The following is a 98,231-nucleotide window of genomic DNA, read 5'->3' as shown; positions in this document are numbered from 1 at the left end:
GGGGATAAGGCTCCTCCTCTCCCCAACGGGGAGAGGGTGGCCGGAGCGAAGCGGAGGTCGGGTGAGGGGGCGGCGCCGACGGATCCGACCAAGAGAAATGTCGGGGCAACCGAGCGCGCCCGAAAGCTGCGGGCGGACGAGACCGAAGCTGAGTACCGACTTTGGGGGGAACTAAGAGGACGTCATCTCAACGGCTATAAATTTGTACGGCAAGTGCCGCTCGGTCCTTTCATCGCCGATTTCGTTTGCCGCGAGCAGGGGCTGATTGTCGAACTCGATGGCAGCCAACACGCGGATTCGCTGACAGATCCCGCCAGGACAGCCTGGCTGAACGGCCAAGGTTATTCGGTTCTGCGCTTCTGGAACCACGAGGTTCCGGCAGAGCGCCGAGCCGTTCTTGATACGATCTTGGCTTGCCTTGACGGAAAGATTTCTACCCCCTCACCCGGCCTCCGCTTCGCTCCGGCCACCCTCTCCCCGTTGGGGAGAGGAGGGCGCCACGCTGGCGAGGCTCGCTAGATGGACACCTTCCGCGACAAGCTCATCCCCGTAACCTCGATCCTCCTGGGTGTGGTCGTCCTCTGGTACATCTTCGCCGTCGTCCTCAACGCGCCGTTCCAGCGCGACCTCGACCGGCGTGCCAACGAAACCTCCGGCACCGTCGAATTCATCGGCAAGACGCTGTCGCAGCCCAAGCCGACGCTACCGGCGCCGCATCAGGTGGCGGTGAATTTCTTCGAGAACACGTTTTTGCGGCCCATCACCTCGACCCGCAGCCTCGTCTACAACGCCTGGGTGACGCTGTCGTCGACGCTTCTCGGCTTTGCCTTCGGCACGGCGCTCGGCATCATCATTGCGGTCGGCATTGTCCACGTGGCGACGCTCGACCGCAGCCTGATGCCGTGGATCATTGCCTCGCAGACGATTCCGATCCTGGCGGTGGCGCCGATGATCATCGTCGTTCTGGCGGCGATTGGCGTCACCGGTCTCATCCCGAAGGCAATGATTTCGACCTATCTGTCGTTCTTCCCGGTGACGGTGGGCATGGTGAAGGGGCTGCGTTCGCCCGAGCTCATGCATCTTGACCTGATGCACACCTACAATGCCAGCGCCTCGCAAACCTTCTGGAAGCTGCGCGTGCCGGCCTCGGTACCGTTCCTGTTCACCTCGATGAAGGTGGCGGTGGCGGCAAGCCTGGTCGGCGCGATCGTCGGCGAACTGCCGACCGGTGCGGTTGCCGGTATCGGCGCGAAACTGCTCGCCGGTGCTTATTACAGCCAGTCGATCGACATCTGGTCAGCGCTGGTCGCAGGCTCGGTGGTGGCGGCACTTCTGGTCATGGTGGTCGGCATAGCCGGGCGCCTCGTCGACCGCGCCATGGGTGGGAGGCCGGCATGAACTGGCTGAAGCCATCCTGGCAAGCGGTGCTGGCCATTCTCCTGTGCCTTGTCGCTCTGGCGCTCGGCGCGATGTCTAAGCCGGAAGCGGCTGCACTCGCGGACCCGGCTGCCAGCTTCGACTACCCCTATTTCGGACTAAAGACCCCGATGATCGGCTTGGCCGTGCTGGCGGGGCTGATCTCAATGCTCAGGATTTCGTCTCTGGCTGAGGCTGTGGTGCTATTCATCGGCGCCCACCTCGTCGCCTGGATGCTGATCTCGGGCATAACAGGTTTCGAAGGCACGGCATTGGCGCCGTATTTCCTGTTGCTTGCCGCTGCCTGGCTGCTGGCCTGGCGCTGCGTCGCGGTGCTGTCAGGGCTTCGACCGACGGCAAAAGGAGAGCGGATGGCGTTGCGCCTGATCATCCCGGCGATCTTCGGTGCCTGGATTCTGATCATCTGGGAAGCGGTGACGCGCGGCGCCGGCATCCCCTTCATTCTGCTACCGCCGCCGAGCGCCATCGGCGCGCGCATCGCGAGTTCCCTGCCGGTGCTTGGCGCCGACGTGCGGCAGACCATCTTCAAGGCGGTGATCTTCGGTTATGTGGTCGGCAGCAGCGCCGGCTTCCTGGTGGCCATCGCGGCCGACCGCGTGCCGTTCCTGCGCCGTGGGCTCTTGCCGATCGGCAATATGGTCTCGGCGCTGCCGATCATCGGCGTAGCACCGATCATGGTCATGTGGTTCGGCTTCGACTGGCCGTCCAAGGCAGCTGTCGTCATCATCATGACCTTCTTCCCGATGCTGGTGAACACGGTCGCCGGGCTTGCCGCCTCCGGCCATATGGAGCGCGACCTGATGCGCACCTATGCCTCGGGCTACTGGCCGACGCTGCTGAAACTCCGATTGCCGGCCGCGGCGCCCTTCATTTTCAACGCGCTGAAGATCAACTCGACGCTGGCGCTGATCGGCGCCATCGTCGCCGAGTTCTTCGGCACGCCGGTCGTCGGCATGGGCTTCCGCATCTCGACCGAGGTCGGGCGGATGAACATCGACATGGTCTGGGCCGAAATCGCAGTTGCAGCCCTTGCGGGTTCGGTCTTTTATGGCGTGGTCGCTCTTATCGAGAGAGCCGTCACGTTTTGGCATCCCTCTGTCCGTGGTGGATAGGGCGGTGGGTTTTGGGTGTTAACTTCAGAGGGTAAAAACATGAAAAGACTGATCATTCCGTTGCTGGCCGGCGCGATGTCGCTGGCCGCGTTCCAGGCCATGGCCGCCGACAAGGTGACCTTGCAGCTGAAATGGGTCACGCAGGCCCAGTTCGCCGGCTATTATGTCGCCAAGGCCAAGGGTTTCTATGAGGCCGAAGGTCTCGACGTCGACATCAAGCCGGGCGGTCCCGATATCGCGCCCGAGCAGGTGATCGCCGGCGGCGGCGCCGACGTCATCGTCGACTGGATGGGTGGTGCATTGGCCGCGCGCGAAAAGGGCGTGCCGCTGGTCAACATCGCCCAGCCGTTCAAGAAGGCCGGCATGGAACTGGTCTGCCCGAAGGACGGCCCGATCAAGACCGAAGCCGATTTCAAGGGCCACACGCTGGGCGTCTGGTTCTTCGGCAACGAGTATCCGTTCTACGCCTGGATGAACAAGCTCGGCCTCAAGACTGAAGGCGGCCCGGACGGTGTCACCGTTCTCAAGCAGAGTTTTGACGTGCAGCCGCTGATCCAGAAGCAGGCGGATTGCATCTCGGTCATGACCTATAACGAGTACTGGCAGCTGATCGATGCCGGCTACAAGCCGGAACAGCTGACCGTGTTCAACTACTCGGCGATGGGCAACGACCTGCTCGAAGACGGCCTCTATGCCTCGGAAGACAAGCTCAAGGATCCGGCCTTCGAGGACAAGATGGTACGTTTCGTGCGCGCTTCGATGAAGGGCTGGAAATACGCTGTCGACAACAATGACGAAGCCGCAGGCATCGTCATGGACAATGGCGGCCAGGACGAGAACCACCAGAAGCGGATGATGAGCGAAATCGCCAAGCTGATCGACAATGCCGACGGCAAGCTCGATCCGGCGACCTACGAGCGCACCGCCAAGGCGCTGCTCGACCAGAAGATCATCACCAAGGCGCCGACCGGCGCTTACACCACGGCGATCACCGACAAGGCGATCAAATAAGCCTGGTTAGGTCGTTTCGATCTTGAGAGCGGCGAAGAGCGGTTCGAAAGAACCGCTCTTTTTCTTTGTTTGATGCATGTTGTTGGCTCAAAACCGCTGCACACTTTTGGGCGACATGCATTGTCAAAGGCGCCGTTCCTTTATGGTGTTCATGACGAAGCTGGTCTCGATCGAGGCGACGCATTTCAGCCGCGCGATCTTTTCCTTGATGAAGCGCTCGTATTGGTCGAGGCTGCCGGTCACCACCTTCAGCACATAGTCGCGCGAACCGGTGACGAGGTGGCATTCCAGCACCTCTTCCCAGCCCCGGATCGCCTCCTCGAACATGACAATCTCGTCCTCGTTCTGGCGGCTGAGCCTGACGGTGGCGATGGCGACCATGCTCCAGCCGAAGGCGGCGGGATCGACCAGCGTGGTATAGCCCCGGATGATGCCGGCTTCCTCCAGCCGCCGCACGCGCCGCAGGCAAGGCGATGGCGACAGGCCTATGCGTTCGGCCAGCTCATTGTTGGTGATGCGCGCGTCGGCCTGTAATTCGCGCAGGATTTTAAGGTCGAAATCGTCGGCTATCTTCTGCTGCAATTTTGCTTGCTCCTGGCAGTTTGTTGCGGGGATGCAGCCATGCGAGGCCGAAAATAGCAAGGACTGGTGGATCGGGATCGCATAAATTGCTGCGCGAGACTCCTCCAAATCCAGGAAAAGCCATGACCGCGCCACGCCCGTCGAAAACCCATATCGGCAACCACAAGCTCCACCCCGAGACGCTGATGCTGAGCTATGGCTTCGATCCGCAGCTGTCGGAGGGCGCCGTCAAGCCGCCGGTGTTTTTGACCTCGACCTTCGTGTTCAAATCGGCGGAAGAGGGGCGCGACTTCTTCGACTACACCTCCGGTCGCAAGGAACCGCCGAGCGGCACGGCGTCGGGCCTGGTTTATTCGCGCTTCAACCATCCCAACTCAGAGATCGTCGAGGACCGGCTGGCGGTCTATGAGGGAACGGATGCCTGCATCCTGTTTTCATCAGGCATGTCGGCGATCGCGACGACGCTGCTTGCCTATGCCCGTCCGGGCGATGTCATCCTGCACTCGCAGCCGCTTTACGGCGGCACCGAGACGCTGCTGACGCGCACGCTGTCCGGCTTCGGCATCGGCGCTGTCGGTTTCGCCGATGGCGTCGACGAGACGGCGGTGCGCACTGCCGCCGATGCTGCCGTGGCCAAGGGCCGCGTCTCCGTCATCCTGATCGAAACGCCGTCGAACCCGACCAACAGCCTGGTCGATATCGCGCTGATCCGGAAGATCGCCGACGAGATCGGTGGCAAGCAAGGGTCGACGCCGATCATCGTCTGCGACAACACGCTGCTCGGTCCGGTGTTCCAGCGGCCGATCGAACACGGCGCCGATGTGTCCGTCTATTCGCTGACCAAATATGTCGGCGGCCATTCCGACCTGATCGCGGGTGCGGCTATGGGCAGTAAAGCCGTGACCAAGCCGATCAAGGCGCTGCGCGGCGCCATCGGCACGCAGCTCGACCCGCATTCCTGCTGGATGCTCGGCCGCTCGCTGGAGACGCTATCGATCCGCATGGAGCGGGCCAACGACAATGCGCGCCTGGTGGCTGAATTCCTGCGCGACCATGCCAAGGTCGAGAAGGTGCATTATCTGCCGTTCCTCGACGAGGATACGGCCGCGGGCCGCGCCTACAAGGCGCAGTGCAGCGGCGCCGGCTCGACCTTCTCGTTCGATATCAAAGGCGGAGAGAAGGCGGCCTTCGCCTTTCTCAACCGGCTGCAGATATTCAAGCTGGCGGTGAGCCTCGGTGGCACGGAATCGCTGGCCAGCCACCCGGCGGCGATGACCCATTCCGGCATTCCCTTCGACGTGCGCCAGCGCATTGGCGTGCTGGAGACCACGGTGAGGCTGTCGATCGGCGTCGAACACCCGGACGATTTGATCGCCGACCTGACGCAGGCGCTGGCCGGCGTCTGAGTGTTGGCATGACGGAAATCCGGACAAGCGGCAAATGACCGCCCCTTTGTTCATACCGCCGGTAACATCTGCGTGTGCCGGGATACATCGCGTCGTTCATCCGTTGGGGTGATGCATCCGCGCGCGGGGGAGCCGCAAGGGATGCTGCAATCAACGGAGGTCTTCATGCGTATCCAATCCTTGCCGGTGCTTTCGGCGCTCGCTGTTTCGACAGCCCTGCTGTTCGCATCTCCGGCCATGGCCGAAATCGTAAAGTACAAGGCGACGCTCGATGGCGCTCAGCAGAGCCCGCCCGTCACTACCAAGGGCAAGGGAACCGCCACTCTCACATTCGACACCACCAAGAAGAAGCTCAGCTGGAACGTCAAATATTCCGGCCTCAGCGGCCCGGCGACGGCGGCGCACATTCATGGTCCGGCGGCGATGGGTGCGAACGCAGCTCCAGTGATCCCGTTCAAAGGCAAGCTCAAGAGCCCGATCAAGGGTTCGGCGGAACTGACCGATGCGCAGGCCGCCGACCTGGCAGCCGGCAACTATTACGTTAACGTCCACACTGCCGCCAACAAGGATGGCGAGATCCGCGGGCAGATCGAGGCCGTGAAATAACCCAATCAAACCGACAAAAAGGGGGGCGGCCGACCGCCCCTTTTTCGTCAGGCCTTGTCGCGGATCTGCGTCATCGTCCGGGTCGGCGTGATCGCCTCGGGATCAAGCCTGATCTCGACGATAGCCGGTTTGCCGCTGGCGCGCGCGCGTTCGAATGCGGGCGCGAAATCGGCCGTCTTCTCGACCGTCTCGCCATGGCCGCCATAGGCGCGGGCAAGGGCGGCAAAGTCCGGGTTCTTCAGGTCGGTGGCGACGACGCGGCCTGGATAGTCACGTTCCTGATGCATGCGGATTGTGCCGTAGATGCCGTTGTTGACGACGATGACGATGATCGGCAGGTCATACTGGACGGCGGTGGCGAATTCCTGCCCGTTCATCAGGAAGCAGCCGTCGCCGGCAAAGGCGATCACGGTGCGGTCCGGATGAAGTGCCTTGGCGGCGACCGCGGCGGGGGTGCCGTAGCCCATCGAGCCGGAGGTGGGCGCGCCTTGCGTGGCAAAGCGGCGGAAGCGGTGGAAGCGATGCACCCAGGTGGCGTAATTGCCGGCGCCGTTGGTCAGAATGGCGTCGTCGGGCAGCACCTTTTCCAGGTAGTTCATGATCGGCCCCATCTGGACGGCGCCGGGCCCGGTCTCAGGCGGCGTCGACCAGTCGAGATAGGCGGCATGTGCTTTCGCTGTCTCATCCGCCCAGGACGGCGTGCCAGCCGGCTTGCGCTTGGCAAAAGCTTCGACGAAAGCCAAGGGCGAAGCGTTGATCGCCAGCGTCGGCCGGTAGACGCGGCCGAGCTCGCCGGCATCGGCGTGGACATGGACCAGCGTCTGGTCGGGGTAGGGGCTCTTCAGCAGCGTATAGTCCGAGGACGGCATCTCGCCCATGCGGCCGCCGATCAGCAGCACCAGATCGGCCTGCTTGATCGCCGTTGCCAGCTTCGGATTGATGCCAATGCCGACATCGCCGGCATAGTTCGGGTGGAGATGATCGAACAGCATCTGGCGGCGGAAGGAACAACCGACCGGCAGCGACCAGGCCTCGGCAATGGTGCGCATGCGTGCCACCGCTTCCTCGTCCCAGCGGGTGCCGCCAAGGATGACGAAGGGACGTTTGGCTTTGCCAACCAGGTTCTCCAGCGCCTCGAGCTCGGCTTCGCCCGGCCGGGTTTCGACAGGCGTGTGCGGCAAGGCGACAGGCGCCTCGACCAGGCTGGTCAGCATGTCCTCGGGCAGCGAGATCACGACAGGACCGGGGCGGCCTGAGGTTGCCACCGCGAAGGCGCGGGTGACGAATTCCGGGATGCGCGCGGCATCGTCGATCTCGACCACCCATTTGGCGATGTCGCCGAAGAACCTCTTGTAGTCGACTTCCTGGAAAGCCTCGCGCTCCTTGGCGTGGCTGGCGACCTGGCCGATGAACAGGATCACGGGGATCGAATCCTGCATGGCAATGTGAACGCCGGCCGAGGCGTTGGTGGCGCCGGGGCCGCGGGTGACGAAGCAGATGCCGGGCTTGCCGGTCAGCCGCCCCTGGCAGTCGGCCATCATGGCAGCGCCGCCTTCCTGGCGGCAGACAATGGTGCGGATCGGTGAGTCATGCAACGCGTCGAGCACCGCGAGATAGGATTCGCCCGGCACGCAAAAGATGCGATCGGTACCGTTGGCCTCGAGTGCGTCGACAATCAATTGTCCGCCGGTCTTCATCGTCCAGACTTCTCCAGTTCGGCAAGGATTTCGTCAGTGTGTTCGCCAAGGCGCGGCGAAGGGCGCTCATAGACCAGCGGCGTGCCGGACATCACCATCGGCGCGCGCACCGAGGGCAGACGGTTGCCATGGCCGTCGTCGAGGTCGAGGCGCATGCCGCGCGCAATGGTCTGCGGATCGGCGAACATCTGGCCGATATTGTTGATCGGGCTCGCCGGCACGCTTGCCACCTCGAGCTTCGCCAGCAGCGGGTCTCGATCCCAGTTCTTCAGGGTTTCGATCATGTGCTCGCGCAATTTCACCCGGTTGGCGACCCGGGCCGGGTTGGTGGCGAAATCGGGATTGGTCGCCAGGTGGTCGAGCCCGACAGCGGCGCAGAATCTGCCGAACTGGCCGTCATTGCCGACCGCGAGGATGATGTGGCCGTCCCTGACCGGTACAACCTCATAGGGTGCGATGTTCATATGCGCATTGCCCATCTGCACCGGCGATTTGCCGGAGACGAGGTAGTTGAGGTTCTGGTTGCCGAGCGCCGAGATCTGGGTGTCGAACAGCGCCATGTCGATGTGCTGGCCCTCGCCGGTCTTTTCGGCATGGCGAAGCGCTGCCTGGATGGCGATCACCGAATAGAGGCCAGTGAAGATATCGGAAATGGCGACGCCGGCCTTTTGCGGCTCGCGCCCGGCCTCGCCGGTGATCGACATCATGCCGGCCATGGCCTGGATGATGAAATCGTAGCCCGCGCGGGGTGCGTAAGGCCCATCCTGGCCGAAGCCGGTGATCGAGCAATAGACGAGGCGGGGATTGATTGCCTTCAGGCTCTCGTAATCAAGGCCATACTTCTTCAGGCCGCCGAGCTTGAAGTTCTCGATCAGCACATCCGAGGTAGAGACCAGCCGGCGTATCGTTTCAGCACCCTCAGGCGTCGAGAAGTCGATGGCGATGGAGCGCTTGCCGCGATTGCAGGAATGGTAATAGGCGGCCGACAGGTTCTCGCCGTCATGGCTCATGACGAAGGGCGGACCCCATTTGCGGGTGTCGTCGCCGCCATCGGGGCTTTCGACCTTGATGACATCGGCGCCGAGATCGGCCAGCAACTGCCCGGCCCATGGCCCGGCCAGGATGCGGGCCAGTTCGACGACGCGGACGCCTTTCAGTGGAGGTTCAGCCATAAATCACCAGAGCGGGTCGGAACCGCAGCCTCTATCAATCCGGGATGCCGCTGTCACGGGCCTTGCGCTGGGCCAGCGATGTCAGCGTTTCAACACACCATCGGCCCAGGCGGCAAAATCGTCCATGACGATGTCGCGGTTCACTTCGTTCAGGCTTTCGTGACGGGTGTCGGCGTAAACCTTTGAAAGCAGATTCGAAAAGCCCATCGCGCGCATGCGTTTGGCGAGATGATTGATGCCCTTGCCATAGTCGGAAGCCGGATCTTTTTCGCCGCCGACGATGCTGACCGGGAGGTCGCGCCTTATGCCGGCGAACCCTGCGTCCTTGCCGCCATTCTGCGCCATCTGGACGACATCGCGCCACATCGAGATCGAGGCATCCCAGCCGCAGAGCGGGTCGGCGATGTATTTGGCCACTTCCGCCTCGTCGCGCGACAGCCAGTCGAACAGCGTCTTGTGGTTGGGCACCGCCTTGCCCCAGGCCTGGAAGGTCAATCGGGGCAAGATACGCGAGGGGACATCGGAGCCGAGCCTGAAGCGCTCATAAGCCAGGATGGCGAGCGCAAGCTGACCGAGCAGGCCTTGCGAGAAATTACCGTTCCAGATCGCGGCGGCGTGAACGCGCGGCGAGTGCGCCAACAGGTAGTTCAATGCCACCGACGCGCCCATCGAGTGGCCGAACAGGATGACCGGCACGCCGGGCTGCTCCTTTGCGATCAGATCGTGGACCGCGTCGACATCGGCGATCACCTTGGCCGGGCCGTCTGTGCCGGCAAACCTGCCGAGCGGCGCATCGGGCGCCTTGGTCGCGCCGTGACCGCGGTGGTCGTGGACGTAGACATGAAAGCCGCGCGGCGCGAGGTAGTCGGCAAAGCGGGCATAGCGCGCGGCGTGCTCCGCCAGGCCATGATTGATCTGGACGACGGCGCGTGGAGTGCCGCTGGCGTGCTTCACATAAAGGTTGAGCGTGGCCCCGGTCGGTGAGGCCAGCGTCGTCTGCCTGTCAAATGCCATGTCTCGCTCCCTCAGCGACTGTTGGGCGACGGCGCGACCGACGTCAAGGGGAGGTCGGGAAGCGTCAGCCGAACCTTATGGAGATTGTTTTTTGCGGCGGACGAAAGAAATCGTAATTCTGACATGTCGTACGTTTCTAGCTTGCGGCATGAAACGCTAGGAGTTCTGGAATGCGGATATCGGCGATATGGGCTGCGGTGTTGGTGGCGCTGGCCAGCGCAGGCATGGCGCGAGCCGACGTCAAGATGAGCGGCTCTTTCGTCGCAGACGCTGCCTGTCCGGCAACGCAGGCGATCAAGAGCGGCAAGAACCCGGGCAATGTCTCGACGACTGCCGGGCAAAGCTACGATCTCCTGGCCGGCAACAAGGATGCGCCGACCCATTATCTCATCCGTGTGCCGGGTGCCGATCCGGAACGCCGCTGGGTCAAGATCAGCTGTGGCCATGTTTCCGGCGGTAGTGCGTCTACCCAGCCGGCCGTGCCCGCCGATCAGGGCAAGCCTGCGGCTTCGGGAAAGCCCGAATATGTCTTTGCGCTGAGCTGGCAACCGGCCTTCTGCGAAACCAAGTCGAGCAAGCCCGAATGCCAGGCGCAGACGGCAGGCGGTTTCGACGCGTCGCATTTCACGCTGCACGGGCTGTGGCCGCAGCCAAATGGCAACTTCTATTGCCAGGTGCCGGCGAGCGACAAGGCCAACGACAACCCCGCCCACTGGGCCGACCTGCCGCCGGTCAACCTCGATGCCAACACGCGCGCCGAGCTCGACCAGGTGATGCCGGGCACCGCCTCCAAGCTCGAGCGGCACGAGTGGATCAAGCACGGCACCTGCTACGGCAAGAGCCAGCAGGAGTATTTTGCCGAGGCGCTGAACCTGATGCGGGCGGTGAATGCCTCGCCGGTGCGCGATCTTTTCACCAAGAATGTCGGCAAGCAGCTCACCTCGGACCAGATCCGCAGCGCCTTCGATAGCGCCTTCGGCAATGGGGCCGGCGCGCGGGTGCGTGTCTCCTGTCTGGTCGATCCGTCGAGCGGCAGGCGGCTGATCGGCGAGCTGACGCTCGGCCTGACCGGCCCGATCGGCCCGGACAGTTCGCTGGGCAGTCTGATGCTCGCCTCCGCACCGACGACCAAGGCCGGCTGCCCGAAGGGTTCGGTCGATGCGGCCGGGTTCCAGTAGGATATCCGCCTGTCGCTTGGCAGTGACGCGGTGATATGGTCTGACGCATTTCATGCGACGGGGGTTGCGATGAGTGGCATGACTTCAAGCGCGCTGGCGCGGCTGGCTTTCTGGGCCAAGGGAATGATCGCAATCCAGGACGCTCGCATGGAATGGCCGGGCTTTTCCTATACGGATGCGGAATGGGCGCGCATGCGCGTGCTTGCCGCACCGATCGGGGCCGGCCGCTACCAGCGGTTCACGATGGTCAATGCGGTGATCTTCATCGCCATCGCCGCGCTCGGTGTCGTCTGTGTCTTCCTGCCGCTGGCAACCCTCTTGTTTCCGGTGCCGGCCGAGACGAGTGCGCTCAAATTCTCGGCTTTGCTGGCTGCGTGCGCTTTCCTGATCATTGGGCTCGGCCTGCCGATCTCCATGCGGCTGTCGAGCATACTCCTGGCCTCCAGGGAGATGCGCGCCGGCCTTGTCACCGAGGCCGGCGACGAGGCGCTGGCGGCAAAAGTATCCTGGCAGATTAACCGCATCACGCTCATCATGTGCGGCCTGCTCGTGCCGGGCATTCTGCTTTTCATCGCCTATGACATCGATGCCGGTCCGATCATCACCACGCTGAAATGGCTGGCGGTCGTGCTGATGGCCGTCTCAGTTGCGGTCGGCGCGTTGCAGCAGCGCAAGCGGAGCCAATAGGCGTCAGTGCTTCACGCGCTTGTGCCGGGTGTCCACGTGCCGAAAATCTTCGGCATCGTCCCGCGCCTCGCCGACGACGCGGTCGCGGCCGGTGGACTTCGCCCTGTAGAGGCGTTCATCGGCAAGGGCGAAGAGATCGGCAAGCGAGCCGACCGTCTCGTTGACAGTGGCGATGCCGGCGCTGACGCTGATGTCGAAGCGGTTTGCGCACCCCTTGACCGCATGGCGGATGTTTTCGCCAAGTAATCTGGCGACCGGATGCGGTTGCGAGCAGAGGATGGCGAACTCCTCGCCGCCGATCCTGAAAACCTGGTCCTGCGCGCCGGCCGCCTGGGTCAGCACCTGGGCGATCGATCTCAGCACCCTGTCGCCCTCGGCATGGCCGAAGCGATCGTTGATCGACTTGAAATGGTCGACATCGACGATCAGCAGGCTGAGCGGCTGGGCCGTGCGCAGGCTGACGGCGACCGAATTTTCGCCATCGCTGTCAAAACGTCCCCTGTGCAAAAGGCCGGTGAGGCCGTCACGGCCGACATATTCGACCAGGGCTTCGTAGCGCTCGCGGTAGGTCAAGGTATCGAAGACGTCGGACAGTCCACGCGGCGTTACAACGTGCCGCGTCTCGAACCATCTGAGATAGGCGACCAGCATGGCGCTATAGGTAAAGGCCGCGCCCATTTTGGCGAACCAGCCGCCGAAAAAGACTGCGATCGGCGCGCCGGCGACAAAATGCAGGGCGGTGAAAAATCCGGCCTGGTCGAAGGTCAGCACGCAGGCGACGCAAATCAGGATGCGGGTGAACGGCGCCTTGCGCAAATAACGCCCGAGCTTTTCGTAAAGCAGGATGATCAGGATGGCGTCGATGAAAAGCAGCGTCGTGCCCCACACCATCAGCCAGCCCATCTGGTCGATGAAACCGATATCGGGAAGCTTGCCGCCGGAAAGCGCCGAAATGTCATGCAGGCGCAGGATCAGGACTAGCCCGATCATCAGCGCATTGCCGAGCAGCAGGCCGTAGATGGGCTGCCGCACCGTGGCTGCGTCTTCCTTCATGTAGAGCAGAAGCAGCATCACCAGCTTGCCGGAAAACAGCACCGCCGAACCCGGCGAGACCATGCCGAAGGGCAAAGCGACGTAGAAGACGCTGGCGAGGTAGGTTTCCAGGAAATGCATGACGCCCAGCGCGCAGACGAAGACGCCGAGGCCGATGCGATCCCTGAAGCGGAACAGCGTGATCATGACGCTGAAGTAGACCACAGCTTCGGCAAGGAGCAGGAAACTGTTCAGCACTGCCGTCGGTCCGATCTCTCTTTTTCGAAATCGCGGAAAGCCAGCGATCGATCCTGTTTTGACGCGGAAGGGTTAACCGGAGATTTCAGCGCGCCTGCGACCGGCGGGAAACTTAACGTGCGGTGTACACCTGGCTTGAAATGGCAAAAGCGATTGCCGTTCGGCCCGGCATCGCCTACATAGCGCCCAACCTCCATTCAATCCGACATTTTCGGTCAACTGTCAGGGAAAGCGCGCGTGGCACGCCAGTTCATCTATCACATGGCCGGCCTCAACAAGGCCTATGGCACCAAGAAGGTGCTCGAAAACATTCATCTGTCCTTCTACCCGGACGCCAAGATCGGCATTCTCGGCCCCAACGGCGCCGGCAAGTCGACGATCCTCAAGATCATGGCCGGCATCGACAAGGAGTGGAACGGCGAAGCGTGGCTCGCCGAAGGCGCCACCGTCGGCTATCTGGCGCAGGAGCCGGCGCTCGACCCGAGCAAGACGGTGTTCGAGAACATCATGGAAGGCGTCGCAGCCAAGACCGCCATCATCGAACGTTACAACGAACTGATGATGAACTACTCCGACGAGACGGCGGACGAGTCCGCCAAGCTCCAGGACGAGATGGACCGGCTGAACCTGTGGGATCTCGAACAGCAGGTCGAGATGGCGATGGAAGCGCTTGGCTGCCCGCCCAAGGAGGCCGACGTCACCAAGCTTTCGGGTGGCGAGCGCCGCCGCGTCGCGCTCTGCCAACTCCTGCTGCGCCAGCCCGACCTTCTGCTGCTCGACGAACCGACCAACCATCTCGACGCCGAGACCACGGCCTGGCTGGAAAAGCATCTGCGCGCCTATCCGGGTGCTGTGATGATCATCACCCACGATCGCTACTTCCTCGACAATGTCACCGGATGGATCCTCGAGCTCGATCGCGGCCGCGGCATTCCCTATGAAGGCAACTACACCAAATACCTCGAAGCCAAGGCCAAGCGCCTCAAGCAGGAAGGCCGCGAGGACGACGCCCGCCAGCGCGCCATCGGCCGCGAGCGCGAGTGGATCCAGTCGAGCCCCAAGGCTCGCCAGACCAAGTCCAAGGCGCGTATCCAGGCGTTCCAGGACCTGCTGGACGCTGCCGACAAGCGGCGTCCGACAGATACGCAGATCGTCATCCCGCATGGCGAACGGCTCGGCAATGTGGTGATCGAGGTCGACGGCCTGTCAAAGGGGTTCGGCGACACGCTCTTGATCGAAGGGCTGGAGTTCAAGCTGCCGCCGGGCGGCATTGTCGGTGTCATCGGCCCGAACGGCGCCGGCAAGACGACGCTGTTTCGCATGATCACCGGACAGGAAAAGCCGGACGCCGGCACGGTCCGCGTCGGCGAGACGGTCAAGCTCGGCTATGTCGACCAGAGCCGCGACGCGCTCGATCCGTCAAAGACCGTCTGGGAAGAAATCTCGGGCGGCGCCGAAGTGGTCAAGCTCGGTAAGTTCGAAGCCAACACGCGCGCCTATTGCGCGTCGTTCAACTTCCGTGGCGGCGACCAGCAGCAGAAGGTCGGCAACCTCTCCGGCGGCCAGCGCAACCGCGTGCATCTGGCAAAAATGCTGAAGACCGGCGGCAATGTGCTGCTGCTCGACGAACCGACCAACGATCTCGACACGGAAACGCTGGCGGCACTCGAAGACGCGCTGGAAAACTTCGGTGGCTGCGCCGTCATCATCTCGCACGATCGTATGTTCCTCGACCGTCTGGCGACGCACATCCTCGCCTTCGAGGGTGACAGCCATGTCGAATGGTTCGAGGGCAATTTCGAGGATTACGAGCAGGACAAGATCCGCCGGCTCGGGCCTGAGGCCGTCAACCCTCACCGCATGACCTACAAGAGGCTGACGCGGTAAGGGAACAACCGGGGCGGCGAATTCTCAAGACGATATGAGGAGCTCAAATGGCTGATTGGTCCGCCGCCCAATATCTGAAATTCGAGGATGAGCGTACGCGGCCCGCGCGCGATCTTGTCGCGCAAGTGCCGGTCGATTTCCCGCGCCGGGTGGTCGACATTGGCTGCGGCCCGGGCAATTCGACCGAGCTGCTGGTCGAGCGTTGGCCGGATGCGCAGATCAGCGGTTTCGACACCTCTCCCGACATGATCGAAAAGGCGAGGGCGCGCCTGCCCAGCGTCAACTTCGACCTTGCGGACGCCTCGACATGGCAGCCGGCCGAGTCGGTCAACGTTATCTTTGCCAATGCGGTGTTCCAATGGCTGCCTACGCATCCGGCTGTTTTCCAGCGGCTGATGGGCTTTCTCGCGCCCGGCGGCGCGCTCGCCGTCCAGATGCCCGACAATCTGCTTGAGCCTTCGCATCAGCTGATGCGCGAGACCGCGGCCGAAATGCCGTTCACTGCCAAGATGGCGGGTGCGGCGCGCGGGCCGTTGCCGCCGGTGTCGTTCTACTATGACCTCTTGTCGCCGCTCTCCGACCGGGTGGATATTTGGCATACGGCCTACAATCATCCGCTGGCTGATGCCGAAGCGATCGTCGAATGGGTGAAGTCGACCGGGTTGAAGCCCTTTCTCGATCCGCTGGACGCCGACGAGCGCAAAGTGTTTCTGGAGAGCTACACGGCGAAGATCGCCAAGGCCTACCCGAAGACGGCGAACGGCAAGGTGTTGCTGCGCTTCCCGCGCATCTTCATTGTCGCCAAGCGGGCGGGCTAGCGCTCTGGTAAATGCCGGCCAATGTCCTGTCTTAAGCCGGCGTAAACCGGCCGGGTGAGAAAAGTGTTGCGTCGCGCCTATTCGTCGCCCACATGAGGACGACAACGCCTGCGCATGGACGGATTGGAAATGCATCGCGTCATCATCAGCGGCATCGGCGTTGAAATCCCTGAAGCCAAGATCACCAATGAAGAACTGGTCGCCAGCTTCAATGCCTGGGTCGATACCGAGAATGCGCGTCGCGAGGTCTCCGGCGAGACGCTGCTGCAGAAATCGGACAGCGCCTTCATCGTCCATGCCTCGGGCGTCCAGACCCGCCATGTCATCGAGCGGGAAGGCATTCTCGACCCGACCCGCATGGCGCCGCGCATCCCGGCGCGGCCCGACGATGCGCTGTCGCTGCAGGCCGAGTTCGGCGTGGCCGCGGCCAGGAAGGCGCTCGACCATGCAGGGTTGAATCCGTCAGATATCGACCTGGTGATCTGCTCGGCCTCGCACCAGCAGCGGCCCTATCCGGCGATCGCCATCGAAATGCAGGAGGCGCTGGGCACCAACGGCGCCGGTTTCGACATGGGCCTCGGCTGTTCGTCGGCCGCGGCCGCCTTGCACATCGCGGTCAATCTGGTGCGGACGGGCGCGCACAAACGCGTCCTGGTGGTCACGCCGGAGATCATCACCGGCCATCTCAATTTTCGCGACCGGCAGACGCATTTCATCTTCGGCGACGCGTCCGTGGCGATGGTGGTCGAAGGGCTGGCCAAGGGCGAGAAACGGCCGGGGCGCTTCGAAGTGCTGGACACGCGCACCTGGACGCAGATGTCGAACAACATCCGCACCAATCTGGGCTACCACACCCGCACTGCCCAGGACGATCCGTACATGATCAGCCTCGAAGGCAATTTGATCAAACAGGTCGGCAACAAGGTGTTCAAGGAAGTCACCGTCGCCGGCCACAAATTCATCGTCGAATTCCTGGCCGAGCACGGGCTGACGCCGCAAGCCGTCCGGCGCTTCTGGCTGCATCAGGCCAATGCGCGGATGAACGCCATGATCCTGAAACTGGCCTTCGGCCATGAGGTCGACCACGACCGTGCGCCGATGGTGCTGGAGCGGCTCGGCAACACCGCCGGCGCCGGCGCCATCATTGCGCTTTCGGAAAACCACGCCGACATGAAGCCCGGCGATTTCGGCGTGCTGTGCGCCTTCGGCGCCGGCTATTCGATAGGTGGCGCGCTGCTCAGAATGCTGTAGTCAGGCTGGGGTGAACGGCACCAGCATTGGCACCCGGCGGGCATAGTCGTCATAGGCGCTGCCCAGTTCGCCGCGCAAAAAACGCTCCTCGAGCTTAGCCTTGACGACGATGCCGACGGTGAGAAAGACCGCGCCGGCGATGCCCCAGACCGTGCCCTTGGCCGCCATGGTGGCCAGGATTGCCAAGAGCAGTCCAGTGTAGATCGGATGGCGGACCAGCCCGTAGGGGCCGGTGTCGACGACACGGTGTTGGGCCTTCGCCGTGACCGAAGCCGACCAGAGGCGGCCGAGATGCAGCCGCGCCCACCAGGCGAACAACAGGCCAACGGCAATGATCCCGACGCAGATCCAGGCTTGGGCAAGGGTCGGAAACCAGAACCGCAGCCGGCCGGCATAGCCATGCGCGGGAATGAACAGCAGCACCGCGCCGATCATCCACAAAGCGCGATAGCGAAACTCCGCCTGGATGCCGGCGCGCCTTTGCGCGGGGTCGGACCAAAAGGCGGCTAGAAACCAGGACACCACCCAGATCAGCCAGAGCAATGCGATTGCCGTACCGGGACGCATGGGAGACCTCCACCGACTGTCTCACCATGAAGCCGGCGCAGCACGGCGGCAATGCGGCGCAATACGGGACCGGTGCCGCTTTCAGGTAAGATGATCGTGATCCACGCTCATTCACCCGAGAACATCCACTGCACGCCAAATGCGTCTACCAGCATGCCGAAGCTGGTTCCCCAAATTTGCCGTGCCAGCGGTACAGTGATCCGGCCGCCCGAGGCCATGCGGTCGAAAAGCTCCCGCATTTTGGCCTGGTCGTCGAACTCCAGCATCAAAGCGGAGCCTTTCATCGGCTCCGCATCGTCATTGTCCGAGGCATGAAACAGCACGCCCGGACCTTCGAAGCGCGCATGCAGCACCTTTCCCCGCATGGCTTCGGTTCGCACCGGCATGCCGTTGTCGCCCCAGCGCAGCAGGATGGTTGCTCGGCCAAGCCCACACTGTTCGTAGAAGGCCAGCGCCGGTTCGCAATTGGTGGTGAAGAACAGCGAAGGGGAGAGCCGCATCGGTTTGTTCCTGGTCGTTGCGCTTGCCACGTCAATGCGCGGCAGCGGTTGCGGCTGCGATCAGCGCGTCGCCGGTAAATTGCCTGTCGCCGATGCCCCAACCACCGTCGGGCGCATTGACGATGTTGATCCAGGTGTTTTCGGGCTTGTGACCGGGGATGCAAAGCTCGGCAACGATGCTGGCGGCAGCGGTGATGAAAGCGCTGCGGGCTTCAAGCGAGCCGAGGCCAATGTTGGGCAATTTCAACTCGACCATGACGACAGGCCGATTGGCACCGCCGGCATAGATGTGGTGCGGCGGCAAGATGTGGACAGTACCGCCGACGATCGCGGTGAAGAACGCATTGCCGGTGGCGCCGGACGCTTCGATCAGGGCGGCGCTGAGACGCGGCAGGATCTCGCGCTCTCCGGCCGGGGTCAGTACGCCTTGCGGTGCGGTTACGGTGATGGGCATTTTTCTATCCTCTCCTGGAGATCGCATGGACTGTAGTTGCTTCTTGCCATGTTTCGTATCGATTGTTACGTTATGGAGGGAGAGCGAGTCAACAGGTTTCGTAACGATCGCTATGGATGATTTGGAAAAGCCGCGTGGCGGCCGGCCGCGTGCCTTCGACCCCGACCGGGCACTGGATGCGGCGATGCATCTGTTCTGGGAGCATGGCTACGAGGCGACGTCGCTCACCATGCTGCGCGAGGCGATGGGGCTGACGCCGCCGCAGATCTACAATGCCTTCACCGACAAGGAGACTTTGTTCCGCAAGGCGCTTGAGCGCTACCACCAGACAGAGATCGGCTTTGCGCTGGAGGCGCTGAGCGCACCGGTGTCGACGCGGGAGGCCATCCGGCGGTTGCTGCTAGGGGCAGCGGAGGCCTATTCCAGGCCCGGCAAGCCCGGTGGCTGCCTGTTCGTCAGCGGTGCGCTGGCGACTTCGCCGCAGGCGCAAGCCATCGCCGATGAACTCAAGACATATCGCAAGGCGAGCGAAGCGGCGATCGCTGGACGGCTGGCGGAGGGCAAGACAAAAGGTGACTTGCCGGAAGGAATTCCCGTTGAGGGCATCGCCAAATACCTGGCCGGGACCATGAACGGCATGTCGATCCAGGCGCGGGACGGCGCTTCGGTCGAAGAGCTGCGGGCTTTGGCCGAAACCGCTCTTGCGGCCTTGCCGCTCGGGAGGCAAAACCAAAGGCATGATTCAGAGACAGGACACCACGCTGGACCTTTTCCCCGAAGCTGAGAAGCCGGTCGAAATCATCCCGGCCAGGAAGCTGGCCGCCAAGGTGGCGGCACTCTACGTCGCGCCATCAGATCATTTTCAGACGCGCCCGGTGGAAGCATTGCAGCTCGGCTTCGACGGCATATCAGGCGACTTTCATGCCGGCGCCACGCGTCGCTCCGGCGGGCGCGAGCCATGGTATCCACGCGGCACCGAAATGCGCCACGAGCGACAGTTGTCGATCGTGGCGGCGGACGAACTGGCCATCGTTGCCGGACGGATGGGGCTAGCCGAGATCAAGCCGGAATGGATAGGCGCCAATCTGCTAATCGAGGGCGTTCCGCATCTCTCGATGTTGCCTTCAGGCACGCTGCTGTTCTTCAAAGGCGGGGTAACGATCAAGGTCGATGCGCAGAATGGGCCTTGCCGCCTTGCCGGGCGTTCGGTCGCCGAAAATGCTGATATGGCCGATCACGAGATGGGCGCGCTGGCCTTCCCGAAGGCGGCGAAGCGGTTGCGCGGCCTGGTTGGCTGGGTAGAGAAACCGGGCAGCATCACGGTCGGCGAAGAGATCTCGGTGCGCGTGCCGGAGCAGTGGATTTATCGACCGTAGCTCAACGATACGAGAGCTGGCTGCGCCGCCGGGACGGCGCAGCCGGATTTAACAGACGTGTTCAGGCTGCCTTGCGGTTCTTCTTCGCGCCCTGCGCCTCGATGGAAACGTGGTCCCACTTTTCCCAGAGCGCGATGCGGTTGGCGTATTCCTGTTTGATCATCGGCAGGCCGCCGTCGCCGAAGAACACGCGCAGCGGCGGCTCGGCCGCGTCGACGATTTCAAGCATTGCCGGTCCGGTGGCCTCGGGATCGCCGGCCACGGCGCGGCTGCGGCGCTCGGCCATGGCGGCGCGGGCGGGTGCATAGGCCTCGATCGCTTTCGAGGTCTTGGCCGAGGCGCCGGACCAGTCGGTCGAGAAGCCGCCCGGCTCGACCAGCGTCACATGAATGCCGAACTCAGCGACTTCCAGGCTGAGCGACTGGCTGAAGGCTTCGAGCGCCCATTTGGAGGCGTGGTAGAGGCCAAGCGAGGCAAAGGCGTTGACGCCGCCGATCGACGAGATCTGGATGATGTGGCCGGAACGCTGCGCCCGCATGATCGGCAGCGCCGCCTGCGTGACCCAGAGCGCGCCGAAGACGTTGGTCTCGATCTGGTCGCGGGCTTCCTGCTCGCTGACTTCCTCGATGGCGCCAAAATGGCCATAGCCGGCATTGTTGATGACGACGTCGAGACGGCCGAAGCGCTTGTGTGCCTCGGCAATCGCGGCAACGACGGCCTTCTTGTCGGTGACGTCGAGCTTTATCGCGGCGATGTTGTCGCCGTATTTTGCGACGAGATCGGCGAGCGTGCCGGCATCGCGTGCGGTTGCGGCGACCCGGTCGCCACGCGCGAGCGCAGCCTCGGCCCAGACGCGGCCAAAACCTTTTGACGATCCGGTGATGAACCAAACCTTTGATGTCATGACGTGGAATCCTTGCCCATGCGGGCCGTGAATTGGGGATGGAAACGGAGGCTTCTCCGTTTCTGCCATATACGGCGCATCGCGCGATTTTCCAGAGGCGAGGAGGAATCTTTTTTGCCCCGACCGTCCGGCTAAGCAAGGCGCTCGGCTGGTCAGGGGTAGCGCACCGGGCTCGACCAGGCCGGGTCGTCATGCTTTTGCCAGTAGAGCGCCATCAGCCGGCTGGTAAACGGCCCGACCTTGCCGTCAGCGATTGGCGTGCCGTCGATCATCGTCACCGGCATGATGCCGCCGGCGGTGGAGGTGATGAAGACTTCGTCGGCAGCCTTCAGCGCGGCGACGCTGACATCGGCGGCCGTGGCGGCAAGGCCGGCTTCGGCGCAGAGATCGAAGACAGTGCGCCCGGTGATGCCGGGCAGCACGCCAATGGCCGGCGTCGACAGGCTGCCATCCTTGACGCAGAACACGTTGAAGCCGGGGCCTTCGGCGACATTGCCGTTGAAGTCGAGGACCAGCGCCGTCTCGCCGCCACGGTCATAGGCATCGTAGAGGCCGCGCACCAGGTCGAGCCAGTGGTAGTTCTTGATCGCCGGGTCGATCGAGGCCGGCGGAATGCGCACCTTGTCGCTGATGGCGACATGCAGTCCACGCCGCAACTGCTCGGCATTGGCGACCGAACCGAACGGCACGGCAAATGCCATGAAGCGGTTGATCGCCTGGCGCGGATCACGGCTGAAGGTCGGCGAAGCGCCGCGCGTGCACAGCATCTCGACATAGGCGGCGCGGTGGCCCGAGAGCGCCACGCAATTGTGCAGGATTTCGCTCACCCCGTCGCGGTCGAACGGGACCGTCATGCGCAGTTTCTGCAAGCTGGCGAAGAAGCGGTCGAGATGCAGGTCGAGGCGGAAGAAGCTGCCGTCCCAGACATGGACGGTGTCGTAGGTGGCGTCGGAATGCAGAAAACCCCAATCCAGCACCGAGATTTTTGCTTGCGACATCGGCAGATACTGGCCGTCGAGGAAGGCGATACCGTCGGGATAGGAATGCGGGTCGATATGGCGCTCGGACAGGGTCGGCAATGGCGCAATGCTACCTGCTGCTGCGCTTCGGTTCATGGCGGTTGGTCCCTTCGGCTCAATGCAGGATGATCAGGCTAGCGGCCTTCAGTCGACGGCATAGAGCCACTCAGGCAGCGCTGTTTGTCCTAGGTAGCACATTCGATTTGCCCTATGGTCAGCCATGAAAATATCCGGCCGGGAGGGGGCAACATGGGCAGATTTTTTCAGACCATCATCTTTGCAGTTTTCCTCGTCTTCGTTACCGGCGAGGCCTTTGCGCAGTGCGCGCGCGAGGGAGAGGAGCTGTGCCAGAACGGCCAGACCTATCGCTGCGAGAAGACGGGCAGCGAGTTGACGCCGATCTTCCAGAACGTGCCTTGCGTGGTCAACGCGACGGGGCTCAACGGCATCTGGACCGGCAGCGGCCATCAGAGTCCGGCCGGGGCTGCCGGCGCCGACTGGGCAATCGCCATGACCATTGGCGATGGCGCTGCGTCGATCGACTATCCTTCACTTGGCTGCGGAGGATCCTTGACCCAGATTTCCCGGGACGAGAGTTCGGCGGAATACCGGGAAAATATCGCCTACGGTCAGGATAAGTGCATCGACGGTGGCGGCATCACCGTCCGGTTCTTCAAAGGAAACCTGTCCTGGACCTGGGTCGGGCAGGCCGACGGCCAGCCCTACAACGCCGTTGCCGTGCTGAGCCGGCAGTAGCCTAATGCATGTCGCTCAAAAGTGGTCCCGGTTTTGAGAGAACGACATGCACAAAAACAGTCATTCCTCTTCGTCGTCGGCATCGAGCAGGCGCGTAGCACGCCAGCGGGTCAGCACCATGTTGGTCTGCTCGATGACGAAGAACCGCGCCGAGTCGCGATCATAGCCCTCGGCCAGCAGTTTCTCATAGTCGGTATGGCCGTGCCTGATATGGGCGATCGTCGCCAGCCATACGGCAATGCTCGGCGGCAGCGTCTTCATATGCACCGCACCAGCCTCGGCGCGGATTTTCTCCATGTCGGCATAGGGCGCCAGCGGCAGCAGCGCGGTCAGCGCCTTGGCGATGGCGCGGCGGCGGCCGGTGGGCGCGCTCATGTCTCGTCGCGCCCGGCAATGGTTGCCCCGGCAAAGGCATCGGTCGAGGCGAAATAGGGTTTGATGTCGATCACCGGCGTGCCGTCGAGCACATCGATGGCGTCGATATCGATGCGGCCTGTATCGATATCGACGGCGGTCAGCTTGGCTACGTGGAGTCCGATCGGGTTCGGCCGGGCGGGGGAGCGCAACGAGAAAACGCCTTTCGGTTCAGCCGCATGGCGGGGTTTCTGGACAATCAGTCCCCGCGGTGCGTGATGCAGCCAGGATAGGATGATGATGTGGCTGGCGCGCTCCAGCGCAAGCAGGCCCTCGCGATAGGGTGGGTCGATGACAACCGTCGCCGCCTGTCCCGTCTCGCGGGCCGCGCGCATGTTCTTGGGGCAGCTTTCCCGCGATGTCCATGGCGAGGCGATGCGGCCGATGAACACGATGTGGCCATCCGGCGGCATGTCAGCCGGGTCTGACTGCAGGAGCTTTTCGCCGTCGCGCGTCTCGAACATGGCTTTCGCCTCTAGCATAGGTTTCCGTCGATCGTGACGGAAAAGCGCTTTCCGGCCATGGGGATCACACGTGCGGCATTTTCTTGTCAGGAAGCGACATAGGTCTTGCCATGTCGTTAAAGCTGACATAAACATATGTTTATATCTTTTCAACGAGAATACGCCAATGCATGTCTCGCTCGATACGATGGTGGATACATTGAAGGCGGCGGCCGAATCGAGCCGCCTGCGCATCCTGGCGCTGTTGTCGCGCGGCGACCTTACCGTGTCCGATCTCACCGAGATCCTCAGCCAGTCGCAGCCGCGCGTGTCGCGCCATCTGAAGCTGTTGCTGGAAGCAGGGCTGATCGGCCGTTATCAGGAAGGCTCCTGGGCGTTCTTCCGGCTGTCAGATACCGATTCCGCGCGCGACTTCGTCATGGGGCTGGTCTCCGGCATTCGCGGCGCCGACCCGCAGGTCGAGCGCGACCTTGAGCGGCTGGCGTCGGTCAAGCGCAAGCGGCAGGATCGCGCCGCCGAATATTTTTCCGAAAACGCTGCGAGCTGGGACCATATCCGCTCGCTGCATGTGCCGGACCGCGCGGTGGAAGCAGCACTCCTCAAACTGGTCGGCAAGCGGCCGTTCCAGTCGATGCTCGATCTTGGCACCGGCACCGGGCGCCTGCTTGAGATCTTCTCGCCGCTCTACCGGCGTGGCGTCGGCATCGATATGTCGCGCGAGATGCTGACGGTGGCGCGCGCCAATCTCGACAAGGCCGGCATTGCCAATGCGCAGGTCCGCCAGGGCGACATCTTTGCGCCGCCGGTCGAGCGCGATGCCTTCGACCTCGTCACCATCCATCAGGTGCTGCACTATCTCGATGACCCCGCCCGCGCCATCCGCGAGGCGGCGAGGCTGCTGCGCCCGGCGGGCCGGCTGGTAATCGTCGACTTCGCGCCGCATGCGCTGGAGTTCCTGCGTGATCAGCATGCGCATGTCAGACTGGGCTTTTCCGATCGGCAGATATCGGAATGGTTTGCCGAGGCTGAACTCGACCTCGAAGATGCCCAGGAGTTCGAGCCGCGCGGCAGCAACGAAGCCAGGCTCACCGTCAAGCTGTGGCTCGGCCGCGACCGCCGCGTGCTGATCGCCGAACCTTCCAACGACTCTTTGCCGGCCAAAGCATACCAAATTGGGGAAACCGCCTGATGAACCAGTTCCGCTTTTCCCGCCGTCCCGACATTGGCGACAAGGTCCGCGTCTCCTTCGAGTTCTTTCCGCCGAAGACCGACGAGATGGAGGCGCGGCTCTGGGACACCGTCACCAGGCTGGAGCCGCTGAAGCCGAAATTCGTTTCGGTGACCTATGGCGCCGGCGGCTCGACGCGCGAGCGCACGGCCCGCACGGTCAAGCGCATCCTCAACGAGACGACGCTGACGCCGGCGGCGCACATGACCTGCGTTGACGCCGCCCGCCATGAGGTCGACGCCGTGGTTCGCGAATTCGCCGAGATGGGCGTGAAACGCTTCGTCGCCTTGCGCGGCGATCCAGCGGCGGGCGTCGGCACCGCCTACCGGCCGCATCCCGATGGTTATGCCAATGGCGCCGAACTGGTCGGCGCGCTGAAGGGCGCCGGCGATTTCGACATTTCGGTCTCGGCCTATCCGGAAAAGCATCCGGAAAGCCCTGACTTCGCCACCGACTTCGACATGCTGAAGCGCAAGGCCGACAATGGCGCGACGCGGGCGATCACCCAGTTCTTCTTCGACAACGATCTCTACGAGCGTTACGTCGAGAAGGCGCGCCGCGCCGGCATCTACATCCCGATCGTGCCCGGCATCCTGCCGGTGCACAATTTCACCCAGGTCGCCAATTTCTCGGCACGCTGCGGTGCGCTGGTGCCGGCATGGCTGGCCGAGCGCTTCGAGGGGCTGCAAAACGACCCGCAGACGCATGCTTTGGTGGCATCGGCCGTGGCCGCGGAGCAGGTGCTCGACCTTGTCGAGCGCGGCGTCAGCGATTTCCACTTCTACACCATGAACCGGGCCGACCTGGTGTTCGCGATCTGCCACATGATCGGCATCCGCTCGCACGAAACGGAAGTGGCTGGGTCGGCCGCGGCCTGAGTCTCACCGTGATGATCTGAAATGCAAAAGGCCGGGCGAAAAACCCGGCCTTTCGAATTTGTGGGCTATTTGCTGCTATCTTCTTCCGCTCTGGCGGTTACGGAAGAACGCCTATGATAAGGGCGCCAATGAAGGCAAATGCAGCACAGATCATCAATGCGTTGATTGGCCTCGTAAGTCCCATGTCATAGCCTCCTCTATGAAAGAGCTATGGGCGGAGTCTAGGGTCATTTGTGCCACAGGCAAGCGGAAAATATGCTGCAATGCGACGCGATTGTGGAATTTGCGACCTGCCATTTGGTGTTAGGCATTGAAACTCTTCGGCAATTGCCCGCCGGCGGGCTGTGAATAAATTGTGACGGGTCTGTGGCGGAAGCGTGGCATGGCAGCGCTACCATCCCTAAAGCGCGTCGCGTTTGAGCGGATTCACGCAACGCGCTTTAGGTCTTTGTTTTTGTGCATGTCGTTCTCTCAAAACCGGGTCCACTTTTGAGCGACATGCACTAGCGCCGACCAAACACCCGTCCGTCGATCGTCACCAGGCCGAAGGCGATCAAGGCCATGCCGCAAAACTCGAACAGAGCGAGCCGCTCGCCGAGGAACAGCAGGCCCAGCAGAATGGCGCTGGCCGGGACGATGAGCGTGACCAGCGACGCGTTGGTGGCGCCGGCAGAGGCGACGAGGTTGAAATAGAGAATGTAGGCGAAGGCCGTGGACAGCAGCGCCAGCGCCAGCACCGCCGCCCAGACCGGCGGCGAGGCCGAGAACAGGCCGGCCCGGCCGTAGGTGAACAGCACCACCGGGATCATGATGATGGTCGACGCCGTCAATTGTCCGGTGGCGATGACGGGCGAGGGCATGCCCTTGAAGCGGCGGGCGATCATCAGCGCGACAGCGTAGGACAGCGAGGCGCCGATCAGCGCGAACTTCGCCCAGACCGGGCCGCCGAGCCCGGCCAGCAGGCCGGGGCCGATCATGACCGCGGTGCCGGCGATGCCGAGCCCGATGCCGGCAAGCTTGTTCCACGACAGCTTTTCGTCCGATGTCAGCGCATTGGCGAGGATCAGCGTCCAGAACGGCGTCGTCGCATTGAGCACCGAGGCGACGCCGGCGCCAAGCGCGGTCTGGCCGGCGAAGATCAGCGAGAACGGCACGACATTGTTGGCGAGCGCCAGCAGGAAAAACAGGCCGGCATGTGGAAAGGCGAGGCGGAAGGACGGGCCGCGAATGGCGAGATAGAGCTGCAGCGCGACGGCCGCGATGGCGACGCGAAACAGCACCAGCACCAGCGGGTGCATCTCGGCAACGGCGATGCGGGCAAAGAAGAACGAGCCACCCCAGATCGCGCCGAGCAGCAGAAGCTGGCCCCAGTCCCTGAGCGTCATCGGTCCGCGCTGCACGGATGTCGTGGCAATTGCCATTTCGAATCGTCCTCCCCAGACGGCGCGAGCGCCAGTCGGTCAGGCAAAAGGCATATCGGGTCCAGCGACAAGGGCCACCCGAAACCTGATCGGATGGCAGACGTACCCATTTGGACCTAACGCCGTAGCATCAGCGCCGCGAGACACAGAATCGTTTTCTTTAGCCGCTAGCTTGGATTAATTGTGCGCAGCCGAGAAGTCAGGGGATTCGTCCATGCAGCGATTCGAGAATGCCCGCGAGGCGGCGCTGGCGCTTCGTCCTGACGACCCGGTCTACTGCTTTCGCCCGCAGGTGCTGAAGGCGGACGCCAAACAATTCATGGGCATGTTTCCCGGCAAGACCGCCTATGCGGTCAAGACCAATGGCGAGCAGATCGTGCTGAAGGCGCTGGTCGAAGCCGGCGTCACTGCCTTCGATGTGGCTTCGCCCGGCGAGTTCGCCGCCGTGCGTGCGGTCTCACCCGATGCCGAGATGCTCTACATGCATCCGGTCAAGGCGCAGTCGGACATCAAGTTGGCGCTGGAGAAATACGCCATCCGCGTCATTTCGCTCGACCATGAGGACGAGATCACCAAGCTGACGCGCGTGGTGCGTGCGCTCGATATCGATCCGGGCGCCATCAGCGTCTTCGTGCGCATCCAGACCAAGGGCTCGGCGGCTTACGAACTGTCGAAGAAATTCGGCGCCGGGCCGGCCTATGCGGTGGAGCTTGCCGAGCGGCTCAACCGCACCGGCTACAAGGTTGGGCTTTGCTTCCATGTCGGCAGCCAGATCGAGGATCCCGACACTTATGAGCGGGCGCTGGCCTCGGCCGACTGGGTGCGCAACCGGCTGACCTTCGACGTGGCCGGTCTCGACGTCGGTGGCGGTTTTCCCGCCGAATATGGCCATGATCCCAACCGCAAGCAGGTCGAGATGCCGTCGCTCGGCCAGATCATGTCGCGGCTGTCGGGCGACCTCGTGGAATATCAGTTCGACCAGGTGCCGCTGGTGGCCGAGCCTGGTCGGGTGATCGTGGCGCGCTGCCTTTCACTGATCGTGCGCGTGCTGCTGCGCAAGGGCAAGCGGCTCTACATCAATGACGGCATCTGGGCGTCGCTGTCGGATTCATGGACCGGCAAGATCACGCTGCCGGCGCGATTCATCCCCGATCCGGCGATCCGCTCGCGCAATGGCGAGGAGAAGAACATCGTGCCGTTCAAGGTCTGCGGCGCGACCTGCGATTCCGTCGACATCCTGTCCAGGCCGTTCTGGCTACCGGAAACCGTCGACACCGGCGACTGGATCGAGATCGGCCATATCGGCGCCTATTCGCTGTCGCTGCGGACCCGCTTCAACGGTTTCTATCCCGACACTTTCGTCGAGGTGACGACGCCCTTCGACGAAGGCGATGCGCCGGAGGGCTTTGCCAGCCTGGAGACGATGGCGGATTAGGCCACCCCGCCACCGGCCTGGATATTCTCGCCGGTCAGCCAGCGGGCCTCGTCGCTGGCCAGGAAGACCGCGACATCGGCAACGTCGCGCGTGGCGCCAATCCTGCCGAAGGGCGACATGCCGGCGGCCACGGCACGATCGCGCTCGGGAAGCAGGTCCGTGTCGGTGAAGCCCGGCGACAGTGCATTCACGGTGATGCCGCGTGCCCCGAGTTCCCGCGAGAGCACGCGGACGAATTGTTCGACGGCACCCTTGCTGCCGAGATAGAGCGCCGTCTGTGTGAAGAACATCTTGGTGCCGCCAGTGGAGACCGCGATGATCCGGCCGCCGTCGCGTACACGGCGCGCTGCTTCCTGAAGCGTGAAGAACGTGCCCTTGGCATTGGTTCCGAAGACAAGGTCGAAATCGGCTTCACTCACCTCGATGGACGGCTTGATGATGGCGACGCCGACATTGGCAACGACAATATCTATCGCGCCCAATTGGTTCTCGGTCTCGTCGAACAGGCGACGGACATCGGCAAGAACGGACATGTCGGCCTCAATGGCGATTGCCTTTCCGCCCTTGCTGGCGATAGCGACCACGACCTCGTCAGCTGCTTTCCGGTTGCTGACATAATTGACGACGACGGCAGCGCCCTTGGCCGCGAGCCCCTCGGCGATGGCTCGCCCGATACCGCGCGAACTGCCGGTGACGAGTGCGGTTTTACCTCGCAAGGACTGGGACATGATCAATTCCTTCAACCGTTCAGGCCCGCGGTCGGCAGGCCGATGGTTGAGAAATAGGGCAATACAACTGATCATATAATGGACTATTATCTAACTGGCTTGTTAATCCAGGAATACACAATGCGTGGTTCCGAATTCTCCCAGCTCAAGGCATTTGCCGCGATCGTGGAGGAGGGCAGTTTCGTTCGCGCCGCGGCGCGGCTGCGTGTGTCACCGCCGTCGCTCAGCCAATCGATCCGGCAGTTGGAGGCTCGTATCGGGGTCAGGCTGCTCAACCGCACGACCCGCAGTGTTTCACCGACCGCTGCCGGCGATACGCTGTTTGCCCGGCTGGTGGCTGCATTCGGCGAACTGAACGGTGCTGTTGCCGACGTTCAGGCCGGACGGGATCGGCCGGCGGGATCGCTGCGCATCAACGTGTCGCGCGTCGCGGCGATGCGTTTCATCGCGCCTATCCTGGGAGACTTCCAGCGCGCCTATCCCGAAATCGCGCTGACGGTGATCGTCGACGACATGCTGACCGATATTGTCCAGGGCCGGTTCGATGCCGGGATCCGTCTCGGCGAGCGGCTGCAGAAGGACATGGTGGCAGTCAAGCTCAGCGAGGATCTGCAAATGGCGGCGGTGGCTGCCCCGGCCTACCTTGAAGGCCGCGCAATTCCCCGTCATCCCCAGGATCTGCACCAGCACCAATGCATCAATTTTCAATGGCCGGGCGGCGGCAACATCTACCGGTGGGAGTTTTCGCGCGGCAAACGGGTTCTTGAAATCGCAGTCCAGGGCAGCCTGACCGTCAACGACACCGGGCTGATGCTGAATGCGGCGCTGGGTGGAGCCGGTGTCGCCTACATGATCGACTATCAGGTCCAGCCGTCGATCGGGGCTGGCAGGCTGGTGAGATTTCTTGAGCCCTGGTCGCCCAGCTTCCCAGGCTTCTTCCTGTATCACCCAAGTTCGAGACACGTCCCGCCGGCTTTGAGAGCATTTATCGATTTCGTTCGGGCGAGGACTAGAGAATAGGGAATACAGCTTGGGGAGGTTCTACTGCCTACGCCCTGCTGCCTACTTCTTCACAACTTCCCCAACAGTTCCGGCGTCGGCCAGCCATCGACCGGCATGCCAAGCCGCATCTGTTCCTTGCGGATGGCTTCGCGAGTGTTGGTGCCCAGAATGCCGTCGACCGTGCCGACATCGTAGCCACGCGCTTCGAGCTTGGTCTGCAATTCCTTCATTTGATCGCCATTGAGCCCGGTTTCGGGATTGCGCGGATCGAACTGCTTTGCCCCTGCCAACCGCGCCGCGAGGTTTGCCGCCGTCAGGGCGTAGGTGAAGGACTGGTTCCATTCGAGATAGACGTCGAAATTGTCATAGGCGAGGAAGGCCGGGCCCTTGCGGCCCATCGGCAGCGCCAGGCCGGCCTTCAGGCCGTTGTCGATCAGCGGCGTGCCGTCGGGATTGGTAACGCCCCAGGCGGCCCATTGCGACAGCGGCAGCTTGTTTGTGCGGCCGGTCTGCTCCCACGGCATGTCCTCGGGCACGCGCACTTCCTCGATCCAGGGCTGGTCGCGTTTCCAGCCGCGCGACAGCACCTTGTTGGCCGTTGTCATGATCACGTCGGGCACGCTGCGCCTGAGGTCGACGATGCCATCGCCGTCGCCGTCGACGCCGCGCGCCAGATAGTCGGAGGGCAGGATCTGCGTCTGGCCAACCTCGCCGGCCCAGGCGCCGGTGACGTCGGCCGGCACGGCGCCGCGATCGATCAGCATCAAGAGCGGCACCAGCTGCGGCCTAAACAGCTGCGGGCGGCGGCAGTCATGCGACAGCGTCACCAAGGCGCTCAGCGTGTGGAAATCGCCCTGCACTGCGCCGAAATCGGTCTCCAGCCCCCAGAAGGCGGTGATGATCGGCGCCTGGACGCCGAACTGCTGGTCGGCGCGGGCAAAGACGTCGGCGTATTTCTTCAGGTTGGCCGCACCCTGCTTCAGCCGGTAGGCCGAGATCATGCGGTTGGAGAACTGGATGAAGGTCTGGGCGAAGACGCCCTGGGCGCGATCGCGCGCCAGCACCTTGTCGTCGATGTTGGCGGCTTCCAGCGCATCGAGGCCGACAGCGCCGACACCGGCTGCCTTGGCTTCCGCCGCCACGCCTTGTTTCCAGGCTTCGAAGTCGCCGCCGCATTCCTGCGCTGCCGCCGGCATGGCCGCGGCGCTGAGCAGCAGGGCCGCGAGCAGCCCGGAGCGCAGTCGGTTCTTCGACTGTTTCCGGCCCTGATATCCCTGTGGTTGCAAATCGGTTCGCATGGACCGTCGAAAAGCAGGCGGCGGCGCCGGTGTCAACGGGTGTTCTGCCGCGGCCTGCGGTTTCGGACGGCTTCGCTGCCGTTGCGCCCGGTGTCAATGCGTGTTCTGCCGCAGCCACTTTTTCCAGGCGGTTTCGCTGCCGTTGAAAACGTTGATATCGGATTTGCCGGTCATGCCGGGAACGATGCCGGTTCCGGTGTACTGCCAGAAGGTGAAGGGGTGGCTGCCGTATTTCTGGCGGGGATGGCCGGCAACCGAGCGCAGCCAGTAGGGATAGCCGCGGAACGTCGAAAGGTCGTTGTCGTCGAAGAAGTCGACCGAGGTGTAGATGATCGGCTTTTTGCCATAGTGCCGTTCGACGATTTCAAGAAAGGTGGTCATCTCCGCGCGCACCGTCGCCGAATCCGGACGCAGCCGGCAGGTCGGCGATTTCGGGTTCCATTCCATGTCGAGCACCGGCGGCATGGCCGAGCGGTCGACAGGCACGTTTTCGATGAACCAGCGCGCCTGGGTGGCGGCCGGCGTGCAGAAATAGAAGAAATGGTAGGCCGCGCGCGGAATGCCATTGGCTTTGGTGCGGGCCCAATGCTCGTTGAAATAATCGTCGAAACGATCGCCGCCCTCGGTCGCCTTGATGAAGGCAAAGGAGATGCCGCTGGCCTTGGCTGTCGGCCAGTCGACCGACGTCTGGTACTTGGAGACATCGGTGCCGTGAACGGCGTAATTCCAGGGCGCGCCGCTGTCCCATTCATGCGGCTTGGAGTCTTCGAAACGCGGTGCGTGCACCGCAACCGTCGGGCTGCTCGAAGGCGACATCGACGGCACGAGATCGCCGGCGGTCGAGCAGGCGGCCAGCAGCGTCAACGTGATGAGGGCCGCGAAACGGCGCATCGCATTTCCCGAGCCGGAATCAGCCGGTCGCTGTTGGGTTTTGTTGTTGCGGGTAGCCCCACCAGACCAGACGATCGCCCCACAGCATCGCCCGATTCTCTATTTCTCGTGCATGTCGTTATCCCAAAACCGCTCAGCACTTTTGGGCGACATGCACCAGTGATCGCCGATCATGGTTGATAACAGGTTGACGGCGCTCGACAAGAACACCGATTTTGCGGAAGCAATGGCGGCAAATCGATGACATAAACCGAGCCGCAAGCCGCCGGGCAGCGGAAAAGCAGGGACTTAAAAGATGCGGGTCGTCGTGAAGATCATCAAATGGCTGCTTGGCCTGGTCGTGCTGGCGGTCGCCGCATTGTTTGCCTGGCTCTACATCGCGCCGCCGGAACTGATCCGCGTCGGTTCGGGCTATTCGGCCAAGATCGTCTGCTCGAATGTTTTTATCGCCGGACGTGATCCCAATGAGGTGCTTGCCGTCGACGTGCAGGCACCTGGCCATCCACTGCTCAGGCTTATGAAAGTGTCGGTCGACAAGAACAGGGGGACCGTCTCGGCCGGGCTGCTCGGCTTCCTCGGCAAGAGCGTTGCCGTCGCGCGCGACGGCTTGGGTTGCGCCTTGGTTCCCGATGGCGATGTCGGCAAGGTACGGCGCACGACAATCCCCGCCGAAGCGTCGGCAACCACCAGGGGCGATCTGTGGCCGGAGGGAGATCGGGTCGATGCCTCGCAGAATCCCGAGATCGGCAAGATCCTCGACGATGCAGGGATGACCGGAACCGGCATGCGGGCTGTGGTGGTGGTGAAGAACGGCCGCATCGTTGCCGAGCGCTATGGCGACGGGTTTTCGGCGAAGACGCCGCTGCTCGGCTGGTCGATGACCAAGACGGTCAATGCCGCGCTTGTCGGCACGCTGGTCAAGGACGGCAAGATGGCGGTGACCAATCAGGGCCTGTTCGTCCCCTGGAAGGCGGACGGCCGCGCCGCCATCAGTCTCGCCGACATGATGGCGATGTCGAGCGGGCTGGAATTCAACGAGGATTATGGCGACGTCGCCGATGTGACGCGCATGCTCTATCTCGAGCCCGACATGGCGGGCTTCGCCGAATCCAAGCCGATGACCGGCGAAGTGGGTAAGGTCTTCTCCTATTCGAGCGGCACGGCGGTGATGCTGTCGCGGCTGTGGCAGGACGCGATCGGCGACAAGGCGAAGGCGCTGGCTTGGCCACGGACCGCGCTGTTCGCGCCGCTTGGCATGCAAAGCGCGGTGCTCGAAACAGACGAAGAGGGCACCTTCGTCGGCTCATCCTATCTCTACGCCACCGGCCACGACTGGGCGCGCTTCGGCCAGTTCCTGCTGCAGGGCGGGGTGTGGAACGGCAACCAGATCCTGCCGGCCGGTTTCGTCGACTGGATGCGCGAGCCGGCGCCGGCCTCGAAGGTTTATGGCAAGGGGCAGTTGTGGATCGAAGCGCCGGGCGACGAGGAAAATCCTGGCGCCGGCGTCGCCGCCGGCCTGCCCAAGGATACCTACTGGATGGAGGGCCATGACGGCCAGACGATCGCCATCATCCCTTCAGAGCAATTGGTCGTGGTGCGGCTCGGGCTGACGCCGGCCAAGCTCGGCTACCGGCCGCAGGTGATGCTTGGCGCGCTGGCGAAGGCGCTACATTAGACTCTTGGCTGCGCGATCACCGCCAGCCAGGCATAACCGCGATAAAGCGTGCGGAAACGGAAACTTGCGCCGGTTCGCCGAGATTCCGATTCCAGGACTTCGCGCAACGATTCACGCGGCGCGACGTGGAATTTCCTGAGCCAGCCGCGCAACACGGCCCGGAACCAGCGCGGCAGGCCTTCCTGCTGGCCGAAATCGACGACATGCAATGAGCCCCCGGGCGCAAGTGCTGCAAGCGCTGCTGAAACCGTCTTTTCCCAGCCAGGGATCATCGACAACGAGTAGGACACGAAGATGCGGTCGAAACGCTCGACGCCGAACAGTGTCTTGGCGTCGAAATCGGTGGCATCGCCGCGCGCCAGCACGACGCGACCGGACAGGCCTTCACGGCCAATGGCCTTGCTGGCCGTCTCCAGCATTTCCGCCGAAATATCGAGACCGAAGAAGCGCGCCTCCGGATAGCGGCGGGCGGCAAGCGCAATGTTGCGGCCGGTGCCGCAGCCGAGTTCGAGCACTGTGCCGTTCGCCGGCACGTCCAGCCCCGATATCATCTGGTCGCGGCCGAGCAGGTAATATTTGCGGGTCAGATCGTAGATATGGCGCTGCCAGCGATAGACGCCGTCCATCAGTTCGGCGTGGTCGGCCGGCAGTTCGCTCGTGCTCATGCCGCGCGCTTCACATAGAGGTGGAAGCCGCCATAGATCGCCGAGCGGTCGCGGGCCGAATAGTCGCGCGAGGCCTCGTCCTCATAGTTCCACTGGTCGAGCAGCGAAGTCGAGACGCGGCCGGGCAGCAGGCTGGGTTCGGCAGCGGTGCGGAAGATGACGCGGGCACCGACCGAAGCGGTGCGGGTGATCTCCGACCACAGCGCGTTTAGCTGGTCATCGGTCATCCAGTCCTGCGCGTCGAGCAGGATGAAGCGGTCGACGGTCCCAGCGTCCTTGCCGGCCAGGAATTCGATCAGATTGGCGTGGTGGATGCCGACGCGATCGACATTGTTGCGGATCGCCTTGTAGTTGGCCTCTTCGAGATAGGCGGGCAGGGCGGCTTCGCCCGGATTGGGATAGCGGCGGGCGAAAGCCTGCCAGGCGAAATAATTGTTCTTCAACGGAAAATCACAAGCGAGCTTTTCCAGCCGGGCCTTCAGCACACTGGCCATCGAACCGTCGCCCGAGGTGATCAGCGAATCGTACTGCGCCGGCGGAATGCCGAGACCGAACAGCGAGGCCTTGCGCGAGGTCGCCCAGCGGAGGAGCTTCTTGTCGAAGACCGGCGCCAGCTCTTCGTTGAAGAAGCGACGCTGGTCGGCAATGCTCTTCGACGCCATGATGCCGGCGGGGTCGACACCGAAGAATTTGGCGGTGCGATGGCCCATGGCGATGAACAGGCCGAGCAGGCCGGTCTGGTAGAAATTGCGGTCGAAGACGGTGATGCGCCGGCGGCCGCGCCAGTTGCGACGCTCCCAATAATGGCGGCTGACCGGATCGAGATGCGGCGCGATGAAGCGGTCATAGGCTTCCGAATTGTGGCTGGTGTCGGCGGCGCCGAAGAAGCGGAACAGATCGCCCTGCGAAGGCAGATGCCGGACCGCCTCCAGCTTCATCCGGTTCAAGGCGATGTGGGCGGCGTTGAGATCGACCGCATCGACGCGTTCAGGCGACCGGGTGAGGTAAGCGAGGATATTGCAGCCGCCGGAGGCGATGGTGACGACGCGGTGGCCCTGGCCAAGCTGCATGGCCTCCATGTCGACCTCAGGGTCTTCCCAGATCTGCGGATAGACGAGGCCGGAAAACAGAAGCGCAAACAGCCGCTCGGAAAGGCCGGCCTTCGACAGCGGGCGGTTCTGGTAGACCGCTTTTCCGACTTCCTTGCCACGGCGAAAGACCAGATCTGCCGAAACGTCCGTCATGGCTAATGATTCCCCGTTTGCTTTGGCGCAAGCGGGTAGCGCAGCGTCATGACAGGCCAGTGACAGGCTGTTGACGCTTCAGCTTGTTGTTTTGATGCAAGTCGTTTTCTCAAAACGGATGAACAATTTTTGGGCGACGTGCATTAATCTTGGCCAAACCCGCCCGGCGTCGGCGTCGTCAGGATGACGGCGTCACCGGCGTCGAGCACGGTCTGGTCGCAGGCCATCAACGTCTCGACGCTGCCGTCCTGGCGGCGGACCTTGGTCGAGCCAACTTCGCCGTCACCGCCGCCATCCAGGCCTTGCGGCGGCCGGTTGCGGTGCGAAGACAGGATGGCGCATTCCATCTTTTCGAGGAAACGGATCGTCCGCCTGGTGCCGTCGCCGGCATCCCATTTGCCCTTGCCGCCGGATCCCTGGCGGATGTGGAAATCCTCGAGCAGAACGGGAAAGCGCAGTTCCAGCACTTCCGGGTCGGTGAGGCGCGAATTGGTCATGTGGGTGTGGACGCCGGAGGTGCCGGCAAAGCCGCGGCCGGAGTTCATCTGCCCGGCCGGCGAGCCGGAACAGATCGTCTCGTAATACTGGTACTGCTTGTTGCCGAAGGTCAGGTTGTTCATCGTGCCTTGCGCGTTGGCCATGGCGCCCATGGCGCCGAACAGCGCGTTGGTGACATGCTGCGAGGTCTCGACATTGCCGGCGACCACGGCGGCGGGGTAGGCGGGCTTCAGCATCGAGCCGTCAGGGATGATGATGTTGATTGGCCGCAGACAGCCGGCATTCATCGGGATCATGTCTTCGACCATGACGCGGAAGGCGTAGAGGACGGCGGCGCGGGCGACGGGCTCCGGCGCGTTGAAATTGTTCTTCATCACAGGCGACGTGCCGGTGAAGTCGACGGTCGCCTCGCGCTTTTGCCGGTCGACCGTGATCTTCACCTTGATGACCTGGCCGGTGTCGGTTGGGTATTCATATTCTGATGCGTCGGGCAGCCGCTCCAGCACGCGGCGCACGCTTTCGGCGGCATTGTCCTGGACATGGCCCATATAGGCTTCGACGACATCGAGGCCGAAATGGGCGACCATCTTGCGCAGTTCCGCCACGCCCTTTTCATTGGCTGCGATCTGCGCCTTGAGGTCGGCGATGTTCTGGTGCGGGTTGCGAGCGGGGTAGGGGTGGTCGGTGAGCAGCGTCTGCAGTTCCGCCTCGCGGAATTTTCCGCGATCGACAACACGGAAATTGTCGAACAAAACACCTTCCTCGTTGACGGTAGTGGCGAGCGGCGTCATCGAGCCGGGGGCCGTGCCACCAATGTCGGCATGATGACCGCGTGAGGCGACGTAGAAGAGGATTTCCTCCCTCGTTGAGGGGGAGGTGGCGGCGAAGCCGCCGGAGGGGGTCGGATCGACCGGGCTCGGCGCTCTTGCGGTGCCTTCTGAGAGGACCCCACCCGGCCGCTGCGCGGCCACCCTCCCCTCAAGGGGGAGGGAAAAGACCGGCGTCACCACGGTGATGTCGGGCAGATGCGTGCCGCCATTGTAGGGGGCATTCAGCGCAAAGACGTCGCCGGGATGGATGTCGCCGGAGTTCAGCCGGATGATGGTCTCGACCGATCGGTCCATGGAGCCGAGATGCACTGGCATGTGCGGCGCGTTGGCGACCAGCGCGCCGTGACGGTCGAAGACGGCGCAGGAAAAATCCAGTCTTTCCTTGATATTGACGGAATAGGCAGTGTTCTGCAGCGTGACGCCCATCTGCTCGGCGATCGACATGAAGAGGTTGTTGAAGACCTCCAGCATCACCGGATCGGCGTCAGTACCAAGGGCGGCAGCGCGCACTTTCCGTTCCGCGCGGCGGATGACGACGTGATTGAGATTGGTGATTTCGGCCCGCCAGCCCGGCTCGACGACGATGGTCTGGTTCGGCTCGATAATGAGAGCGGGTCCCGCCACCAAATTGGAGGGGCGCAGGTTTTCGCGGCGGTGGATGCCGGCTTCATGCCACCGGCCCTCGGTGTAGATGCGCCGCGTTCCGGAAGCGCCGGCTTCAACCCGGGCAGGTCCTGCGGGCGCATAGGCTTCGGCCTTGGCCTCTGCGATTTCGCTGCCTTCGACGCCAACCGTCTCGACGATCATCGGCTTGTCGTCATAGACGAAACCAAACTGCGCCTTGTGGGCGATCTCGAAATCGCGCCTGGCCTGGAAGATCGAGTCCTGCTCGAAATTCACCGGCAGCGTCGTGTCGGTGCCGTCGTAGCGGATGTGCAGAACCGGCCTTGCGGCAACTTTATCCTCGGCGATGCCTTGCGCCGCGAGTTCGGCGATGACGGCCTTTTTCAACGTGGCAATGAGGCTGTCGATCTCTGACCTGGACTCTTCCGCCAGCGGCTTGAGCAGCGCCTGCTGGCGCGACGCGAAGATTGACGACAGACCGATGCCGTACGCCGACAGCAGGCCGGAGAAGGGGTGGATCAGCACCGCTTCCATGCCGAGCGCGTCGGCAACCAGGCAGGCATGCTGGCCGCCGGCGCCGCCAAAACAGTTCAGCAGGTATTCGGTGACGTCGTAGCCGCGCTGGACGGATATCTTCTTGATGGCGTTGGCCATGTTTTCGACGGCGATGGTGACAAAGCCTTCGGCGACGGCTTCTGGGGTGCGGAAGTCGCCGATTTCGGCGGCAAGTGCGGCGAATTGTTCGCGTACCGCGGTCGCGTCCAGCGGCTGGTCCTGGCCGGGGCCGAAAATTGCGGGGAAGAAATCCGGCTGCAGCTTGCCCAGCATCACATTGGCGTCTGTGACGGCGAGCGGGCCGCCGCGCCGGTAGGCGGCCGGGCCGGGATTGGCGCCGGCGGAATCCGGCCCGGCGCGAAAGCGGCCAGCTTCGTAGTGCAGGATCGAGCCGCCGCCGGCAGCCACGGTGTGGATGCGCATCATTGGCGCGCGGATGCGCACGCCGGCGACCTCGGTGTCGAAGGCGCGCTCATATTCGCCGTCATAATGGGCGACGTCGGTCGAGGTGCCGCCCATGTCGAAGCCGATGACTTTCTCGAAGCCGGCGAGCTTCGCCGTTTCGACCATGCCGACGACGCCGCCCGCCGGACCGGACAACAGCGCATCCTTGCCCTGGAACATGTCGGCGGCGGTGAGCCCGCCCGACGACATCATGAACATGAGGTGGGGGCTTTCCCTTCCCCTCGAGGGGAGGGTGGCGGCGGAGCCGCCGGGTGGGGTCGGATCGATTGGGCTCGACGCTCCGGCGGTGCCTTCTGAGAGGACCCCCTCTGGCCGCCTTGCCGACTGCCCTTCGCTATGGCTCCGGGCGTTCGTCGCTGAAAAAGCCAAATCGTTGGCTTTTTCTCGGCCTTCGGCCGACCGATCCTCACCCCCCACAAGGGGGGAGATTGGCGCTGCGCCCAGCTCGCCCGCCACCCTTTGCACATACCTCGACAGGATCGGCGAGAGATAGGCATCGACCACGGTGGTGTCGCCGCGACCGACCAGCTTGATCAGCGGCGAGACCTCATGGCTGACCGAAATCTGCGAAAAGCCGATCTTCCGGCAGACTTTCGCCACCGCCTTCTCGTGGTCGGGGTATTTCCAGGCATGCATGAAGACGATCGCCACCGCATCGATGCCGTCAGCGCGGGCCTTTTCGATCGCGGGACGGCAGGCGGCGATGTCGAGCAGGCGCTCGACATCGCCATTGGCGCGCACGCGTTCGTTGATCTCGATGACACGCTCGTAGAGCTGTTCGGGAAGGATGATCTCCTTGGCGAAGATATCTGGCCGCGCCTGATAGGCAATCTTCAGCGCATCGCGAAAGCCCTTGGTGATCAGCAAGAGCACGCGGTCGCCCTTGCGCTCCAAAAGCGCGTTGGTGGCGACGGTGGTGCCCATCTTGATGTCGCCGATCAGGCCGGACGGAATGGCGGCGCCCGATTTCAGACCGAGTAACTCACGGATGCCGGCTATGGCCGCATCAGGGTAGGCTTCGGGATTTTCCGACAGGAGTTTCCTGGGATGCAACCCGCCGTCCGGGTCGCGCCCGATCACGTCGGTGAAGGTGCCGCCGCGGTCGATCCAAAAATCCCATTTCTTGTCCACGCAGAGCTCCGGCATTTCATTTGGTTTCAGACTGTTAGAGCATGATGCTGAAAAGTGTGAAGCGGTTTTCGGACGACATCATGCTCTACTTTCTGATTTAGAGGCGAATTCAGATTCACGTCGATTCGACCTGAAATCATCCGCCTCTGGGCACGCAATCGCCCGAGCTGCAATCACCGCCTGGGATGTTACATCAGGAAATGCAACGTTACGAAACTCATGGCCGTCTGATGCATTTCCTCGTCGAGCGTTCACAGCAATGTGAGCGTGTAGTGAAGGAGAGATGTTATGAAAAAGCTCATTCTTGCGTCCGTTTCTGCCCTGGCCCTGCTCGGCGTTGCCGCCTGCAGCGACAGTGGTACGGACAACACCACCACCCAGAGCACCAATCCGCCGGCGGCCGAACAGCCGATGCAGCCGGCAAACCCCGATACCCCGAAGCCTGCTGAACCGGCTCCGGCAACGCCTGCTCCTGCCGCCCCCGCGCAGTAGCAGCAGTCTCGGTCACTTTGATGTGACGAGAGAGGAGGCCGGCTTCGCGCCGGCCTTCCTGCATTTAGGGCCGGGGCCGGCCGTTTCGTGGGCTACGATCGGTTCATTCCTATGATTTGCGATCTGGCGCGTCAGCGTTTGCGTAAATCGATCCACCCCTGCGGCGCTGTCTTGGCTTGATAGCGGTGGCTGGCGGCCCTAATAAGCGCTCATGTCGATTTGGGATCGCCTTGGCGAGTTCATCAACCGCGTTTCCTCTTCAGCCAATTCGGGCATCGCCGAAGTGGTCGAGGCCGTGCGAACTGTTTTTTCCGGCGATGCGGATCTGCGCCGGCGTGTTGCCTTCTCTGTGGCGATGATTGCGCTGTCGGCCAAGATGGCCAAGGCCGACGGCATCGTCACCCAGGACGAGGTGCGGGCGTTCCAGGAAATATTCGAGGTGCCGAGAGAGCAGACCCGCAACGTGGCGCGGCTCTACGATTTGGCTAAGCGCGACGTTGCCGGGTTCGAGACCTATGCCGAGCGCATGGCGCAGATGTGCGGCTCGGGCCATTCGAACTGTGTCATGCTGGAAGACATACTCGACGGCCTGTTCCATATCGCCAAGGCCGATGGGCTGGTGCATGAACGCGAAGGCATTTTCCTGCACCGCATCGCAGAGATTTTCCGCATCGACGAGGTGCACTACGAGGCGATCATGGCCAGGCACGTCAATCTTGGCGCCGGCGACCCCTATGTTGTGCTAGGCATCGAGCGCGGCAAGCCGTTCGAGGAGGTCAGGAAGCGGTATCGCAAGCTGGTCTCCGACAATCATCCGGACCGGCTGATCGCGCGCGGCCTGCCGCAGGAGTTCATCAAGATCGCGACGACCAGGGTTGCGGCGATCAACGCGGCCTATGAAATGATCGAGCGGGGCCTTAGGCACGCATGAGCGGCTTCCTGCCCGACGAGCCAGGCGCCGAGGTCAGGGTATCGCCGAATTTCGGCCCGCGGCGCGAGACGCTCAGACCCGACATGATCGTGCTGCACTATACCGGCATGGCGACGGGTGCTGCAGCCGAAGCCTGGCTGTGCGACCCCGCCAGCGAGGTTTCCTCACACTATCTCGTCCACGAGGACGGCCGCATCGTCCAGATGGTGCGCGAGAGCGACCGGGCCTGGCATGCCGGCGCAAGTTCCTGGTTCGGGCGCACCGACATCAACTCCTGCTCGGTCGGCATCGAAATCGTCAATCCCGGCCATACGCTCGGTTATTCGGCCTTCCCGAAGCGGCAGATCGAAGCGGTGATTGGCCTCTGCATGGGGATAATCGGGCGGTATTCTATCGCGGCTCAACGCGTGCTCGCCCATTCCGACATCGCGCCGGGGCGCAAGATCGATCCGGGCGAGAAATTCCCCTGGAGGGTGCTGTTTGCGGCGGGGGTCGGCCATTTCGTGCCTGCGGCGCCGATCCGGCGCGGCGCGGTACTGAAAGCTGGCGATACCGGCGCCGAGGTCGAGGCGCTGCAGTCGATGCTGGCGCTCTACGGCTATGGCGTGGAGATATCCGGTGTCTTCGACCGCCAAACCGAAATCGTCGTCGAGGCGTTTCAGCGGCATTTCCGGCCACGCCTGGTGGATGGCGTCGCCGACGGTTCGACGATCCGCACGCTGCAAAGCCTGCTGACTTCCCTTAGGTCAGCTGCGTCTAAATAACCTTTTCCTGATATTAGAGTTACAGCCTGTCACTGAAAGTGAATTGCCTCGCCTTGTTCGACACCAATTCGGCCCTCAAAGGCAGTTCGTGCAAGTTATCAGGCCTTCATTCCCCCGGAAGTCCCGATATTGATTAGGCGTTGCTGCGTGAAGATCTTCGCGCGGCTCAAACAGAACAGGACCACATGCAGAAATTGACCGTTGTAACGGCAGCTATTGCTGCCGGCGTGATGACTTTTGCCTTCAGCGCGGCCGATGCCGCACCACTGAGCCAGAGGGCAGACCAGGGCTTCATCGCCACTCCCGCCAAAACCGCCATGACGAAAGCGAGCCCAAAAGCCAAGAGGACAGCCACTGCCAAAGTGCAGAAGGCAGCCGTGGTGAAGGTCAGAAAAGCGACGGCCAAGAGGCATTTGAAGCGCGGCAGGAAGAGCATCGACCTGTCGACGACCGCGTCGATCGGCCCAAGCACCGCTGCGGAATCGACGGCGGCGGCCGCGCTCGGCGGCCAGTATTCGGCGATCATCGCCCGCTACGCGGCGGCCGAAGGCGTGCCGGTATCGCTGGCCAAGGCGGTGATCAAGATCGAGAGCAATTACCGGCCCAACATCGTCGGCAGCGCTGGCGAGATCGGTCTGATGCAGATCAAGCCGGCAACGGCGCGGATGATGGGTTACAGCGGTTCGGCCAAGGGCCTGTTTGATCCCGACACCAACATCAAATACGGCATGAAATATCTCGCCATGGCGCGCAACCTCGGTGGCGGCACGACCTGCGGCACCATCCTGAAATACAATGCCGGTCATGCCGCGACGCGGATGAATCCCGTGTCGGCCGCCTATTGCGGCAAGGTCAAGGTGCAGATGGCGGCCCTTGGATCTCCCGCATAAGTCTGCTTTTTCATTTGCGTTTTGGAACGTGAACCCCTTTATACGCTCTGCCAGCTGGCCGGGCGGCCGCACCCGCAAAGCCGAAAGGCTGCGGGTGAGGAAAGTCCGGGCTCCATGGAGACACGGTGCCGGTTAATGGCCGGCGGGGGCGACCCCAGGGAAAGTGCCACAGAAAGCAAACCGCCACGATTTATCGGGGTAAGGGTGAAAGGGTGGGGTAAGAGCCCACCGCGCGACTGGCAACAGGAGCGGCACGGTAAACCCCACCGGGAGCAAGACCGAATAGGGACGGTGCGAGGGGAAACCTTCAAGGGCTGTTTCCGGCCCACCGTCCGGGTAGGTTGCGTGAGGCGCATGGCAACATGCGTCCAAGATGAATGGCCGCCACGTTCTCGCTCCGCAAGGGGCGAGGGCCATACAAAACCCGGCTTACAGGCCAGCTGGCAATTTTCTGCGATATCGAAGATCCATTGAGATCAGCAGGTTGCGCCCTCGGGCGCGCCTATTGATTCAATCGGCTCGTCGACTGATTCAGCTGCTGGGATCGTTTGGGAGCAACGGCATTCTTGAAGATGGTGCGATTAAATCGTACCATAATCGGATAGATGGATCAGGAGCGTGCCATGGGTCAGGTCGACAAACGTAGCATCACGCTTTCGCCGGAGCTGGCAGCGGCGGTAGACGATGTCGTGGCCGCCGGCGAATATGCCTCGGCCAGCGAAGTAATCCGTGACGCCCTGCGGCAGTGGAAGGACCGTCGCGACCTGCTCGGCTACACGGTCGAGGAGTTGCGCAAGCTGGTGCAGGAGGGGATCGACAGTGGGCCGGCGGTGGATGGCCCGCCATTCATGGACCGGCTGCGAGCCAAATATCAGAAAATGTCGGATGGCGCGGGCTCGGAGGAGTGAGATATCGGCTGCTTCCTCAAGCGATGTCAGATGTCGAAGCCATCGGTGACTACATTGCAGAGCATAGCCCAAAGGCAGCCAGCCGCCTTGTGGACGCTTTGGAGAGGCGTTGGACACTGCTCACCTTGCATCCATTCTCAGGCGCGCCACGTGACGATATCGCGCCGGGCATTCGTCATCTGATCGTCGGCGAATACCTTACCCTGTACCGCGTCGGCGACGACGCGATCGAGATTGTTCGTGTCTTGCACGGCAGGCGCAATATCGGCGCCGACGACGTCGTCACCTAAGCGGTCAGCTCAACCGCTGATCTTGTCCAGCGATGCCTCGATTGCCTGCCAGAGTTCTTTCACCGGCTCGCAACCGACCGACAGTCGCACGAAGCCGGGCGGAACGGCATCGCCACGTTTGGCCCGCCGCTCGGCCGAGGTGTGGACGCCGCCGAAGGATGTCGCCGCCTGCATCAGCGTGCAGTTGTTGATGAAATCCTCGGCCTTGCCCTCTGAGGCGAGTTCGAAGGAGACGAGAAAACCGAAACGTTCCATCTGGGCGCGGGCAAGATTGTGCGAGGGGTCGCCTTCCAGTCCGGGATAGCGCAGGCCGGTCACCGCCCGATGGTTTTTCAGGCGCTTTGCGATCTCCTCCGCCGAAGAACACATGCGGTCGAAGCGCACATCCAGCGTCTCCAGGCCGCGATGGACCAGCCATGCCTCGAACGGGCCGGGAATGCCGCCCGCTGTCTCGCGCCAGCCGGTGACGGCGGCAATGATCTCCGGATTGCGGCTGGCGACATGGCCGAACAACACGTCGGAATGACCGTTGGCCGCCTTGGTGTCGGCGGCAACGACGACGTCGGCGCCGAGATCGAGCGGGCGCTGGCCGAACGGCGTCATCGTCGTGTTGTCGACGACGACCGTTGCCCCCGCGCGGTGGGCAGCCTCGGCGACGGCTGTGATGTCGCAGATGTCCAATCGCGGATTTGACGGGGTTTCGACATAGACGAGGCGATAGCCGTCGAAGCCGCCGTCGAGGAAGGTCGATGTCGGCCTGAGATCATAGGCGATGCCGAACGGTTTCAGGAAACGCTCGGCCAGCGCGCGCGTGGCATGATAGCCGTCCGAGGGCAGCAGGACGCGGTCGCCCGATTTCAACAGGCCGAAAAACACCGCCGAGATCGCCGCCATTCCCGATGGGAAGCCGACGCATGGAGCGTCTTCCAGATGCGCCAGCATATGCTCGACCGCATCCCAGGTGGAGTTGCTGTAGCGACCGTACTGACTGTAGCCGGCGCTATCGCCTGGATTATGGAAAATGGCAGCCATGGTCAGCGGCAAAGGGATGGGGTCGCCCTTGGCAAGCCCGTCGCGACGCAGATGGGCAAGGGAGGCCGCGCGTGACCTGGCTGTTTCGGACATGGATTTTCTAACCTTGTTGCTGGGCGGAAAGACGGCTGACGCTATGCGCGGTAGCGATGCGCGGCAAGCCGCTTCCGGTTGGGCCAAGCCGCTCTAAACGCTTCGTTAGGCTTAATGGACGATAAAGACGGGAGCGTCGTCAAAGCTGCTCTCACCGGTTGTGGCGCGCGCGTTTGTGAAGCCTGATCCCGTTGACGCCCATAGTGCCCCATGATATCCCATTTCGACACCAAAGCCTTCGTTCCGCGTCAGGGTAAAGCGTACGCCAATCGGGCAGCCGCGGCGGCTGTGCGTTTGCAGGGTTTTGCCGTTGGGACCGAAGCAGATTTTCGGCAGGGGACGCGCCTCGCTGGCGCGGACGAAAACATGGAGAGGGGTGCGGCGGCGGAAGCGGCTGTAGAGTGTCATGGACCGGTTTCTGTCAAGCGCGGTGAACAGGATCGATGCGAAGGGGCGGGTCTCCGTTCCGGCGCATTTCCGCGCGGTCGTGCAGAAACGCGGCTATTCGGAGCTCTACGCGCTGCGCGGCCTGGATGTCCCGGCGATGGATGTCGGCGGGCTCGACCTGCTCGACCGCTACGAGCAGCGCATCGCGCTGGAGGATCCTTTCCTGCAGACGGCGAACGACATGTCGTTCTTCTGCCATGGCGACGGGACGTTCCTGAAACTCGATCAGGACGGCCGCATCACGATGAGCGATTTCATCCGCGAGCATACGGGCATCTCGAGCGAAGTGGCTTTCGTCGGCCGCGGCAATTTCTTTCAAGTTTGGGAACCCGGGCGGCTTGCCGCCTATGGGGCGCAGGCGCGCGCCCGGCTGTTGCAGCTTCGGCAGGGGACGAAGCCTGGGGAGCGACTGGAATGATGGCGGATCACGGCGATGATATCAGCGCCGTTGGCGGATCGGTCCGTCACATTCCGGTCCTCCTTGCCGAAGTGCTGGAAGCGCTCTCGCCCAAAGCTGGCGATGTGATCGTCGACGGTACCTTCGGCGCTGGCGGCTACACCAAGGCGATCCTGGCGAGCGGCGCCTCGGTGGTGGCGATCGATCGCGATCCGGACGCCATCGCCGCGGGGCGGACCCTGGAACAGCAATCCGGCGGCAGGCTGAGGCTGGTGCAGGCACCGTTCTCGACCCTGAACGAGCAGGTCGAAAGCGCCGACGGCGTTGTGCTCGACATCGGCATTTCCTCCATGCAGGTCGACCAGGCCGAACGCGGCTTTTCGTTCCGCGCCGACGGGCCGCTCGACATGCGCATGGCACAGGCCGGCTTGAGTGCTGCCGATGTCGTTAATTCGTTCAAGACGGGCGATCTTGCCCGCATCTTCGGCTTCCTTGGCGAGGAGCGCAACGCCGGCCGCATCGCCCGCATGATCGAGAGCCGGCGCGAAAAACGCCCGTTCGAGCGTACGCTCGACCTTGCCGACGCCATCGAGACGCATATCGGCCGCGCGCCGAAGGACAAGATCCATCCGGCCACCCGCGTCTTCCAGGCGCTGCGCATTTTCGTCAATGACGAGCTTGGCGAACTGGCCAAGGCGCTGGTGGCGTCCGAGCGCGTGCTGAAGCCTGGCGGGCGGCTTGCCGTGGTGACGTTCCATTCGCTGGAAGACCGCATCGTCAAGCGCTTTATCGCCGACCGGGCCGACGCGGTGACCGGCTCGCGCCATATGCCCGAGGCGCATGCACGCAGCGCCACCTTCCGCAAGGCCGGTGGCGGCGTGACGCCCGGCGACGCTGAAATAGCAGCCAATCCGCGGGCGCGCTCCGCCAGGCTTCGCGCTGCGATCCGCACCGAGGCGCCGGCGCGCGGCGGCGATCTTTCGATTTTCGGCCTTCCAAAGCTTCCCGGCATCCAGGCGCCGCGAGAGAGGTGAACAATTGTTTCGAACCAGCGACATAGTCCTGATCGCCGTCATGGTCTCGGCCGCGGCCCTGACCTACAAGGCCAAGCGCGAGGCCGAGGAACAACTGGCTTCGGTGCAGAAGATCGAGGCGCAGATCCGCTATGAGGAGGACACGATCGACCTGCTCAAGGCCGACTGGAGCCTGCTGACCCAGCCGTCGCGCCTGCAGAAGCTGGCTGAAACCTACAAATCGCAGCTCGCACTCGAGCCGGTCAATGCGCGGCAGATCGTCGGGATCGACGACCTGCCGGCAAAACCGCTCAACATCGAGGACCTGTCGTCGCAGCGGCTCGGCGGCATGGCCGATAATTCCGGCAAAGGACCAGCTGGCAAGGATCCCGTGGTGACCGGAGCCATCGTGCAATGACCGTCGGGTTTCCAATGAGCGTCAAGCTTCCGAAGATCGGTGGGTTGCTGAAGCGGCGCGCAAGGGCCGGCGAGGACGGCTCGATCGTCGTCGAAGGCGCGCGCAAGGCGACCGGCGGCAAGGCCAAGACCCGCATCATCATGACGATGGCGGTGTTCTTCGGCATCTATTCCACCATCGCCGGACGGCTGGTCTATCTCGGTTTCCAAAACCCCGACATGTCGAACGGGCCGCAGAGCCGGGTGACGGCATCGCGGCCTGACATCGTCGACCGCAACGGCGAGGTGCTGGCGACCGACATCAAGACGGCATCGCTGTTTGCCGAGCCGCGTCGCATCGTCGATGCCGACGAGGCGATCGAAAAGCTGTCGACCATTCTGCCCGATATCGATCCCGAGCAGACCTACCACAAGCTGAAGAGCGGCGCCGGCTTCGTCTGGCTGCAGCGGCAGCTGACGCCCAAGCAGCAAGCCGACATCATGCAGCTCGGTATTCCAGGCATCGGCTTTCGCACCGAAAAGCGCCGCTTCTATCCGGCCGGCGTGACGTCATCCTACATTGTCGGCCTCACCAACATCGACAATCAGGGCATCTCCGGCATGGAGAAATACATCGACGAGCAGGGCTTAAGCGACTTGCAGGCCTCTGGCCTTGCGGTGGCGAAGGACCTGAAGCCGGTGCAGCTTTCGATCGATCTGCGCGTCCAGCATGTGGTGCGCGACGAGATCGCCGCCGGCCTCGAACGCTATCGCGCCATGGGCGCCGGCGCCGTTGTGCTCAACATCAAGACCGGTGAAGTGGTGGCCATGGCCTCGGTGCCGGATTTCGATCCGAACAATCCCTTTAATGCGCAAGACAAGGACCGGCTGAACCGCATGTCCGCCGGCCTCTACGAGATGGGCTCGACCTTCAAGAGCTTTACCTCGGCGATGGCGCTCGATTCCGGCAAGGCCAACATGAACAGCCGTTTCGACGCTTCGCATCCGATCCGTGTCGGCCATCAGGCCATCCACGATTTTCATGGCAAGAACCGCGTGCTGTCGCTGCCGGAAGTGTTCCTCTATTCCTCCAACATCGGATCGGCCCGCGAGGCCGAGCTGGTCGGCATCGAGGGGCACCGAGAATTCCTGCATCGCCTCGGCCTTTTGGACAGGATGCAGACCGAACTGCCTGAGGTCGCACGCCCGACCGAGCCGAAGGTCTGGAAACAGGTCAACTCCTTCACCATCGCCTTTGGCCATGGCGTGTCGACGACACCGCTGCAGGCCGCTGTCGGCTGCGCGGCGCTGATGCAGGGCTATCTGATCCAGCCGACATTCCTGGTCCGCAGCCAGCAGGAAGCCATGGCGGTGGCCAAGAGAGTGGTCAGCGAAAAGACCGTGGAGGGCATGCGCTACCTCTACACGCTCAATGCCGAGAAGGGCTCGGCCAGAAATGCCAGGGCCCCTGGCTACCGCGTTGGCGGCAAGACTGGAACGGCCGAGAAAGTCATCAATGGCCGCTACTCGAAGGAATTGAATTTCAACACCTTCGTCGCCGCTTTCCCGATGGACGATCCGCAATATCTGGTGTTTACGATTGCCGACGCTCCGCACCCGGAAAAGCCCGGGATGACCGACGTTGCCGCCAACAATGCGGGGGTTATGGCCGGCAATATCATCCGGCGGGCAGCGGCCATGCTTGGCGTGAAGCCAGATTTCAGCCATGAAAATGGTGCAACGCTGGTTTCCTATCAGTGATTCTTAGGGCGCGCCGGCAACTGCGCGCTATTTTGTTGCGATGAACGGGGTTCGATGCACCTTAGAGATTTAGCCGGTATCCTGCCTGTCGAGGGAACGTCTTCCCGCGATCTGGAGGTAACCGGGATTTCGTCGGATTCCCGCCAGGTCAAACCCGGCGCCGTCTTTTTCGCGCTCGCCGGCAGCAAGGCGGACGGCGCCGCCTATGCCGCCGATGCGGCAAAACGCGGCGCGGCGGCGATTGTCATGGGTAAGGCCAGCGCGATTGCCGGCCTGTCGGTTCCGGTGCTGAGCGTCGATGATCCGCGTCTGGCGCTGGCGCTGAGCGCCGCGCGCTTCTTCGGCAGGCAACCTGAAACCATGGTCGCGGTGACCGGCACCGCGGGCAAGACATCGGTCGCCGCCTTCACCAGGCAGATCTGGGAGCAGGCCGGTTTTGCCGCCGCTTCGATCGGCACCACCGGCGTGGTGGCGCCGGGCCGCAACGAGTATGGATCGCTGACCACGCCCGATCCAGTGGCTTTGCACCAATTGCTCAGGGAATTGGCGGAGGCCGGCGTCACCCATGCCTCGATGGAGGCCTCCAGCCATGGTCTCGACCAGCGCCGCCTCGATGGCGTCAAGCTCGCCGCCGGTGGTTTCACCAATCTCGGCCGCGACCACATGGACTATCATCCGACGCTCGAGGACTATCACCGCGCAAAATTGCGCCTGTTCGACACACTGCTGTCGAAAGGCGCGCCGGCCATCATCTTTGCCGACGATCCGTGGTCTGCGCCGACGGTCAAGGCAGCGCAGGCGGCCGGGCTCAAAGTGCTGACGGTCGGCCGCCACGGCGATTTCCTCAAGCTGAAGCGCGTCGAGCATGAGCGCCACCGCCAGCGCGCCGAAGTCGAAGCCGATGGCGTGCTCTACGAGATCGACCTGCCGCTTGCCGGCGACTTCCAGATTGCCAACGCCCTGGTTTCGGCCGGTCTGGCGATTTCCACTGGAACACCAGTCGCCAAGGCCTTGATGGCATTGGAGAAACTCCAGGGGGCGCCAGGCCGGCTCGACCTTGTCGGCGCGACCGCCAATGGTGCGCCGGTCTATGTTGATTATGCCCATAAGCCGGACGCATTGGAAAATGTGCTGGCCGCTGTGCGCCCGTTCACCACCGGCCGCGTCATTGTCGTGTTCGGCTGCGGCGGCGACCGCGACCGGGGAAAAAGGCCGATCATGGGCGAGATCGCCACACGGCTTGCCGATGTCGTCATCGTCACCGATGACAATCCGCGTTCGGAAGTGCCGGAAACGATCCGCGCCGCGATCCTGGCGGCTGCGCCCGGCGCCATCGAGATCGGCGACCGCCGCAAGGCGATCCACGAAGCGGTTGCCATGCTCAAGGCCGGCGACACGCTGATCGTTGCCGGCAAGGGTCACGAAGAAGGCCAGACCATCGGCGCCGAGACATTTCCTTTCTCAGACCATGAGGAAGTTCGCTCGGCGTTGCGGGAGCGGGCCGCATGAGCGTGCTCTGGACTGCCGATGCGCTGGTTGACGCCATGGGCGGACGGCCGCTCGGGCCAACGCCGGAGGGCATATCGGGGATCTCGATCGACAGCCGCAGCCTGCAGCCGGGCGACGCCTTCTTCGCCATCAAGGGCGAGACGATGGACGGCCATGATTTCGCGACCGCGGCGATCAAGGCCGGCGCCGGCGTTCTGGTTGTCGCCGAAGGCAAACTGCCATCGCTCGGGCGGCTGACGGCGCCGATGATCGTCGTGCAGGATGTGCTGGCGGCACTCGAAAAACTTGGCGTCGCCGCGCGCGAGCGTTCCAAGGCGAAGATCATCGCGGTGACCGGCTCTGCCGGCAAGACCACGACCAAGGAAGCGCTGCGCCATGTGCTGTCGGCCGTCGGCAAGGTGCATGCCTCGGCGCAATCCTTCAACAATCATTGGGGCGTGCCGCTGACGCTGGCGCGCATGCCGGACGATTGCGACTATGCGGTGTTCGAGATCGGCATGAACCATCCCGGCGAGATCCGGCCGCTGGTCAAGATGGTCCGGCCGCATGTCGCCATCGTCACGCTGATCGCCGCCGCACATCTCGGCTTCTTCAAAAATCTCGACGAGATCGCCAAGGCCAAGGCCGAGATTTTTGAAGGCATCGAGCCCGGCGGTGCTGCCTTGCTCAACCGCGACGATGGGCGCTGGAAGCTGCTCGACAAAATGGCGCGTGCCGCCGGCGTCGAACACGTCTTGGGCTTCGGCGAAAACGCCCGCTCGACCTACAAGCTCACCAAATGCGAGCTGCATGCCGATCATTCCGACATCACCGCCAGGATCGGCGGTCAGGACATCGTCGCCCGCATCGGCGCGCCCGGCCGCCACATGGTGCAGAATGTGCTCGCGGTTCTCGGCGCGGCGCATCTGGTTGAAGCCGACATCGGCAAGGTGGCGGAGGCGCTGGCCGATCTCTCTGCCGAGCGCGGCCGCGGCAAGCGCCATGTGCTGCGCCATCCCGGGGGACCGATCACGCTGATCGACGAGAGCTACAACGCCAATCCGGCGTCGATGAGTGCCGCCATGGCGCTGCTCAACGCGACGCCAGTGTCGGGCGAGGGCCGCCGGATCGCCGTACTCGGCGACATGCTCGAACTCGGCGAACATTCGGCAAAGCTGCATGCAGCCCTTGCCGATCTGATCGTCGGCACCGAAACACGCAAAGTCTTTCTCGGCGGCCCGGAGATGCGGGCGCTGGCCGATATCCTGCCCGACGAGATCGAAGCGGACTACCGCGCCGGCGCCGAGGATCTGAGGCCGGTATTGCTGTCGGCGCTGAAGCCGGGCGACGTGGTGATGATCAAATCGTCGAAAGGCATCGGGTTTTCAAAACTGGTCGATGCCTTGCTCGGCAAATTTCCGGCTGAAGCCGCAGGCACGAAACAGAACTAGTCCGGGGAACGGAATCGCATGTTTACATTGCTCGTCGATTTTGCGGACAAGATCTCGGTCTTCAATGTCTTCCGCTACATAACCTTCCGCACCGGCGGCGCGCTGATCACCTCGGCGCTGATCGTTTTCATCTTCGGACCGACCATCATCAATTCGCTCAGGCTTAGGCAAGGCAAGGGGCAGCCGATCCGCGCCGACGGGCCGCAGACGCATTTCAAGAAGGCCGGCACGCCGACCATGGGCGGGCTGATGATCCTGTGCGGCATCATTGGCTCGTCGCTTCTGTGGGCGAACCTTTCCAGCATCTATGTCTGGGTGGTGCTTCTGGTGACGCTGGGCTTCGGTTCGATCGGGTTCTACGACGACTATCTCAAGGTGACGAAGCAGTCGCATCTCGGCTTTTCCGGCAAGGCGCGGCTGGCGCTGGAATTCGTCATCGCCGGCATCGCTGCCTGGGTGATCATGCATAATGGCCAGGCGCCGTTCTCATCGTCGCTGACCTTCCCCTTCGCCAAGGAATTCATCGTCAATCTCGGCTGGTTCTTCGTACCGTTCTCCTGCTTCGTCATTGTCGGCGCCGGTAATGCGGTGAATTTGACCGACGGCCTCGACGGGCTGGCGATCGTGCCGATCATGATCGCGGCGGCCTCCTTCGGCGTCATCGCCTATCTCTCCGGCAATGCGGTGTTTGCCGAATATCTGCAGATCCATTTCGTGCCCGGCACCGGCGAGCTGGCCGTTGTGCTCGGCGCCGTCATCGGCGCCGGCCTCGGCTTCCTCTGGTTCAACGCGCCGCCGGCGGCGATCTTCATGGGCGACACCGGTTCGCTGGCCATGGGCGGCCTGATCGGCACGGTTGCGGTCGCCACCAAGCATGAGATCGTGCTGGTCATTGTCGGCGGATTGTTTGTCGTGGAAATCCTGTCGGTCATCATTCAGGTCGGTTACTTCAAGATGACCGGCAAGCGCGTCTTCCTGATGGCGCCGATCCACCATCATTTCGAAAAGCTCGGCTGGACCGAAAGCCAGGTGGTGATCCGCTTCTGGATCATCGCCGTCATCCTGGCGCTGGTCGGCCTGTCGACCCTCAAGCTGAGATAGGAGCCCGCTTGATCCCCGCCGCATCCTTTTCGGGCAAACGCGTTTCGCTCTTCGGGCTCGGTGGCTCGGGGATCGCCACGGCGCGCGCGCTGATCGAGGGCGGGGCCGACGTTCTGGGCTGGGACGACAATCCCGACAGCGTCGCCAAGGCCGCCGGCCAGGGCATTGCTACCGCCGATCTGCGCGGCGCCGATTGGGCGAAATTCTCGGCCTTCGTGCTGTCGCCCGGCGTACCGCTGACCCATCCCAAGCCGCATTGGACGGTGGAACTGGCGCGCGGCGCCGGCGTCGAGGTAATCGGCGACATCGAGCTGTTCTGCCGCGAGCGGATCGCGCGGGCGCCCACAGCCCCCTTCATCGCCATCACCGGCACCAATGGCAAGTCGACGACGACGGCGCTGACCGCGCATATCCTGAAATCGGCAGGCCGCGACACGCAGATGGGCGGCAATATCGGCCGCGCCATCATGACCCTCGATCCGCCGCAGGCGGACCGGCACTATGTCGTCGAATGCTCGTCCTACCAGATCGATCTGGCGCCCTCGATCAATCCGACGGCCGGCATCCTGCTCAATCTGACGCCCGATCATCTCGACCGCCATGGCACCATGCAGCACTACGCTTCGATCAAGGAGCGGCTGGTCGCCGGCAGCGAGACCGCCATCGTCGGCGTCGACGATTCCTGGTGCGCGCAGATCGCCGACCGGCTGGAACGGGCGGGCAGGCAGGTGATCCGCATCTCCAAGCGGCTGCCGCTGACCGATGGCTATTTCGCCGACGGCTCCAATCTGATGGAAGCCGTGCATGGCCGCTACAGCCGTGTCGCTTTCCTCGAAGGCATCGGTTCTCTGCGCGGCCAGCACAATGCGCAGAATGCGCTTGCCGCGGTGGCCTCCTGCCTCAAGGTGGGCTTAAGCCTCGGCGAGATACAGGCGGGGCTCGAGAGCTTCCCGGGCCTTGCGCATCGCATGGAGCAGGTCGGCCGCAAGGACCGCGTGCTGTTCGTCAACGATTCCAAGGCGACCAATGCCGATGCGGCGGCGCCGGCGCTGTCGAGTTTTCCGCGCATCTACTGGATCGCCGGCGGGCTGCCCAAGGAAGGCGGTATCGAGCCGCTGCGCGGGTTCTTCCCGCGTATCGCCAAGGCCTATCTGATCGGCGAGGCGGCGCCTGCTTTTTCGGCGACGCTGGGCGAAGCCGTGCCTTATGAAATCTCGGGCACGCTGGCCGCCGCGGTCGACCATGCCGCGAACGACGCGGCCAAGGATGACAGCGGCGAGGTGGTGGTGTTGCTGTCGCCGGCCTGTGCCAGTTTCGACCAGTTCAAGAATTTCGAAGTTCGCGGCGAAGCCTTCAGGCAAGCTGCGAATGCTATCGAGGGTGTGAAACCCATCGGAGGGGCACGATAATGCAAAGCCGTCTCGACAAAAGCCCGGTTGCAACCTGGTGGTGGACGATCGATCGCTGGTTCCTGGCGGCGTTCCTGTCGCTGATGGGCTTAGGCATCGTGCTCTCCTTCGCGGCAAGCCCGGCGGTGGCCGAACGCATCGGCCTCGACAGTTTCCACTTTGCCACCAGGCAGATCATCTTCACCGTGCCGGCGCTCGGCGTGATGCTGGCGGTCTCATTCTTGGAATCGCGGCAGATCCGCCGCATGGCGTTGGTCATCCTGTGCATCATGCTGGTGCTGATGGTGGCGGTGCTCTATATCGGCGTCGAAGTGAAGGGCGCGCGGCGCTGGGTGTCGTTTGTCGGCATGTCGATCCAGCCGTCGGAATTTTTGAAACCTGCCTTTGTCATCGTCTGCGCGTGGCTGTTCGCCGAACACAAGCGCCAGCCTGACATTCCAGGCAATTTGTTCGCGATGCTGCTTTTGATCCTGGTCATCTCGCTTTTGGTGGCGCAGCCCGATCTTGGCCAGACCATGCTGGTGACCGGCACCTGGGGCGTCATGTTCTTCATGGCCGGCCTGCCATGGCTGTGGATCATCGCGCTTGGCGCCACCGGCGCCAGCGGCCTGTTTGCCGCCTATACCGTGTTCCCGCACGTCGCCGCCCGCATCGACAAGTTCCTGACCGGCGAAGGCGACACGTTCCAGGTCGATATGGGCCGCGAGGCGCTGATCAACGGCCACTGGTTCGGCGTCGGGCCGGGTGAGGGCACGGTCAAGCGCGTCATCCCCGACGCGCATGCCGACTTCGTGTTTTCCGTTGCCGGCGAAGAGTTCGGGCTGATCATGTGCTTCTTCATCATGTCGATCTTCGCCTTCATCGTGCTGCGCGGCCTCAATACGGCGCTGAAGGAGCATGACGATTTCACCCGCTATGCCGTCGGCGGGCTGGTGACGGTGTTCGGCCTGCAGTCGGTCATCAACATGTGCGTCAATCTGCAGCTGATGCCGGCCAAGGGCATGACGCTGCCTTTCATCTCCTATGGCGGCTCTTCACAGATCGCCATTGCCATCTCGATGGGCATGGTGCTGGCCTTGACGCGCAAGCGTCCGGAAAAGCGCAAGCAGATGGGCTTTGCCCTGTCGCAGCGCGCCCTGCCGGCGGAGTGATATGGCGAGGGGTGTCATTCTTCTCGCGGCGGGCGGAACCGGTGGACATCTGTTTCCGGCCGAGGCGCTGGCGCATGAGCTGATCGAACGCGGCTGGAGTGTGCATCTGGCAACCGACGACCGCGCCGAGCGGTTTGCCGGCCATTTCCCGGCCGCCGCCATCCATCCGATCCAGTCGGCGACCATGGGCTCGAAAAACCCCGTCGCCTTGCTCGGCGCTTTCTGGAAAATCTGGCGCGGCGTGCGCCAGGCGTCCGCCGTCATCGGCAGGATCAAACCTGACGCGGTCGTCGGCTTCGGCGGTTATCCGACCCTGCCGCCGCTTTATGCGGCGACACGGCGCAAGGTGCCGACGCTGATCCATGAACAGAATGCGGTGATGGGCCGCGCCAACCGGGCGCTGTCCGGTCGCGTCGATGCCATTGCCGGCGGCTTCCTGTCGGAGGATGAAAGTGCTGCCGGCGCCAAGACGGTCATCACAGGCAATCCGGTCCGGCCGCGGATCCTGGAGGCGGCAAAGACGCCGTACATGACCTCCACTGGCGAGGAGCCGTTCCGCCTTCTGGTGTTCGGCGGCAGCCAGGGCGCGCAGTTCTTTTCCGACGTTATGCCGGCGGCCATCGCACTCCTGCCGGAGGCGCAGCGCAAGCGGCTGGTGATTACCCAGCAGGCCCGCGCCGACGACGTGGCGCGGGTGAAGGCTGGCTATTCGGCACTTGGCGTCCATGTCGAGGTCTCGCCCTTCTTCACCGATATGGCGCAGCGCATGGCCACCGCGCATCTGGTGATCTCGCGCTCCGGCGCCTCGACGGTCTCCGAGATTGCTGTCATCGGCCGGCCGGCGCTGCTGGTGCCTTATCCCCATGCGTTGGACCATGACCAGGCGGCGAATGCAGCCGCTCTTGCCGCAGCCGGTGGCGGCGAGGTGCATCCGCAATCGTCGCTGTCGCCCGAGCGCATCGCGGCGCTTGTTGGCGGGCTGATGGACAATCCCGAGCGGCTGGCGGCAATGGCTGCCGGCGCAAAGTCAGCCGGCCGGCCGGACGCGGCACGGTTGCTCGCCGATCTCACAGAGGCTATTGCGTCCAGAAAACCCGTATCGGATTTCAGGAAGGGGACGCATTGATGAAGATGCCGCAAACCATCGGCCTTGTGCATTTCATCGGCATTGGCGGCATCGGCATGAGCGGCATCGCCGAAGTGCTGCACAATCTTGGCTACAAGGTGCAGGGCTCCGATCAGGCCGACAGCGCCAATGTGCAGCGGCTGCGCGACAAGGGTATCGAATGCTTCGTCGGCCACAAGGCCGAGAATATCGGTGCTGCCGAAGTGGTGGTGGTTTCGACCGCCATCAAGAAATCCAATCCGGAGTTGAAGGCCGCGCGTGAGAAGCTTTTGCCGATCGTGCGCCGCGCCGAGATGCTGGCCGAACTGATGCGCTTCCGCCAGGCCGTCGCCATCGGCGGCACGCATGGCAAGACGACGACAACCTCGATGGTGGCGACGCTGCTCGACGCCGGCGGGCTCGACCCGACCGTTATCAATGGCGGCATCATCAATGCCTATGGCACCAATGCCCGCATGGGCGATGGCGAATGGATGGTGGTCGAAGCCGACGAGAGCGACGGCACTTTCCTCAAGCTGCCGGCCGAAATTGCCGTCGTCACCAACATCGATCCGGAGCATCTCGACCACTATGGCAGCTTCGACAAGGTGCGCGAAGCGTTCCGCCAGTTCGTCGAGAACGTGCCGTTCTACGGCTTTGGCGTGATGTGCACCGACCACCCGGAGGTGCAGGCGCTGGTAAGCCGCATCGAGGACCGTCGCGTCATCACCTATGGCGAGAACGCGCAGGCCGATGTGCGCTTCACCAACCATCGCATGGCCGGTGCTGCCTCCGAGTTCGACGTGGTGATCCGCGACCGCAAAACCGGTAGCCAGACGACGATATCGGACCTGCGCCTGCCGATGCCCGGCCGCCACAATGTCTCCAACGCGACTGCCGCGATTGCGGTTGCGCATGAACTCGGCCTGTCGGCCGAGGCGATCAAGAAGGGGTTGTTGTCCTTCGCCGGCGTCAAGCGGCGCTTCACCCATACCGGCTCGTGGAACGGCGTCGAGATCTTCGATGATTACGGCCACCACCCGGTCGAAATCACCGCGGTGCTGAAAGCGGCGCGCAGCGCCACCAAGGGCCGCGTCATTGCCATTGCGCAGCCGCACCGCTTCACCCGCCTGCACGATCTGTTCGACGAATTCTCGGTCTGCTTCAACGATGCCGACACGGTGATGGTGGCCCCGGTCTATGCAGCGGGCGAAGAGCCGATCGACGGCGTGAGTTCGGAGGCGCTGGTGTCGCGCATCCGCTCCGGCGGTCACCGCGATGCGCGCTATATCGACAGTGCCGCTGCCATCGCCCCCACCATCCGCGAACTGGCCAAGTCCGGCGACTTCGTCGTCTTCCTCGGCGCCGGTAACATCACCCAATGGGCCTATGCGCTGCCCAGGGAACTTGGCGGTGCGGTCTCATGATGCGCGGCCAGGATCTGATCGACAGACTTGGCGACCGGCTTGCCGGCCTGCGTGGTCGCATCACGCCCAATGCCGAGATGGACAAGATCACCTGGTTCCGCGCCGGAGGGCTGGCCGAGGTGCTGTTCCAGCCGGCCGACGAGGAAGACCTTGCCGCCTTCCTGCGCGCCGTGCCGGAGGAGATCCCGCTCACCGTCGTCGGCGTCGGCTCTAACCTCCTGGTGCGCGACGGCGGTATTCCGGGTTTCGTCATCAGGCTTTCGGCCAAGGGTTTTGGCGAAGCCGAGGTCATATCGCCGACCGGCATCAAAGCGGGTGCTGCGACGCCCGACAAACGCATTGCGGCCGTCGCCCATGAGGCCGGCATTGGCGGCTTTCATTTCTATCACGGCATTCCCGGCGCCATCGGTGGCGCGCTGAGAATGAATGCCGGCGCCAATGGCGTTGAGACACGAGAGGTGGTCGTGGAGGTGCGGGCGCTCGACCGCAAGGGCAATCTGCACACGCTGAGCAATGAAGACATGGGCTATGCCTATCGTCACTCGGCAGCACCTGCCGGGCTGATCTTCACCTCCGCCATTTTCGAAGGCGTGCCGGAAGACAAGGCGGCGATCAAGGCGGCCATGGACGCCGTCCAGACGCATCGCGAGACGGTGCAGCCGATCCGCGAGAAGACCGGCGGCTCGACCTTCAAGAATCCGGAGGGCACCTCGGCCTGGAAGGAGATCGACAAGGCCGGCTGCCGCGGGCTGATGATCGGCGGCGCGCAGATGTCGCCGATGCACTGCAACTTCATGATCAACACCGGAACCGCGACCGGCTACGACCTCGAATATCTCGGCGAGACGGTGCGCGCCCGGGTGCTTGTAAATTCCGGCATAAGGCTGCAGTGGGAAATCAAGCGCCTCGGCAGTTTCCGCCCCGGCCACGCCGTTCAGGAATTCCTCGGACAACTCCTGTAGGCACCTTAGCCCAAGCTGAAGTTCATGTGATGCTTGAACTTCAAACGGTCTGAAACAACAGCGCGACCGTTGCCCGAAAGACTCAACCGCACGCTTTTTGCCGCCGTTTTCGCGGAAAGTGAATCTGTCGGAATCATAAGCACTTGCCAGCGAATCAACTCTCTGATTCTCTGCCCTAAAGCGTTTCCTGATTTGAGTCGTTCGACGCGTCGACCGCGTTTTCCGTCTGGGGGGCAACCTGCCGGGAGACTCGGACTCCATCTGGTCGCTGAATGCGTGGTTGCGGGCCCGCCGTGAGAGGATGACGGGATATGAAGAACAAGCATGTGGCTGTCCTCCTGGGCGGATTCTCGTCCGAGCGGCCCGTGTCTCTGTCTTCGGGAAAGGCGTGTGCGGATGCGCTTGAGAAGGAAGGCTACCAGGTTACCCGCGTCGACGTTGCGCGCGACGTCGGCGCCGTGCTTGGCGAGCTCAAGCCTGATGTTGTCTTCAACGCGTTGCACGGTCCGTTCGGTGAAGACGGCACCATCCAGGGCATCCTCGAATATCTGGCCATTCCCTACACCCATTCGGGTGTGCTCGCCTCGGCGCTCGCCATGAACAAGGAGCAGGCCAAGAAGGTTGCCAAGGCTGCCGGCATCGCGGTGGCGGAATCGAAGGTTGCCAGCCGCTTCGCCATTCAGAACAAGCACCCGATGAAGCCGCCCTATGTGGTGAAGCCTGTCAATGAAGGCTCGAGCTTCGGCGTTGTCATCGTGCATGAAGGGCAGTCGCATCCGCCGCAGGTCATCGGCTCGTCCGAATGGAAATATGGCGAGACCGTCATGGTCGAGCGCTATATCCATGGCCGCGAGCTGACCTGCGCCGTCATGGGCGATGTGGCGCTTGGCGTCTGCGAGATCATTCCGACTGGCCATTCGTTCTACGACTATGATTCAAAATACGTCGCCGGCGGATCAAAACACGAAATCCCTGCTAAAATTTCACCGAATATTTACCAAAAAATACAGACACTGGCGCTCAAGGCACATCTGGCTATCGGCTGTCGGGGCGTTTCCCGGTCGGACTTCCGCTATGACGATCGTCACTCCGAAAACGGCGAAATTGTCTGGCTCGAGATCAACACTCAGCCTGGCATGACGCCGACGTCTTTGGTGCCTGAAATCGCCGCCCAAGCGGGGCATTCGTTCGGCGATCTGTTGAGTTGGATGGTGGAGGACGCTTCGTGTCTGCGTTGAAATGGGGACAGGACAAGGGCAGGGGCGGCGCCGGGCCGGCGCTGTTCGGCATGCCGTTGTCGTTCGACCATTTCGTACTGCCGCGCGTGTTGCGCCGGCCGGTGCGCGTGCTGGCGCGCCTGGGTGGCGGCGACTTCGTCGCGCCGCGCTTTTCCGCGGCCATCCTGTCCGCTTCGCTCATCGCATCGAGCAGCCTCTATGGCGCCATTCTCGGCGGCCATGCCGACGACATCGTCCAGAGTATCACCGCCCGCACCGGCTTTGCCGTCGACCAGATCAAGGTGGTCGGCAACCGCCAGACCTCGGAGATCGACATACTGGACCGGCTTGAACTCGATGGCTGGACGTCGCTGATCGGCTTCGATGCCGAGGCAGCGCGCGAGCGCATCGATACGCTGCCCTGGGTCGAAGTGGCGGCGGTGCGCAAGGTCTATCCGCATACGCTGGAAGTGCGTGTCGAGGAGCGCGAACCCTTCGCGCTCTGGCAACAGGGCTCGGAGCTTTCCGTCATCGAGCGCTCCGGCGCGGTGATCGCGCCGTTCTCGGGCGGCAAGCAGGCTTTGCTGCCGCTGATCATCGGCACCGGCGCGCCGGCCAAGGCGCCCGACTTCCTGGCCAAGATCAAGAAGTATCCGGAGCTCGCGGCGCGGGTCAAAGGCTATATCCGCATCGGCGAGCGGCGCTGGGACCTGAAGCTGGAAAACGGCATCACCGTCAAACTGCCTGAGGATGGCGAGGACCAGGCGATCGCCGAGCTGGTTCGGATGGATCATGACAACGGTCTTCTGACACGCGATATCGCCGCCATCGACATGCGCATCTCCGATCGCCTGGTCGTGCAGCTGACGCCGGAAGCGGCGACGCAGCGCCAGGCGGCGCTCAACGAAAAACCGCAAAGCCTCAAGCGCAAGTCGGAGACGAAGATATGAGCTGGCTTGGCGGCAACAGCGATGCCTCTTCGCGCCGCTCCGGCACGCTGACCGTGCTGGATGTCGGCTCAAGCAAGGTTTGCTGCGTGGTGGCGAAACTGAAGCCGCGCGAGGACGGCAAGCTGTTGCGCGGCCGCTCGCACCGCATCCAGGTGATCGGCATCGGCCATCAGAAGTCGCAAGGCGTGAAGTCGGGCGTGGTCGTCGATCTCGACCGCGCCGAGCACGCCATTCGCCTGTCCGTCGACGCCGCCGAGCGCATGGCGGGACTGACGGTGGATTCGCTGATCGTCAACATGACGGCCGGCCGGCTGAAGAGCGAAACCTATTCGGCCACCATCAACCTTGGCGGCCATCAGGCCGACGAGGCAGACATCAAGCGCGTGCTTGCCGCCGGCGCCAAGCAGGCGCTGAAGGCCGAGCGCGACGTGATCCATTCGCTGCCGGTGGGCTTTTCGCTGGACGCCGAACGCGGCGTGCGCGATCCGCGCGGCATGGTCGGCGACCAGCTCGGCGTCGACATGCATGTGCTGACAGGTGACGCCGCACCGCTGCGTAATCTGGAGCTCTGTATCAACCGCTCACATCTGTCGGTCGAGCGCATGGTGGCGACGCCCTATGCCAGCGGACTTGCGGCGCTTGTCGATGACGAGCTCGAAATGGGCGCGGCCTGCATCGACATGGGCGGCGGCACGACGACGATCTCGGTGTTTTCGGAAGGCAAGTTCGTGCATGGCGACGCCATCGCCATCGGCGGCAATCACGTGACGCTGGACATGGCCAAGGGCCTGTCGACGTCGCTCGACGCCGCCGAACGCCTGAAGGTGATGCATGGCTCGGCGCTGCCCGGCAGCGCCGATGACCGCGACCTGGTGGCGATCCAGCCGATCGGCGAGGAAGGCGAGATGCCGCTGCAGATCCCGCGCTCGGTGATGACGCGCATCATCCGCGCCCGCATCGACGAGACGCTGGAGCTTCTGCGCGACCGGCTGAACAAGTCGGGCTACGGCAATGCCGTGGGAAAACGCGTCGTGCTGACCGGCGGCGCCAGCCAGCTTGCCGGCCTGCCCGAGGCGGCGCGCCGAATTCTGGGACGCAATGTGCGCATCGGCCGCCCGCTCGGTGTGGCGGGGCTGCCCGAAGCCGCCAAGGGGCCGGCTTTCTCGACGGCGGTCGGACTGCTGATCTATCCGCAGATGGCGAGTTTCGAGAGCCATCCGGCGAAAGGAATTTCCGGTCTCAGGATGACCGGAACGGGCGGAAAACTGCATCGCATGAGTCAGTGGTTGAGAGACAGTTTCTAATTGACGGGGACAGCCCCATAGGCGGCCGCGGCGGCGAAGCGGCGGGAAAGGCAAAGGACGGAGACAATGACCATCAATCTGCAAAAGCCGGACATCACCGAGCTCAAGCCGCGGATCACCGTGTTCGGTGTCGGCGGCGGTGGCGGCAATGCCGTCAACAACATGATCACCGCGGGCTTGCGCGGCGTCGAGTTCGTGGTGGCCAACACCGACGCGCAGGCGCTGACCATGTCGAAGGCCGAGCGGCTGATCCAGCTCGGCGCGCATGTCACCGAGGGGCTTGGCGCCGGATCGCAGCCGGAAGTCGGCCGTGCGGCGGCTGAGGAATGCATCGATGAGATCATCGATCACCTCTCCAACACCCATATGTGCTTCGTCACCGCCGGTATGGGCGGCGGCACCGGCACTGGTGCCGCCCCGGTCGTTGCCCGCGCGGCGCGCGAAAAGGGCATCCTCACCGTCGGCGTCGTCACCAAGCCGTTCCATTTCGAAGGCCAGCGCCGCATGAAGACGGCGGATATGGGCATCGAGGAACTGCAGAAATGCGTCGACACCCTGATCGTCATCCCCAACCAGAACCTGTTCCGGTTGGCCAATGACAAGACCACCTTCGCCGACGCCTTCGCCATGGCCGACCAGGTGCTCTATTCCGGTGTTGCCTGCATCACCGACCTGATGGTCAAGGAAGGCCTGATCAATCTCGACTTCGCCGACGTCCGCTCGGTGATGCGCGAGATGGGCAAGGCGATGATGGGCACCGGCGAGGCTTCGGGCGAGGGCCGCGCGATGGCCGCCGCCGAGGCAGCGATCGCCAACCCGTTGCTCGACGAGACCTCGATGAGGGGTGCCAAGGGCCTGCTGATCTCGATCACCGGCGGCCGCGACCTGACCCTGTTCGAAGTCGACGAAGCCGCGACCCGCATCCGTGAGGAAGTCGACCAGGACGCCAACATCATCCTGGGCGCCACTTTCGACGAGGAACTCGAAGGCGTCATCCGCGTCTCGGTGGTCGCCACCGGCATCGACAAGTCGGCGGCCGAAATCGCCGCGGTGCCGATCTCGATCCGCGCCGTGCCGCCGCAGCAGAAGCCTGTCAGCCGTCCGGCTCCGGCCGCGGAAGGCCGGCCAGCGCCGGTCCAGCAGACCTATGAGCAGCGCGCGGCCGATCCGGTCGCCGAGGCGATCCAGCTTGCCGAAGCCAATGCGGCGGCAATGGCTCGTCCGGCGCCGATGCCCCAGGCGGAAGACTTCCGTCCGCAGAGCAAGATCTTCCAGGCCCCGCCGGCACAGCCGCAACCTGTCGTGCAGCCGGTGATGCAGCCGGCGCCGCTGCGGGAAATGCCGCAGCCGGTGGCTGCCGCACCGCAGCGCATGCCGCGGGTGGAGGATTTTCCGCCGGTGGTGAAGGCCGAGGTGGAAGCCAAGGGAAGGCCGACCGACCATGAAAACAGCGGGCCGATGGGACTGCTCAAGCGGCTGACCAACGGACTGACGCGCCGCGAGGAAGAGCCGGCCCGATTGCAGCCGGCACAGCCGCGCGAACCGAAACTGCGCCAGGCGGCGCCCGAAATGCGCCGCCTTGCCAGCCAGGATCCGCAGCTCTACGCACCGCGCCGTGGCCAGCTCGACGACCAGGGCCGGTTGACGCCGCAGACCCGGTCTGCCCAGGAAGACGACCAGCTGGAGATCCCGGCGTTCCTGCGCCGCCAGGCCAACTGAGCCGTTAACGGTATGTAACACTTGTTAACAGGCAGACGAGAGATCGTTTGCCTGTTAACGCTTAAAGCTGTGTGATAACAAGACGTTACGATGTGGCGCTCACAGCAGGTCGCGGTTACACAGAGTAAGAAACCGTGATTTGGAGTCTCCCTGACGGGCCACTATCTTTGCCGCAGCACTTTCGGTGTGCTGGGATTCGGGGAGTTGGCCCTGCCTGCCGATAATAAAGAGCCGCGCCCTTCGGGGCTATAAAGCGGACATGGGCGTTATGGGCTATGGGGTTTGTCTTGCAAGACTACCAGACGACACTTCGATCGCGTGCGACGCTAACAGGTACCGGCGTTCACAGCGGCAAACCGGTCACCGTCAATTTCCTTCCCGCGGACGCCGACACGGGCGTCGTCTTCCACCTTTCGACCGGAAGCGAGAGCCGTGAGTTTCGTGCGCTGGTTGCCGAAGTCGGCGCGACCGATCTCTGCACCATGCTTGGCGACCCGGCAGGTGAACATATCGCCACCGTCGAACATCTGATGGCGACGCTCTTCGGACTCGGCATCGACAACATCGTCATCGAGATCGACGGCCACGAGGTTCCGATCCTGGACGGCAGCGCGGTGGCGTTCGTGGAAGCCATCGACCAGGCCGGCATCGAGACGCTGGCGGTCAAGCGCCGCTATATCAGGGTGGTCAAGCCGGTTCGCATCGAAAACGGCGCGTCCTGGGCCGAGTTCAGGCCCTATAGCGGCACGCGCTTCGAGGTCGAGATCGATTTCGAAAGCCCGGCGATCGGCCGTCAGCTGTTCGCCTCCGACATCAATCCCGACGTCTTCCGCCAGGACATTGCGCGTGCCCGCACCTTCGGTTTCATGAAGGATGTCGAGCGGCTGTGGGCGGCAGGCTATGCGCTGGGCTCCTCGCTGGAGAACTCGCTGGTGATCGGCGACGACAATCGGGTGATCAATATGGGTGGCCTGCGCTATCCCAATGAATTCGCTCGCCACAAGACGATGGACGCGATGGGCGATCTGGCGCTGGCCGGTGCCCGTTTCATCGGCTGCTTCCGCTCCTATCGCGGCGGCCACCGGATGAACGCCGCAGCGTTGCGGCGCCTGCTGTCCGACCGTTCAGCCTTCGAGGTCGTCGAAACCACACGCCGCGAGCGCGGCCGCACCGCCGAGATGAGCGCCGTCACCGGTCCCGTCTTCGCGCCCTGGGTGATCTGATTCTTAACGATTTTCTGGCTTTCTGAGCGCTGGCTGGTGTTGCGCGGATGCATCACCGGCCGGTGAAAGCGCATAGCTTTCGAGGCAACACCAAGCCGCCACAAAAATGTGCGATTGGCTAGACATAGCGTTGCTGGGCAAGACAGTTATGGTTTATGGCTGCTGCCGTCGATTAGACGCATGTCGCTCAAAAGTGGGGACCAGTTTTGAGGGAACGCCATGCGAAAGGCATTGAAATAACGCCGAAAGGGCGCAATCCAATCATGTTCTTCACGCGAGTTGGTCAATCGAAAGCGCCGTATCGGGCTGTTTTCCTGGCGCTTTCGATAGTTGTGCCATCGCTGTTCCTGTCGGCCTGCATGTCGTCCGAGAAAGACGTCGATTTGTCGACCTATGTCGACCAGACCGAACCGGCCGACGTCCTTTACAATCAAGGCCTTGCCAATCTCAACGCCGGCCGCCTGGATGAGGCGAGCAAGAAGTTCGACGCCGTCGACCGTCAGCATCCCTATTCCGAATGGGCCCGTAAATCGATGGTGATGGGCGCCTTCGCCGACTACCGCGCCGGCCACTATGACGAGGCCATCGGCTCGGCCAAGCGCTATCTTACGCTCTATCCGTCGACCGACGACGCCGCATACGCGCAGTATATCATTGGCCTGAGCTATTACCGCCAGATCAAGGACGTCACCCAGGATCAGAAGGAGGCACGCCAGACCGTGCAGACGATGCAGGATCTGGTGACGCGCTGGCCGACTTCGGAATATGTCGACGACGCCAAGGAAAAGATCCGTTTTGCCAACGACCAGCTCGCCGGCAAGGAGATGCAGATCGGCCGCTACTATCTCGAACGGCGCGAATACATCGCCGCCGTCAAGCGCTTCCGCAATGTGGTCGAAAACTATTCCAACACCCGTCATGTCGAAGAGGCGCTGGCGCGCCTGACCGAGAGCTATTACGCGATGGGCTTGACCTCGGAAGCGCAGACGGCCGCGGCCGTGCTCGGCACCAACTATCCCGACAGCCAGTGGTACAAGGATTCCTACAAGCTCTTGCAGAGCAATGGGCTTGAGCCGCGCGAGAATGCCGGGTCGTGGATATCCAAGGCTGGGAAGCTGATCACCGGCGCCTGACGCCTGAGCATCGACTGAAGCGATCACAGCGCTTTTCGGATTGATCCGACGCTCAAACAAAAAGATAGTGCGGCGCTGCGACTCCACCGGTCGCATGCCGCATTGAGGCGCGTCGCGCGCTTTAAGTCTTTGGTTTTGTGCATGCCGTTGTCCCAAACCGGTCCGCTTGGGGCGACATGCGATAGGTTCGGGTTCTGATGCTTTCCAGACTGTCGATCCGCGATATCGTCCTGATCGAGAAGCTGGATATCGACTTCCAGCCCGGCCTTTCCGTGCTGACCGGTGAAACCGGCGCCGGCAAATCCATCCTGCTCGACGCGCTATCGCTGGCGCTCGGCGCGCGCGGCGACGCCTCGCTGGTGCGCCATGGCGCCGCCCAGGGCCAGGTCATCGCCGTGTTCGACGTGCCGCGCAACCATCCGGTGCGTGCGCTGCTTGCCGAAAACGCCATCGAGGACGACGGCGACATCATCCTGCGCCGGCTGCAGACGGCGGATGGCCGCACCCGCGTCTTCGTCAACGACCAGCCGTCCAGTGTCACGCTGATGCGCGACATCGGCCACGCGCTGGTCGAGATCCACGGCCAACACGACGAGCGGGCCCTGGTCGATCCCGGCGCGCATCGCGAATTGCTGGACAGCTTTGGCGGCCATCTTGGTGCTGCCCGCGCGACAGGCGAGGCGTGGCGCTATTGGCGCGGCTGCGAGCAGGACTTTGCCCGGCATCGCGCCAAGGTCGAGGCGGCGGCGCGCGAGGCCGATTATCTCAGGGCATCGGTGGCTGAGCTGGCCAAGCTCGATCCGCAGCCCGGCGAGGAAACGCAACTGGCCGAACTGCGCGCCACGATGATGCGGGCGGAAAAGATCGCCTCGGAAATACACGACGCGCAGGATGTGCTGTCAGGTCCATCCTCGCCGCTGCCGCAGCTGGCCAGCCTGCTCCGGCGCCTGCAGCGCAAGGCCAGCGAAGCACCTGGCCTGCTTGAGGATGTGGTGAAGTCGCTCGATGAGGCGATGCTGTCGCTGGATGCGGCACAGTCCGGTGTCGAGGCGGCGCTGCGCGCCACCGAATACGATCCGCAGCGGCTGGAGAAAGCGGAAGAGCGGCTGTTTTCGCTGCGCGCGGCGTCACGCAAGCACAGCGTGGCGGTCGATGATCTGGCGCAGCTGCGCGACACGATGTCGGCCGACCTTGCCGATCTCGATGCCGGCGAGGAACGTCTGCATGGGTTGGAGAAACAGGCCGCCGCGGCGCGCGAGGCCTATGACATTTCGGCGGCCCAGCTGTCCTCGCTTCGCCATGCGGCTGCGATCGGCCTGACCAAGGCTGTCATGGCCGAACTGCCGGCGCTGAAGCTCGAGCGGGCCGAGTTCATCGTCGGGCTGACCAGCGATGGCGAAAACCGCATGGAAGAAGGTATCGACCAGGTCGAGTTCTGGGTGCGCACCAATCCCGGCACAAGGCCCGGCCCGATGATGAAGGTTGCGTCCGGCGGCGAGCTGTCGCGCTTCCTTCTGGCGCTCAAGGTGGCGCTGGCCGACCGTGGCTCGGCGCCGACATTGGTCTTCGACGAAATCGACACCGGGGTAGGCGGCGCCGTGGCCGATGCCATCGGCCAAAGACTGGCCAGGCTGTCGACGCGGGTGCAAGTGCTGTCCGTCACCCATGCGCCGCAGGTGGCGGCACGTGCGGCGACGCATTTCCTGATCTCCAAATCCGGCGGCTCGGACAAGGTCGCCACCGGCATCGCCGAGATGGACCGGGCGGCGCGCCAGGAAGAGATCGCGCGCATGCTGGCCGGCGCCACCATTACAGACGAGGCGCGCGCGGCGGCGGAGCGGTTGCTGCGCGAGAATACGGCGGCGGCTTAACAACCGGCAAATGCCCGAATTGGCTTTTCCGGAAAGAGTCAGGATATGGCGACATCCTGCTGTTCGGGTTTGATTTTTCCACAGCCTATCTCGCTGACAGCAAATCCTGATTTATAGTGGCCCACCAGAATTCGAGGACCGCGCCGCATGTTTGAAAAACCAGTCGAATCGTTGAGCGAAAGCGAAGCCGCGGATGAGCTTGCGCGGCTGGCCGAGGAGATCGCCGGCCACGACCGGCGCTACCATGCCGAGGACGCGCCGACGATCACCGACGCCGAATACGATGCGCTGCGGCGGCGCAACCTTGCCATCGAAGAGCGCTTTCCCGGTCTGGTGCGCGAGGATTCTCCCTCGCTGCGGGTCGGTGCCGCGCCGGCCGAAGGCTTTGCCAAGGTGCGCCATGCGGTGCCGATGCTCAGCCTCGCCAAGGCCTATACCGACGAGGATGTCACCGATTTCATCGAACGTGGCCGCCGCTTCTTCGACCGCGACAAGGATCTCGACATCGCGTTTACGGCCGAGCCGAAGATCGACGGGCTGTCGGCGTCGTTACGCTATGAACGCGGCATGTTCGTTCAGGGCGCCACGCGCGGCGACGGTGCGGTGGGCGAAGACATCACCGCCAATCTCAGGACCATCGCCGACATCCCGGCCAAGTTGAAGGGATCGGGCTGGCCCGAGACCATCGAGATACGTGGCGAGGTCTACATGACCTATGCGGAGTTCGAGGCGCTGAAGGCGCGCTCGGCGGCGGTCGGCGGCCAGGACTATGTCAATCCGCGCAACACGGCTGCCGGATCGCTGCGCCAGAAGGATGCCTCCGTCACCGCCAGCCGCAATCTCAAATTCTTCGCCTATGCCTGGGGCTACACGACGGCAGATCCCGCGCCGACGCAGTACGAATCCGTGCAGAAATTTGCCGAGTGGGGCTTCAAGGTCAGCCCGCTGATGGTGCGGGCGAAGTCGGTCGATGATCTCATCGCGCAATATCACAAGATCGAGGAACTGCGCTCGTCGCTCGGCTACGACATCGACGGCGTCGTCTACAAGGTCGATCAGCTGGAACTGCAGCGTCGCTGGGGGTTCGTCACCGGCGAGCCGCGTTGGGCAGTTGCGCACAAATTCCCTGCCGAACAGGCGATGACGACGGTGCAGAAGATCGATATCCAGGTTGGCCGCACCGGCACGTTGGCGCCGGTGGCGCGGCTGGCGCCGGTCACGGTTGGCGGCGTGGTGGTCGAAAACGTGACGCTGCATAATGAGGATTACATCAAAGGCTTCGACAGCAACGGCTTGCCGATCCGCGACGGCATCGATGTGCGCATCGGTGATACGGTTGTCATACAACGGGCAGGCGACGTCATTCCGCAGATCGTCAGCGTCGTCATCGACAAGCGGCCGGGCGATGCGGTGCCTTACGAATTCCCCCACACCTGTCCGGTCTGCGGCTCGCCGGCGACGCGCGAGGTCAACGAGAAGACCGGCAAGGAGGATTCGCGCCGGCGCTGCACCGGCGAGCTGATCTGCGCCGCGCAGGCCGTGGAACGGCTGCGCCATTTCGTGTCGCGCGGGGCGCTCGACATCGAGGGACTGGGCGCCGAAAACATCGACCTGTTCTTCAATTCGGGGCTGGTCAAGACCGCCGCCGATATCTTTACCCTGAGGGATCGCCGGCCGGCGGTCACCAGGGCGCTGGCCGAGCGGCGCGAGGAGCAGGCGAGGCAGCGCGAGGCGGCATCGGGCAAGGCGCGCAAGAATGTACGCGGTGTCGAGGACCGCAACTATGAAGGCCTCGACAAGCTGTTCGCGGCAATCGATTCGCGCCGCGAGCCGGAACTCGACCGCTTCATCTTCGCGCTAGGCATCCGCCATATCGGCGAAACGACAGCGGCGGTGCTTGCCCGCACCTTCTCGACCATCGAGGAGCTGATCCGCGTCGGCAAGGAGACGGCAGCGGCGGAAGATCCGCACAGTGTTTTCCCCTCGATCAACGGCATAGGCGACACGGTGATCGATTCGCTGCGCGATTTCTTCGGCAATGAGCGCAATGACGACGTGCTCGACAGACTGCTCGAGCAGGTCAAGCCGAAGCCGTACATCGTCACCGTCTCGGCCGACAGCGAGGTTGCCGGCAAGACCATCGTCTTCACCGGCACGCTGGAAAAGATGACCCGGTCCGAAGCCAAGGCGATGGCCGAACGGCTCGGCGCCAAGGTAGCAGGTTCGGTGTCGGCGAAGACCGACCTCCTGGTGGCCGGGCCGGGCGCGGGCTCCAAACTAAAGCTTGCCAGCGAACTCGGCGTCGAAGTCATCGACGAGGACACATGGTTGCAACGGGTCGGCAAGGCATGACCGGCGGTTCGTTCAAAGGGTTTGGCCAGAAAGCCATCCCGTTCCTGAAGGCACTCGACTTCCACCAGAGCCGCGAATGGTTCCAGGAGAACCGGGCGCTTTACGACAGCGAGCTGCACGAGCCGCTCTGCGATCTGGTCGAGACGCTGACGGAGCGCTTTGCGGCGGCGGGGCTCGGCCTGCGCGGCGACCGCAAGAAGTCGCTGTTTCGCATCAATCGCGACGTGCGCTTCGCCAAGGACAAACGGCCCTACAACCAGCATCTGTCGGCCATCCTGTCGCCGGACGGCACCAAGATGGAGCAGGGCGTGTTCTTCGTCTATGTCGGGATCGACCGCTGCTTTGCCGACGTTGCCTGGTGGAATCCGGAGCCGCCCCTGCTGCTGGCGATGCGCAAGGCGATTATCGCCCGGCCAGCCGAGTTCCGAAAACTGCTTTCAACGCTGAAGAAAAACGGCTTCGAACTCGAAACCGAGGGTCGGTTGAAGCGCACGCCGCGCGGCTTCGAGCAGGTCAACGAACCCGATCTTGTCGACGCCATCCGCAACCGGCACTTCTATGTCCAGCACATGATCGATCCGGCCGGCATCCACGCGCCGGCGCTGGTCGACGAGCTTGTCGATTTCACATTGCGCGCCAAGCCGTTGCTCGATTGGGGCAGGGCGATCCAGGGCACCGCGCTGCGGAGCTAGTCCAGGCACACTACGCGGCTACATCCGCATCAAAAGACCGCCGTCGACGGCGAGTTCGATGCCGGTGATGTAACTTGCCGCGTCGGAAAGCAGGAAGAGCGCGGCATTGGCCATGTCCTGCGGCGTGCCGATGCGGCCGAGCGACGCATAATTGGCAACGGCAGCGCGCTTCTCCTCGGTGTCCCAGCGCGCCAGGCGCGCATATCAAAGCCAATCAGGAACGGAAACGCTCACAATACAGGAACCCTTTCGCTGCACTTTGAAGGCGCCAGCCAACGCTTCATCGCCATTCCACGAAACTTCATGGTCGTTTGCCTTTGCGAACTTCTCAAAGTCGGCGACCGACAAGTGACAAGAAGACAAACTAACACTCGCCATATTTGCCAAGAAGCGCATCTCTCTACGTTGCAATCCAATTTGTTCCCTTAGATTGTCGATTTCCAAAGCCGGACCGAGACTCCGTATGAATAACAGGATCGCAACAATAGTCGGAACAGCCACAAAAGTTATCAACAAAACTTTCTTCATCTTAATCCCGCCTGCAAGGCATCCAAAGAGAAAGTATCGCAGAAGTTCAATTTGTTTTTACTAAACGTATACAAGTCGATGCTAGCAGGTATTTTCTCTACACGCAACTAGAACCAATTTCAGCGCTACCTAATATATATAACTATCTATATCTAACTAACCACATTACTTGGTCTGTTCCATTCCGGTTAACAATGTCTGAGTATTCCGTTCGATCGAGCGACAGCATCAAGCTAGCCAACGCGCTGCTCGACTACATCCGCATCAAAAGACCGCCGTCGACGGCGAGTTCGATGCCGGTGATGTAACTTGCCGCGTCGGAAAGCAGGAAGAGCGCGGCATTGGCCATGTCCTGCGGCGTGCCGATGCGGCCGAGCGGCGCATAATTGGCAACGGCAGCGCGCTTCTCCTCGGTGTCCCAGCGCGCCTGCAGTGGTGTCAGCGCCATGCCCGGGCAGATCGAATTGGAGCGGATGCCATCGCTCGCCAGCTGCATGGCGAGCGACTTCGAAAGTGCACAGACGCCGGCCTTGGAGGCTTGGTAGGCATCCTGCGGTTTGGGATCGCCGCGATACCACTGGATGGTCGAGAAATGCACCATGGCGCCGCCACGCCCGCCCGCGCGCATGTGCGGAACCACCGCTCGCGCCGTGTGTACGAAGGACTTCAGATTGATGTTGAAGACCTGGTCCCAGACATCGAGATCCATTTCGAGGGCCGACTTGTCGCGGCCGAACCAGAGCACGCCTGCGACATTGGCGAGATAGTCGATGCCGCCGCGCTCACGGCCGGCAGCGCTGATGGTCCGTTCGACGAAGGCGGCGTCGGTGAGGTCGCCCTGGGCGAAGGTGAGCCGGTCGTCATAGGCGGCAAGCGATGCCGGACGCGGCTTGACGTCGATGGCGGTGACCGAAGCGCCAGCATCGAGCAGCGCCAGCGCGATCGCCTCGCCCATGCCGCCACCCGCCCCGGTGACGATCGCATGCCTGCCGGTGAAATCATAAGCGATCATCTGAAACCCTCGTGTGTTTTTGCGACCCCTGACATCAGTTTCGCTGATTTGTTGGCTCAAGCGAATTCGTCTGACTTTTCAGCCGCCGGCTCCTACATAGCAGCGCGAGCTGGGAATGTGACATGTCGGCAGAGACCTTAACCGAAAATTCTGTGGCCAATGATTTCTGGGACGGTGTGCGCCTGTCGATGCCAGTGGTGGTCGCCGCGGCGCCGTTTGGGCTGCTGTTCGGCGCTATTGCCGTCGACAATGGCTTTTCCGTTCTCGAAGCTTTTGCAATGAGCGCGCTGATCTTCGGCGGCGCCAGCCAGATGGTCGGCATCGAATTGTTCGGCCAGCATGTCGCGCCATGGCTGATCGTGCTGTCGATCTTTGCGGTCAACTTTCGCCACGTGCTTTACTCCGCCAGCATCGGCCGGCGCATCGCGCACTGGCCTGTTATCCAGCAGGCGCTGGGCTATTTCGTGCTCACCGATCCGCAGTTCGCGGTGGCCGAGCGCAAAGCCGAAGCCGGCGAGACCGTTGGCTTTGCCTGGTATATGGGGCTGGGCCTGCCGGTCTATGTGTTCTGGGGCATCGAAAGCGCGCTGGGCGCGGTGTTCGGCAAGCTGATCCCGGACACGCACGCGCTCGGCATCGACTTCCTGCTGCCGATCTATTTCCTCGGCCTGGTCATGGGTTTTCGCAAGCGGCCACTGTGGCTGCCGGTGGTGATTGCCAGCGCCGCCGCGTCGATCATCGCCTACAAGACGGTCGGTTCGCCCTGGCACGTTTCCATCGGCGCCGTTGCCGGCGTGCTTCTGGCCGTCATCTTGCCGCCCCACCATAGCGGCGTGGAGGCAAAGCGATGAGCACCACATTCTGGATCATCGTTGCCGGCGCGATCGCCACCTATCTCACGCGTGTCGGCGGCCATCTGGTGATTTCGCGCTTCGACCATATCCATCCGCGCGTCGAGGCGGGTTTGAATGCCGTGCCGGCGGCGGTGCTGACGACGCTGGTGGCGCCGGCGGCCCTTGGCGCCGGGCCGGCGGAATGGGCGGCACTGGTTGTCGCCGCTGTGGTCTCGCTGCGGGGCGGGCTGATGGCCATGTTTCTGGCCGGTGCGGTGGTGCTGATCCTGGCGCGGCAGTTTGTGGGGTAGGAACCTGCCGGCAGGACAGTTTCGAACTGTCGGCGCTGCCCCTCATTGCCCTGCCGGCGTTCGTCACTCGAAAAGCCAAGCAATTGGCTTTTCGTCCGCTTCGCTGACCGCTCCTCAACTCCCGTAAACGGGGAGAAAGAAGCTCACCTCAAATCTTCGCGTCGTGCGGCAGCGGGGCGGTTGCTTTCTCCAGCCAGGCTAGCGTCTCGCCGTCGAGCATCGGGCCGATCTCAGCCAGTACGCGCGCATGATATGCGTCCAGCCATTGCAGCTCTTCCCGCTGCAAGAGGTCGGTTCGGATAAGCCTGACGTCGATTGGCGCCAGCGTCAGCGTCTCGAAACTGTGCATGGCAATGTCGCCGCCTTCGACCTGATCGGCCGGCGTCACCAGGATCAGGTTCTCGATGCGGATGCCGTAGGAGCCTTCCTTGTAGTAGCCGGGCTCGTTGGAGAGCATCATGCCGGCGAGCAGCTTTTCGGTCCCGGTGCGGGCAATGCGCTGCGGCCCTTCGTGGACGGCGAGATAGGAGCCGACGCCATGGCCGGTGCCGTGCGCGAAGTCGCAGCCATGCTTCCACAACGCCATGCGTGCCACCGCGTCTATCTCAGAGCCGCGCGTGCCCGCCGGGAAGCGCAGCGTCGAAATGCCGATCATGCCCTTCAGCACCAGCGTGAAGCGCTCGCGCATCTCTTCGGTCGGCTGGCCGATCGGCACGGTGCGGGTGATGTCTGTCGTGCCGTCCTGATACTGGGCGCCGGAATCGAGCAGGAACAGTTCGCCCTTTGTCAGCTTGCGGTTGGTGGCGCGCGACACGCGGTAATGCATGATGGCGCCATTCGGGCCGGCGCCGGAAATGGTGTCGAAAGAGACGTCGCGCAGCGGCATCTGCGTTTCCTCGCCGGTCTGCCGGCGCGTCTCTTCCAGTTTGGTGACGACGGTTATTTCGTCGAGCGAACCCGGCTTCTGCCGCTCCAGCCAGCATAGCAGCTTGGCGACGGCCGCCCCGTCGCGACGGTGCGCGGCGCGGCTGCCGGCGATCTCGGCCTGGTTCTTGGTGGCACGCGGTATGCGGGCGGGATCGGGCGCGGCAACAAAGGTTCCGCCATTGTCCTCGACCAGCATTCTGAGCTTTTCGGCCGCCAGCACCGGATCGAGCGCGATCCTTGCGCCACCTTTGGCAAGGGCGATGATTGCCGCCTCGAATTCGCCGGGCTCATGCAAGTCGGCAAGCTGGCTGAGATAGGCGGCGACGGTGCGCGAAAACTTGCGCTGGTCCATGAACAGCTGGTGCTTGCCGTCGGCTGCGAGGATCGCGAAACCGAGCGCCAGTGGCGTGTGCGGCACGTCACCGCCGCGGATGTTGAAGGCCCAGGCGATCGAGGAGGGGTCGGTTAGGACGGCGTGCGTGGCGCCGTCCTTGGCGATCGCCGCTGCCAGCCGCACCAGCTTGTCCTTGGCCAGTTCGCCCGCAAAGCCGATCGGGTGGATCTCGACCGACGCCACCGGTGGTGCCGGCTGATCCTTCCAGATGATATCGATCGGGTTCTTGTCGAGCGGAACCAGCGTGGCGCCGGATTGCTCGGCCGAAACATTCAGCGCCTTGACCTCGTTGATCGTGTGCAGCCATGGGTCGAAGCCAAGTCGCGCGCCCTTGCCGAGATTGTCCTTGATCCAGGACGCTGGCGGGTTGTCGACGAGGCTCTCGATGGCGAAAATGTCGAGATCGACTTCGTGGCGCACCTGCAGCGTGTAGCGGCCGTCGACGAACATGAAGGCGCGGTCGCGCAGCACAAGGGCGACGCCGGCCGAGCCGCTGAAGCCGGTCAGCCATTTCAGTCGCGCCGAGCGGTCGGCGACGTATTCGCCCTGGTGCTCGTCGGCGCGGGGCACCAGAAATCCATCGAGGCCATTATCCGCCAGCCATTGCCGCAGCAGCTTCGCGCGCGGCTTGCCGACGCTGGGATCGCCGGCGGAGTCAAAGGTCTGGAACATGATAGGCCTCCTCAGGTGCTTGGCTTGAGCGTAGCGCATGCCCCCGAAAACCGGAATCGATTTTCGAAAGAGCGGATTGGTCCAAGCGCTCGACTTAAAGCGCGTCGCGTCTGAACGGATTCAGGGGACGCGCTTTAAGTATTTATTTTATGCATGTCGTCCTCTCAAAACCGGGACCACTTTTGAGCGACATACATTAGTGTTTGAGGTGGATCGTCACCCAGCCTTCGCGGTGCAAGGTCCTGACATGGCGAAAATTCTGGCCGACATAGGCCGAGATCACCGCGTTGCACTGGCGATCGAGGATCCCGGACAGCACGATCGAGCCGCCGAGCCGGATATGCCTCGCCATCTCAGGCGCCAGCCGCATCAGCGGCCGCGCCAATATGTTGGCGACGATGAGGTCGAAAGGCGCGCGTTTGCCGAAGATGGGGTGATGAAAACCGGGCGCAGTCACGGTTTCGACCAGCGCCTTGACGTGGTTGAGGCGGGCATTGGCGGCGGCAACCCTGACAGCGATCGGATCGATGTCGGTCGCCAGCACCGGAATATGCGCCAGCTTGGCGACGGCGATCGCCAGCACCGCGCTGCCGGTGCCGAGGTCGAGGGCATTCCTGGGATGCTCGCGGCGCACAACCCGTTCCAGCATTTCCAGGCAGCCGGCCGTAGTGCCGTGATGGCCGGTGCCGAAGGCAAGGCCGGCCTCGATCTCGATGGCGAGTTCGCCGCTGTGGCGCTTCCTGCGGTCATGCGCGCCGTGGACGAAGAAACGCCCGGCGCGCACCGGCTTCAGCCCTTCCAGCGAGCGTGCCACCCAGTCGATATCTGGCAAGACCTCGCGTTCGATCGGCTTCGACAGGGAAAGGCCAGAAAGGATATCTCTGAGCCGTGCCTCGACCGCGTCGACATCGCCGTCGGCATAGAGCGAGACTTCATGGATGTCGCGGTCCTCGTCGACTTCGAGCACGGCGAGCGGCAGGCCTTCATCCTCGAAAGCCATTTCGAGCGCGGCAAAGATGCTGTCGGCCTCGACCTTCCCGGCCGTGAAATGGAGCCTGGTCTGCGTCATCAGCTTTGGGCGCCTGCCGCCAGCCGCTTCAGCTTGGCGATCGCCGTGTCGGCGCTCTCGCCGTAAGCGATCGTGCCGGCGAACTCGCCCTTGGCATTGAGCAGCAGCACCGAGGCGGTGTGGTCCATCGTGTAGTCGCCGTCGCCGGTGTCGACCTTTTTCCAGTAGATGCTGAACGACTTCGCCATCGCGTGCACCTTGTCGGGATCGCCCGATATGCCGACGATGCGGTCGGAAAAATTGCTGACATAGGTGTTCATCACCTGCGGCGTGTCGCGCTCGGGGTCGACGGTCACGAAATAGGCGTTGAGGTTCTTGCCGTCGTCGCCCAGCGTCTTCAGCCAGCCGGCAAGTTCGAACAGCGTGGTCGGACAGACTTCCGGGCAATGGGTGAAGCCGAAGAAGACGACGCTGGGATGGCCTCTGAAGGCGGCTTCGGTGATCGGCGCGCCTTTCTGGTCGACCAGCGTGAACGGCGCTCCGAACGGCTCGCCGCCATAATGGCCCTTGTACCAGTCGAAGGTGAGCCAGCCGATGCCGGCGGCCATCAGAACCAGAATGCCGACTAGGATTGAACGCATCATAAGGAAGTGTCCGTCGTGATTTCTTTTAGGCGCCGGATTGGCGCCTGCGGCGGCAGTCTTAGCCGGTAGCGGCGGTCAAGGCAAAGATGCCGCGTTGCCGCAACCGGCTCTCGATGCTGCCTCGCACGCGGCCGGAATTACCAAACGGTAATTTGACCGGTTTGGGCCTCTACCTATCTTGACGGTCTGTTCTCTTGCTGTGGAACCAGCCAATGTCGGATATGTCTGTGGCTTCCTACTCCAAGACCCAGATCTGGCTGCACTGGAGCATTGCGGCCCTGATCCTGATCCAGTTCCTCGCCCATGACGGCATGGAGCATGTGTGGCGTGCCTTTCGCAGGGGGCAGGAGGCCTCGCCCGGTGATGTGCCGCTGGCCTATCTGCATGTCGTGATCGGCCTGGCCGTGCTGGTTCTGGCTGCGTGGCGGCTTTGGCTCAGGGCGACGCGCGGCGTTCCGCCGGTATCGGGTATGGAGCATCCGGTGTTGAAACTGCTCGCCAAGGCGACGCATTTCGTCATCTACGCCCTCATCTTCATCGTCCCGCTCTCGGGCGCCGCCGCATGGTTTGTTGGTGTGCCAGGGGCAAGTCTGGTGCATGTGCTGGGCAAGGACATCCTGCTCTATGTGGTGCTCTTGCATACGGCAGGCGCGCTGGTTCAGCATTTCGTCTTCAAGACCGACGTGCTGCGGCGGATGCTGGCATTCCGGCAGGCCTAGCTTGCAAAGCCAGGCCGCTCGCCCCACCTGAGACCCGGCAACCAGAACCTGAGGAGGCTCCGTTGCAGAGACGGATTGGGCAGAAACTGATCGGTGGCGCATTGGCCGCACGCATTGTCCTCGGCGCCGGCGCTGCCGCGGCCGAGGAGGTCGGCAAGGTCGGCGTCGACTGGCTCGGCAACGACATCATCGTCGAGGCGATCAAGGACCCGAAGGTCGACGGCATCACCTGCCACGTCTCCTATTTCGACCGCGGCGTCATCGACCGGCTGCAGAAAGGCAACTGGTTCGAGGACCCATCGGATTCGTCGATCTCGTGTCGCCAGACCGGGCCGATCACCATCGGCGACATCGACATGAGCGAAGGCGGCGAAGAGGTGTTCAAGCAAGGCATCAGCCTGATCTGGAAGAAGCAGGTGGTGAACCGCATCTACGACAAGAAAAACCAGACGCTGATTTATCTCTCGCATTCACGCCAGGTGCAGGACGGCTCGGCGAAAATGTCGGTAACCACCGTGCCGCTGTTCGGCCAGAGCGTGGTGTGGACCAACGGCCAGCCGAAATAGGCGGACTCAGGGCTGTCTGGCCGCGCGACAATTGCTTCCGCTTTGCGGCAGCAATTGCTCGGGACAATTGCTTCCGCAATTGCGCGGAGGTAAATCCGCGCCATGGACCGTACTGAAAACCTTGTCCTCAAAGACCCTGAACCGCGCATTCATCCGACGGCCGAGCTGAAGGCGTGCAAGCTCGGCCGCTATGCCTCGATCGGCGAGCGGGTGGTGCTGCGCGAGGTCAATGTCGGCGATTTCTCCTATTTCGAGCGCCACGCCGAGGCGATCTACACGACGATCGGCAAATTCTGCTCGATCGCCGCCAACAGCCGGATCAACGCGCTGGAGCATCCGATCGAGCGGGTCACGCAGCACAAGCTCAGCTACCGCCCGAACGAGTATTTCCGCTGGCTGGGCGTCGACGCCGCGTTTCGCGCACGGCGGCAGGCCAAGGCCGTCAGCATAGGTAACGATGTCTGGATCGGCCATGGCGCGGTCATCATGCCCGGCATTAGCATCGGCAATGGCGCCATCGTCGGCGCCAATGCTGTGGTGACCAGGGATGTGCCGGCCTATGCGATCGTCGCCGGCGTGCCGGCGAAACCTTTGCGCAGGCGTTTTACGCCTGAGATCGCGGCGCGGATCGAAAGCCTCGCCTGGTGGGACTGGCCGCCGGAAAAACTGGCGAAAGCGGTTCCCGACATGCAGGCCTTGCCGATCGAGGATTTTCTCGACCGCTGGGAACAGGAGCGCTCCTGAGCGCGGCGGTCGGATTAGCATGCCGCCAGCTCTCGCCGCGCGTGCGCGTCTTTATCGATTGGCTGGTCGAAATCCTCGCACCGAAATTCTGAGACAGCGCGCCTGTTGGGGGAGAGAGCCGCCGGTCTACGGCAACAACCCCTTCCGCTATGCGGGGGTGGCGCAGCGGAAGGGGCTTTGGAGGTAAACCGCTGTGAAGCGGAAGGAACAGGCTCTCCGGCCTGCATGGCGACTATGGCAGGAAACCCATAAGGCGGCTTTTCAGGGTGCTGCGCTTTTGGCGTGTGTTCAATTGTAGCCGCGATATCGCTTGCGACAGGGAACCCGGAGCGGCTGCCGGTTGTTTCTGGCTGGAGCGATGAATGCCGCGTTTCGGGCAATTGAGGGATTTGAATTGGAAAAGCTGTTCACCAAGATCGCCACCACGGTTGCTCATCTGGCCGGCCTGCCGCTGACCTTTGTCGGCTGCTGCGCGATCGTCATCGTCTGGGCGGTCAGCGGGCCGTTCTTCGGTTTCTCCGATACCTGGCAACTGGTCATCAACACAGGAACGACGATCATCACCTTCCTGATGGTGTTCCTGATCCAGAACACCCAGAACCGTGACGGCGCCGCGGTCCAGGCCAAGCTCGACGAATTGATCCGGGTCGGCAGGGGCCACAACCATTTCATCGGCATCGAGCATCTGACCGAAACCGAGGTCGAGGAAATCAGAGACAAATGCGAACGCGCGGCCAAGCGTCATGACCGCGAGATCGCCGAGGCGGCCGCCAAGAAAGCCGTGGCCCAGAAACGCACTCCCAAAAAACGCGCCGCGTGAACCGTTGCTCAGCGCTCCATAAAGGCGGCGAAGGCGTCCTTGTGGTCGGGGTGCCAGCGCGAGAGAGCAGGGCGGTTCTCGATGATGTCGCCGATCGCCCAGGCCATGCGTTTTTCGTCCGTCGACCGCTTCACCTCATTGTCGGGGCACAGGATGTAGAAATCGCCACGCGTGAGCGAGGTCAGCATGAAGTCGATCACCTGCTCGCCGGTCCAGGCGCCGGCCGGTTTTTCGGTCGATCCCTCGGTGATGCCGGTGAAGGTGAAGCCGGGGATGAGAAGATGCGCTGCAACCTTCGCGCCCGGTTCGTTGCGCAGCGCATGCGCAAGGCCTTCGGTGAAGGTCTTCAGCGCCGATTTGGAGACGTTGTAGGCCAGGTTGCCGGGCGGCGTGGTGATGCCTTGCTTGGAGCCGGTGTTGACGATCAGGCCTGGCTTGCCCGATGCCAGCATGGCTGGCGCGAAGGCCTCGACACCATGCACGACGCCCCAGAAATTGATGTCGATCAGCCGCTTCCAGGCGTCGCCGTTTTCCCAGGGCTTTCCCGGATTGTTGCCGACGCCCGCATTGTTCATCAGCAGCGAAACAGCGCCGAAGGCACTCTGTGTCTTTTCCGCCAGCCGGCCGAGCTCGTCGGCTTTCGAGACGTCGGTGGCGACGGCGAGCACGGCATCCTCGCCGGCGATCGCGGCGACCGCCTGGCGGGCCGCATCGAGGCGCGCGCCGCCAATGTCGGCGAGCACCAGCTTCATGCCCATCGCCGCCAACCTCTTGGCCGCGGCAAGGCCGATGCCGCTGGCGCCGCCGGTGATAGCGGCGACATTGCCTGGGCTGAGGGAGGGCAGAGCGGACTGGATTTCGGCATCGCTGGTCATGGTCAGGTCCTTGTTTGAGGTCGTGCCGAACTTAGCGCGGGAAGCGCTTCGTGCAAGGCTGTCCAGCGTGTTCGGGTTGACCGTACAGGCGCCGGCTGCGCATGGTGCGGCTGAAAAGGGAGACTGCCGATTGACCGACTGGATCGCAATCCTGAAGGAGCAGACCGCTACCGGCGACCAGATGGGCCGCGAGGTGCCGCAGATGCTCGCCAATCCCGATATCAGCGAAGCGCAGGTGAAGACCTTGTTTTCGGCGTTGGAAAAACAGGCCGAGTTCGTCGAGAAATTGCGCATGGCGCTGGAAAAGTTCGGCCATGATTTTTCGATCATCAAGGCGGCCGAGCGGCTGGAGGAGCGCTATGCCGACCTTGCCGCCTCGGTCGCCGAAAAGCTGAAGGCTATGCGCAAGTAGCGCCAGCTACTTTTCGATCACCCTCGAAAACCGCGTATCCGGCACGAACCAGACGGCAGCCACCAGAAAGTAGATCGCGACGCCGATCCACTGGTTGACGAAAGTCAGCAGCACCGCAGTTATGTAAAGCGCCACCGAAATCTTGCCCTTGCGGTCACTGCCCAGCGCCTTGGCGAAGGCGGTGTCGTTGCCATGCAGATGGTGCAGCTTGGTCACAAGAATCCTGTAGGCGACCCCACACAGCACGAGGTCGACGCCGTAGACGGCGACAGGGACCGGCGCGAAATGATTCTCGCCCATGAAGGCCGTCGTTGCCGGGATCAGCGACAGCCAGAACAGAAGGTTGAGATTTGCCCACAGCACGCGGCCGTCGACGCGTTGCACGGTGTGGAACATATTGTGCAGATTGTTCCAGTAGATGCCGACATTGATGAACGACAAGACGTAGCTGAAGAAGATCGGCCACAACGGCGCCAGCGCGGAAAGATCCTCGCCATGCGGCACTTTCAACTCCAGCACCATGATGGTGATGATGATGGCGACGACGCCATCCGTGAATGCCTCGACCCTGCCTTTACCCATGGTTCCTCCCTCTCGTTGGACGGACGTTACGGTAGGATTTCGTGCAAGACCATCCTGACAAGATTGTCAGGAGCGGGTTCGGCAGGCGGAACGGCAATCCTTACATAGACGTTGGGCCTCGATCGGGGCGTTGGGGCAACTGGCCGGAGTTTGCTATGACCAGCTATGCCGAGACGACGACACGCGGCCATGAACGCGGCGGCCGTGCCGCGATGACTGCGGTTGCCGCCATGATCGCGGCGCTGTTCGCCGGCAGCACGGCGCTGACGCCGCTTTACATCATCTACAAGCAGGCTTTCGGTTTCTCGCAGATCACGCTGACGCTGGTCTACGCCGTCTATGTCGTCGGCAATCTCGGCGCATTGCTGATGTTCGGACGCTTGTCCGACGGCATTGGCCGCCGTCCTGCGGCGCTGGCATCGATGGCGGTGGCGGTGGTCAGCGCGCTGGTGTTCCTGCTGGCCGAGAATGTCGCCTGGCTCGATGCGGCCCGCATCCTGAGCGGCCTTGGCATAGGCATCGGCGCGGGAACAGGCACGGCCTGGCTTGCCGAGCTGATCGAAGGCAAAGACAAGTCGCGCGCGGCTGTCATCGCCACCAGCACCAACTTCGTAGGCCTTGGCCTTGGCGCGCTGGCCTCTGGGCTGCTCGCCGAATATGCGCCCTGGCCGCTCAGGCTGACGTTTACGGTCTATCTGGCGGTGCTTGTCGTGGTAACGCTGCTGATCTGGCGCACGCGTGAAACCGTCTTGCAGCCTGGGCGACTGGCCGATGTTTCGCTGCGGCCACGGCTGTCGGTGCCGGCCGATATCCGCGCCGCCTTTGTGGCGCCGGCGGTGACCGGCTTCGGCGCCATGGCGCTGGTCGGCTTCTATGCAGCGCTGGCGCCGAGCATTCTGGCGCAGCAGCTGCATGTAGCCAACCATGCCGAGGCAGGCGGGCTGTTCTTCGAACTGTCGATCGTGGCCGCGGCCACAATTCTGGCCACGCGCAGACTGCCCAGCCGTGCCGGCATGCTGGCGGCGCTGGCACTGATGATCCCCGCAGTGGCGCTGGTCGTCACGGCTCAGTTTTTTGCCTCGATGTCGCTGATGATTGCCGCCACTGCTCTCTGCGGCGTGGCGGCCGCGCTCGGGTATCGCGGCGGCCTGCAGGTGGTGAGCCAGATCGCGCCGGCGGATCGCCGCGCCGAAGTGGTGTCGGCGTTCTTCATCTGCTGCTTCTGCGGCAATGCGCTGCCGGTCATCGGCATCGGCCTGTTGTCGAACTGGAGCAGCCCGACGACGGCAAGCCTGGCCTTTGCCGGCATGATCACTCTCTTCTCCGTAATCGCGTTGGGATTCGGCGCAAAATACGCGCGCTGAGAATCACCCGTTAGGCGTCTTGGGGGCCATGTTGGCTCGCTGGCGCGGTATGCCGAGGCCGGTGTCGGGCGGCTCGCCGGCGGCCGGGCATTTTTTCGTCCATGGGCTGCTCGGCGAAGGTTCGTCTCAAAGTCCGCTCTGCAATGATTGCCGATTTGACTGGCAAGGTCGATGCGCCAACGGAACATTCCGCCCGGCTGCCTCGCGCCAATCAGGTTCTCAAAGCATCCGGAATGGGCTATGGATCGACGCCGCGTGGGGCCGCAAACCGGGGGGACCATGTCCGACAATCCGCTTTTTTCTTTTTCCGAGCGCCTGAACCGGCGCGCGTTTCTTGGGGCATCCGCCTTGGGCGCCGCTTCCGTGGCGCTTTCGGCCTGCACAACCACGGACGTGGTGCCGCCGCCGGTGGCAGCGCCGCCGCCGATGGTAGCGCCGCCGCCGCCAAGCGATTCGGCTTTAGGCGCTGCCGAAAGCATGTACGCGGCACGCGTCGACGAGGGCTATCAACTGCCGGCGATCCCGATATCCAAGCTCGATCCGAAGTTCGTGCGCCAGATCGTGACCGACCCGACCGGCGAAAAACCGGGCACCATCGTCGTCGATACGTCGGAACATTTCCTCTATCTGGTGCGCGATGGCGGCAAGGCGATCCGTTACGGCGTCAGCCTAGGCAAGGCCGGGTTCGGCTGGACCGGCAGCGCCGTGGTCCAGGCGCGCAAGAAGTGGCCGGTGTGGACGCCGCCGCCGGAAATGATCCAGCGCCGCCCCGAGCTGGCGAAATACAAGGACGGCATGCCGCCGGGACCGCAGAGCCCGCTCGGCGCCCGCGCGCTCTATCTCTTCCGCGACGGCAAGGACACGATGTACCGGCTGCATGGCACGCCGGAATGGGATTCCATCGGCAAGAACGCGTCGTCGGGCTGCGTGCGCTTCATGAACCAGGACATCATCGACCTCTACAGCAGGGTCAATGGCGTAACCCAGGTCCATGTGCGCGCGAACTTTTCGGTCGCCGGGGAGAGCTCCGCCGTGTCGAACAGGACCGCCGAGCCGATCGACGCCGGCGTGCCGAGGGACGCCGAGATCCTGAAATAGGGCATCAGCGGTCCGCTGATCGCCGACAAAAAACGGAGGCACCCGGGCGCCTCCGCTTTTTGTCTGTTGTATACGACTACTGCTTGGCGAGGCCCGGCAGCGTGACCTGATAGACCAGGAACATGGTGTCGACATCGGCCCCGTCCTCGGCCTTGTAGGGCGCACCAACCTGGAAGCCGTCCTGGGCGAGGAAGTCGTTGTCGTTGCCGACGAACAGGAAATAGTCGTCGGGCAGCGCCGGATCGAGCACGCTGACCACCGACATTGCCTCCCACTTCTCCGAGAGGTTGTTCTTGTCGTTCGGCTTGCCGTCATGCAGGCCGAAGCGGCCGAGTTCCTTGTTGTCGTTGATGTCGATGAATGGTGTCAGCTTGGCCGGCGTGACCGACGGATCGAGCACGCCCTTGGGTGCAACCGGCTTGTCGGCGGCATCGAAGGCGCCGCCGGCAATGTCGGTCGCGGCCGAGACGTCGACGACGAAGATCTGGCGCACAAGCGAGGTGTCGCCCTTCACCCCCTGGCCGTTGCCGCTGTCGCGCGCCAGCATCAGGAAGGTCTTGTCGGACAGTGCCACGATCTCGCTCTGCGCGGCGATCTTGGTCTTGCCCTTGTCGTCCTTGAACACCGGCAGCGGCACGACATATTCGTGCGCCAGCTTGAGGTGTGCCGGGTCGGTGGCGTCATAGACCAGCGCGCGGGTGTTCTGGCGCGTGGCGCCGGAATCGCCGCCATCCTGGCGGGGCGCCGACTGCAGCACCGCGATCAGCGACTTGCCGTCCGGTGTCAGCGCCATGCCTTCGAGGCCCTGGTTGTTCTGACGGCCGGTTTCAGGATCCTTCGGATCGGGTTCGGGGGCACCCGGGCCCGGATTGTCCGAGGCGAAGTTCGGCTTGCCCTTGCGCATCGGCACCAGGGCGGCCGGCGGCTGCGTCGCCGACATCAAATGGCCGTCGGCCGAGAAGCGATAGATGTTGGGGCCGTATTCGTCGGAGATGAACAGGGTGCCGTCGGGTAGCCGCGCGATGGCCTCATTGTCGAGCGCCAGCTTGCCGTTGGCCTCGGGCAGGATCGGCATGTCGCCGTTGGCCGCGCGCACGCCGTTGAGCGGATCGAGGCCGGTGGCATCGGCGCCCTTGTCGTCGGTGAGCAGCAGGGAATCGGCAAGCGTCGCCTTGACGCCGGTCTGTTCCTGGCCGGCGGCGGGCGCGGCGCCCAGAGCGGTCGGCGTGAGCTCGATACGAATAGTGTTGAGGCGCGGCCGGTAGTCGGTGGTGCCGACGACATTGTAGCCGCGATCGGGCAGCAGCCAGAGCGAACCCTTGTAGCCATTGGCGTCATGCGTCCAGCTCGCGGCGTCGATCGACATGCCGGAGCCGGAGCCGAAGGTCTCGCCGAACTTGTCCTTCAGGTCGGCCGGGATGCGGCCGACGCCGACCAGGCCCTTGTTGACGAAGCTGACATCGCCGACGGTGGCGGTGCTGTCGGCAAGGGCAGGGGTCAGGGCGGTAAACAGCGCCAATGCGGCGCCGAGCGACAGGGTTCGGTGCGAGATTTTCATGGAGATCCTCTTTGTGACAAGCCTTCACGCGGCTGAGACTGCAAAGGGCCCCGCATCGCATCGACGATGTCGCAAGCGCCCTCCCGCAAAGCGGTCTAGGACGCGAACATGATACTTGCGTGACAGGGCGGGCGTCGCCCTACGGCGGGAACCATTCCTGATCTTGATCCGTTGCAGCGAAGCCTTGGCGCTGCTTGCAATCGGTCGGCGAGGCAGGGGATCAGGAGAGGACGAAAATGGGTTTCGACCAGTATCACGAGCCGCCGGAAGAACTGACGCAGAAGGTGCGGACCTTCGCTCGCATGATCACTTCGCTGATCGAGGAGGCGGAGGCGATCGGCTGGTACGAACAGCGCATGTCGGTGGAAAAGGACCCGCAGGCCAAGGCGATCATGAAAAACGCGCAAGGCGAAGAGTTCAAGCATTTCGGCATGGATCTCGAATTCCTGCTGCGCCAGAAGAAAGACTGGCGGGCCGAGCTGAAGGAAATCCTGTTCACCACGGGCGACATCGTCAAGGCCGGCGAGAAGGGCGAGAAGAAGGTGGATTGAGGCCGACCGGCCTACTTCCCGCGGTGATCAATCGCTGTCGCGGGCGATCAGCTCCAGCGGCCAGACTTCGCGGATGATGCGCGTGCCTTCGGGGCCGGCGAAGGCGGGGAGCGAGGCCAGCAGCATTTCGGCCAGCCGCCGGCCCATGGGCTCCAGCGACGGACGGAAAGCGGTCAGCGCCGGCGAAAAGTAGCGGCAAAGCGGCGTGTCGACGATGACGATCACCGCTATGTCGTGGCCGGGCCTGATGCCCATCTCGGCCAGTGCCTTGCAGCCGCCGAGCGCCATTGCGTCGTTGTTGAAGATGATGGCTGTGGGCCGGTCCTTGGAGAGCATCACGCGCGGCGTCACCTGGTAGCCTCCGGCCTCGTTGATGAAGCCGTCCGCGATCAGGCCGGGGTCGACTTCGATGCCGTGCCGCTTCAGCGCCTTGCGGTAGCCGTCGAGGAACAGGTAGCCGAAGTTGAGATCGAGCGAAGGGCGGATGGCGGCAATGCGGCGGTGGCCGCGCGCGACCAGCCGGTCGACGGCTTCATCACCCGCCCTCTCGAAATCGATATCGAGCGAAGGGTAGGTGTCGTCGCCGGATTGACTTCGGCCAAGCGTGGCGAAGGGAAAGCCGGCCTTGCTGAGATAGTCGATCCGATCGTCTTCCCGCCGTGTATTGGCCAACACGACCGCGTCGGCCCGGCGCGTCTCAACCACGCGGCGCAGCCTCTCCTGCTGATATTGGCCGGGCTCACCCATGACGACCATCAGATCCAGGTCATACTCGGCGAGCCGCGCCTGCAGACCGGTCAGGAACGGGATGAAGAACGGTTCGCCATATTGCTGGTCGCCGGGATGCGGTTGCAGCATGAAGGCGATCGAATGGGTGGCGCCTTGTCTGAGGCTTCGGCCCGACTGGTTCGGCGAATAGTTCAGCTGCTTGGCGGCGGCGAGCACGCGCTGACGGGTGTCGGCATTGACGTCGGCGCGGCCGTTCAGCGCCCGCGACACGGTGCCGATCGAAATGTTCAGGTGACGCGCAAGGTCGTGGATGCTGGACGCCAAGGACTTCTCTCCGCCGACCCTTGGCTAGCACCGGCTGCCGCTCAGGCCAAGGCTTCGGGGATGATTTTTGCGGGCAGCCGATTGACATTCTACGCCATCGGGTGTGTTCTCGTAAACGTTTACGGAAAAACGTTTACGGTGATGCCGTCAATGCCGTGACATTCGGTCTGGAGGGACCGGACGGGAGGAATGCCGGATGATGAACGCCGTCCTCGTCGGCTGCGGTGCGATGAGCAAGGCCTGGCTCGATGCCGCAAGGCAAATCGACGGGCTCGCCATTGTCGGCCTTGTCGATCTCGACGCCGAACGGGCGAAGGCGAGGGCGCGCGAATATGGGCTGGACGGCGCCGTCATCGGCACCAGCCTCGATAAGGTCCTTGACCAGACCCGACCTGACGCGGTGTTCGACGTCGTGGTGCCCGCCGCGCGGCGCGACGTCGCCTTTGCCGCCTTTGCCCGCAATTGCCATCTGCTGACCGAAAAGCCGCTGGCCGACAGTCCGGAAAATGCCCGCGCCATCGTCGAGGCGGCGCGCCGGGCCGGGCGCATCCATGCCGTGGTGCAGAACCGGCGCTATGTCGCCAATGTGCGGCGCATAAGGCGGTTTCTGGATTCCGGCGCCATCGGCAAGCCGACCAGCATCCATGCCGATTTCTTCATCGCGCCGCATTTCGGCGGCTTTCGCGAGGAGATGGCGCATGTGCTGCTGCTCGACATGGCGATCCATACGTTCGACGCCGCCCGCTACATGGTCGGCGGCGATCCCGCCGGCGTCTATTGCCAGGAATGGGAGCCGGCCAATTCCTGGTACCGGCAGGGCTCGTCGGCCAGCGCCGTCTTCGACCTCGGCGGCGGCAAGGTATTCACCTATGCCGGCTCCTGGTGCGCCGACGGCTTTCGCACCAGCTGGGAAGGCAGTTGGCGCATCGTCGCCGAGCGCGGCAGCCTGATCTGGGACGGCAGTGACGCGCTGAAGGCGGAAGTGGTGGTGCCGGGCCGCGACGGGATTATCGACAAAACGCAGGCGATCGAAGTGCCGGCGCTCGATCCGGCCGACCGCGTCGGCGGCCATCTCGGCATCATCAAGGATTTCATCCACGCCATCGAGACCGGCAGCGAGCCGGAAACGCGTGGGAGCGACAACATCAAAAGCCTGGCCATGGTTTTTGGCGCAATCGAGAGCGCCGAGACCGGGCGCCGGGTGGCTATCCCCAGACAGGAAACACAATGATGCCAAACCCGCTTCTCGACATCCGGATCGGCACCATGGTGCGGGCCAATCTCGATGACCCGGCAGCCTACATCAAACAGATCCTGCCGCTCGGTTTCGAGAGCATCCAGCCCTTCTTCTGGCAGACGCTGGGCGGCAAGGATCTGCCGCGGCTCGCCGGCCAGATTCGCGAGGCGATCGGCGATGCCGACGTCAGCGTGTCCTCGCTCGGCGTGTTCGGCAATCCGCTGGAGGATGGCGAAGTCGATCGCGGTGTGCTCGCGGCCTGGGAAACGGTCATCGACAATGCGCATCTGTTCGGCACTTCCACGGTCAGCGGCTTCACCGGTCGCCTGCGCGGCAAGAAGCTGACCGACAGCCTGCCGCGCTTCCGCGAGGTCTGGGGCCCGCTGGCAAAACGCGCCGCCGACAAGGGCGTGCGCATCGCCTTCGAAAACTGCGCCATGGATGGCAACTGGGCAACCGGCGACTGGAACATCGCCCACAACCCGGATGCCTGGGAACTGATGTTCAACGAATTGCCCGACGACAACCTCGGGCTGGAATGGGAGCCCTGTCATCAGCTCGTCTACCTGATCGATCCGATGCCGCAGATCCGCAAATGGGCGCCGCGCATCTTCCATGTCCATGGCAAGGACGCGACAGTGCGCTGGGATGTCATCCGCGAGCATGGCGTGTTCGGCCGGCTGCCCTTCGTGCAGATGCGCACGCCCGGTTTCGGCGACAGCGACTGGACGCGGGTGATCAGCGAATTGCGGCTGGCCGGCTACAAGGGCGCCATCGACATCGAGGGCTGGCACGACCCGGTCTATCGCGGCGATCTCGAAATCACCGGCCAGGTGCGGGCGCTTGAATACCTGAAGCAATGCCGGGGAGGAGCGACCTATCTGCCGAACCCGGCGTGAGGAGCGGCCGGCGGGAGGAGCCGGCCGGAGAAGAGTGTTGAGCACTGCCGTAAGCGAATGTCGAAACCCCTCGGCTCACCGAGGACAAAAGGGAGGAACGTGCATGAGTATCGCAATGAGAACGACACTTCTGCGCTCGACCGTCGTGGCCGCCGCCACCGCGCTCTGCGCCGCCATCTCCACCTTGCCGGCGCGGGCGCTTGACGCCCAGTGGTGCAAGGATGTCCACATCCGCTTCTTCGTCGGCGGCGCCGAGGGCGACGCTTTCGGCACCATCGTCTATAATGGCGCAAAGCAGGCGGCGGCCGATCTCGGGCCGAAGGTCGACTACATCTTCTCCCAGTGGGACGTTGAGAAGATGGTGCAGCAATTGCGCGAGGCCGTCGCCGTGAAGCCAAACGGCATCGCCATGATGGGACATCCCGGCGACGCCGCAATCATGCCGCTGGCCGAGCAGGCGCATAAGGACGGCATCAAGATGATGTACCAGAACGTGCCGGTGCCGAAGGTGGTGGAAGCGTTCGGTGGCGGCTATGTCGGCGCCCAGCAGGAACAGCAGGGCCGCGCGCTCGGCGCCGAGGCGTTCAAGCTCGGCAAGCTCAAGTCCGGCGACAAGGCGATCATGATCGGCCCGTTCGAGAACGAGGCCCGCGGCGCGCGCGAGCGCGGCACGGTGGCCGCGCTCAAGGAGGCCGGCGTCGAGGTCATCCAGCTGTCGTCGCCGCCGAGCGGCGAATGGGCGTCCGACCCCAATCTGGCGATCCCGGTGATCACGGCAGCGCTCCTCAACAATCCTGACGTCAAGGCGGTCGGCTATCCCGGCGGCCAGATGCTCGGCAATGTCGCCACCTACATGCAGGCGGCAGGCCGCAAGCCCGGCGACATCTTCAATTTCGGTTTCGACACCAGCCCGCAGATCGTCGAGGCGTTCAAGGGCGGCTGGGTGCAGCTGACGGCCGACCAGCAGCCGTTCCTGCAGGGCTACTTGCCGATCCTCAGCCTCTGCCAGCAGGTGGTGCTGGGCCTGGCGCCGATGAATGTCGACACCGGCGCCGGCTTCGTCACGCCGCAGAATTACGAGATTGTCGCCGAGCTCGCCAAGCAGGCGCTGCGCTGACCTCCCAAGCTGCCGGCTGGGCCCAAGCCCAGCCGGCAGGACCGCTGGCGAGAATGCCGGCAAGCGCCAATCGAACGAGGATCGCCATGGCCGAACGCATTATCGAACTGCGCGACATCAGCAAATCCTACGGCCAGGTCTATGCGCTGGGCGGGGTCAATCTCAGCGTCGACCGCGGCGAGGTGGTCGGCCTGATCGGCGACAATGGCGCCGGCAAGTCGACGCTGATCAAGATCCTGTCGGGCGTCGTCAAGCCGACCAGCGGCGAGATCCTGGTGCGTGGCAAGCCGGTGACCGGCTGGAGTGCGGCGCGCTCACGCGACGCCGGCATCGAGACGGTGTTCCAGGACCGGGCGCTGGCGGTGCAGCAGACCATCGTGCGCAACATCTTCATGGGCCGCGAACTCACCGGCTTCATGGGCTTTCTTAGGGTGAACAAGGAGATCGAGGAGGCGAGCCGGCTGATGCGCGAGATCGGCTTTACCTCAAAGGTGTTCACGCCGCATTCGATCGTCGGCCAGCTGTCGGGCGGCGAACGCCAGGGCGTCGCGATCGCGCGCGCCATCTACAAGCAGGCCGAGCTGATCATCCTCGACGAGCCGACGACGGCGCTGTCGCTGACTGAGACCGCCAAGGTGTTCCACTTCGTGCGTCAGGTGCGGGCGAGCGGCCGCTCGATCCTGTTCATCGGCCACAACATCCACCATGTCTTCGACATTGCCGACCGCTTCGTGGTGTTGGACCGCGGCAAGGTGGCGCTGACCGCCGACCGCGCCGAGGTCAAGTCGGCCGAGGATCTCATCAATTTCATGGAAGACGTCGCGCACCCCGGCGGATTGGCTGGATTGCACGATGCCGGCGACGCGGAGAGGGCAGTGCGATGAGCAAGACCATGGAACCCGATCTGCAGAGCCCGCTCGGCGGCGAGGCAGCGCGACCTGAGTGGAAGCACCCGTCCGATCACTGGCTGCGCGGCTTCGTCATCGACAATCGCGCCGCTCTCGGCACGCTCGCCGTGTTCATCGTCATGATGGCGGTGTTCCTGGTCGCCAACCCGACCGTGTTCACCACCTGGTATCTCTACAGCTCGGTGCTGACGACGCTGCCGGTCGCGCTGTTCGTGGTGGTGCCGCTGGTCTTCGTCGTCACCTGCGGCGAGATCGACCTGTCGTTTCCAGCCACCATGGGTTTTGCCTCCTGGGTGTTCGCGCTGGTGGTGCAGGCAGGCTACGATCCGTTCCTCGGCATTGCGGCAGCAATCGTCACCGGGACGCTGCTCGGCTTCCTCGTCGGATCGCTGGTCGTCTATGGCGGGCTGTCGTCGCTGATCGCCACGCTCGGCATGAACTTTTTGCTGCGCGGCCTGATCCAGATCATCAACGAAGGCAAGTCGACGGCGCTGACCGGCCTTGCCGACAGCTGGGCCTACAAGATCTTCTCCAGCCAGGTGTGGGGCATCCCGGTGCAGATCTTCTGGGCGCTCGCCTTCGTCGTTTTGTCGGCGATGCTCTACAACCGGCACCGCTTCGGCGCGCAGGTCAGGGTGGTCGGCGACAATCCCGACAGCGCCCAGCAGATGGGCATCGACGTCAAGCGTGTGCGGGTGAAGGTGTTCGTCTTCGTCGGCATAGGCGCTGCGATTGCCGGCACGTTTTCGGTGATGATCAACTTCACCTGGTGGCCGACGGCGGGCGACGGCTATCTCCTGCCGGTGCTGGCCTCGGTGTTCGTCGGCGGCACGCCGACCTGGGGCGGCATCGGCACGGTCGCCGGCGGCGCCATCGGCGCGGTCACCGTCGCCTTCATCCAGACCGGTGTCGTGGCGGCAGGCCTGAGCGGATTCTACGTGCAATTCTTCAACGGGCTGATCATCATCCTGTCGCTGCTGGGGCATAAGTGGAACCAGGCGCGGTACAGGTAAGGGGGTAGCCGTTAAGGCAGCTCACACCGCCGCGACGAACCCGTCCAGCACGCGTTTCTGGCCGGCCTTGTCGAAGTCGATGGTCAGCTTGTTGCCTTCGATGGCGGATATGTTGCCGTTGCCGAATTTCTGGTGGAAGACGCGGTCGCCGACGCTGAAGGGGGACGGCGTGTCGGCGACGGATTTGGCGACCAGTTCGCCGTCGATGGTGCGGCCCTTGACCGAGGTGCGGCCGGCGCCGTAGCCGGAGTCGGTCTCGCCATAGCCGATGCGCTCGACCTGATGGCCGGAGCGCGAGCCCCAGTTGCGGTCGGTCGCCTCGGTGCGGTTGGCTTGCGCGCGCTGCCAGCCCGGCGTCGCATAGGTGTTGGAGAAGGCGCCGGATTTTTCCGCGCCGACATTGTCGAAACGTGAGGCGCCATAGGGGTTCTGGCGGCCGCCACGTCCTGAAGCAAACGAGCCGCCGCCATAGGAATTGCCGTAGCCGCCATAGGAGTTGCCGCTTTCGGCGACCTCGACATGGGCGTTCGGCAATTCTTCGAGGAAACGCGACGGGATGGTCGACTGCCATAGGCCGTGGATCTGGCGGTTGGAGACGAACCAGATATGCAGGTTCTTCTTGGCGCGGGTCAGGCCGACATAGGCGAGCCGGCGCTCTTCCTCCAGTCCGGAACGGCCGCCTTCGTCGAGCGCGCGCTGATGCGGGAACAGGCCTTCCTCCCAGCCGGGCAGGAAGACGGTCTCGAATTCGAGGCCCTTGGCCGAATGCAGCGTCATGATGCTGACGGCATCGAGCCCGGCATTCTGCTCGGCATCCATGACCAGCGCCACATGTTCGAGGAAGGAGCGCAGCGACTCGTACTCCTCCATGGAACGGACCAGTTCCTTCAAATTTTCCAGCCGGCCCGGCGCTTCGGCCGAGCGGTCGTTCTTCCACATGTCGGTGTAGCCGCTCTCCTCCAGAATGGTCTCGGCGAGTTCGGTGTGCGGCGTGGTTTCCAGCGCCTTCTGCCAGCGCTCGAAATTGGCCGCGACTTCGCGCAAGGCGGCGCGCGGCTTCGGCTTCAGCTCGTCGCTTTCGGCGAGGTTGCCGGCCGCTTCCAGCATCGGGATGCGCAGTGCACGCGCCGTGTCGTGAATCTGGCGGATGGTGGCTTCGCCGAGGCCGCGCTTCGGCACATTGACGATGCGCTCGAAAGCGAGGTCGTCGCCGCCATTGGCGACAACGCGGAAGAAGGCCAGCGCATCGCGGATTTCCATGCGCTCGTAGAAACGCGGGCCGCCAATGACGCGGTAGTTGAGGCCGAGCGTGATGAAGCGGTCTTCGAAGGCGCGCATCTGGAACGAGGCGCGGACCAGGATCGCCATGTCGTTGAGATTGTGCTTGGCGCGCTGATAGGCCTCGATGGTCTCGCCGACGGCGCGGGCCTCCTCCTCGGAATCCCAGGCGGCGTGGACATGCACCTTCTCGTCGTCCTCGGCGACCTTCTCGGTGAACAATGTCTTGCCGAAGCGACCCTCATTGTGGGCGATGAGGTGCGAGGCGGTGCCGAGAATATGCGCGGTCGAGCGATAGTTACGCTCCAGCCGGAGGATGGTGGCGCCCGGAAAATCCTTGTCGAAGCGAAGGATGTTGTCGACCTCGGCGCCACGCCAGCCATAGATGGACTGGTCGTCGTCGCCGACGCAGCAGATATTCACGGTGGAGCGCTGGGATCCCTCCCCCTTGAGGGGAGGGTGGCCGGGCGAAGCCCGGTCGGGTGGGGTCCGTGAGGCAGCGCTCGACGCCCTGGTGGTGCCTTCTGCGGCGACCCCCTCTGCCCGCTTCGCGGGCACCTCCCCCTCGAGGGGGGAGGATTGCGGCCGCTGCGCCAGCAGCCGCAGCCACATGTATTGCGCGGTGTTGGTGTCCTGGTACTCGTCGACGAGAATGTATTTGAAGCGCTTGTGGTAGTCCTTCAGCACGTCCGGATTGGCGCGGAAGATGCGGATCGGGTGGCAGAGCAGATCGCCGAAGTCGCAGGCGTTCAGCGTCTGCAGCCTCTCCTGATAGGCCTTGTAGAGCTCACGGCCCTTGCCGTTGGCGAAGCTGCGCGCATCGCCTTCGGCGATATCGGCGGGGCCTTGGCCCTTGTTCTTCCAGCCGTCGATCATCTGGGCGAACTGCTTGGCCGGCCAGCGCTTGTCGTCCAGCCCCTCGGCCTGGATCAGCTGCTTGATCAGGCGCACGACATCGTCAGTGTCGAGGATGGTGAAATCGGATTTGAGCCCGGCAAGCTCGGCGTGTCTGCGAAGCAGCTTCACGCCGATCGAGTGGAAGGTGCCGAGCCACGGCATGCCCTCGACATTGCCTTCACCGATCAGGATGCCGATGCGCTGCTTCATCTCGCGCGCGGCCTTGTTGGTGAAGGTCACGGCCAGGATCTGCGACGGAAAGGCCCGGCCGGTTGCGAGAATGTGGGCGATGCGGGTGGTCAGCACCCGCGTCTTGCCTGTGCCGGCGCCGGCCAGCACCAGGACCGGGCCTTCGGTGGTTTCCACCGCCAGCCGCTGCTCGGGGTTGAGGCCGCTGAGATAATCAGGCGTTTCGTTGCGGCCGCTGCGGGCAGCCATGGCGCGCGCGGCTATGCCCGACGGGCCCGCGGGCCGCGCACTCGGTTCGTCAAAGAAAGGCATGTCTTCCGAAAAGCCGGACATCGTCCCCGAATGTAGTGATTCGGCAGCGAAAGACCAGAAGTGTCTACGTTTTGTTCTGGTTTGGAAGCCAGATTCCCACGCGCCGTGCGAATATTATCGCCCCAGCGCCCGACAGCCTGTGCAAAACCTTTCGCCCGGCCTACCTGGCTGCTGCCCGCATACGCTCGCCGACCTTGTCGGCGACATAGACGGCATCCCGCGCCGCGCCACGGATCATGGTGGAAGAGGTCGAGTGCTGGAATGAAGGTCGCAGATATAGAGGCCGCCAGGGGCGACCCGATCGCCCAGCTGCCGACCGAGATCGTCGTTGCGCATGTCCAGCGCGCGACCGGTCAAAATCTGATGGATGAGCTGCACCGCTAAGCCGTCGCGAAAGGCGGTCAAAGGGACCGCCTTGTTCTCACCCTATGCTGGCAGGCCAAGCTTGACACACGCGGCCTGCGGGAGAAAGCTGGCGACAGGGCAGGGACGGCTGCCTGAGAGGCGCCGCAAAGCGCAACAGTCGAAGGAGTATCGTCTTGGCTGTGGTCATCACCTCCCTCATCCTGTTCCTCATCGGCCTGGCACTTGGCGCCGGCGGCGTCCGGCTCGTGATGCTGGGCGGCAGCTGGTATTATGTCATCACCGGTCTCGCCTTCCTGATAACCGCCTGGCTGCTGTTCCGGCGCAAGTCGACGGCGCTGTGGCTCTACGCTGCGATCGTGCTTTGCACGCTTGCCTGGGCGGTGTGGGAAATCGGCTTCGACTGGTGGGAACTCGGCCCGCGCGGCGGCGTCATCGTGCTTCTGGCGCTGTGGCTGCTGACGCCGTGGGCAAGGCAGGGCCTCACCGGCCCCGACGCGCGTGCGCCGCTCATCCTGGCCGTGCTCGCATCGCTCGCAGTGGCCGGCTATTCGATGACCGCCGATCCCAAGGACATCGCCGGCGAGCTCAGCGCCGACAAGGTAACGCCGACCGCGGATCTCGGCGGCGACGTGCCTCCGGGCGAGTGGCACTTCTACGGCCGCACGCCCTATGGTCAGCGCTATTCGCCGCTCGACCAGATCACGCCGGACAATGTCGCCAAATTGCAGCCGGCCTGGACCTACCAGACCGGTGACGTCAAGGGTCCGGATGACGTCGGCGAAACCACCTATCAGGTAACGCCGCTCAAGGTGGGCGACACGCTCTACATCTGCACGCCGCACAATTTCGCCATCGCCATCGATGCCGCGACCGGCAAGGAGAAATGGCGCTTCGACCCCAAGATCAAGCTCGACAAGGACCGCCAGCACCAGACCTGCCGTGGCGTGTCCTACTACGCCGATGCCAAGATCGCCGCAGGCCAGCCCTGCGCGACACGCGTCTATCTGCCGACCTCGGACGCGCGGCTGATCGCGCTCGACGCCGCCAATGGCCAGGTCTGTCCGTCGTTCGCCGAAGCCGGCACGCTCAATTTGTTGACCAACATGCCGTACCCGAAGTCGGGCTACTACTATTCGACATCGGCGCCGCTGATATCAGGCGGCAAGATCATCGTCGGCGGCGCGGTCAACGACAATTATTCGAC

95 protein-coding genes and 1 other RNA gene (1 of these 96 running past the window's edge) are annotated in these 98,231 nt (G+C 63.4%); 64 read left to right on the top strand and 32 right to left on the bottom strand.

Annotated elements, in window-relative coordinates; genetic code table 11:
- From AC04SG_RS09815 to AC04SG_RS09800, 4 genes are all read left to right on the top strand, one after another.
- The coding region (locus AC04SG_RS09815) for an endonuclease domain-containing protein (RefSeq protein ID WP_488550856.1) at positions 1-519 on the top strand (519 nt) is incomplete at its 5' end.
- Positions 520-1,398, top strand: coding sequence for an ABC transporter permease (locus AC04SG_RS09810; protein WP_488550855.1), 879 nt, complete (start codon positions 520-522; stop codon positions 1,396-1,398).
- Positions 1,395-2,549 (top strand): ABC transporter permease, encoded by a 1,155-nt coding sequence (locus AC04SG_RS09805; RefSeq protein ID WP_488550854.1) that lies wholly within the window; start codon positions 1,395-1,397, stop codon positions 2,547-2,549. The genes AC04SG_RS09810 and AC04SG_RS09805 overlap by 4 nt, the downstream gene beginning before the upstream one ends.
- A 39-nt stretch (positions 2,550-2,588) precedes the next feature.
- The gene (locus AC04SG_RS09800; RefSeq protein ID WP_203278721.1) at positions 2,589-3,560 is read left to right on the top strand and encodes an ABC transporter substrate-binding protein; all 972 of its coding nucleotides are present in this window, start codon (positions 2,589-2,591) and stop codon (positions 3,558-3,560) included.
- A gap of 123 nt (positions 3,561-3,683) precedes the next feature.
- Here the strand turns inward: AC04SG_RS09800 and AC04SG_RS09795 are convergent, their stop codons facing one another.
- A complete protein-coding gene (locus AC04SG_RS09795; RefSeq protein WP_192258495.1) occupies positions 3,684-4,142 on the bottom strand; it encodes an Lrp/AsnC family transcriptional regulator in 459 nt (152 codons plus the stop codon).
- 122 nt (positions 4,143-4,264) lie between these two features.
- Here AC04SG_RS09795 and AC04SG_RS09790 point away from each other — a divergent pair, with 122 nt between their 5' ends.
- Positions 4,265-5,548: a cystathionine gamma-synthase family protein gene (locus tag AC04SG_RS09790; RefSeq protein WP_488550853.1), complete on the top strand. Its 1,284-nt coding sequence runs from the start codon at positions 4,265-4,267 to the stop codon at positions 5,546-5,548.
- Positions 5,549-5,713: 165 nt separating this feature from the next.
- Positions 5,714-6,154 carry a CHRD domain-containing protein gene (locus AC04SG_RS09785; protein WP_192258493.1) on the top strand — a complete coding sequence of 147 codons (441 nt, stop codon included), beginning with the start codon at positions 5,714-5,716 and terminating at the stop codon, positions 6,152-6,154.
- Positions 6,155-6,201: 47 nt separating this feature from the next.
- Here the strand turns inward: AC04SG_RS09785 and AC04SG_RS09780 are convergent, their stop codons facing one another.
- The 3 genes from AC04SG_RS09780 to AC04SG_RS09770 all read right to left on the bottom strand — a co-directional run bounded on the left by AC04SG_RS09780 (position 6,202) and on the right by AC04SG_RS09770 (position 10,037).
- Positions 6,202-7,851, bottom strand: coding sequence for a thiamine pyrophosphate-binding protein (locus AC04SG_RS09780; protein ID WP_488550852.1), 1,650 nt, complete (start codon positions 7,849-7,851; stop codon positions 6,202-6,204).
- Positions 7,848-9,023 carry a CaiB/BaiF CoA transferase family protein gene (locus tag AC04SG_RS09775; RefSeq protein ID WP_488550851.1) on the bottom strand — a complete coding sequence of 392 codons (1,176 nt, stop codon included), beginning with the start codon at positions 9,021-9,023 and terminating at the stop codon, positions 7,848-7,850. Before AC04SG_RS09775 ends, AC04SG_RS09780 begins: the two co-directional genes overlap by 4 nt.
- 81 nt (positions 9,024-9,104) lie before the next feature.
- The gene (locus AC04SG_RS09770; protein ID WP_488550850.1) at positions 9,105-10,037 is read right to left on the bottom strand and encodes an alpha/beta fold hydrolase; all 933 of its coding nucleotides are present in this window, start codon (positions 10,035-10,037) and stop codon (positions 9,105-9,107) included.
- A gap of 170 nt (positions 10,038-10,207) precedes the next feature.
- Here AC04SG_RS09770 and AC04SG_RS09765 point away from each other — a divergent pair, with 170 nt between their 5' ends.
- Positions 10,208-11,215 carry a ribonuclease T2 family protein gene (locus AC04SG_RS09765; RefSeq protein ID WP_488550849.1) on the top strand — a complete coding sequence of 336 codons (1,008 nt, stop codon included), beginning with the start codon at positions 10,208-10,210 and terminating at the stop codon, positions 11,213-11,215.
- A gap of 69 nt (positions 11,216-11,284) precedes the next feature.
- A complete protein-coding gene (locus tag AC04SG_RS09760) occupies positions 11,285-11,902 on the top strand; it encodes a hypothetical protein (RefSeq protein WP_488550848.1) in 618 nt (205 codons plus the stop codon).
- A gap of 3 nt (positions 11,903-11,905) precedes the next feature.
- Here the strand turns inward: AC04SG_RS09760 and AC04SG_RS09755 are convergent, their stop codons facing one another.
- Complete coding sequence (locus AC04SG_RS09755) at positions 11,906-13,192, bottom strand: GGDEF domain-containing protein (RefSeq protein WP_488550847.1); 1,287 nt, start codon at positions 13,190-13,192, stop codon at positions 11,906-11,908.
- 237 nt (positions 13,193-13,429) lie between these two features.
- Here AC04SG_RS09755 and ettA point away from each other — a divergent pair, with 237 nt between their 5' ends.
- The 3 genes from ettA (at position 13,430) to AC04SG_RS09740 (ending at position 17,148) form a co-directional block, all read left to right on the top strand.
- On the top strand, positions 13,430-15,079 hold the full coding sequence (ettA, locus tag AC04SG_RS09750) for an energy-dependent translational throttle protein EttA (RefSeq protein WP_488550846.1): 1,650 nt from the start codon (positions 13,430-13,432) through the stop codon (positions 15,077-15,079).
- A gap of 47 nt (positions 15,080-15,126) precedes the next feature.
- Positions 15,127-15,897 carry a trans-aconitate 2-methyltransferase gene (tam, locus tag AC04SG_RS09745; protein ID WP_488550845.1) on the top strand — a complete coding sequence of 257 codons (771 nt, stop codon included), beginning with the start codon at positions 15,127-15,129 and terminating at the stop codon, positions 15,895-15,897.
- A gap of 129 nt (positions 15,898-16,026) precedes the next feature.
- A complete protein-coding gene (locus tag AC04SG_RS09740; protein ID WP_192258538.1) occupies positions 16,027-17,148 on the top strand; it encodes a beta-ketoacyl-ACP synthase III in 1,122 nt (373 codons plus the stop codon).
- On the opposite strand, the gene AC04SG_RS09735 is transcribed toward AC04SG_RS09740, so the two are convergent.
- The 3 genes from AC04SG_RS09735 to AC04SG_RS09725 form a co-directional block, all read right to left on the bottom strand.
- Positions 17,149-17,715 (bottom strand): methyltransferase family protein, encoded by a 567-nt coding sequence (locus AC04SG_RS09735; protein ID WP_488550844.1) that lies wholly within the window; start codon positions 17,713-17,715, stop codon positions 17,149-17,151.
- 107 nt (positions 17,716-17,822) lie between these two features.
- On the bottom strand, positions 17,823-18,215 hold the full coding sequence (locus tag AC04SG_RS09730; RefSeq protein WP_488550843.1) for a VOC family protein: 393 nt from the start codon (positions 18,213-18,215) through the stop codon (positions 17,823-17,825).
- Positions 18,216-18,246: 31 nt separating this feature from the next.
- Positions 18,247-18,669: a hypothetical protein gene (locus tag AC04SG_RS09725; RefSeq protein WP_488550842.1), complete on the bottom strand. Its 423-nt coding sequence runs from the start codon at positions 18,667-18,669 to the stop codon at positions 18,247-18,249.
- 112 nt (positions 18,670-18,781) lie between these two features.
- Here AC04SG_RS09725 and AC04SG_RS09720 point away from each other — a divergent pair, with 112 nt between their 5' ends.
- Both AC04SG_RS09720 and AC04SG_RS09715 read left to right on the top strand, forming a co-directional pair.
- Positions 18,782-19,453: a TetR/AcrR family transcriptional regulator gene (locus AC04SG_RS09720; protein WP_488550841.1), complete on the top strand. Its 672-nt coding sequence runs from the start codon at positions 18,782-18,784 to the stop codon at positions 19,451-19,453.
- A complete protein-coding gene (locus AC04SG_RS09715) occupies positions 19,407-20,045 on the top strand; it encodes an MOSC domain-containing protein (protein ID WP_488550840.1) in 639 nt (212 codons plus the stop codon). The genes AC04SG_RS09720 and AC04SG_RS09715 overlap by 47 nt, the downstream gene beginning before the upstream one ends.
- A 61-nt stretch (positions 20,046-20,106) precedes the next feature.
- On the opposite strand, the gene AC04SG_RS09710 is transcribed toward AC04SG_RS09715, so the two are convergent.
- Both AC04SG_RS09710 and AC04SG_RS09705 read right to left on the bottom strand, forming a co-directional pair.
- The gene (locus AC04SG_RS09710; RefSeq protein ID WP_488550839.1) at positions 20,107-20,949 is read right to left on the bottom strand and encodes an SDR family oxidoreductase; all 843 of its coding nucleotides are present in this window, start codon (positions 20,947-20,949) and stop codon (positions 20,107-20,109) included.
- 152 nt (positions 20,950-21,101) lie between these two features.
- Complete coding sequence (locus AC04SG_RS09705) at positions 21,102-22,064, bottom strand: aminotransferase class IV (protein WP_488550838.1); 963 nt, start codon at positions 22,062-22,064, stop codon at positions 21,102-21,104.
- Positions 22,065-22,178: 114 nt separating this feature from the next.
- Here AC04SG_RS09705 and AC04SG_RS09700 point away from each other — a divergent pair, with 114 nt between their 5' ends.
- Positions 22,179-22,724 (top strand): hypothetical protein, encoded by a 546-nt coding sequence (locus tag AC04SG_RS09700; RefSeq protein ID WP_488550837.1) that lies wholly within the window; start codon positions 22,179-22,181, stop codon positions 22,722-22,724.
- Positions 22,725-22,784: 60 nt separating this feature from the next.
- Here the strand turns inward: AC04SG_RS09700 and AC04SG_RS09695 are convergent, their stop codons facing one another.
- Positions 22,785-23,099, bottom strand: a complete 315-nt coding sequence (locus tag AC04SG_RS09695; protein WP_203278703.1) for a DUF2293 domain-containing protein — start codon at positions 23,097-23,099, stop codon at positions 22,785-22,787.
- Positions 23,096-23,602 (bottom strand): tRNA (N6-threonylcarbamoyladenosine(37)-N6)-methyltransferase TrmO, encoded by a 507-nt coding sequence (gene tsaA / locus AC04SG_RS09690; protein WP_488550836.1) that lies wholly within the window; start codon positions 23,600-23,602, stop codon positions 23,096-23,098. Before tsaA ends, AC04SG_RS09695 begins: the two co-directional genes overlap by 4 nt.
- A 166-nt stretch (positions 23,603-23,768) precedes the next feature.
- Here tsaA and AC04SG_RS09685 point away from each other — a divergent pair, with 166 nt between their 5' ends.
- Positions 23,769-24,791, top strand: a complete 1,023-nt coding sequence (locus AC04SG_RS09685) for an ArsR/SmtB family transcription factor (protein ID WP_488550835.1) — start codon at positions 23,769-23,771, stop codon at positions 24,789-24,791.
- A complete protein-coding gene (gene metF / locus AC04SG_RS09680; protein WP_192258471.1) occupies positions 24,791-25,708 on the top strand; it encodes a methylenetetrahydrofolate reductase [NAD(P)H] in 918 nt (305 codons plus the stop codon). Before AC04SG_RS09685 ends, metF begins: the two co-directional genes overlap by 1 nt.
- A gap of 503 nt (positions 25,709-26,211) precedes the next feature.
- On the opposite strand, the gene AC04SG_RS09675 is transcribed toward metF, so the two are convergent.
- The gene (locus tag AC04SG_RS09675) at positions 26,212-27,129 is read right to left on the bottom strand and encodes a DMT family transporter (RefSeq protein ID WP_488550834.1); all 918 of its coding nucleotides are present in this window, start codon (positions 27,127-27,129) and stop codon (positions 26,212-26,214) included.
- Positions 27,130-27,343: 214 nt separating this feature from the next.
- On the opposite strand from AC04SG_RS09675, the gene AC04SG_RS09670 reads away from it, so the two are divergent.
- Positions 27,344-28,564: an alanine racemase gene (locus AC04SG_RS09670; protein ID WP_488550833.1), complete on the top strand. Its 1,221-nt coding sequence runs from the start codon at positions 27,344-27,346 to the stop codon at positions 28,562-28,564.
- Here the strand turns inward: AC04SG_RS09670 and AC04SG_RS09665 are convergent.
- A complete protein-coding gene (locus AC04SG_RS09665) occupies positions 28,561-29,292 on the bottom strand; it encodes an SDR family oxidoreductase (protein ID WP_488550832.1) in 732 nt (243 codons plus the stop codon). The two genes, AC04SG_RS09670 and AC04SG_RS09665, sit on opposite strands and share 4 nt — an antisense overlap.
- Before the next feature lie 120 nt (positions 29,293-29,412).
- Here AC04SG_RS09665 and AC04SG_RS09660 point away from each other — a divergent pair, with 120 nt between their 5' ends.
- On the top strand, positions 29,413-30,312 hold the full coding sequence (locus tag AC04SG_RS09660) for a LysR family transcriptional regulator (RefSeq protein WP_488550831.1): 900 nt from the start codon (positions 29,413-29,415) through the stop codon (positions 30,310-30,312).
- Positions 30,313-30,362: 50 nt separating this feature from the next.
- On the opposite strand, the gene AC04SG_RS09655 is transcribed toward AC04SG_RS09660, so the two are convergent.
- Both AC04SG_RS09655 and AC04SG_RS09650 read right to left on the bottom strand, forming a co-directional pair.
- The gene (locus AC04SG_RS09655) at positions 30,363-31,592 is read right to left on the bottom strand and encodes a lytic murein transglycosylase (RefSeq protein WP_488550830.1); all 1,230 of its coding nucleotides are present in this window, start codon (positions 31,590-31,592) and stop codon (positions 30,363-30,365) included.
- Between the two features lie 93 nt (positions 31,593-31,685).
- Positions 31,686-32,483, bottom strand: a complete 798-nt coding sequence (locus AC04SG_RS09650; RefSeq protein WP_488550829.1) for a glycoside hydrolase family 25 protein — start codon at positions 32,481-32,483, stop codon at positions 31,686-31,688.
- A gap of 295 nt (positions 32,484-32,778) precedes the next feature.
- Here AC04SG_RS09650 and AC04SG_RS09645 point away from each other — a divergent pair, with 295 nt between their 5' ends.
- Positions 32,779-34,158 (top strand): serine hydrolase domain-containing protein, encoded by a 1,380-nt coding sequence (locus AC04SG_RS09645; protein ID WP_488550828.1) that lies wholly within the window; start codon positions 32,779-32,781, stop codon positions 34,156-34,158.
- Here the strand turns inward: AC04SG_RS09645 and AC04SG_RS09640 are convergent.
- From AC04SG_RS09640 to AC04SG_RS09630, 3 genes are all read right to left on the bottom strand, one after another.
- On the bottom strand, positions 34,155-34,823 hold the full coding sequence (locus AC04SG_RS09640) for a class I SAM-dependent methyltransferase (protein WP_488550827.1): 669 nt from the start codon (positions 34,821-34,823) through the stop codon (positions 34,155-34,157). The two genes, AC04SG_RS09645 and AC04SG_RS09640, sit on opposite strands and share 4 nt — an antisense overlap.
- Positions 34,820-36,067, bottom strand: coding sequence for a BtaA family protein (locus AC04SG_RS09635; protein WP_477231539.1), 1,248 nt, complete (start codon positions 36,065-36,067; stop codon positions 34,820-34,822). Before AC04SG_RS09635 ends, AC04SG_RS09640 begins: the two co-directional genes overlap by 4 nt.
- A gap of 143 nt (positions 36,068-36,210) precedes the next feature.
- Positions 36,211-40,170 (bottom strand): hydantoinase B/oxoprolinase family protein, encoded by a 3,960-nt coding sequence (locus AC04SG_RS09630; RefSeq protein ID WP_488550826.1) that lies wholly within the window; start codon positions 40,168-40,170, stop codon positions 36,211-36,213.
- Between the two features lie 288 nt (positions 40,171-40,458).
- Here AC04SG_RS09630 and AC04SG_RS09625 point away from each other — a divergent pair, with 288 nt between their 5' ends.
- The 7 genes from AC04SG_RS09625 (at position 40,459) to AC04SG_RS09595 (ending at position 44,445) form a co-directional block, all read left to right on the top strand.
- Positions 40,459-40,662 (top strand): hypothetical protein, encoded by a 204-nt coding sequence (locus AC04SG_RS09625; RefSeq protein ID WP_181055739.1) that lies wholly within the window; start codon positions 40,459-40,461, stop codon positions 40,660-40,662.
- A 211-nt stretch (positions 40,663-40,873) separates the two neighbouring features.
- Positions 40,874-41,593, top strand: a complete 720-nt coding sequence (locus AC04SG_RS09620) for a J domain-containing protein (RefSeq protein WP_192258460.1) — start codon at positions 40,874-40,876, stop codon at positions 41,591-41,593.
- Positions 41,590-42,357, top strand: coding sequence for an N-acetylmuramoyl-L-alanine amidase (locus AC04SG_RS09615; RefSeq protein WP_488550825.1), 768 nt, complete (start codon positions 41,590-41,592; stop codon positions 42,355-42,357). The genes AC04SG_RS09620 and AC04SG_RS09615 overlap by 4 nt, the downstream gene beginning before the upstream one ends.
- Before the next feature lie 185 nt (positions 42,358-42,542).
- Complete coding sequence (locus AC04SG_RS09610) at positions 42,543-43,247, top strand: lytic transglycosylase domain-containing protein (RefSeq protein WP_192258458.1); 705 nt, start codon at positions 42,543-42,545, stop codon at positions 43,245-43,247.
- Positions 43,248-43,297: 50 nt separating this feature from the next.
- Positions 43,298-43,695: RNase P RNA component class A (gene rnpB, locus AC04SG_RS09605), an RNA gene on the top strand.
- 175 nt (positions 43,696-43,870) lie between these two features.
- Entirely contained in the window at positions 43,871-44,155 is a 285-nt protein-coding gene (locus AC04SG_RS09600; RefSeq protein WP_488550824.1) for a type II toxin-antitoxin system ParD family antitoxin, read from the top strand.
- Positions 44,152-44,445, top strand: a complete 294-nt coding sequence (locus AC04SG_RS09595; protein ID WP_488550823.1) for a type II toxin-antitoxin system RelE/ParE family toxin — start codon at positions 44,152-44,154, stop codon at positions 44,443-44,445. The genes AC04SG_RS09600 and AC04SG_RS09595 overlap by 4 nt, the downstream gene beginning before the upstream one ends.
- Before the next feature lie 9 nt (positions 44,446-44,454).
- On the opposite strand, the gene AC04SG_RS09590 is transcribed toward AC04SG_RS09595, so the two are convergent.
- Together AC04SG_RS09590 and AC04SG_RS09585 are read right to left on the bottom strand one after the other, a co-directional pair.
- Positions 44,455-45,570, bottom strand: a complete 1,116-nt coding sequence (locus tag AC04SG_RS09590; RefSeq protein WP_488550822.1) for a cystathionine gamma-lyase — start codon at positions 45,568-45,570, stop codon at positions 44,455-44,457.
- Between the two features lie 111 nt (positions 45,571-45,681).
- Complete coding sequence (locus AC04SG_RS09585) at positions 45,682-45,978, bottom strand: hypothetical protein (protein ID WP_203278694.1); 297 nt, start codon at positions 45,976-45,978, stop codon at positions 45,682-45,684.
- Between AC04SG_RS09585 and mraZ the strand changes: the two genes are divergently transcribed.
- The 21 genes from mraZ (at position 45,977) to AC04SG_RS09480 (ending at position 72,139) form a co-directional block, all read left to right on the top strand.
- Positions 45,977-46,435, top strand: coding sequence for a division/cell wall cluster transcriptional repressor MraZ (gene mraZ / locus AC04SG_RS09580; RefSeq protein WP_488550821.1), 459 nt, complete (start codon positions 45,977-45,979; stop codon positions 46,433-46,435). The two genes, AC04SG_RS09585 and mraZ, sit on opposite strands and share 2 nt — an antisense overlap.
- Positions 46,432-47,448 carry a 16S rRNA (cytosine(1402)-N(4))-methyltransferase RsmH gene (gene rsmH, locus AC04SG_RS09575; protein WP_488550820.1) on the top strand — a complete coding sequence of 339 codons (1,017 nt, stop codon included), beginning with the start codon at positions 46,432-46,434 and terminating at the stop codon, positions 47,446-47,448. The genes mraZ and rsmH overlap by 4 nt, the downstream gene beginning before the upstream one ends.
- A gap of 4 nt (positions 47,449-47,452) precedes the next feature.
- Positions 47,453-47,845 carry a cell division protein FtsL gene (ftsL, locus tag AC04SG_RS09570; protein WP_192258451.1) on the top strand — a complete coding sequence of 131 codons (393 nt, stop codon included), beginning with the start codon at positions 47,453-47,455 and terminating at the stop codon, positions 47,843-47,845.
- A 14-nt stretch (positions 47,846-47,859) separates the two neighbouring features.
- Positions 47,860-49,584, top strand: a complete 1,725-nt coding sequence (locus AC04SG_RS09565; RefSeq protein WP_488550819.1) for a peptidoglycan D,D-transpeptidase FtsI family protein — start codon at positions 47,860-47,862, stop codon at positions 49,582-49,584.
- 54 nt (positions 49,585-49,638) lie between these two features.
- Positions 49,639-51,093, top strand: a complete 1,455-nt coding sequence (locus AC04SG_RS09560; protein WP_488550818.1) for a UDP-N-acetylmuramoyl-L-alanyl-D-glutamate--2,6-diaminopimelate ligase — start codon at positions 49,639-49,641, stop codon at positions 51,091-51,093.
- A complete protein-coding gene (locus tag AC04SG_RS09555; protein ID WP_488550817.1) occupies positions 51,090-52,523 on the top strand; it encodes a UDP-N-acetylmuramoylalanyl-D-glutamyl-2,6-diaminopimelate--D-alanyl-D-alanine ligase in 1,434 nt (477 codons plus the stop codon). The genes AC04SG_RS09560 and AC04SG_RS09555 overlap by 4 nt, the downstream gene beginning before the upstream one ends.
- 18 nt (positions 52,524-52,541) lie before the next feature.
- Entirely contained in the window at positions 52,542-53,624 is a 1,083-nt protein-coding gene (mraY, locus tag AC04SG_RS09550) for a phospho-N-acetylmuramoyl-pentapeptide-transferase (RefSeq protein WP_112560382.1), read from the top strand.
- An 8-nt stretch (positions 53,625-53,632) separates the two neighbouring features.
- The gene (murD, locus tag AC04SG_RS09545) at positions 53,633-55,033 is read left to right on the top strand and encodes a UDP-N-acetylmuramoyl-L-alanine--D-glutamate ligase (protein WP_192258448.1); all 1,401 of its coding nucleotides are present in this window, start codon (positions 53,633-53,635) and stop codon (positions 55,031-55,033) included.
- A complete protein-coding gene (gene ftsW, locus AC04SG_RS09540; RefSeq protein WP_112560384.1) occupies positions 55,033-56,184 on the top strand; it encodes a putative lipid II flippase FtsW in 1,152 nt (383 codons plus the stop codon). The genes murD and ftsW overlap by 1 nt, the downstream gene beginning before the upstream one ends.
- Before the next feature lies 1 nt (position 56,185).
- Positions 56,186-57,310 carry an undecaprenyldiphospho-muramoylpentapeptide beta-N-acetylglucosaminyltransferase gene (murG, locus tag AC04SG_RS09535; protein ID WP_488550816.1) on the top strand — a complete coding sequence of 375 codons (1,125 nt, stop codon included), beginning with the start codon at positions 56,186-56,188 and terminating at the stop codon, positions 57,308-57,310.
- The gene (murC, locus tag AC04SG_RS09530) at positions 57,310-58,716 is read left to right on the top strand and encodes a UDP-N-acetylmuramate--L-alanine ligase (protein ID WP_488550815.1); all 1,407 of its coding nucleotides are present in this window, start codon (positions 57,310-57,312) and stop codon (positions 58,714-58,716) included. Before murG ends, murC begins: the two co-directional genes overlap by 1 nt.
- Positions 58,713-59,678: a UDP-N-acetylmuramate dehydrogenase gene (murB, locus tag AC04SG_RS09525; RefSeq protein ID WP_488550814.1), complete on the top strand. Its 966-nt coding sequence runs from the start codon at positions 58,713-58,715 to the stop codon at positions 59,676-59,678. The genes murC and murB overlap by 4 nt, the downstream gene beginning before the upstream one ends.
- Positions 59,679-59,989: 311 nt before the next feature.
- Positions 59,990-60,916 carry a D-alanine--D-alanine ligase gene (locus tag AC04SG_RS09520; RefSeq protein WP_192258444.1) on the top strand — a complete coding sequence of 309 codons (927 nt, stop codon included), beginning with the start codon at positions 59,990-59,992 and terminating at the stop codon, positions 60,914-60,916.
- A complete protein-coding gene (locus AC04SG_RS09515; protein WP_488550813.1) occupies positions 60,904-61,845 on the top strand; it encodes a cell division protein FtsQ/DivIB in 942 nt (313 codons plus the stop codon). Before AC04SG_RS09520 ends, AC04SG_RS09515 begins: the two co-directional genes overlap by 13 nt.
- Positions 61,842-63,149 carry a cell division protein FtsA gene (ftsA, locus tag AC04SG_RS09510; protein ID WP_488550812.1) on the top strand — a complete coding sequence of 436 codons (1,308 nt, stop codon included), beginning with the start codon at positions 61,842-61,844 and terminating at the stop codon, positions 63,147-63,149. The genes AC04SG_RS09515 and ftsA overlap by 4 nt, the downstream gene beginning before the upstream one ends.
- Before the next feature lie 66 nt (positions 63,150-63,215).
- On the top strand, positions 63,216-64,868 hold the full coding sequence (gene ftsZ, locus AC04SG_RS09505) for a cell division protein FtsZ (RefSeq protein ID WP_488550811.1): 1,653 nt from the start codon (positions 63,216-63,218) through the stop codon (positions 64,866-64,868).
- A 275-nt stretch (positions 64,869-65,143) separates the two neighbouring features.
- Entirely contained in the window at positions 65,144-66,091 is a 948-nt protein-coding gene (gene lpxC, locus AC04SG_RS09500) for a UDP-3-O-acyl-N-acetylglucosamine deacetylase (RefSeq protein WP_112560392.1), read from the top strand.
- Between the two features lie 263 nt (positions 66,092-66,354).
- On the top strand, positions 66,355-67,224 hold the full coding sequence (locus AC04SG_RS09495) for an outer membrane protein assembly factor BamD (protein ID WP_112560393.1): 870 nt from the start codon (positions 66,355-66,357) through the stop codon (positions 67,222-67,224).
- 197 nt (positions 67,225-67,421) lie between these two features.
- The gene (gene recN, locus AC04SG_RS09490; protein WP_192258441.1) at positions 67,422-69,095 is read left to right on the top strand and encodes a DNA repair protein RecN; all 1,674 of its coding nucleotides are present in this window, start codon (positions 67,422-67,424) and stop codon (positions 69,093-69,095) included.
- 147 nt (positions 69,096-69,242) lie between these two features.
- The gene (gene ligA / locus AC04SG_RS09485; protein WP_488550810.1) at positions 69,243-71,447 is read left to right on the top strand and encodes an NAD-dependent DNA ligase LigA; all 2,205 of its coding nucleotides are present in this window, start codon (positions 69,243-69,245) and stop codon (positions 71,445-71,447) included.
- On the top strand, positions 71,420-72,139 hold the full coding sequence (locus AC04SG_RS09480; protein ID WP_488550809.1) for a DUF2461 domain-containing protein: 720 nt from the start codon (positions 71,420-71,422) through the stop codon (positions 72,137-72,139). Before ligA ends, AC04SG_RS09480 begins: the two co-directional genes overlap by 28 nt.
- 18 nt (positions 72,140-72,157) lie before the next feature.
- Here the strand turns inward: AC04SG_RS09480 and AC04SG_RS09475 are convergent, their stop codons facing one another.
- The 3 genes from AC04SG_RS09475 to AC04SG_RS09465 form a co-directional block, all read right to left on the bottom strand.
- The gene (locus AC04SG_RS09475; protein ID WP_488550863.1) at positions 72,158-72,334 is read right to left on the bottom strand and encodes an SDR family oxidoreductase; all 177 of its coding nucleotides are present in this window, start codon (positions 72,332-72,334) and stop codon (positions 72,158-72,160) included.
- A gap of 9 nt (positions 72,335-72,343) precedes the next feature.
- Positions 72,344-72,667: a hypothetical protein gene (locus tag AC04SG_RS09470; protein ID WP_488550808.1), complete on the bottom strand. Its 324-nt coding sequence runs from the start codon at positions 72,665-72,667 to the stop codon at positions 72,344-72,346.
- 253 nt (positions 72,668-72,920) lie between these two features.
- Entirely contained in the window at positions 72,921-73,679 is a 759-nt protein-coding gene (locus AC04SG_RS09465; protein WP_488550807.1) for an SDR family NAD(P)-dependent oxidoreductase, read from the bottom strand.
- Between the two features lie 122 nt (positions 73,680-73,801).
- On the opposite strand from AC04SG_RS09465, the gene AC04SG_RS09460 reads away from it, so the two are divergent.
- Entirely contained in the window at positions 73,802-74,530 is a 729-nt protein-coding gene (locus AC04SG_RS09460) for an AzlC family ABC transporter permease (RefSeq protein WP_488550806.1), read from the top strand.
- Positions 74,527-74,823, top strand: a complete 297-nt coding sequence (locus AC04SG_RS09455; protein ID WP_488550805.1) for an AzlD family protein — start codon at positions 74,527-74,529, stop codon at positions 74,821-74,823. The genes AC04SG_RS09460 and AC04SG_RS09455 overlap by 4 nt, the downstream gene beginning before the upstream one ends.
- Positions 74,824-74,971: 148 nt before the next feature.
- Here the strand turns inward: AC04SG_RS09455 and AC04SG_RS09450 are convergent, their stop codons facing one another.
- From AC04SG_RS09450 to AC04SG_RS09440, 3 genes are all read right to left on the bottom strand, one after another.
- Positions 74,972-76,816 (bottom strand): aminopeptidase P family protein, encoded by a 1,845-nt coding sequence (locus tag AC04SG_RS09450; protein ID WP_488550804.1) that lies wholly within the window; start codon positions 76,814-76,816, stop codon positions 74,972-74,974.
- 196 nt (positions 76,817-77,012) lie between these two features.
- Entirely contained in the window at positions 77,013-77,885 is an 873-nt protein-coding gene (locus AC04SG_RS09445; RefSeq protein WP_488550803.1) for a 50S ribosomal protein L11 methyltransferase, read from the bottom strand.
- Positions 77,885-78,469 (bottom strand): SCO family protein, encoded by a 585-nt coding sequence (locus AC04SG_RS09440; RefSeq protein ID WP_112560401.1) that lies wholly within the window; start codon positions 78,467-78,469, stop codon positions 77,885-77,887. Before AC04SG_RS09440 ends, AC04SG_RS09445 begins: the two co-directional genes overlap by 1 nt.
- Before the next feature lie 212 nt (positions 78,470-78,681).
- Between AC04SG_RS09440 and AC04SG_RS09435 the strand changes: the two genes are divergently transcribed.
- From AC04SG_RS09435 to AC04SG_RS09420, 4 genes are all read left to right on the top strand, one after another.
- Complete coding sequence (locus AC04SG_RS09435) at positions 78,682-79,188, top strand: cytochrome b (protein WP_488550802.1); 507 nt, start codon at positions 78,682-78,684, stop codon at positions 79,186-79,188.
- Between the two features lie 62 nt (positions 79,189-79,250).
- A complete protein-coding gene (locus AC04SG_RS09430; protein ID WP_488550801.1) occupies positions 79,251-79,754 on the top strand; it encodes a CreA family protein in 504 nt (167 codons plus the stop codon).
- A gap of 102 nt (positions 79,755-79,856) precedes the next feature.
- A complete protein-coding gene (locus AC04SG_RS09425) occupies positions 79,857-80,498 on the top strand; it encodes a DapH/DapD/GlmU-related protein (RefSeq protein WP_488550800.1) in 642 nt (213 codons plus the stop codon).
- A gap of 394 nt (positions 80,499-80,892) precedes the next feature.
- Positions 80,893-81,318, top strand: a complete 426-nt coding sequence (locus AC04SG_RS09420; protein ID WP_488550799.1) for a low affinity iron permease family protein — start codon at positions 80,893-80,895, stop codon at positions 81,316-81,318.
- Between the two features lie 8 nt (positions 81,319-81,326).
- On the opposite strand, the gene AC04SG_RS09415 is transcribed toward AC04SG_RS09420, so the two are convergent.
- Positions 81,327-82,193: an SDR family NAD(P)-dependent oxidoreductase gene (locus AC04SG_RS09415; RefSeq protein WP_488550798.1), complete on the bottom strand. Its 867-nt coding sequence runs from the start codon at positions 82,191-82,193 to the stop codon at positions 81,327-81,329.
- 130 nt (positions 82,194-82,323) lie between these two features.
- Here AC04SG_RS09415 and AC04SG_RS09410 point away from each other — a divergent pair, with 130 nt between their 5' ends.
- Positions 82,324-82,605, top strand: coding sequence for a hypothetical protein (locus AC04SG_RS09410; protein WP_095773965.1), 282 nt, complete (start codon positions 82,324-82,326; stop codon positions 82,603-82,605).
- Between the two features lie 6 nt (positions 82,606-82,611).
- On the opposite strand, the gene AC04SG_RS09405 is transcribed toward AC04SG_RS09410, so the two are convergent.
- On the bottom strand, positions 82,612-83,187 hold the full coding sequence (locus tag AC04SG_RS09405) for a TMEM175 family protein (RefSeq protein ID WP_192258428.1): 576 nt from the start codon (positions 83,185-83,187) through the stop codon (positions 82,612-82,614).
- Between the two features lie 155 nt (positions 83,188-83,342).
- On the opposite strand from AC04SG_RS09405, the gene AC04SG_RS09400 reads away from it, so the two are divergent.
- A complete protein-coding gene (locus AC04SG_RS09400) occupies positions 83,343-84,551 on the top strand; it encodes an MFS transporter (RefSeq protein ID WP_488550797.1) in 1,209 nt (402 codons plus the stop codon).
- A 279-nt stretch (positions 84,552-84,830) separates the two neighbouring features.
- Positions 84,831-85,649 carry a L,D-transpeptidase gene (locus AC04SG_RS09395; RefSeq protein WP_488550796.1) on the top strand — a complete coding sequence of 273 codons (819 nt, stop codon included), beginning with the start codon at positions 84,831-84,833 and terminating at the stop codon, positions 85,647-85,649.
- Between the two features lie 76 nt (positions 85,650-85,725).
- On the opposite strand, the gene AC04SG_RS09390 is transcribed toward AC04SG_RS09395, so the two are convergent.
- Complete coding sequence (locus tag AC04SG_RS09390; protein ID WP_488550795.1) at positions 85,726-87,207, bottom strand: esterase-like activity of phytase family protein; 1,482 nt, start codon at positions 87,205-87,207, stop codon at positions 85,726-85,728.
- A 236-nt stretch (positions 87,208-87,443) separates the two neighbouring features.
- Between AC04SG_RS09390 and AC04SG_RS09385 the strand changes: the two genes are divergently transcribed.
- Positions 87,444-87,758 carry a ferritin family protein gene (locus AC04SG_RS09385; protein ID WP_192258424.1) on the top strand — a complete coding sequence of 105 codons (315 nt, stop codon included), beginning with the start codon at positions 87,444-87,446 and terminating at the stop codon, positions 87,756-87,758.
- A 27-nt stretch (positions 87,759-87,785) separates the two neighbouring features.
- On the opposite strand, the gene AC04SG_RS09380 is transcribed toward AC04SG_RS09385, so the two are convergent.
- The gene (locus AC04SG_RS09380) at positions 87,786-88,811 is read right to left on the bottom strand and encodes a LacI family DNA-binding transcriptional regulator (protein ID WP_488550794.1); all 1,026 of its coding nucleotides are present in this window, start codon (positions 88,809-88,811) and stop codon (positions 87,786-87,788) included.
- Between the two features lie 196 nt (positions 88,812-89,007).
- Between AC04SG_RS09380 and AC04SG_RS09375 the strand changes: the two genes are divergently transcribed.
- The 5 genes from AC04SG_RS09375 (at position 89,008) to AC04SG_RS09355 (ending at position 93,985) form a co-directional block, all read left to right on the top strand.
- Entirely contained in the window at positions 89,008-90,042 is a 1,035-nt protein-coding gene (locus AC04SG_RS09375; protein WP_488550793.1) for a Gfo/Idh/MocA family protein, read from the top strand.
- Positions 90,039-90,947 carry a sugar phosphate isomerase/epimerase family protein gene (locus AC04SG_RS09370; protein WP_488550792.1) on the top strand — a complete coding sequence of 303 codons (909 nt, stop codon included), beginning with the start codon at positions 90,039-90,041 and terminating at the stop codon, positions 90,945-90,947. The genes AC04SG_RS09375 and AC04SG_RS09370 overlap by 4 nt, the downstream gene beginning before the upstream one ends.
- Positions 90,948-91,050: 103 nt before the next feature.
- Entirely contained in the window at positions 91,051-92,064 is a 1,014-nt protein-coding gene (locus AC04SG_RS09365; RefSeq protein WP_203278670.1) for a substrate-binding domain-containing protein, read from the top strand.
- An 86-nt stretch (positions 92,065-92,150) separates the two neighbouring features.
- Positions 92,151-92,948: an ATP-binding cassette domain-containing protein gene (locus AC04SG_RS09360; RefSeq protein ID WP_488550791.1), complete on the top strand. Its 798-nt coding sequence runs from the start codon at positions 92,151-92,153 to the stop codon at positions 92,946-92,948.
- Positions 92,945-93,985 (top strand): ABC transporter permease, encoded by a 1,041-nt coding sequence (locus AC04SG_RS09355; protein ID WP_436260595.1) that lies wholly within the window; start codon positions 92,945-92,947, stop codon positions 93,983-93,985. The genes AC04SG_RS09360 and AC04SG_RS09355 overlap by 4 nt, the downstream gene beginning before the upstream one ends.
- A gap of 21 nt (positions 93,986-94,006) precedes the next feature.
- Here AC04SG_RS09355 and AC04SG_RS09350 read toward each other — a convergent pair whose 3' ends face one another.
- Positions 94,007-96,682 (bottom strand): ATP-dependent helicase, encoded by a 2,676-nt coding sequence (locus tag AC04SG_RS09350; protein WP_488550790.1) that lies wholly within the window; start codon positions 96,680-96,682, stop codon positions 94,007-94,009.
- A 240-nt stretch (positions 96,683-96,922) separates the two neighbouring features.
- Here AC04SG_RS09350 and AC04SG_RS09345 point away from each other — a divergent pair, with 240 nt between their 5' ends.
- Together AC04SG_RS09345 and AC04SG_RS09340 are read left to right on the top strand one after the other, a co-directional pair.
- Positions 96,923-97,045: a hypothetical protein gene (locus AC04SG_RS09345; protein WP_488550789.1), complete on the top strand. Its 123-nt coding sequence runs from the start codon at positions 96,923-96,925 to the stop codon at positions 97,043-97,045.
- A 155-nt stretch (positions 97,046-97,200) separates the two neighbouring features.
- Positions 97,201-98,231, top strand: partial view of a glucose/quinate/shikimate family membrane-bound PQQ-dependent dehydrogenase gene (locus tag AC04SG_RS09340; protein WP_488550788.1) — the beginning only. Its footprint extends 1,282 nt past the window's final position; the window shows 1,031 of its 2,313 coding nt (coding positions 1-1,031); it begins with the start codon at positions 97,201-97,203; its stop codon lies beyond the right edge, outside the window.

This window comes from Mesorhizobium sp. CNPSo 4684 (assembly GCF_057784315.1).
The sequence above is the reverse complement of the archived record's forward strand: the minus strand, read 5'-3'. Positions and strand labels throughout refer to the sequence as shown.

What these genes read in the sequence shown, in the direction of transcription:
- AC04SG_RS09810 (WP_488550855.1), top strand. Translation starts at nt 520, where the DNA reads ATGGACACCTTCCGCGACAAGCTCATCCCCGTAACCTCGATCCTCCTG.
- AC04SG_RS09805 (WP_488550854.1), top strand. Translation starts at nt 1,395, where the DNA reads ATGAACTGGCTGAAGCCATCCTGGCAAGCGGTGCTGGCCATTCTCCTG.
- AC04SG_RS09800 (WP_203278721.1), top strand. Translation starts at nt 2,589, where the DNA reads ATGAAAAGACTGATCATTCCGTTGCTGGCCGGCGCGATGTCGCTGGCC.
- AC04SG_RS09790 (WP_488550853.1), top strand. Translation starts at nt 4,265, where the DNA reads ATGACCGCGCCACGCCCGTCGAAAACCCATATCGGCAACCACAAGCTC.
- AC04SG_RS09785 (WP_192258493.1), top strand. Translation starts at nt 5,714, where the DNA reads ATGCGTATCCAATCCTTGCCGGTGCTTTCGGCGCTCGCTGTTTCGACA.
- AC04SG_RS09780 (WP_488550852.1), bottom strand. Translation starts at nt 7,851, where the DNA reads ATGAAGACCGGCGGACAATTGATTGTCGACGCACTCGAGGCCAACGGT.
- AC04SG_RS09775 (WP_488550851.1), bottom strand. Translation starts at nt 9,023, where the DNA reads ATGGCTGAACCTCCACTGAAAGGCGTCCGCGTCGTCGAACTGGCCCGC.
- AC04SG_RS09770 (WP_488550850.1), bottom strand. Translation starts at nt 10,037, where the DNA reads ATGGCATTTGACAGGCAGACGACGCTGGCCTCACCGACCGGGGCCACG.
- AC04SG_RS09765 (WP_488550849.1), top strand. Translation starts at nt 10,208, where the DNA reads ATGCGGATATCGGCGATATGGGCTGCGGTGTTGGTGGCGCTGGCCAGC.
- AC04SG_RS09760 (WP_488550848.1), top strand. Translation starts at nt 11,285, where the DNA reads ATGAGTGGCATGACTTCAAGCGCGCTGGCGCGGCTGGCTTTCTGGGCC.
- tam (WP_488550845.1), top strand. Translation starts at nt 15,127, where the DNA reads ATGGCTGATTGGTCCGCCGCCCAATATCTGAAATTCGAGGATGAGCGT.
- AC04SG_RS09740 (WP_192258538.1), top strand. Translation starts at nt 16,027, where the DNA reads ATGCATCGCGTCATCATCAGCGGCATCGGCGTTGAAATCCCTGAAGCC.
- AC04SG_RS09735 (WP_488550844.1), bottom strand. Translation starts at nt 17,715, where the DNA reads ATGCGTCCCGGTACGGCAATCGCATTGCTCTGGCTGATCTGGGTGGTG.
- AC04SG_RS09730 (WP_488550843.1), bottom strand. Translation starts at nt 18,215, where the DNA reads ATGCGGCTCTCCCCTTCGCTGTTCTTCACCACCAATTGCGAACCGGCG.
- AC04SG_RS09725 (WP_488550842.1), bottom strand. Translation starts at nt 18,669, where the DNA reads ATGCCCATCACCGTAACCGCACCGCAAGGCGTACTGACCCCGGCCGGA.
- AC04SG_RS09720 (WP_488550841.1), top strand. Translation starts at nt 18,782, where the DNA reads ATGGATGATTTGGAAAAGCCGCGTGGCGGCCGGCCGCGTGCCTTCGAC.
- AC04SG_RS09715 (WP_488550840.1), top strand. Translation starts at nt 19,407, where the DNA reads ATGATTCAGAGACAGGACACCACGCTGGACCTTTTCCCCGAAGCTGAG.
- AC04SG_RS09710 (WP_488550839.1), bottom strand. Translation starts at nt 20,949, where the DNA reads ATGACATCAAAGGTTTGGTTCATCACCGGATCGTCAAAAGGTTTTGGC.
- AC04SG_RS09705 (WP_488550838.1), bottom strand. Translation starts at nt 22,064, where the DNA reads ATGAACCGAAGCGCAGCAGCAGGTAGCATTGCGCCATTGCCGACCCTG.
- AC04SG_RS09700 (WP_488550837.1), top strand. Translation starts at nt 22,179, where the DNA reads ATGGTCAGCCATGAAAATATCCGGCCGGGAGGGGGCAACATGGGCAGA.
- AC04SG_RS09695 (WP_203278703.1), bottom strand. Translation starts at nt 23,099, where the DNA reads ATGAGCGCGCCCACCGGCCGCCGCCGCGCCATCGCCAAGGCGCTGACC.
- tsaA (WP_488550836.1), bottom strand. Translation starts at nt 23,602, where the DNA reads ATGTTCGAGACGCGCGACGGCGAAAAGCTCCTGCAGTCAGACCCGGCT.
- AC04SG_RS09685 (WP_488550835.1), top strand. Translation starts at nt 23,769, where the DNA reads ATGCATGTCTCGCTCGATACGATGGTGGATACATTGAAGGCGGCGGCC.
- metF (WP_192258471.1), top strand. Translation starts at nt 24,791, where the DNA reads ATGAACCAGTTCCGCTTTTCCCGCCGTCCCGACATTGGCGACAAGGTC.
- AC04SG_RS09675 (WP_488550834.1), bottom strand. Translation starts at nt 27,129, where the DNA reads ATGGCAATTGCCACGACATCCGTGCAGCGCGGACCGATGACGCTCAGG.
- AC04SG_RS09670 (WP_488550833.1), top strand. Translation starts at nt 27,344, where the DNA reads ATGCAGCGATTCGAGAATGCCCGCGAGGCGGCGCTGGCGCTTCGTCCT.
- AC04SG_RS09665 (WP_488550832.1), bottom strand. Translation starts at nt 29,292, where the DNA reads ATGTCCCAGTCCTTGCGAGGTAAAACCGCACTCGTCACCGGCAGTTCG.
- AC04SG_RS09660 (WP_488550831.1), top strand. Translation starts at nt 29,413, where the DNA reads ATGCGTGGTTCCGAATTCTCCCAGCTCAAGGCATTTGCCGCGATCGTG.
- AC04SG_RS09655 (WP_488550830.1), bottom strand. Translation starts at nt 31,592, where the DNA reads ATGCGAACCGATTTGCAACCACAGGGATATCAGGGCCGGAAACAGTCG.
- AC04SG_RS09650 (WP_488550829.1), bottom strand. Translation starts at nt 32,483, where the DNA reads ATGCGCCGTTTCGCGGCCCTCATCACGTTGACGCTGCTGGCCGCCTGC.
- AC04SG_RS09645 (WP_488550828.1), top strand. Translation starts at nt 32,779, where the DNA reads ATGCGGGTCGTCGTGAAGATCATCAAATGGCTGCTTGGCCTGGTCGTG.
- AC04SG_RS09640 (WP_488550827.1), bottom strand. Translation starts at nt 34,823, where the DNA reads ATGAGCACGAGCGAACTGCCGGCCGACCACGCCGAACTGATGGACGGC.
- AC04SG_RS09635 (WP_477231539.1), bottom strand. Translation starts at nt 36,067, where the DNA reads ATGACGGACGTTTCGGCAGATCTGGTCTTTCGCCGTGGCAAGGAAGTC.
- AC04SG_RS09625 (WP_181055739.1), top strand. Translation starts at nt 40,459, where the DNA reads ATGAAAAAGCTCATTCTTGCGTCCGTTTCTGCCCTGGCCCTGCTCGGC.
- AC04SG_RS09620 (WP_192258460.1), top strand. Translation starts at nt 40,874, where the DNA reads ATGTCGATTTGGGATCGCCTTGGCGAGTTCATCAACCGCGTTTCCTCT.
- AC04SG_RS09615 (WP_488550825.1), top strand. Translation starts at nt 41,590, where the DNA reads ATGAGCGGCTTCCTGCCCGACGAGCCAGGCGCCGAGGTCAGGGTATCG.
- AC04SG_RS09610 (WP_192258458.1), top strand. Translation starts at nt 42,543, where the DNA reads ATGCAGAAATTGACCGTTGTAACGGCAGCTATTGCTGCCGGCGTGATG.
- AC04SG_RS09600 (WP_488550824.1), top strand. Translation starts at nt 43,871, where the DNA reads ATGGGTCAGGTCGACAAACGTAGCATCACGCTTTCGCCGGAGCTGGCA.
- AC04SG_RS09590 (WP_488550822.1), bottom strand. Translation starts at nt 45,570, where the DNA reads ATGTCCGAAACAGCCAGGTCACGCGCGGCCTCCCTTGCCCATCTGCGT.
- mraZ (WP_488550821.1), top strand. Translation starts at nt 45,977, where the DNA reads ATGGACCGGTTTCTGTCAAGCGCGGTGAACAGGATCGATGCGAAGGGG.
- AC04SG_RS09585 (WP_203278694.1), bottom strand. Translation starts at nt 45,978, where the DNA reads ATGACACTCTACAGCCGCTTCCGCCGCCGCACCCCTCTCCATGTTTTC.
- rsmH (WP_488550820.1), top strand. Translation starts at nt 46,432, where the DNA reads ATGATGGCGGATCACGGCGATGATATCAGCGCCGTTGGCGGATCGGTC.
- AC04SG_RS09565 (WP_488550819.1), top strand. Translation starts at nt 47,860, where the DNA reads ATGAGCGTCAAGCTTCCGAAGATCGGTGGGTTGCTGAAGCGGCGCGCA.
- AC04SG_RS09560 (WP_488550818.1), top strand. Translation starts at nt 49,639, where the DNA reads ATGCACCTTAGAGATTTAGCCGGTATCCTGCCTGTCGAGGGAACGTCT.
- AC04SG_RS09555 (WP_488550817.1), top strand. Translation starts at nt 51,090, where the DNA reads ATGAGCGTGCTCTGGACTGCCGATGCGCTGGTTGACGCCATGGGCGGA.
- mraY (WP_112560382.1), top strand. Translation starts at nt 52,542, where the DNA reads ATGTTTACATTGCTCGTCGATTTTGCGGACAAGATCTCGGTCTTCAAT.
- ftsW (WP_112560384.1), top strand. Translation starts at nt 55,033, where the DNA reads ATGCAAAGCCGTCTCGACAAAAGCCCGGTTGCAACCTGGTGGTGGACG.
- murG (WP_488550816.1), top strand. Translation starts at nt 56,186, where the DNA reads ATGGCGAGGGGTGTCATTCTTCTCGCGGCGGGCGGAACCGGTGGACAT.
- murC (WP_488550815.1), top strand. Translation starts at nt 57,310, where the DNA reads ATGAAGATGCCGCAAACCATCGGCCTTGTGCATTTCATCGGCATTGGC.
- murB (WP_488550814.1), top strand. Translation starts at nt 58,713, where the DNA reads ATGATGCGCGGCCAGGATCTGATCGACAGACTTGGCGACCGGCTTGCC.
- AC04SG_RS09520 (WP_192258444.1), top strand. Translation starts at nt 59,990, where the DNA reads ATGAAGAACAAGCATGTGGCTGTCCTCCTGGGCGGATTCTCGTCCGAG.
- ftsA (WP_488550812.1), top strand. Translation starts at nt 61,842, where the DNA reads ATGAGCTGGCTTGGCGGCAACAGCGATGCCTCTTCGCGCCGCTCCGGC.
- ftsZ (WP_488550811.1), top strand. Translation starts at nt 63,216, where the DNA reads ATGACCATCAATCTGCAAAAGCCGGACATCACCGAGCTCAAGCCGCGG.
- lpxC (WP_112560392.1), top strand. Translation starts at nt 65,144, where the DNA reads ATGGGGTTTGTCTTGCAAGACTACCAGACGACACTTCGATCGCGTGCG.
- AC04SG_RS09495 (WP_112560393.1), top strand. Translation starts at nt 66,355, where the DNA reads ATGTTCTTCACGCGAGTTGGTCAATCGAAAGCGCCGTATCGGGCTGTT.
- recN (WP_192258441.1), top strand. Translation starts at nt 67,422, where the DNA reads ATGCTTTCCAGACTGTCGATCCGCGATATCGTCCTGATCGAGAAGCTG.
- ligA (WP_488550810.1), top strand. Translation starts at nt 69,243, where the DNA reads ATGTTTGAAAAACCAGTCGAATCGTTGAGCGAAAGCGAAGCCGCGGAT.
- AC04SG_RS09480 (WP_488550809.1), top strand. Translation starts at nt 71,420, where the DNA reads ATGGTTGCAACGGGTCGGCAAGGCATGACCGGCGGTTCGTTCAAAGGG.
- AC04SG_RS09470 (WP_488550808.1), bottom strand. Translation starts at nt 72,667, where the DNA reads ATGAAGAAAGTTTTGTTGATAACTTTTGTGGCTGTTCCGACTATTGTT.
- AC04SG_RS09465 (WP_488550807.1), bottom strand. Translation starts at nt 73,679, where the DNA reads ATGATCGCTTATGATTTCACCGGCAGGCATGCGATCGTCACCGGGGCG.
- AC04SG_RS09460 (WP_488550806.1), top strand. Translation starts at nt 73,802, where the DNA reads ATGTCGGCAGAGACCTTAACCGAAAATTCTGTGGCCAATGATTTCTGG.
- AC04SG_RS09455 (WP_488550805.1), top strand. Translation starts at nt 74,527, where the DNA reads ATGAGCACCACATTCTGGATCATCGTTGCCGGCGCGATCGCCACCTAT.
- AC04SG_RS09450 (WP_488550804.1), bottom strand. Translation starts at nt 76,816, where the DNA reads ATGTTCCAGACCTTTGACTCCGCCGGCGATCCCAGCGTCGGCAAGCCG.
- AC04SG_RS09445 (WP_488550803.1), bottom strand. Translation starts at nt 77,885, where the DNA reads ATGACGCAGACCAGGCTCCATTTCACGGCCGGGAAGGTCGAGGCCGAC.
- AC04SG_RS09440 (WP_112560401.1), bottom strand. Translation starts at nt 78,469, where the DNA reads ATGATGCGTTCAATCCTAGTCGGCATTCTGGTTCTGATGGCCGCCGGC.
- AC04SG_RS09435 (WP_488550802.1), top strand. Translation starts at nt 78,682, where the DNA reads ATGTCGGATATGTCTGTGGCTTCCTACTCCAAGACCCAGATCTGGCTG.
- AC04SG_RS09425 (WP_488550800.1), top strand. Translation starts at nt 79,857, where the DNA reads ATGGACCGTACTGAAAACCTTGTCCTCAAAGACCCTGAACCGCGCATT.
- AC04SG_RS09415 (WP_488550798.1), bottom strand. Translation starts at nt 82,193, where the DNA reads ATGACCAGCGATGCCGAAATCCAGTCCGCTCTGCCCTCCCTCAGCCCA.
- AC04SG_RS09405 (WP_192258428.1), bottom strand. Translation starts at nt 83,187, where the DNA reads ATGGGTAAAGGCAGGGTCGAGGCATTCACGGATGGCGTCGTCGCCATC.
- AC04SG_RS09400 (WP_488550797.1), top strand. Translation starts at nt 83,343, where the DNA reads ATGACCAGCTATGCCGAGACGACGACACGCGGCCATGAACGCGGCGGC.
- AC04SG_RS09395 (WP_488550796.1), top strand. Translation starts at nt 84,831, where the DNA reads ATGTCCGACAATCCGCTTTTTTCTTTTTCCGAGCGCCTGAACCGGCGC.
- AC04SG_RS09390 (WP_488550795.1), bottom strand. Translation starts at nt 87,207, where the DNA reads ATGAAAATCTCGCACCGAACCCTGTCGCTCGGCGCCGCATTGGCGCTG.
- AC04SG_RS09385 (WP_192258424.1), top strand. Translation starts at nt 87,444, where the DNA reads ATGGGTTTCGACCAGTATCACGAGCCGCCGGAAGAACTGACGCAGAAG.
- AC04SG_RS09375 (WP_488550793.1), top strand. Translation starts at nt 89,008, where the DNA reads ATGATGAACGCCGTCCTCGTCGGCTGCGGTGCGATGAGCAAGGCCTGG.
- AC04SG_RS09370 (WP_488550792.1), top strand. Translation starts at nt 90,039, where the DNA reads ATGATGCCAAACCCGCTTCTCGACATCCGGATCGGCACCATGGTGCGG.
- AC04SG_RS09365 (WP_203278670.1), top strand. Translation starts at nt 91,051, where the DNA reads ATGAGTATCGCAATGAGAACGACACTTCTGCGCTCGACCGTCGTGGCC.
- AC04SG_RS09360 (WP_488550791.1), top strand. Translation starts at nt 92,151, where the DNA reads ATGGCCGAACGCATTATCGAACTGCGCGACATCAGCAAATCCTACGGC.
- AC04SG_RS09355 (WP_436260595.1), top strand. Translation starts at nt 92,945, where the DNA reads ATGAGCAAGACCATGGAACCCGATCTGCAGAGCCCGCTCGGCGGCGAG.
- AC04SG_RS09350 (WP_488550790.1), bottom strand. Translation starts at nt 96,682, where the DNA reads ATGTCCGGCTTTTCGGAAGACATGCCTTTCTTTGACGAACCGAGTGCG.
- AC04SG_RS09345 (WP_488550789.1), top strand. Translation starts at nt 96,923, where the DNA reads ATGAAGGTCGCAGATATAGAGGCCGCCAGGGGCGACCCGATCGCCCAG.